117 protein-coding genes, 1 tRNA gene and 1 pseudogene (1 of these 119 cut by a window edge) are annotated in these 111,058 nt (G+C 62.2%); 51 read left to right on the top strand and 68 right to left on the bottom strand.

Annotated elements, in window-relative coordinates; genetic code table 11:
* The 5 genes from B7Y43_RS10935 to lnt all read right to left on the bottom strand — a co-directional run.
* A protein-coding gene (locus B7Y43_RS10935; RefSeq protein WP_374131684.1) for an IS6 family transposase crosses the window boundary here: on the bottom strand, positions 1 to 252 show its 5' end (the start). The gene continues 609 nt to the left of window position 1, outside the view; the window shows 252 of its 861 coding nt (coding positions 1–252); the start codon lies at positions 250 to 252; its stop codon lies beyond the left edge, outside the window.
* Complete coding sequence (gene trmB / locus B7Y43_RS10930) at positions 191 to 871, bottom strand: tRNA (guanosine(46)-N(7))-methyltransferase TrmB (RefSeq protein ID WP_374131683.1); 681 nt, start codon at positions 869 to 871, stop codon at positions 191 to 193. Before trmB ends, B7Y43_RS10935 begins: the two co-directional genes overlap by 62 nt.
* A 128-nt stretch (positions 872 to 999) precedes the next feature.
* Positions 1,000 to 2,523, bottom strand: a complete 1,524-nt coding sequence (locus B7Y43_RS10925; RefSeq protein WP_374131682.1) for a S41 family peptidase — start codon at positions 2,521 to 2,523, stop codon at positions 1,000 to 1,002.
* A gap of 139 nt (positions 2,524 to 2,662) precedes the next feature.
* A complete protein-coding gene (gene metK, locus B7Y43_RS10920; RefSeq protein ID WP_374131681.1) occupies positions 2,663 to 3,883 on the bottom strand; it encodes a methionine adenosyltransferase in 1,221 nt (406 codons plus the stop codon).
* 67 nt (positions 3,884 to 3,950) lie between these two features.
* Positions 3,951 to 5,510 carry an apolipoprotein N-acyltransferase gene (lnt, locus tag B7Y43_RS10915; RefSeq protein WP_374131821.1) on the bottom strand — a complete coding sequence of 520 codons (1,560 nt, stop codon included), beginning with the start codon at positions 5,508 to 5,510 and terminating at the stop codon, positions 3,951 to 3,953.
* 45 nt (positions 5,511 to 5,555) lie between these two features.
* On the opposite strand from lnt, the gene B7Y43_RS10910 reads away from it, so the two are divergent.
* On the top strand, positions 5,556 to 5,975 hold the full coding sequence (locus tag B7Y43_RS10910) for a VOC family protein (RefSeq protein WP_374131680.1): 420 nt from the start codon (positions 5,556 to 5,558) through the stop codon (positions 5,973 to 5,975).
* Between the two features lie 27 nt (positions 5,976 to 6,002).
* On the opposite strand, the gene B7Y43_RS10905 is transcribed toward B7Y43_RS10910, so the two are convergent.
* The 7 genes from B7Y43_RS10905 to B7Y43_RS10875 form a co-directional block, all read right to left on the bottom strand.
* Positions 6,003 to 6,434, bottom strand: coding sequence for a hypothetical protein (locus B7Y43_RS10905; protein WP_374131679.1), 432 nt, complete (start codon positions 6,432 to 6,434; stop codon positions 6,003 to 6,005).
* A gap of 212 nt (positions 6,435 to 6,646) precedes the next feature.
* Entirely contained in the window at positions 6,647 to 7,975 is a 1,329-nt protein-coding gene (locus B7Y43_RS10900) for a sorbosone dehydrogenase family protein (protein WP_374131678.1), read from the bottom strand.
* A gap of 355 nt (positions 7,976 to 8,330) precedes the next feature.
* Positions 8,331 to 9,242: a hemolysin family protein gene (locus B7Y43_RS10895; protein ID WP_374131677.1), complete on the bottom strand. Its 912-nt coding sequence runs from the start codon at positions 9,240 to 9,242 to the stop codon at positions 8,331 to 8,333.
* 9 nt (positions 9,243 to 9,251) lie between these two features.
* Entirely contained in the window at positions 9,252 to 9,770 is a 519-nt protein-coding gene (gene ybeY / locus B7Y43_RS10890; RefSeq protein WP_374131676.1) for an rRNA maturation RNAse YbeY, read from the bottom strand.
* A complete protein-coding gene (locus tag B7Y43_RS10885) occupies positions 9,770 to 10,168 on the bottom strand; it encodes a type II toxin-antitoxin system VapC family toxin (protein ID WP_374131675.1) in 399 nt (132 codons plus the stop codon). Before B7Y43_RS10885 ends, ybeY begins: the two co-directional genes overlap by 1 nt.
* On the bottom strand, positions 10,165 to 10,422 hold the full coding sequence (locus tag B7Y43_RS10880) for a type II toxin-antitoxin system VapB family antitoxin (RefSeq protein WP_374131674.1): 258 nt from the start codon (positions 10,420 to 10,422) through the stop codon (positions 10,165 to 10,167). Before B7Y43_RS10880 ends, B7Y43_RS10885 begins: the two co-directional genes overlap by 4 nt.
* Before the next feature lie 50 nt (positions 10,423 to 10,472).
* The gene (locus B7Y43_RS10875) at positions 10,473 to 11,471 is read right to left on the bottom strand and encodes a PhoH family protein (protein WP_374131673.1); all 999 of its coding nucleotides are present in this window, start codon (positions 11,469 to 11,471) and stop codon (positions 10,473 to 10,475) included.
* Between the two features lie 498 nt (positions 11,472 to 11,969).
* Here B7Y43_RS10875 and B7Y43_RS10870 point away from each other — a divergent pair, with 498 nt between their 5' ends.
* Together B7Y43_RS10870 and B7Y43_RS10865 are read left to right on the top strand one after the other, a co-directional pair.
* On the top strand, positions 11,970 to 12,251 hold the full coding sequence (locus tag B7Y43_RS10870) for a type II toxin-antitoxin system ParD family antitoxin (protein ID WP_374131672.1): 282 nt from the start codon (positions 11,970 to 11,972) through the stop codon (positions 12,249 to 12,251).
* 139 nt (positions 12,252 to 12,390) lie between these two features.
* On the top strand, positions 12,391 to 12,825 hold the full coding sequence (locus tag B7Y43_RS10865; RefSeq protein WP_374131671.1) for a hypothetical protein: 435 nt from the start codon (positions 12,391 to 12,393) through the stop codon (positions 12,823 to 12,825).
* A gap of 123 nt (positions 12,826 to 12,948) precedes the next feature.
* Here the strand turns inward: B7Y43_RS10865 and miaB are convergent, their stop codons facing one another.
* From miaB to B7Y43_RS10825, 8 genes are all read right to left on the bottom strand, one after another.
* Complete coding sequence (miaB, locus tag B7Y43_RS10860) at positions 12,949 to 14,271, bottom strand: MiaB/RimO family radical SAM methylthiotransferase (protein ID WP_374131820.1); 1,323 nt, start codon at positions 14,269 to 14,271, stop codon at positions 12,949 to 12,951.
* 814 nt (positions 14,272 to 15,085) lie between these two features.
* A complete protein-coding gene (locus B7Y43_RS10855; protein WP_374131819.1) occupies positions 15,086 to 15,889 on the bottom strand; it encodes a 1-acyl-sn-glycerol-3-phosphate acyltransferase in 804 nt (267 codons plus the stop codon).
* A gap of 113 nt (positions 15,890 to 16,002) precedes the next feature.
* The gene (locus B7Y43_RS10850) at positions 16,003 to 16,425 is read right to left on the bottom strand and encodes a Fur family transcriptional regulator (RefSeq protein WP_374131670.1); all 423 of its coding nucleotides are present in this window, start codon (positions 16,423 to 16,425) and stop codon (positions 16,003 to 16,005) included.
* 117 nt (positions 16,426 to 16,542) lie between these two features.
* Positions 16,543 to 16,890, bottom strand: coding sequence for a MucR family transcriptional regulator (locus B7Y43_RS10845; protein WP_374131669.1), 348 nt, complete (start codon positions 16,888 to 16,890; stop codon positions 16,543 to 16,545).
* A gap of 104 nt (positions 16,891 to 16,994) precedes the next feature.
* A complete protein-coding gene (locus B7Y43_RS10840; RefSeq protein ID WP_374131668.1) occupies positions 16,995 to 17,471 on the bottom strand; it encodes a GNAT family N-acetyltransferase in 477 nt (158 codons plus the stop codon).
* Positions 17,468 to 18,106, bottom strand: coding sequence for a tRNA threonylcarbamoyladenosine biosynthesis protein TsaB (tsaB, locus tag B7Y43_RS10835; RefSeq protein WP_374131667.1), 639 nt, complete (start codon positions 18,104 to 18,106; stop codon positions 17,468 to 17,470). The genes B7Y43_RS10840 and tsaB overlap by 4 nt, the downstream gene beginning before the upstream one ends.
* A 47-nt stretch (positions 18,107 to 18,153) precedes the next feature.
* Positions 18,154 to 18,747 (bottom strand): nitroreductase family protein, encoded by a 594-nt coding sequence (locus tag B7Y43_RS10830; RefSeq protein WP_374131666.1) that lies wholly within the window; start codon positions 18,745 to 18,747, stop codon positions 18,154 to 18,156.
* Between the two features lie 32 nt (positions 18,748 to 18,779).
* Complete coding sequence (locus tag B7Y43_RS10825; protein ID WP_374131665.1) at positions 18,780 to 19,352, bottom strand: NifU family protein; 573 nt, start codon at positions 19,350 to 19,352, stop codon at positions 18,780 to 18,782.
* 192 nt (positions 19,353 to 19,544) lie between these two features.
* On the opposite strand from B7Y43_RS10825, the gene B7Y43_RS10820 reads away from it, so the two are divergent.
* Positions 19,545 to 22,529, top strand: a complete 2,985-nt coding sequence (locus tag B7Y43_RS10820; RefSeq protein WP_374131664.1) for a pitrilysin family protein — start codon at positions 19,545 to 19,547, stop codon at positions 22,527 to 22,529.
* A gap of 82 nt (positions 22,530 to 22,611) precedes the next feature.
* Here the strand turns inward: B7Y43_RS10820 and B7Y43_RS10815 are convergent, their stop codons facing one another.
* The 4 genes from B7Y43_RS10815 to B7Y43_RS10800 all read right to left on the bottom strand — a co-directional run bounded on the left by B7Y43_RS10815 (position 22,612) and on the right by B7Y43_RS10800 (position 27,905).
* The gene (locus B7Y43_RS10815; protein ID WP_374131663.1) at positions 22,612 to 23,178 is read right to left on the bottom strand and encodes a peroxiredoxin family protein; all 567 of its coding nucleotides are present in this window, start codon (positions 23,176 to 23,178) and stop codon (positions 22,612 to 22,614) included.
* Positions 23,179 to 23,281: 103 nt separating this feature from the next.
* Positions 23,282 to 25,072 carry a long-chain fatty acid--CoA ligase gene (locus B7Y43_RS10810; RefSeq protein ID WP_374131662.1) on the bottom strand — a complete coding sequence of 597 codons (1,791 nt, stop codon included), beginning with the start codon at positions 25,070 to 25,072 and terminating at the stop codon, positions 23,282 to 23,284.
* A gap of 76 nt (positions 25,073 to 25,148) precedes the next feature.
* Complete coding sequence (gene ggt, locus B7Y43_RS10805; RefSeq protein ID WP_374131661.1) at positions 25,149 to 26,825, bottom strand: gamma-glutamyltransferase family protein; 1,677 nt, start codon at positions 26,823 to 26,825, stop codon at positions 25,149 to 25,151.
* A 45-nt stretch (positions 26,826 to 26,870) separates the two neighbouring features.
* A complete protein-coding gene (locus B7Y43_RS10800; RefSeq protein WP_374131660.1) occupies positions 26,871 to 27,905 on the bottom strand; it encodes a dihydroorotate dehydrogenase 2 in 1,035 nt (344 codons plus the stop codon).
* 321 nt (positions 27,906 to 28,226) lie between these two features.
* Between B7Y43_RS10800 and B7Y43_RS10795 the strand changes: the two genes are divergently transcribed.
* From B7Y43_RS10795 to B7Y43_RS10760, 8 genes are all read left to right on the top strand, one after another.
* Complete coding sequence (locus B7Y43_RS10795) at positions 28,227 to 28,655, top strand: Rrf2 family transcriptional regulator (RefSeq protein ID WP_374131659.1); 429 nt, start codon at positions 28,227 to 28,229, stop codon at positions 28,653 to 28,655.
* Positions 28,656 to 28,842: 187 nt separating this feature from the next.
* A complete protein-coding gene (gene sufB / locus B7Y43_RS10790; RefSeq protein WP_374131658.1) occupies positions 28,843 to 30,327 on the top strand; it encodes a Fe-S cluster assembly protein SufB in 1,485 nt (494 codons plus the stop codon).
* Entirely contained in the window at positions 30,327 to 30,614 is a 288-nt protein-coding gene (locus B7Y43_RS10785) for a DUF1330 domain-containing protein (RefSeq protein ID WP_374131657.1), read from the top strand. Before sufB ends, B7Y43_RS10785 begins: the two co-directional genes overlap by 1 nt.
* The gene (gene sufC / locus B7Y43_RS10780; protein ID WP_374131656.1) at positions 30,614 to 31,456 is read left to right on the top strand and encodes an ABC transporter ATP-binding protein; all 843 of its coding nucleotides are present in this window, start codon (positions 30,614 to 30,616) and stop codon (positions 31,454 to 31,456) included. The genes B7Y43_RS10785 and sufC overlap by 1 nt, the downstream gene beginning before the upstream one ends.
* A 100-nt stretch (positions 31,457 to 31,556) precedes the next feature.
* Positions 31,557 to 32,309: a SufD family Fe-S cluster assembly protein gene (locus B7Y43_RS10775; RefSeq protein WP_374131655.1), complete on the top strand. Its 753-nt coding sequence runs from the start codon at positions 31,557 to 31,559 to the stop codon at positions 32,307 to 32,309.
* An 89-nt stretch (positions 32,310 to 32,398) separates the two neighbouring features.
* Positions 32,399 to 33,637 (top strand): aminotransferase class V-fold PLP-dependent enzyme, encoded by a 1,239-nt coding sequence (locus tag B7Y43_RS10770; RefSeq protein WP_374131818.1) that lies wholly within the window; start codon positions 32,399 to 32,401, stop codon positions 33,635 to 33,637.
* A 10-nt stretch (positions 33,638 to 33,647) separates the two neighbouring features.
* On the top strand, positions 33,648 to 34,112 hold the full coding sequence (locus B7Y43_RS10765) for a DUF59 domain-containing protein (protein ID WP_374131654.1): 465 nt from the start codon (positions 33,648 to 33,650) through the stop codon (positions 34,110 to 34,112).
* A gap of 154 nt (positions 34,113 to 34,266) precedes the next feature.
* Complete coding sequence (locus B7Y43_RS10760) at positions 34,267 to 34,623, top strand: iron-sulfur cluster assembly accessory protein (protein WP_374131653.1); 357 nt, start codon at positions 34,267 to 34,269, stop codon at positions 34,621 to 34,623.
* Here B7Y43_RS10760 and B7Y43_RS10755 read toward each other — a convergent pair.
* From B7Y43_RS10755 to B7Y43_RS10725, 7 genes are all read right to left on the bottom strand, one after another.
* The gene (locus B7Y43_RS10755; protein WP_374131652.1) at positions 34,613 to 35,029 is read right to left on the bottom strand and encodes a hypothetical protein; all 417 of its coding nucleotides are present in this window, start codon (positions 35,027 to 35,029) and stop codon (positions 34,613 to 34,615) included. The genes B7Y43_RS10760 and B7Y43_RS10755 overlap by 11 nt on opposite strands.
* 63 nt (positions 35,030 to 35,092) lie before the next feature.
* Positions 35,093 to 35,545: a MaoC family dehydratase gene (locus tag B7Y43_RS10750; protein ID WP_374131651.1), complete on the bottom strand. Its 453-nt coding sequence runs from the start codon at positions 35,543 to 35,545 to the stop codon at positions 35,093 to 35,095.
* Positions 35,546 to 35,641: 96 nt separating this feature from the next.
* Positions 35,642 to 36,415, bottom strand: coding sequence for an SDR family oxidoreductase (locus tag B7Y43_RS10745; RefSeq protein WP_374131650.1), 774 nt, complete (start codon positions 36,413 to 36,415; stop codon positions 35,642 to 35,644).
* 127 nt (positions 36,416 to 36,542) lie between these two features.
* On the bottom strand, positions 36,543 to 38,468 hold the full coding sequence (locus B7Y43_RS10740) for a biotin carboxylase N-terminal domain-containing protein (RefSeq protein ID WP_374131649.1): 1,926 nt from the start codon (positions 38,466 to 38,468) through the stop codon (positions 36,543 to 36,545).
* 94 nt (positions 38,469 to 38,562) lie between these two features.
* Positions 38,563 to 39,048, bottom strand: coding sequence for a nuclear transport factor 2 family protein (locus B7Y43_RS10735; RefSeq protein WP_374131648.1), 486 nt, complete (start codon positions 39,046 to 39,048; stop codon positions 38,563 to 38,565).
* Between the two features lie 91 nt (positions 39,049 to 39,139).
* The gene (locus B7Y43_RS10730; protein WP_374131647.1) at positions 39,140 to 39,568 is read right to left on the bottom strand and encodes a DUF1772 domain-containing protein; all 429 of its coding nucleotides are present in this window, start codon (positions 39,566 to 39,568) and stop codon (positions 39,140 to 39,142) included.
* 11 nt (positions 39,569 to 39,579) lie between these two features.
* Positions 39,580 to 41,220: a carboxyl transferase domain-containing protein gene (locus B7Y43_RS10725; RefSeq protein ID WP_374131646.1), complete on the bottom strand. Its 1,641-nt coding sequence runs from the start codon at positions 41,218 to 41,220 to the stop codon at positions 39,580 to 39,582.
* A 170-nt stretch (positions 41,221 to 41,390) separates the two neighbouring features.
* Between B7Y43_RS10725 and B7Y43_RS10720 the strand changes: the two genes are divergently transcribed.
* On the top strand, positions 41,391 to 41,744 hold the full coding sequence (locus tag B7Y43_RS10720) for a hypothetical protein (protein ID WP_374131645.1): 354 nt from the start codon (positions 41,391 to 41,393) through the stop codon (positions 41,742 to 41,744).
* Here B7Y43_RS10720 and B7Y43_RS10715 read toward each other — a convergent pair.
* A complete protein-coding gene (locus B7Y43_RS10715) occupies positions 41,741 to 42,895 on the bottom strand; it encodes an isovaleryl-CoA dehydrogenase (RefSeq protein ID WP_374131644.1) in 1,155 nt (384 codons plus the stop codon). The genes B7Y43_RS10720 and B7Y43_RS10715 overlap by 4 nt on opposite strands.
* Before the next feature lie 185 nt (positions 42,896 to 43,080).
* On the opposite strand from B7Y43_RS10715, the gene B7Y43_RS10710 reads away from it, so the two are divergent.
* Together B7Y43_RS10710 and B7Y43_RS10705 are read left to right on the top strand one after the other, a co-directional pair.
* Complete coding sequence (locus B7Y43_RS10710; protein WP_374131643.1) at positions 43,081 to 44,484, top strand: amino acid permease; 1,404 nt, start codon at positions 43,081 to 43,083, stop codon at positions 44,482 to 44,484.
* 93 nt (positions 44,485 to 44,577) lie between these two features.
* Entirely contained in the window at positions 44,578 to 44,763 is a 186-nt protein-coding gene (locus tag B7Y43_RS10705) for a hypothetical protein (protein ID WP_374131642.1), read from the top strand.
* Between the two features lie 63 nt (positions 44,764 to 44,826).
* On the opposite strand, the gene B7Y43_RS10700 is transcribed toward B7Y43_RS10705, so the two are convergent.
* The 8 genes from B7Y43_RS10700 to B7Y43_RS10665 form a co-directional block, all read right to left on the bottom strand.
* Positions 44,827 to 45,096, bottom strand: coding sequence for a hypothetical protein (locus B7Y43_RS10700; RefSeq protein WP_374131641.1), 270 nt, complete (start codon positions 45,094 to 45,096; stop codon positions 44,827 to 44,829).
* The gene (locus B7Y43_RS10695; protein WP_374131640.1) at positions 45,093 to 45,344 is read right to left on the bottom strand and encodes a hypothetical protein; all 252 of its coding nucleotides are present in this window, start codon (positions 45,342 to 45,344) and stop codon (positions 45,093 to 45,095) included. Before B7Y43_RS10695 ends, B7Y43_RS10700 begins: the two co-directional genes overlap by 4 nt.
* 2 nt (positions 45,345 to 45,346) lie before the next feature.
* Positions 45,347 to 45,703, bottom strand: coding sequence for a GFA family protein (locus B7Y43_RS10690; protein ID WP_374131639.1), 357 nt, complete (start codon positions 45,701 to 45,703; stop codon positions 45,347 to 45,349).
* A 100-nt stretch (positions 45,704 to 45,803) separates the two neighbouring features.
* A complete protein-coding gene (locus B7Y43_RS10685; RefSeq protein ID WP_374131638.1) occupies positions 45,804 to 46,124 on the bottom strand; it encodes a hypothetical protein in 321 nt (106 codons plus the stop codon).
* 33 nt (positions 46,125 to 46,157) lie between these two features.
* Complete coding sequence (gene acnA / locus B7Y43_RS10680) at positions 46,158 to 48,839, bottom strand: aconitate hydratase (protein ID WP_374131637.1); 2,682 nt, start codon at positions 48,837 to 48,839, stop codon at positions 46,158 to 46,160.
* Positions 48,840 to 49,023: 184 nt separating this feature from the next.
* Positions 49,024 to 49,800 carry a sulfite exporter TauE/SafE family protein gene (locus tag B7Y43_RS10675; protein WP_374131636.1) on the bottom strand — a complete coding sequence of 259 codons (777 nt, stop codon included), beginning with the start codon at positions 49,798 to 49,800 and terminating at the stop codon, positions 49,024 to 49,026.
* 3 nt (positions 49,801 to 49,803) lie between these two features.
* Entirely contained in the window at positions 49,804 to 50,337 is a 534-nt protein-coding gene (locus B7Y43_RS10670) for a rhodanese family protein (RefSeq protein WP_374131635.1), read from the bottom strand.
* Positions 50,306 to 50,665, bottom strand: a complete 360-nt coding sequence (locus B7Y43_RS10665; RefSeq protein WP_374131634.1) for a metalloregulator ArsR/SmtB family transcription factor — start codon at positions 50,663 to 50,665, stop codon at positions 50,306 to 50,308. Before B7Y43_RS10665 ends, B7Y43_RS10670 begins: the two co-directional genes overlap by 32 nt.
* Positions 50,666 to 50,733: 68 nt before the next feature.
* Here B7Y43_RS10665 and B7Y43_RS10660 point away from each other — a divergent pair, with 68 nt between their 5' ends.
* Complete coding sequence (locus B7Y43_RS10660; RefSeq protein WP_374131633.1) at positions 50,734 to 51,594, top strand: MBL fold metallo-hydrolase; 861 nt, start codon at positions 50,734 to 50,736, stop codon at positions 51,592 to 51,594.
* A 36-nt stretch (positions 51,595 to 51,630) separates the two neighbouring features.
* On the opposite strand, the gene B7Y43_RS10655 is transcribed toward B7Y43_RS10660, so the two are convergent.
* The 6 genes from B7Y43_RS10655 to B7Y43_RS10630 all read right to left on the bottom strand — a co-directional run bounded on the left by B7Y43_RS10655 (position 51,631) and on the right by B7Y43_RS10630 (position 58,853).
* A complete protein-coding gene (locus B7Y43_RS10655; protein WP_374131632.1) occupies positions 51,631 to 53,319 on the bottom strand; it encodes a long-chain fatty acid--CoA ligase in 1,689 nt (562 codons plus the stop codon).
* 67 nt (positions 53,320 to 53,386) lie between these two features.
* Positions 53,387 to 53,584 carry a hypothetical protein gene (locus B7Y43_RS10650; protein WP_374131631.1) on the bottom strand — a complete coding sequence of 66 codons (198 nt, stop codon included), beginning with the start codon at positions 53,582 to 53,584 and terminating at the stop codon, positions 53,387 to 53,389.
* A gap of 60 nt (positions 53,585 to 53,644) precedes the next feature.
* Complete coding sequence (locus B7Y43_RS10645; RefSeq protein WP_374131630.1) at positions 53,645 to 55,288, bottom strand: diguanylate cyclase domain-containing protein; 1,644 nt, start codon at positions 55,286 to 55,288, stop codon at positions 53,645 to 53,647.
* 172 nt (positions 55,289 to 55,460) lie between these two features.
* Complete coding sequence (locus tag B7Y43_RS10640) at positions 55,461 to 55,811, bottom strand: UrcA family protein (protein ID WP_374131629.1); 351 nt, start codon at positions 55,809 to 55,811, stop codon at positions 55,461 to 55,463.
* Positions 55,812 to 56,109: 298 nt separating this feature from the next.
* Entirely contained in the window at positions 56,110 to 58,425 is a 2,316-nt protein-coding gene (gene clpA, locus B7Y43_RS10635) for an ATP-dependent Clp protease ATP-binding subunit (protein ID WP_374131628.1), read from the bottom strand.
* A 125-nt stretch (positions 58,426 to 58,550) separates the two neighbouring features.
* The gene (locus B7Y43_RS10630) at positions 58,551 to 58,853 is read right to left on the bottom strand and encodes a DUF1192 domain-containing protein (protein ID WP_374131627.1); all 303 of its coding nucleotides are present in this window, start codon (positions 58,851 to 58,853) and stop codon (positions 58,551 to 58,553) included.
* Here B7Y43_RS10630 and B7Y43_RS10625 point away from each other — a divergent pair.
* The 5 genes from B7Y43_RS10625 to B7Y43_RS10605 all read left to right on the top strand — a co-directional run bounded on the left by B7Y43_RS10625 (position 58,834) and on the right by B7Y43_RS10605 (position 63,419).
* Entirely contained in the window at positions 58,834 to 59,835 is a 1,002-nt protein-coding gene (locus B7Y43_RS10625) for an NAD(P)H-quinone oxidoreductase (protein ID WP_374131626.1), read from the top strand. The two genes, B7Y43_RS10630 and B7Y43_RS10625, sit on opposite strands and share 20 nt — an antisense overlap.
* 142 nt (positions 59,836 to 59,977) lie before the next feature.
* Entirely contained in the window at positions 59,978 to 60,277 is a 300-nt protein-coding gene (locus B7Y43_RS10620) for a GIY-YIG nuclease family protein (RefSeq protein WP_374131625.1), read from the top strand.
* Between the two features lie 198 nt (positions 60,278 to 60,475).
* Positions 60,476 to 61,099: a YqiJ family protein gene (locus tag B7Y43_RS10615; protein WP_374131624.1), complete on the top strand. Its 624-nt coding sequence runs from the start codon at positions 60,476 to 60,478 to the stop codon at positions 61,097 to 61,099.
* A 5-nt stretch (positions 61,100 to 61,104) separates the two neighbouring features.
* Positions 61,105 to 62,805, top strand: coding sequence for a flotillin family protein (locus B7Y43_RS10610; RefSeq protein WP_374131623.1), 1,701 nt, complete (start codon positions 61,105 to 61,107; stop codon positions 62,803 to 62,805).
* Positions 62,802 to 63,419, top strand: a complete 618-nt coding sequence (locus B7Y43_RS10605) for a glutathione S-transferase family protein (protein ID WP_374131622.1) — start codon at positions 62,802 to 62,804, stop codon at positions 63,417 to 63,419. Before B7Y43_RS10610 ends, B7Y43_RS10605 begins: the two co-directional genes overlap by 4 nt.
* A gap of 15 nt (positions 63,420 to 63,434) precedes the next feature.
* On the opposite strand, the gene B7Y43_RS10600 is transcribed toward B7Y43_RS10605, so the two are convergent.
* Complete coding sequence (locus B7Y43_RS10600; protein ID WP_374131621.1) at positions 63,435 to 63,890, bottom strand: MarR family winged helix-turn-helix transcriptional regulator; 456 nt, start codon at positions 63,888 to 63,890, stop codon at positions 63,435 to 63,437.
* A 114-nt stretch (positions 63,891 to 64,004) separates the two neighbouring features.
* Here B7Y43_RS10600 and B7Y43_RS10595 point away from each other — a divergent pair, with 114 nt between their 5' ends.
* The 6 genes from B7Y43_RS10595 (at position 64,005) to B7Y43_RS10570 (ending at position 69,392) form a co-directional block, all read left to right on the top strand.
* Entirely contained in the window at positions 64,005 to 64,658 is a 654-nt protein-coding gene (locus tag B7Y43_RS10595; protein WP_374131620.1) for a hypothetical protein, read from the top strand.
* Positions 64,659 to 64,893: 235 nt separating this feature from the next.
* A complete protein-coding gene (locus B7Y43_RS10590) occupies positions 64,894 to 65,766 on the top strand; it encodes a UDP-2,3-diacylglucosamine diphosphatase (protein ID WP_374131619.1) in 873 nt (290 codons plus the stop codon).
* A gap of 5 nt (positions 65,767 to 65,771) precedes the next feature.
* Entirely contained in the window at positions 65,772 to 66,803 is a 1,032-nt protein-coding gene (locus B7Y43_RS10585) for a glycosyltransferase family 1 protein (protein WP_374131817.1), read from the top strand.
* A 125-nt stretch (positions 66,804 to 66,928) separates the two neighbouring features.
* Positions 66,929 to 67,609: a DUF1013 domain-containing protein gene (locus tag B7Y43_RS10580; protein WP_374131618.1), complete on the top strand. Its 681-nt coding sequence runs from the start codon at positions 66,929 to 66,931 to the stop codon at positions 67,607 to 67,609.
* Between the two features lies 1 nt (position 67,610).
* Positions 67,611 to 68,720, top strand: coding sequence for an MBL fold metallo-hydrolase (locus tag B7Y43_RS10575; RefSeq protein WP_374131617.1), 1,110 nt, complete (start codon positions 67,611 to 67,613; stop codon positions 68,718 to 68,720).
* A 54-nt stretch (positions 68,721 to 68,774) separates the two neighbouring features.
* Positions 68,775 to 69,392, top strand: coding sequence for a glutathione S-transferase family protein (locus B7Y43_RS10570; protein ID WP_374131616.1), 618 nt, complete (start codon positions 68,775 to 68,777; stop codon positions 69,390 to 69,392).
* Between the two features lie 20 nt (positions 69,393 to 69,412).
* On the opposite strand, the gene B7Y43_RS10565 is transcribed toward B7Y43_RS10570, so the two are convergent.
* The 3 genes from B7Y43_RS10565 to B7Y43_RS10555 all read right to left on the bottom strand — a co-directional run bounded on the left by B7Y43_RS10565 (position 69,413) and on the right by B7Y43_RS10555 (position 71,653).
* Complete coding sequence (locus B7Y43_RS10565; RefSeq protein ID WP_374131615.1) at positions 69,413 to 69,616, bottom strand: DUF1289 domain-containing protein; 204 nt, start codon at positions 69,614 to 69,616, stop codon at positions 69,413 to 69,415.
* A gap of 8 nt (positions 69,617 to 69,624) precedes the next feature.
* Positions 69,625 to 71,076, bottom strand: a complete 1,452-nt coding sequence (locus tag B7Y43_RS10560; protein WP_374131614.1) for a DEAD/DEAH box helicase — start codon at positions 71,074 to 71,076, stop codon at positions 69,625 to 69,627.
* A 115-nt stretch (positions 71,077 to 71,191) separates the two neighbouring features.
* Positions 71,192 to 71,653: a hypothetical protein gene (locus B7Y43_RS10555; RefSeq protein WP_374131613.1), complete on the bottom strand. Its 462-nt coding sequence runs from the start codon at positions 71,651 to 71,653 to the stop codon at positions 71,192 to 71,194.
* A gap of 494 nt (positions 71,654 to 72,147) precedes the next feature.
* Between B7Y43_RS10555 and B7Y43_RS10550 the strand changes: the two genes are divergently transcribed.
* Together B7Y43_RS10550 and B7Y43_RS10545 are read left to right on the top strand one after the other, a co-directional pair.
* A complete protein-coding gene (locus B7Y43_RS10550) occupies positions 72,148 to 73,596 on the top strand; it encodes an FAD-binding oxidoreductase (protein ID WP_374131612.1) in 1,449 nt (482 codons plus the stop codon).
* 54 nt (positions 73,597 to 73,650) lie between these two features.
* Positions 73,651 to 74,421, top strand: a complete 771-nt coding sequence (locus B7Y43_RS10545) for a SapC family protein (RefSeq protein ID WP_374131611.1) — start codon at positions 73,651 to 73,653, stop codon at positions 74,419 to 74,421.
* Positions 74,422 to 74,623: 202 nt separating this feature from the next.
* Here B7Y43_RS10545 and B7Y43_RS10540 read toward each other — a convergent pair whose 3' ends face one another.
* Entirely contained in the window at positions 74,624 to 75,481 is an 858-nt protein-coding gene (locus B7Y43_RS10540) for an N-formylglutamate amidohydrolase (protein ID WP_374131610.1), read from the bottom strand.
* A gap of 128 nt (positions 75,482 to 75,609) precedes the next feature.
* Here B7Y43_RS10540 and cpdR point away from each other — a divergent pair, with 128 nt between their 5' ends.
* The 3 genes from cpdR (at position 75,610) to B7Y43_RS10525 (ending at position 77,751) form a co-directional block, all read left to right on the top strand.
* Positions 75,610 to 75,987, top strand: coding sequence for a cell cycle two-component system response regulator CpdR (cpdR, locus tag B7Y43_RS10535; protein ID WP_374131609.1), 378 nt, complete (start codon positions 75,610 to 75,612; stop codon positions 75,985 to 75,987).
* A gap of 58 nt (positions 75,988 to 76,045) precedes the next feature.
* Positions 76,046 to 76,120 (top strand) — tRNA-Val (locus tag B7Y43_RS10530).
* Positions 76,121 to 76,251: 131 nt separating this feature from the next.
* A complete protein-coding gene (locus tag B7Y43_RS10525; protein ID WP_374131608.1) occupies positions 76,252 to 77,751 on the top strand; it encodes a CoA-acylating methylmalonate-semialdehyde dehydrogenase in 1,500 nt (499 codons plus the stop codon).
* Positions 77,752 to 77,932: 181 nt separating this feature from the next.
* On the opposite strand, the gene B7Y43_RS10520 is transcribed toward B7Y43_RS10525, so the two are convergent.
* Positions 77,933 to 78,253 carry an XRE family transcriptional regulator gene (locus tag B7Y43_RS10520; RefSeq protein WP_374131607.1) on the bottom strand — a complete coding sequence of 107 codons (321 nt, stop codon included), beginning with the start codon at positions 78,251 to 78,253 and terminating at the stop codon, positions 77,933 to 77,935.
* On the bottom strand, positions 78,237 to 78,608 hold the full coding sequence (locus tag B7Y43_RS10515; protein ID WP_374131606.1) for a type II toxin-antitoxin system RelE/ParE family toxin: 372 nt from the start codon (positions 78,606 to 78,608) through the stop codon (positions 78,237 to 78,239). Before B7Y43_RS10515 ends, B7Y43_RS10520 begins: the two co-directional genes overlap by 17 nt.
* A gap of 230 nt (positions 78,609 to 78,838) precedes the next feature.
* On the opposite strand from B7Y43_RS10515, the gene B7Y43_RS10510 reads away from it, so the two are divergent.
* Genes B7Y43_RS10510 through B7Y43_RS10500 form a run of 3 tightly spaced genes read left to right on the top strand, consistent with a single transcriptional unit; the run spans position 78,839 to position 82,073 of the window.
* Entirely contained in the window at positions 78,839 to 80,326 is a 1,488-nt protein-coding gene (locus B7Y43_RS10510; protein WP_374131605.1) for a circularly permuted type 2 ATP-grasp protein, read from the top strand.
* Positions 80,326 to 81,264, top strand: a complete 939-nt coding sequence (locus B7Y43_RS10505; RefSeq protein ID WP_374131604.1) for an alpha-E domain-containing protein — start codon at positions 80,326 to 80,328, stop codon at positions 81,262 to 81,264. Before B7Y43_RS10510 ends, B7Y43_RS10505 begins: the two co-directional genes overlap by 1 nt.
* Positions 81,261 to 82,073 (top strand): transglutaminase family protein, encoded by an 813-nt coding sequence (locus tag B7Y43_RS10500; RefSeq protein ID WP_374131603.1) that lies wholly within the window; start codon positions 81,261 to 81,263, stop codon positions 82,071 to 82,073. The genes B7Y43_RS10505 and B7Y43_RS10500 overlap by 4 nt, the downstream gene beginning before the upstream one ends.
* Before the next feature lie 19 nt (positions 82,074 to 82,092).
* Here the strand turns inward: B7Y43_RS10500 and B7Y43_RS10495 are convergent, their stop codons facing one another.
* Entirely contained in the window at positions 82,093 to 82,875 is a 783-nt protein-coding gene (locus tag B7Y43_RS10495; protein ID WP_374131602.1) for an arginyl-transferase family protein, read from the bottom strand.
* Between the two features lie 245 nt (positions 82,876 to 83,120).
* A complete protein-coding gene (locus B7Y43_RS10490) occupies positions 83,121 to 84,362 on the bottom strand; it encodes a threonine ammonia-lyase (protein WP_374131601.1) in 1,242 nt (413 codons plus the stop codon).
* 58 nt (positions 84,363 to 84,420) lie between these two features.
* On the opposite strand from B7Y43_RS10490, the gene B7Y43_RS10485 reads away from it, so the two are divergent.
* Entirely contained in the window at positions 84,421 to 85,275 is an 855-nt protein-coding gene (locus B7Y43_RS10485) for an NAD(P)-dependent oxidoreductase (protein ID WP_374131600.1), read from the top strand.
* Between the two features lie 254 nt (positions 85,276 to 85,529).
* Here the strand turns inward: B7Y43_RS10485 and B7Y43_RS10480 are convergent, their stop codons facing one another.
* The gene (locus B7Y43_RS10480; RefSeq protein ID WP_374131599.1) at positions 85,530 to 86,504 is read right to left on the bottom strand and encodes a helix-turn-helix domain-containing GNAT family N-acetyltransferase; all 975 of its coding nucleotides are present in this window, start codon (positions 86,502 to 86,504) and stop codon (positions 85,530 to 85,532) included.
* A 146-nt stretch (positions 86,505 to 86,650) separates the two neighbouring features.
* Between B7Y43_RS10480 and B7Y43_RS10475 the strand changes: the two genes are divergently transcribed.
* A complete protein-coding gene (locus B7Y43_RS10475) occupies positions 86,651 to 86,926 on the top strand; it encodes an antibiotic biosynthesis monooxygenase (protein WP_374131598.1) in 276 nt (91 codons plus the stop codon).
* A 268-nt stretch (positions 86,927 to 87,194) separates the two neighbouring features.
* Here B7Y43_RS10475 and B7Y43_RS10470 read toward each other — a convergent pair whose 3' ends face one another.
* Positions 87,195 to 87,950 carry a DUF4163 domain-containing protein gene (locus tag B7Y43_RS10470; protein WP_374131597.1) on the bottom strand — a complete coding sequence of 252 codons (756 nt, stop codon included), beginning with the start codon at positions 87,948 to 87,950 and terminating at the stop codon, positions 87,195 to 87,197.
* A gap of 56 nt (positions 87,951 to 88,006) precedes the next feature.
* Here B7Y43_RS10470 and B7Y43_RS10465 point away from each other — a divergent pair, with 56 nt between their 5' ends.
* Positions 88,007 to 89,662 (top strand): amidohydrolase, encoded by a 1,656-nt coding sequence (locus tag B7Y43_RS10465; RefSeq protein WP_374131596.1) that lies wholly within the window; start codon positions 88,007 to 88,009, stop codon positions 89,660 to 89,662.
* A gap of 172 nt (positions 89,663 to 89,834) precedes the next feature.
* Here the strand turns inward: B7Y43_RS10465 and B7Y43_RS10460 are convergent, their stop codons facing one another.
* The 4 genes from B7Y43_RS10460 to B7Y43_RS10445 all read right to left on the bottom strand — a co-directional run bounded on the left by B7Y43_RS10460 (position 89,835) and on the right by B7Y43_RS10445 (position 93,491).
* A complete protein-coding gene (locus B7Y43_RS10460) occupies positions 89,835 to 90,155 on the bottom strand; it encodes a 2Fe-2S iron-sulfur cluster-binding protein (protein ID WP_374131595.1) in 321 nt (106 codons plus the stop codon).
* 51 nt (positions 90,156 to 90,206) lie between these two features.
* Complete coding sequence (locus B7Y43_RS10455) at positions 90,207 to 91,478, bottom strand: cytochrome P450 (protein WP_374131594.1); 1,272 nt, start codon at positions 91,476 to 91,478, stop codon at positions 90,207 to 90,209.
* 234 nt (positions 91,479 to 91,712) lie between these two features.
* On the bottom strand, positions 91,713 to 92,414 hold the full coding sequence (gene ctrA, locus B7Y43_RS10450) for a response regulator transcription factor (protein ID WP_374131593.1): 702 nt from the start codon (positions 92,412 to 92,414) through the stop codon (positions 91,713 to 91,715).
* A gap of 171 nt (positions 92,415 to 92,585) precedes the next feature.
* A complete protein-coding gene (locus B7Y43_RS10445; RefSeq protein ID WP_374131592.1) occupies positions 92,586 to 93,491 on the bottom strand; it encodes a LysR family transcriptional regulator in 906 nt (301 codons plus the stop codon).
* 109 nt (positions 93,492 to 93,600) lie between these two features.
* On the opposite strand from B7Y43_RS10445, the gene B7Y43_RS10440 reads away from it, so the two are divergent.
* A complete protein-coding gene (locus tag B7Y43_RS10440) occupies positions 93,601 to 94,314 on the top strand; it encodes a pirin family protein (protein ID WP_374131591.1) in 714 nt (237 codons plus the stop codon).
* Between the two features lie 125 nt (positions 94,315 to 94,439).
* Positions 94,440 to 95,042 (top strand): NAD(P)H:quinone oxidoreductase, encoded by a 603-nt coding sequence (gene wrbA / locus B7Y43_RS10435; RefSeq protein ID WP_374131590.1) that lies wholly within the window; start codon positions 94,440 to 94,442, stop codon positions 95,040 to 95,042.
* A 187-nt stretch (positions 95,043 to 95,229) separates the two neighbouring features.
* Here the strand turns inward: wrbA and B7Y43_RS10430 are convergent, their stop codons facing one another.
* Positions 95,230 to 96,117 carry a D-alanyl-D-alanine carboxypeptidase family protein gene (locus tag B7Y43_RS10430; RefSeq protein WP_374131589.1) on the bottom strand — a complete coding sequence of 296 codons (888 nt, stop codon included), beginning with the start codon at positions 96,115 to 96,117 and terminating at the stop codon, positions 95,230 to 95,232.
* Positions 96,118 to 96,179: 62 nt separating this feature from the next.
* On the opposite strand from B7Y43_RS10430, the gene B7Y43_RS10425 reads away from it, so the two are divergent.
* From B7Y43_RS10425 to B7Y43_RS10410, 4 genes are all read left to right on the top strand, one after another.
* Entirely contained in the window at positions 96,180 to 96,869 is a 690-nt protein-coding gene (locus B7Y43_RS10425; RefSeq protein ID WP_374131588.1) for an RluA family pseudouridine synthase, read from the top strand.
* The gene (gene arfB / locus B7Y43_RS10420; RefSeq protein WP_374131587.1) at positions 96,862 to 97,269 is read left to right on the top strand and encodes an aminoacyl-tRNA hydrolase; all 408 of its coding nucleotides are present in this window, start codon (positions 96,862 to 96,864) and stop codon (positions 97,267 to 97,269) included. The genes B7Y43_RS10425 and arfB overlap by 8 nt, the downstream gene beginning before the upstream one ends.
* A 62-nt stretch (positions 97,270 to 97,331) precedes the next feature.
* Entirely contained in the window at positions 97,332 to 97,811 is a 480-nt protein-coding gene (locus tag B7Y43_RS10415; RefSeq protein ID WP_374131586.1) for a GAF domain-containing protein, read from the top strand.
* 123 nt (positions 97,812 to 97,934) lie between these two features.
* Positions 97,935 to 98,888 carry an RcnB family protein gene (locus B7Y43_RS10410; RefSeq protein ID WP_374131585.1) on the top strand — a complete coding sequence of 318 codons (954 nt, stop codon included), beginning with the start codon at positions 97,935 to 97,937 and terminating at the stop codon, positions 98,886 to 98,888.
* A gap of 179 nt (positions 98,889 to 99,067) precedes the next feature.
* On the opposite strand, the gene B7Y43_RS10405 is transcribed toward B7Y43_RS10410, so the two are convergent.
* The 3 genes from B7Y43_RS10405 to B7Y43_RS10395 form a co-directional block, all read right to left on the bottom strand.
* Entirely contained in the window at positions 99,068 to 100,366 is a 1,299-nt protein-coding gene (locus B7Y43_RS10405; protein WP_374131584.1) for a M28 family peptidase, read from the bottom strand.
* 39 nt (positions 100,367 to 100,405) lie between these two features.
* Complete coding sequence (locus B7Y43_RS10400) at positions 100,406 to 101,098, bottom strand: hypothetical protein (RefSeq protein ID WP_374131583.1); 693 nt, start codon at positions 101,096 to 101,098, stop codon at positions 100,406 to 100,408.
* Between the two features lie 65 nt (positions 101,099 to 101,163).
* Positions 101,164 to 101,619 carry a universal stress protein gene (locus B7Y43_RS10395; RefSeq protein ID WP_374131582.1) on the bottom strand — a complete coding sequence of 152 codons (456 nt, stop codon included), beginning with the start codon at positions 101,617 to 101,619 and terminating at the stop codon, positions 101,164 to 101,166.
* Between the two features lie 145 nt (positions 101,620 to 101,764).
* On the opposite strand from B7Y43_RS10395, the gene B7Y43_RS10390 reads away from it, so the two are divergent.
* The 5 genes from B7Y43_RS10390 to lpdA are packed head-to-tail and all read left to right on the top strand — an operon-like array spanning position 101,765 to position 105,736.
* Positions 101,765 to 103,078, top strand: coding sequence for a dihydrolipoamide acetyltransferase family protein (locus tag B7Y43_RS10390; RefSeq protein ID WP_374131581.1), 1,314 nt, complete (start codon positions 101,765 to 101,767; stop codon positions 103,076 to 103,078).
* 9 nt (positions 103,079 to 103,087) lie between these two features.
* Positions 103,088 to 103,312, top strand: a complete 225-nt coding sequence (locus tag B7Y43_RS10385; RefSeq protein WP_374131580.1) for a hypothetical protein — start codon at positions 103,088 to 103,090, stop codon at positions 103,310 to 103,312.
* Positions 103,309 to 103,932 carry an NADPH-dependent F420 reductase gene (locus tag B7Y43_RS10380; protein ID WP_374131579.1) on the top strand — a complete coding sequence of 208 codons (624 nt, stop codon included), beginning with the start codon at positions 103,309 to 103,311 and terminating at the stop codon, positions 103,930 to 103,932. Before B7Y43_RS10385 ends, B7Y43_RS10380 begins: the two co-directional genes overlap by 4 nt.
* Positions 103,925 to 104,317: an acyl-CoA thioesterase gene (locus tag B7Y43_RS10375; RefSeq protein WP_374131578.1), complete on the top strand. Its 393-nt coding sequence runs from the start codon at positions 103,925 to 103,927 to the stop codon at positions 104,315 to 104,317. The genes B7Y43_RS10380 and B7Y43_RS10375 overlap by 8 nt, the downstream gene beginning before the upstream one ends.
* Positions 104,318 to 104,341: 24 nt before the next feature.
* Positions 104,342 to 105,736 (top strand): dihydrolipoyl dehydrogenase, encoded by a 1,395-nt coding sequence (lpdA, locus tag B7Y43_RS10370; protein ID WP_374131577.1) that lies wholly within the window; start codon positions 104,342 to 104,344, stop codon positions 105,734 to 105,736.
* A gap of 57 nt (positions 105,737 to 105,793) precedes the next feature.
* On the opposite strand, the gene B7Y43_RS10365 is transcribed toward lpdA, so the two are convergent.
* Positions 105,794 to 106,600, bottom strand: a complete 807-nt coding sequence (locus B7Y43_RS10365) for a lectin ESA-2 (protein WP_374131576.1) — start codon at positions 106,598 to 106,600, stop codon at positions 105,794 to 105,796.
* A gap of 389 nt (positions 106,601 to 106,989) precedes the next feature.
* Between B7Y43_RS10365 and B7Y43_RS10360 the strand changes: the two genes are divergently transcribed.
* Positions 106,990 to 108,252 (top strand): amidohydrolase family protein, encoded by a 1,263-nt coding sequence (locus tag B7Y43_RS10360; protein ID WP_374131575.1) that lies wholly within the window; start codon positions 106,990 to 106,992, stop codon positions 108,250 to 108,252.
* A gap of 571 nt (positions 108,253 to 108,823) precedes the next feature.
* On the opposite strand, the gene B7Y43_RS10355 is transcribed toward B7Y43_RS10360, so the two are convergent.
* Complete coding sequence (locus B7Y43_RS10355; RefSeq protein WP_374131574.1) at positions 108,824 to 109,225, bottom strand: polymer-forming cytoskeletal protein; 402 nt, start codon at positions 109,223 to 109,225, stop codon at positions 108,824 to 108,826.
* Positions 109,226 to 109,400: 175 nt separating this feature from the next.
* A complete protein-coding gene (locus tag B7Y43_RS10350) occupies positions 109,401 to 110,573 on the bottom strand; it encodes a hypothetical protein (protein WP_374131573.1) in 1,173 nt (390 codons plus the stop codon).
* A 290-nt stretch (positions 110,574 to 110,863) separates the two neighbouring features.
* Here B7Y43_RS10350 and rpsL point away from each other — a divergent pair.
* A pseudogene (gene rpsL / locus B7Y43_RS10345) lies at positions 110,864 to 111,058 on the top strand (30S ribosomal protein S12); the annotation flags it as partial.

The following is a 111,058-nucleotide window of genomic DNA, read 5'->3' as shown; positions in this document are numbered from 1 at the left end:
GTCCTCGACATTTCGCAGCGACAGCGAAAACCGCACATGCATCAGCACCATCAGCCGGATTACCTCAGGTGACGAGTTGAAACAGCGAAAAGGCGAGGCGGGTTTTGCTCTGGATTTGCGGCTCATGCGCGCCAGCAAGCAGCACCCGTCGCTGACTGCCACATTGGTTTGGCAGCGCCATTCTTGATAATCACACTCGGGTATATTTGAAATACCACACCTCGCGGCCTTGCCGCCGGGCTTTGCGCTCATAGCGGGTTTCGGGCCAGTCAGCCGGGCGGGTGAGGAAATCCGCCGCGCTGCCCGCCTGCCAGGCGAAATCACGGCGCGCGTTCATAATCATCATCGACCAGCGGCAATATGTGGGGTCATCGGTGCCAAGCCTGAATTCACCACCGGGCTGCAGCTTGGCGTGGATCAGGTCGAGCGGGCCGTTGTTGATCATCCGCCGCTTGGCGTGGCGCGCCTTTCGCCAGGGGTCGGGATGGAGCAGATAGACGCGTTCCAGGCTGGCATCGGGTAGCCGCTCAAGGACTGTCAGCGCATCGCCCATGTGCAGGCGGACATTGGCGAGGTTTCCGTCGCGGATATGACCGAGCGCGCCGACTACGCCGTTCAGGAACGGCTCGCAGCCGATAAAGCCAGTGTCGGGGTTGGCGCTGGCCTGACCAGCGAGATGCTCGCCCGCGCCAAAGCCAATCTCCAGCTGAAGCGGGCGCGGATCGCCGAACAGCCGCACCCCGTCGAGCGGGCCGTCTTCGGGCACCGACACGTCGGGCAGCAATTCCTCGACAAGTGCCGCCTGGCCCTGACGCAGCTTATGCCCCTGGCGACGGCCATAGAGGCGGCGGATGGTGGTGGGATCGTTCATGGTGCGCTCGGGTAGCGGAGCGGACACGAAAGTCCAGCCAAGTGCGCCCGAAGGGAGCGTTGGGTCGGCGCGCGAGGCAGTCCGCTTTAACTCCTGCCGAAAGCGCTATCCTCAATCCCCAGACAATTTCAATCGCGCTGGCGGTCGAGCCAATCGACGACGAATTTCACCGGATCCTTCTCGCTATCGGGAATACGGATGTCGGGCGCGATCCCGCCCGTATCGACCGGATCGTCAGGCAAGCGCATCGACCGCGATGTTGCCCATGCCACCTGATAGCGGCCCGACGGCAGGTTCATGCCAACCACATTGGCGAAATCGAGCACGCCCGCGGAATTACGCTGGCCGAACAACGTCACCTTATGGCTTTGCCGCGCGTCGAGCAGAAATTGTTCCCCGGTGCTGCCGGCGCCGTCGATCATGACGGCAATGCGTTTGGGAAACGGCAATACTTGATCATACTTCTGGACACTGAATGGCCTGGCGTCGGCTGAGAAATAGCCGCCGAAGTTTTTTTCCATCAGGGCGTTCTGGGCGTCGAGAGTGGCCGCCGTATCGGGCGACTGCTTGCGAATCTTGTCGGCGACTTCGCGCCGCAGCGTGAGATTGTCGGCGCTGGCCCGCATTTCGACGCCGATTGTGTAAACGGGTTTTGTGTACAGAAACGGCAGCAGCACTTCATAGACAAAATCGCTGCCGCCCCCGTTATCGCGCAGGTCGATCAGCAGGTTGGGCGCCTTTGCCAGATCGTCGCGGTGCGCCTCCAGCAGGTCCTTGAGGGGCTTATACCGTTCGTCGCTGAAATCCGGCATCCGCAGCCACAGGGTGGTCGGCGACAGGCGCTTCAGGAACATCGTGTCCGACGGAAAGGCGCGCGCGACCGCATCGGCATCGGCGACTTCGGGAATTTCGCGCGACCAGATACCCCAGCCTTCAAGCGATACGGCCGCGCCGCTGGCGACGACGCTGGCGGTGGTCTTTTCCTCGCCATGGTCGCCCCGGCGATACAGCGTGGCGAGCTTGCCGTCGGCACCATAAGCCAGTTCGGCCTTGATCTGGCCGGGTCGCCAGTCCTCCGACGTTGTTGTCAGCACGACAGCGGCAAATCGGCCGGGCGCGGTGCCATGGCGCAAGATGCCGACGCGGTAGCGATCGCCGCCGATCGACCAGATGCCTTCGACAGGGTCGCGCTTGTCGCCCAGGGCGGCGAGCCGCGCCCTGACGCTCTTTTCAGTCCAGTTCAACGCCGGATAGCGGGCCGCCGCGCCCTTCTGATTTGATGTCGCGGCTGCGCCATGCTGGGCGAGTTGGCCGAACTGAACGTGCCGATCCTTGAAGAACCCGATCCATTCTTGCGCGATAGCTGCGAATTCGTCGTCAGATGCCGTCGCGGCACGAACGCGGAGCCGGGCCGTCAGTGCATCGAGATCGGGGCGCGTGGCGGCGGTGACCTTGGTGTCCCACCCCGCATAATTGGCAGCGATCTTGGCAACCAGAAAGTCGAAGTCCCGCAGGTTCAGTGTCGCGCGATCGACTGACGCTGGAGAGGAGGGCTGCGACTGGGGTGTCGGTGCGGCCACGCTTTGCGGTGCTGCGATCAGGAGCGCCAGCATGAAGGCCGCGCTGCCCGAAAGTCGTCGGCTAGTCTTCATGGCATTCCCCCTCGCGCTGAATTTATCGCGATTTCAATGCAAGACAAGCGTATCCGACCATAGTTTGACAGCAAACCACCCCGCACATCGATGGATGTACGGGGTGGCTGTAGGTGCTAGCTGCTGATGAAACGCGGGCTTACGCTACCGCGGCCTTCAGCTTCTCGACCAGATCGGTTGCTTCCCAGGTGAAAGCATTGCCCTCTGCCTTGCGGCCGAAATGGCCATAAGCGGCGGTCTGCTGATAGATGGGCGCGTTGAGCTTCAGATGCTCGCGGATGCCGCGTGGCGTCAGGCGGACGAGCTGGGGAAGTACTTCTTCAATCTTCGCTTCGGAAACGGTACCGGTGCCGTGCAGATCGACATAGAGCGACAGCGGCTCGGCGATGCCGATCGCATAGCTGAGCTGGATCGTGCAGCGGCGCGCAAGGCCGGCCGCGACGACATTCTTCGCCAGATAGCGCGCGACATAAGCCGCTGAGCGATCGACCTTGGTGGGGTCCTTGCCGCTGAACGCGCCGCCGCCGTGTGGCGCTGCACCGCCATACGTATCGACAATGATCTTGCGACCCGTCACGCCCGCATCGCCGTCCGGCCCGCCGATTTCGAAGCGGCCGGTCGGGTTGACGTAGATTTTGGTCTCGTCAGTGATGAAGCCCGCAGGCAGCACCTTGTGGAAAACGCCGACCACATAATCGCGCAGTACGGCATATTTCTCCGGATCGCTGCCCTCGGCACCGTCGTCGCAATAGCCCGGGGCATGCTGGGTTGAAACGACCAGCGCGGTCGCGTGGACCGGCACCTCGTTTTCATAGTGCAGCGTCACCTGGCTCTTGGCGTCGGGCTCCAGGAAGGGCGCCGCGCCGGAATGACGATCGGCGGCCATGGTTTCGAGGATGCGGTGCGAATAATAAAGCGTCGCAGGCAGCAGATCGGGGGTCTCGTCGGTCGCATAGCCGAACATGATGCCCTGGTCGCCAGCGCCTTCTTCCTTGTTGCCGCTTTCATCGACGCCCTGCGCGATGTGTGCGCTCTGGCCGTGGAGATGGTTGGCGAAATCAAAGGTCTGCCAGTGGAAGCCGTCCTGCTCATAGCCGATGCGCTTCACCGTCGCGCGGACGGCAGCTTCGATTTCCTCGCGCGAGCCCGGCGTCCATTCGCCATTCTCATACACGCCCTTGCAGCGGATTTCGCCGGCCAGAACGACCCGGTTGGTGGTCGTCAGCGTTTCACAAGCGATGCGGGCATAGGGATCCTTCGACAGAAACAGATCGACGACGGCATCCGAAATCTGGTCGGCGACCTTGTCGGGATGGCCTTCGGAAACTGATTCGGAAGTGAAGAGAAACGATGCGCGCATGGAAATCCCTCTGATTAGGCCGGAAAATAGGCCGAGAACAACATATAAAGCTTTCGTTATATGCGCCCTATCGCGCTCTTTGGCGAATGGCAACTGCCAGCACGAGCAAGCCCAAGGCAACCAACGCAGCCATTAGATTGCCAAGTCGGGCAAACAGCGTGGCGGGATGCCCCGGTGGGATCGGCAGCTCAATTGCGCCATCCCGGTCGGCGGGGATCGTGCCGAGCACGCGGCCGTCGGCATCGATAATCGCCGATACGCCGGTCGGTGTGGAGCGGATGATCGGCAGCCCCTCCTCAATTGCGCGCAACCGCGCCATGGCGAGATGCTCAACCGGGCCCCAGCGGCCATACCAGCTGTCGTTGGAGGGATTGAAGATGAAGGCCGGGCGATGGGCTTGGTCCACGGTCTGCCCCGAAAAGATGATCTCGTAGCAAATCTGCAGGCCGACCGGCCCGAAACCGGGCAAGTCGATGGTCGCCGCCCCTGGTCCAGGCTGGAAATCAAAGTCACCGGGCACCAGCCGCGAAAGACCAAGGGCCGACATGATCGGACGGGCGGGCAGATATTCGCCCCAGGGGACCAGATGCGCCTTGTCGTACCGGCCAAGCACCTGAGCATTGGCACCGATCGCGAAGACTGAATTGGTGCCGCTGGCCAATTCTCCCTGTGCGTCGAATTGCAGGCTGTTGCCCCCGGTCATGACGATATCGCGCGGGCCGAGCTGGCCGGCGATTCGGGCAAGCGTGACCTCAGGCCTGCCCTTCCAATAATATTGGCTGGGGTAACCCTGCTCGACAAAGAAGCGCAACGCCGCCTCGGGCCAAACGATCAGCCGCGGGGCGGGGCCGGGTGTGCCGATATGCCGCTCGATCGCGGCGAGATTGGCTTCGGGATAATCGTCGCGCGGGCGCTCTTCCTGATCGAGATTGGGCTGAATAACCCGGATGCGGGGTGCATTTGGATCCGCCGTCAGTTGCGGGGACCGAACCAGTAGCCCGCCCACAGAAAGCAAGGCAGCCGCCGCCAATACGGGGGCAGCAAAGCGCCATTGGCGCGCCGCCAGCAGCACCAGCGCGCCAGCCACCACAATTGTTAGCCCCGATAGTGCGTAGGTGCCGACCAACGTCGCCAGCCAGGCCATACCCGGCACCGGCAGCCAGATCACGCCCAGCGGGTTCCACGGATAGCCCGTCAACATCGTGCCGCGCAGCCATTCCGTCGCGATCCAGGCCGCCCCGGCGACCAGCGCAAAGCTGCCGCCGACGGGCGTTGTCTGATCGCCGGTGGCGCGCGGGCTGGCCAGCCGCCACATCAGTCCAGCCGCCAGCATCGGATAGATCGCCAGATAGGCCGCGAGGATCGTCACGGCCGGGTAGCCGAGCCAGGCCGGCATTGCATCCTGCAGCGTGAAGGCGCGGGCGATCCAGTTGTTGCCGATCGTGAAATGGGCAATGCCAAACAGCCAGCCGCGCCACAGCGCGGTGCGCAGCGTCGGTGCATCATGCACCAGCCATAGCCAGGCGGCGAAACAGGCCAAGGTGATTGGCCAGAGCTGCAATGGGGCAAAGCCAGTCGCGGCAACGGCACCAAGCAGGAGCGACAACAGGGCGGGGCGCTGATTCACCCATTGGCTATCGCGTGGAACGCCGGGATTTGCTAGCAGGATTGCATGATCCGGCCTTTTCATCTCGCCTTTCCTGTCCATGATCTCACTGCTGCACGCGCGTTTTATGGCGATATGCTTGGGTGTCCCGAAGGGCGCTCATCGGATCAATGGATCGATTTCGATCTGTTCGGTCATCAGATCGTCGCCCATCTTGATCCGAAGGCAAAACCCGTTGCCGTGGTCAATCCCGTTGACGGCCATGCGGTGCCGGTGCCGCATTTTGGCGTGGTGCTGACGATGGACGATTGGCAGGCGTTGGCGGATCGCGTGGCAAGGGCGCAGGTGCCGTTCGGTATTGCCCCCCATATCCGCTTTGCCGGCCAACCCGGCGAGCAAGCGACGATGTTTTTTCAGGATCCAAGCGGTAATGCTTTGGAATTCAAAGCCTTTGCTGATGATTCAATGATTTTCGCGACGAGCTGAAGCTTGGTTGCACCGCGCCACGCAATATCAGTCGTCGTGAATCTCGATAACGCCAATTCGGGCGAGCTGTTCGGCAGTCTTGGTGAATTCGGCGAGCAAGGGGGCGAGCATCGGCCCGAGCCCGAGTAAGTCGATCACGCCTGCCGGTGGGGTGACGCCGCCGCGACAATCCTCGATCAGCAGCCCGCGTTCGATCATCTTTTCGACCTGCCGACGAACAGTCTCACGCGGGAGGCCAGTGGCAGACGCGATGGCGTTGCGGGAGATCGGCACCACCCATTCGCGCGGCAGAATCGACGTGGCGGTAAATTGGTCGGGAATGGTGCGCTCGCGCATCAATTTCTGCACATTGGCGACACAGACGGTCAGATAAATCAGCAATTCACTGGGGGAAATCGGCACGGTGCCCGATGTGAAAGCGCGTTCTGTTGACAGAAAGAGATTGGCAATACCGAACATGGCGACCCGCCAATTTGCCTCCATTTTTTGAGGATTTGTGGCGATCCGCACGGTCATGGTGTGGCGATGTTCCTCCCCGAAATCACCGTGCCCGGCGATCGTCAGCTGATACCCATTATGGGTCTATCGCCGTTTGATAACCCATCGAGCCGCAATCGGGCAAATGAAATGACAACGTTGCCACGCCGATACGGCAAGATTGGCAAATGGCGCTATGAACCGCTGACGCGCCAGATCACATTGCCGACATCGTCGGCGACCAGCAGGCTGCCCGTGCGATCCAGAGCCACACCCACGGGGCGGCCCTGCGCATCGCCATTTTTGTCCAGAAAGCCCGTCAGCACATCAATCGGCTTGGTTCCTTTCACGGGAAAACCATCGGGCGCAAAGGGGACATAAATGACCTTATATCCGGACACGGGCACCCGGTTCCAACTGCCATGCTGGCCGATAAAGGCACCGCTGGCAAAACGGTCGCCCAGGGTTGCGCCATTGGCAAAGCTCAGGCCGAGCGACGCCGTGTGCGGTCCCAGCGCATAATCGGGGCGCTTTGAATATTCGAGCAGATCGGGCCGTTCGGGCTGCACCCGCTTGTCGGTATACCCGCCCCAATAACTATACGGCCAGCCAAAGAAATCGCCGAGACCGACGGCTGTCAGATAATCTGGCGCAAGATCCGATCCAAGCATGTCGCGCTCATTCACGGTGGTCCAAAGTCGGCCGCTTTGCGGTTCAATGGCTAGTCCCTGCGGGTTACGCAGCCCGGCACCAAATACCCGGAATGTCTTGGTTGCCGGGTCGACTTCAAGGATGTTCGCGCGGTTCACCTCGATATCGAGGCCATTTTCGGCGATATTGCTCGATGAGCCGACAGCGACATACAGCGTCTTGCCATCTGGGCTGGCGATGACATTGCGCGCCCAGTGATTGCCGCCACCGGGGTAGCGCACCACGGTTTCAGGCTTGGCGGTGATCTTTGTCTGTCCAGTCACATAGGGCACGCGGACCAGCGCATCGGTGTTGGCGATGTATAATTGGTCCCCGACCAGGACCATGCCCAATGGTGAATTGAGCCCGCCGATCAGCACCGTGCGAACATCGGCAATGCCATCGCCGGTCATGTCGCGCAGCAGGGTGATGCGGTTGGCAGAAGGAACGCCAGCGCCCGCTTTGCCCAACAGCCATTTCATCACGAGATTGGTGATGCTGAACCCGGCTTTGCGCGGCGGCGAATTGGTTTCGGCAACCAGAATGTCGCCATTGGGCAGCTGATAGATCCAGCGCGGGTGATCCAGACCCTTGGCGAACGCCGCGACCTTCAGGCCCACCGCGGGCACCGGGGTAGCCCCATTTTGCCAGCCGACCACATCGGCGACCCTGATCGTCGGGATGGTCTGGACCCGCGGGGCGGAGATTGTCGGGCGGGGACCCTGCAAAGCGGCGATCGGCAGCTGGGCTTGATCAGGCTGCGTTGCCCAGAACCAGAATCCGCCGCCGAGCACGGCGAAAATGGCGAGAAGGATGAGGATATGTTTGCGCATGGAGCCCTAGGTAAGCGGCATCGGCAAATCGGGAAAGGGGCAAGCGAGGCAAGGACGAAATAAGTGGCCGCCGGCGAAGGGGGGGGGTGCCGACGGCCATATCAATCAGCCCGACTATGATCGGAGACGAGCGAAGGGGGGACGGCGCTTGTCTTTAGCGTGCTGATTGAAGCCTAAATATGTAATTGTCGCATTAACTATTCAGAAACAAATCATGCACTGTGCTGCATTATTCCCAATCATAGCATCTCTTTTTGATTCTGGCAAAAGGAGATTAAAACGAATTTTGTCGCCTGATCGATAATTATGCACGGCAAATGCCAAGTTTTATTTTGTTGCGCGCAACCACGCTTGCTCAATCACTGTCGATAGCGGCGTTGATCGGCGGGTGTAGTCGCAACCGCTGAATACGTTTGGTATCGGCCTCCGTCACCTCAAGTCGCCAGCCACTGGGATGGGTAATACACACTCCCGCTTCTGGTACATGTCCGATCAATACGGCGGCAAGGCCGCCAATTGTGTCGATATCGTCATCGGTTTCAGCCAGCCGTGGGTCGATTGTCTCAGCAACATCTTCCAGTTCGGCACGTCCATCGGCGTCCCAGGCACCGCCGTCGATCGGGATCAGCAATTGTTGTGGTGCTTCGTCATGCTCATCTTCGATATCGCCGACGATTTCCTCGATCAAATCTTCGATCGTCACCAGTCCTTCGGTGCCGAAATATTCGTCGAGCACGATCGCCAGATGCACGCGTTTCTGCCGCATATCAGCGAGCAGATCGAGCGTCCCGCGCGACATCGGCACAAAGAGGGGCTGACGAATTAGCCCGGCGATGGAGGCGGGGTGCGGCGCACCGGTGGCCAGAATGTTGAAGACGTCCTTGATATGGATCATCCCGATGATTGTATCGAGCTGTTCGCGATATACCGGCAGGCGGCTGTGCCCCGCTTCAGCGAACAAGGTCACCAGATCGGCAAAGCTGGTCTGTTCCTCCACCGCCAGGATGTCCGCGCGCGGGACCCCGACATCGCCCGCGTCGCGTTCGCCGAAATGGAGCAGGTTGCGCACCATCTGGCGTTCGAGCGGGGAAAGATCGCCGCGCGCATCGGGGGCAGGATCATCCTCATGCGCATCGATCGCTTCTTCAAGCTGGGCGCGGAGCGAGTCATCAGCGGGTTCACCGAAGATGAAGGTGCGGAAGGAGCGCCATAAGCTGCCTTCGGGGGAGCCGGCATTGCCGGTCTCGGTACTGGGGCCGTCGGCCATTGGGGTTGGTTAGTCCTCGCTAGCGTGATCATTCAAATAGGGATCGGCAATGCCGAGCGCGGCCAGCACATCGCGTTCGATCTGCTCCATCGCCTCGGCCTCTGCCTGCCCCTGGTGATCATATCCTAGCAGATGCAGCGTCCCGTGCACGATCAAATGCGTTGCGTGGTCTTGCAGGGTGATGCCCTCGTCCTTGGCCTCCGATTCGCAGACGCCGTAAGCGAGGACGATATCGCCGAGCAGGACCTCTCCGTCATCGGTATTGGCGACCGTGTCCAGCAGGTCTGGCGCGATCATCGGGAAGGACAGGACATTGGTTGGCTTGTCCTTGTGGCGGTAGTCGCGGTTGAGCGCTTGCACCTCGGCATTGTCGGTGAGGCGGATGGAGATTTCGACCGTCGCCGCCGCGTCGGCCAGCGTGCCATAGGTAGTCGCGTTCAGCGCGGCGGTCGTGGCGCGGGTGGCGAGCGATTCCCAGTCGGTCGCTTCGGGCCAGACGGGTTCGGTGGAGAGGGCGATCTCAAGCATCAGGCGAGATCGGTGTGCATAAAATCATTGCCCTTATAGAGCAACCGCGCATGGTTGGCCTTGGCGCAAGCGTAGGCGAAGCAATCGCCCATATTGAGTTGGGCGGGATGGCCAGTGCCCTTACCAAAGCGTGCAAAGGCGTCCAGGGCAAGATCGCTTTCGACCCGCCCGATCGAGACAAGATTTAAACGGTTTTCAGCGGCAAAATCTTGAACCATGGCGTTTGCCGCTTCCGGTGACTTTTTCAATCTGACGCGCACCCCTGCGGTGGATTCCCACTGCGAAACAGGCGACCAAAGCCGTAGATCGGCGGCGTCGAGCGTATCTGCCAATGTCTCCCAGCCAGGTTCATTCCCGACGATGGCGACGATTACCGACGCATCTACAAACGTCTTCACAAGCCGCCCGATAGATCATCGTAGAATGCCTTGTTCGGGATCGAGCCCATTTCCTGTGGCAGAGGGTGGCGTTTCCAGAAATCGGTCATGCGCTCACGCAATGGGCGATCATCGGCTCTTTCACTCGTTTCGCCGCGATCGAGTTCATGGCGGAGGGCCAGTTTAACGGCTGCCGTTTTGGTCATACCGCGTCGAGTCGCCAGTTCCTCGGCGAGCGCATTGGCTTCCTGATCCTTGATGTAGAGCGATGCCATTGTTTTTCGTCCGTTGGGATATCCTTTTATAGTTCAGGATATCCCTTTCTTCAACCATCCTTCCCCTCATACGCCTCAACGATCCGCCCGACAATCGGATGCCGCACCACATCGCCCGCGCCGAAGCGGCAGATCGACAGGCCATCGACGCCGTCGAGCCGCCCGACCGCATCGTTCAGACCGCTCGCGTTCATGCCACCGGGCAAGTCGGTCTGCTTGGGATCGCCGCAAACGACCATGCGGCTATTCTCGCCAAAGCGGGTGAGGAACATCTTCATCTGCGCGGGCGTGGTATTCTGCGCTTCGTCGAGGATGATGAACGCGTCCGCCAGCGTGCGCCCGCGCATGAAGGCGATCGGCGCGATCTCGATTTCGCCCGATGCGATGCGTCGCTCGACCTGTTCGGCGGGCAGGCAATCGTTGAGCGCGTCGTACAGCGGGCGAAGGTACGGATCGACCTTCTCCTTCATGTCGCCGGGCAGGAAGCCGAGCTTTTCGCCCGCCTCCACCGCCGGGCGCGACAGGATCAGCCGCTGGACGCTGCCGGTGATGAGCTGCGCGACGGCCTGGGCGACCGCGATATAGGTCTTGCCGGTGCCCGCTGGCCCGAGCGCGAAGATGATGTCGTTATTGAGCAATTCGCGCATATAATGCGCCTGCGCCACGGTGCGGGGCACGATGGTTTTCTTGCGCGTGCGGATCATGATCGAGGGCGGGGCAGAGGCCTCCGCGCTGATGATGCCGTGGAGCGTGGGTTCGGCGGACATCGCGATCACCGCCTCGATCAGCCCGGTATCGACAATCTCGCCGCGCACGATCCGGTTGTAGAGCCCGTTGAGCACGTCGCGGGCCGATGCCACCGCTTCTGCCGTCCCCTCAAGCCCCACCTTGTTGCCCCGCGCGGTAATGTACACGCCGAGTCGGTTTTCGAGCAGCAACAGGTTCTTGTCGAACTCGCCAAACAGCTGCGGCATCAGCTGCGGCCGGTCGAAGGTCAGCTCGGCGCGGCTGCGATCACCGGATTGCGCGGGGACAGGCTTGCGGCTCATGCGATTCCTTCGCGAGAGAGGAGGCTTAAGGTGCTGAGTGTGCGGGTAGGGTGAGATCGTTGCGGGCCGATGACGCGACCGCTGCGGCGAGAATCGCCGGGGGTCGCGTGGGAAGGGCGGGCGTGCTGCATCCGTGGGGGAGTTTGGCAGATCGGGCGCGGGGTGGACAGGGGGAAAGTGCACTATTCAAGCCCCTCCCCTTCAGGAGTGCTGGCGCAGTCTCGTCCCCCGGACGGGACCAAGAGCGCCAAAACTGGGTTGGGGTAGGGGCTTTCCCCAAGCGCTGACTCGGTGAGACTGACAGCCCCCACCCCCATCCCCTCCCCTGAAGGGGAGGGGTGAATGGGTCTTTCAGCAATCCTTGCATTTCCGGGATTCTTCGGGTCGCGACAACGGAATTGGGAGCATTGAAATGCTATCAATCTGCTATGAGCGCGCTAAATTACATCAATAGTATGATAATCGCATCTCGTTGAACCAGTTTGATGGAGGCCAACGATGGCAACCGTCCGCAAGACCATCACCGTTTCCGTCCAGCAGGACGCGTGGATCGCGGCGCAGATCGAGGCTGGCCGCTACACCAATGACAGCGAAGCAATCCGCGACCTGATCCGCCGTGAGCAGGAACGGACTTTTGAGATTGAAAGCATTAGGGAGGCGCTCGACGCATCGATTGCGCGCGGGCTCGATGATGCAGCGGTGGGGCGTACTCAACCTGCCGATGCGGTGTTCGACCGGCTTGAGGCGAAGTATCGAGGCTTGGCAGGCGCCGCTGAATGATCGTCGTCCTGACGGCGGCGGCGGCAGTTAGATAACGTGTCTCCGAAACTGGTAGATTGTTGTACTGTCTTTAATTAGATTGTATTGGACTTAAATACCTTCGAAAGATTTCGAGATGAATTTAATATCGAAATGCGTCATGTATGTTGGATTTGATGATCCCCAGTTTCACCTCCACTCAAATCGCTGCGACTATTTTTCGCTAGGTGACGAAAACGGGAGTGATGTTTGGTTAGAAGGTCAGATCGTTATTGGAGAGTCAGGGCCAGAGTTCATTTTTAATGGCAGACTCTTTTGTAAAAATGGCGGTCAAGCAACAGTAATAGATAGTTTTCCGAGAGCAGATCCGCCGACTGGTTGGACTAAGCAACCATATCTAGATGGATCTGGATACACACTTATTGACGCCAACGGAGAAATTGTCTTTGGGTTCCGCGTTGATGCTAATGTTTGCCCAGTAGAGGTCGGTTTGCACAAAGCGGATGGGTCGTTTGCTGCGGGTCCCGGGCAAGGGGGACTAGTTGTTAACATTGCTCCAGCAATGATCGGACGCGACGGTATAGTCTTCGCATGAAACAGCTCTCCGCTTTAGTAGTCGCGACGACTATGGTGATCCGCTATTCCGCCGCGAGCGTAAGGGACGGACTTTTCGTGTCGCCGTTAAGACCCTTTACAATTCCGGGGTGACAGCAGTGGTTTAGGTTAGGCTCGGAGCGTTCCGCCGCTCCCCCATCACCGAATTCGCGCCGGCCTCGACAATCCCAACCTCCACCAAGTCGCCAATCGCGGCATCCCCTAAAAGGTGCACCGATTGCAGCCACGGGCTCTTGCCGATCAGCTGGCCTTCCAGCTTGCCCTTGCGCTCCAGCAGCACCGCACACCGCCGCCCGACGCTCGCCGCGTTGAACGCGGCCTGATCGCGGTTGAGGGCGGCTTGGAGTCGTTGCAGGCGCTCGTCCATGACGTCCGGCGCAATCTGGTCGGCCATGGTGGCGGCGGGGGTGCCGGGGCGGGGGCTGTATTTGAAGCTGTACGCCTGGGCATAGCCGACCGCGTCGACCAGGCTGAGCGTCTCGGCGAAGTCCGCTTCGGTCTCGCCGGGGAAGCCGACGATGAAATCGCCCGACAGCGCGATATCGGGGCGGGCTTCGCGCACCCGGTCCAACAGTCGCAGATAGCCGTCGCGCGAGTGGCTGCGGTTCATGGCTTTCAGGATACGGTCGCTGCCCGATTGCACGGGCAGATGCAGAAACGGCATTAGCTTGCCCACGTAGCGGTGCGCGGCGATCAGGCCGTCGGCCATGTCGTTGGGGTGGCTGGTGGTGTAGCGGATGCGGGCAAGGCCGGTGATGCGGTCGAGCGCCGCGATCAGGTCGTGCAGGCCCTTTCCGTCATCGTCCCACGCGTTCACATTCTGGCCGAGCAGCGTGATTTCCTTGGCGCCCGCGTCGACCAGCGCCTTGGCCTCATCGACGATTGCCGCGAACGGGCGGCTGACTTCGGCGCCGCGCGTGTAGGGGACAACGCAATAGGTGCAGAATTTATCGCACCCTTCCTGCACCGTCAGGAACGCGCTGGGCGGCACGCGGCGGCGGGCGGGGAGGTAGCCGAACTTCATGTCGACGGGCATGTCGGTGTCAAGCGCCGCCTCGCCCCGGCTCGCGCGGGCGACCAGATCGGGCAGGTTGTGATAGGCCTGTGGGCCGACGACGACGTCGACCTTGGCGCGGCGGACGATCTCCTGCCCTTCCGCCTGCGCAACGCAGCCCGCGACCGCGATCATCGGGTTGCCGCCTAGTTTCCCGGATTCCTTCCGGATGCGGCCGATGTCCGAATAGACCTTGTCGGTGGCGCGCTCGCGGATGTGGCAGGTGTTGAGGATGACGAGATCGGCGGCGAACTGGTCGTCGGTCGCGGTCAGGCCTTGCGCGGCCATCAGCTCGCCCATCCGATCGCCATCATAGACGTTCATCTGGCAGCCAAAGGATTTGACGTGAAAGGTTTTGGGGGGCGCGTTCATCGCGGCGGCTATAGCGGGGCAGGGCGGGCGCGACAAATGTCGGTTCGGGTTTGCGGAGAGGACGCCCGTTTCCAAGATTTCTGCCCGGCCTCTGCGTGAACCCTTTTGGCGGGCGTGGAGAAGGAAGATTTGTTCGCGCGGAGGCGCAGAGACGCGGAGAAGAAGGAGGAGGGTGTTGATTGGGGTGATGGTGCCGACAGGTTCTCGACGGGTGATTTGGGGCGCTTCGCGCATTGATTGCGTTACATCTCAGCGTCTCCGCGCCTCCGCGTGAACCCTTTTGGCGGGCGTGAAGGGGGGAAGAATTTGTTCGCGCGGAGGCGCAGAGACGCGGAGAAGAAGGAGGAGGGTGTTGATTGGGGTGATGGGGCCGACAGGTTCTCGACGGGTGATTTGGGGCGCTTCGCGCATTGATTGCGTCACATCTCCGCGTCTCCGCGCCTCCGCGTGAACCTTTTTGGCGGGCGTGAAGGGGGGAAGAATTTGTTCGCGCGGAGGCGCAGAGACGCGGAGAAGAAGGAAGAGCGTGTTGATTGGGGTGATGGTGCCGACAGGTTCTTGACGGGTGATTTGGGGCGCTTCGCGCATTGATTGCGTTACATCTCAGCGTCTCCGCGTGAACCCCTTTGGCGGGCGTGGAGGCGGCAAGAATTTGTTCGCGCGGAGGCGCAGAGACGCGGAGAAGAAGGAAGAGCGTGTTGATTGGGGTGAGGGTGCCGACAGTTCTTCTGCGGGTGATTTGGGGCGCTTCGCGCAGTCGGCGCGCAACACCTCTGCGTCTCTGCGCCTCTGCGCGAACCAATCTACCTCGCGGCTATAGCGTTCCCCCGGCAGCTTTCTCACCCGCCGCTTCCTTTTCCCACCAATCATGCCCTCTGAACGGCAGCAGCGGCGCGCCGACTTGCGCGGCCAAGGCGGCTTCGATCCGGCGGCGGCTTTCGGCGGCGATGGCCTTGCGCCCAGGGTAATCGCGCGGGTGAAAGGGTTCGAGAAACTCGACCATCACCTTGAAGCTGCCCTTGCGCGACAGGACCCGAACAGCATTGTCCTTGCCGCTTTCGCTGCCCAGCCAGGCGATCTCATAGCCGGTATCGCCGCCATACCAGAGCAGCACGGGCTGGACCATTACGCCGGGCGGTGGCGGTTCGAGCACTTTCAGCATTGGCGTCTTGAAGGGCAGCAGCGACTGACCATCGGTGGTGGTGCCTTCGGGAAAGACCGTGATCGACCAATTGTCGGTCAACGCATCGCGGAGCCGGTTGATCTGGTCGGCGACCCCCAGCCGGTCTTCGCGTTCGACAAACACGGTACGATTCATCTTGGCGAGCACGCCGACCACCGGTGCTTTCGCCAGTTCCGCCTTGGCGACGAAAGCAGTGCCGCTTGCGCTGGAGATCGCCAGAATATCGACCCAGCTGACATGATTGGCGATGTAGAAAACATCGCGCTTGAGCGGCACGCCCCTGATGCCGACGCGCGCGCCGCAGATCCGGGCGGCGGTCGTCATGAACAGCCGTGGCCAGGGCGAGGACAGCCGAAGCAGCTGAAAAAGATAATGTGCCGGGATCGAGATCGCCGCGATCAGCGCCAGCCCCAAAATGCGCCAGCCAAGCCGCATCCAGCCAATGACGGGAACAGGGCTTGGGTGCCCCGCCGCCGCTGCCTCACGCGCCGGGGTGGTGCTGGTGGCCAGCATCGCCGCAGCCGGCGGGTCGCTCGCAGGGGTCAAGTCTAGACCTTGCGGTCCAGAGCGACCCCGTAAAGCTCCATGCGGTGGTCGACGAGCCTGAAGCCAAGCCGTTCGGCGATCTGCTTTTGCAATTGTTCGAGTTCGGGATCGACGAATTCGATCACCCGGCCGGTTTCGACATCGATCAGATGATCGTGATGCGATTCAGGGGCCGGTTCATAGCGGGCGCGGCCATCACCAAAGTCATGCCGATCCAGGATGCCGGCCTCTTCGAACAGGCGCACGGTGCGATAAACGGTGGCGATCGAAATGCCGGGATCGATGGCGGAGGCGCGCTCATAGACTTTTTCGACATCGGGATGGTCTTCCGCATCCGAAAGCACACGCGCGATGATGCGGCGCTGCTCGGTGATCCGCAGCCCCTTTTCGTTGCACAGCGCTTCAAGGTCGATTTTTCGCGCCATCCGCTCGTCTTTGTTTCCTGCTAGCCAATGGTCAGCGGTGTAGCGGCAATGGGCGCTGGGGGAAAGTGCCCCTCCCGCAATGGGGAGGGGCATGTCGACGCAAAGGCGATATCAGCCTTAGCGCGCGATCTTGCGACGCTTGGTACCGAGGCCAATTTTCTTGGCCAATGTGCGGCGCTGTTCAGCATAGTTGGGCGCGACCATCGGATAATCGGCCGGCAAATTCCACTTGGTCCGATATTGCTCTGGCGTCATCTGATAATGCGTCATCAGGTGGCGCTTGAGCATTTTCAACTTCTTGCCGTCTTCCAGACAGGTGATGTAATCTGGCTTGATCGACGAGCGGATAGAGACTGCTGGTACCGGCAGATCGGAAACAGCGACGCTATTATTGCTTACATGAGCGGCAACGATGTCCGCCGTGAGCGTTATCAGCGTTTCCTGAACTTCGGTGTGGGTGTCCATTATGGTCCTTTCGATACTAAGCGGAGCCATACACTGGCTTCACCCGGCTCATATCGGCTCAAATAAGTCAATGCGCAAGCAACAATTTACATGAAACAGGGTTTTTATGCTAATTGTCGTTCAAACGTCAAAGCATCATACAATTGTCCGCTAGTGCCGCGATAATAAGCAAGGCGTTCGCCTACCTTCAAAAAACCGGATGACCGATAAAGATCAAGCGCTTCGTTGCCGCGCCGTACCTCCAAATATATTTTAGTGGCGTTGCGGTCTTGCGCATCGTTTATCACCGAGCGTAACAAAGCACCTCCTACGCCTCGTCGCCGCACCTCTGGTAAACACGCCAGCAATAATAATTCGGCCTCGCCAGCGATGGCGCGCGCCAGGGCAAAGCCAGCGACGTCGCCGTTAAGCGCTGCCAATGTCAGCCAAACGCCCGGCATGGCGAGGATGCCGAGGCATTGGCCACGCGTCCATGCTTCGCCAAAACGCGGATCAAAGGCGCGCTGCATGATCCGATCGATCGTCGCAATGTCAGCGGGCATGCCGGGTCGTAAGGTGATCATGTTCAGCGTCGTGCTCATGCCGAAATCCCTGCTTTGGGCCTTGCTGGGGTCGCGTCGGGCGCGCGGCCATAGATTGGCCGGGCGGCCAGAGTCGTGAAAGCCGCGGGCAAACTGATCAGATCAGCGGCGTTGGGCAAGGCGTCGATCAAGGGCAGAGAAGGATCGATCGCTGCCAGAAAGCGCGTACCGCTGCCAATCGCCGTGCGTCCTGCCAGCAGGGCGATGGCGGCGGCGGGGGAGAGTGACTCTAGGTTGCTGGTGGGTGCGAACGGTCCGGCGGCGAAGCCCTGAACGAAGACTTCGCCATGCCCCCCTTCGAGCACGACAACGACAGGGCCATGGCCGGGATGCCCAGTGAAATGGGCAGCGGCCAATAACGGCAGCGATGAATAGCCGGACACCGGCACGCCCCAGCCGAGCCCCAGCCCGCGCGCGGCGGCTATGCCAACCCTGATGCCGGTAAAGCTGCCCGGGCCGCAATCGACCATGATGCGATCGCAGCGGCCACCCTGCGGCAAATCGCCAATCATCGGTATGAGCCGCTCGGCATGGCCGCGGTCAACGCGTTCATGATGGCCAGCGATCAGGCAGTTGCCCTCAATCAAGGCAACCGAGCAGGCCGCCGTGGCCGTATCGATAACAAGCGTGCGCATCAGCGTCGCTTAGCGGCTAGCGCGCCGATTGCAAAAGGGGCTGTGGATCAGGCGACGCTGTTGAAAGTGCCAAAATTGGGGCGGGGCAGACGATCGAAGATCGTTGCCGGATCGCCAATGCCAAGCGTTGAAATGAAGTTTGATTTGATATGCGGCGTATCGGCAAAAAACGCTTCATCAACCGCCGCATTGTTAAAGCCTGACATTGGCCCGGTATCGAAGCCCAGCGCGCGCGCAGCGATGATGAAATAGGCCCCTTGCAGCGTCCCGTTGCGCATCGCCGACAATTGGCGGAGCGGCAGATTATTGTCGAACCATGCCTTGGCATTGGTGTGCGGGAACAGTTCGGGCAGTTTTTCATGGAAATTTTCATCATGGCCGATGATCACCGTGACCGGCGCCGCCAGAATCTTGGGGCCATTGGTGCCGCTTGCGCAGGCGGCAAGCTTGGCTTTGGCGTCATCGCTGCGGCACCAGATCAGCCGGGCGGGCATCTGGTTGGCAGAGGTTGGGCCCCATTTCATCAGGTCCCAGATGGCATGGCAATCGTCTTCGCTGATGGGCTGGTTGAGATACCCATTATAGCTGCGCGCGGTCCGCAAAATGGTATCCAGCGCGGCATCAGACAATTTCTCGCCCATCACGGTTCCTGTATTGTTGATTTAATGGAAAATTAGACCGCGCGGACTTCAGTGACCTCGGGCACATAATATTTGAGCAATTGCTCGATCCCGTTCTTCAGTGTCGCGGTGGACGAGGGGCAGCCTGCACAGGCCCCCTGCATCTTCAGATAAACTTTGCCCTTGTCAAAGCCCTGATAAATGATGTCGCCGCCATCATTGGCGACCGCCGGGCGGATGCGGGTTTCGATCAGATCCTGGATCTGGACGATGATTTCGGCATCGGCCGGGTCATCGGCATGGCCGCCCTCCATCGGGACTGTAATGGCGGCGGCGCTGCCCGGATTGAACAAAGGCATGCCGCCGGCGAAATGATCAAGCAAAATGCCGAGCACATCGCTTTTCAAGGCATGCCAATAGACGCCCGGCGCGGCGGTGACGGAGATAAAATCCCGCCCGAAAAAGACGCCGGTCACATCGCCCAGTTCGAACAGAGCGGCGGCGAGGGGGGAGACTTCGGCCTCTTCCGGGCTTGCGAAATCACGCGTGCCTGCATCCATCACGATGCGGCCCGGCAGGAATTTGAGCGTCGCCGGATTCGGCGTTGTTTCGGTTTCGATCAACATGCCAACCCATGTGGGCCACCCTGATCGGTTGATCAAGACCAACCCGGCGGAAGATTTGCCGCGGCTGCTTGTCGCCCGAATTTGTCCCAGGTGTCCAGCAAATGCCGAAAGCTGACCGATCAGAGCAACTTGCCAGTGGCAGCCCGACACCGGTGGCTGGCGGAAGCGGACCAACCCCGCTAGACATTGGTGATGCTTCGTCTTGCCCGCGCGCTTCGGCGCCCCGTCGCCCTTTTTCTCCTCATTGGCCTTGTGCTGCCAGGTGGCGTGGTCCCGGCGGGGGCGCAGCGCGCCAGCAGGTCCGATCTCAACCGAGCCGAACGAGTCCGCGAAGCGCCGTCTGCGACGCCCGGCACGACCAGCGCCACCAACGCATCGCCACAATCGGCCAATGCGCATGAAATCCCCTGGCTGTTCCGCGGCAGCGATATTCCGCCCGATCGTGACTGGACCTTTGGCGAATTACCCAATGGCTTGCGTTATGCGTTGCGCCGAAATGGCGTGCCGCCCGGCCAGGTTGCAATCCGGGTGCGCGTCGATGCCGGATCGCTGATGGAAAGCGACAGCGAACGCGGCTTTGCGCATCTGATCGAGCATTTGACCTTTCGAGGTTCGGTCTATGTGCCCGATGGCGAGGCCAAGCGGATTTGGCAGCGGCTTGGCACCACTTTTGGCTCTGACACCAATGCCCAGACGACGCCAACCAGCACGACCTATAAACTCGATCTGCCCAGTGCGACGCAGGATGGGCTTGATGAAAGTCTGAAAATTCTGTCGGGCATGATCGCGCAGCCCAATCTGACAGGATCGGCACTCACCGCCGAACGCCCAGTGGTGCTCGCCGAGCAGCGCGAACAGCCGGGCGCGCAGGTGCGGTTCGGCGATACCGTGCGCCAGACCTTTTTTGCCGGCCAGCCGCTAGCGGATCGCTCGCCGATCGGCACGATCACGGCGCTGGAGGAGGCGACGGCGCAATCGGTGCAGGCGTTCCACAAACGCTGGTATCGGCCGTCGCGGGTCGTTGTGATCATTTCGGGCGATGTCGATCCGGTGATCTTCGAACAGCTGGTAACCAAATATTTCACGGCGTGGCAGGGCAATGGCCCACCCCCACCCGAGCCCGATTTTGGCAAGCCCGATCCGACCAAGCCCTTTGCCGTTTCAACGACGGAACCCTCGCTGCCGCCACTCGTCACCTGGGCGGTGCTGCGGCCCTGGGTGTATCGGGACGATACGATCATCTTCAATCAGAAGCGGATGGTCGATCAAATGGCGTTGCGGCTGATCAATCGGCGATTGGAAACGCGCGCGCGGAGCGGCGGCAGCTTCATCCAGGCCAGCGTTTCGCTCAACGATGTATCGCGATCGGCCAATGGCACTTTTGTCAGCGTGCTGCCGATCGGGGATGATTGGGAGGCCGCGCTGCGCGACGTCCGTGCGGCGATCGCCGATGCCCAGCAAACGCCGCCTGCGCAGGCAGAGATCGACCGCGAGGTCACCGAATTTGATGCAGCGATGAAGGCCCAAGTTGATACCGCGCGGGCCGAGCAGGGCGCGCAACAGGCCGATAACATGGGCGAAGCGATCGATATTCGGGAAACCATCGCCAGTGCGCAGGTATCCTACGACATCTTCCTTGGCGCGCGCACCAAAGGCTTTTTCACGCCGGAAGCCCTGCTTGAATCAACTCGCCGGGTGTTCGTAGGGGATGCAACCCATGCGGTCGTCAATAGCCGCGCCGCCGATTTGACCGCCTCGGCCCGGCTGGAAACAGCGCTGAAGGCGGATGTATCCGGATTGGCCAATGCCCGCAACGCCGTGCGCAAGATCAGTTTTGCGCAGCTGCCAAGGCTCAAGACGCCGGGCAAGATCGTCAAACGCACGCCGATTCGCGAAATCTCCGGCCCCACCGAAATCGAGCGGATCGATTTTGCGAATGGTGTGCGGCTGATGATCTATCCCAACAGCGGCGAATCCAATCGTGTCTATGTGCGTGTCCGCTTTGGTGGCGGACTCAATGCGCTGCCGACCGATCGGACCACCGCCGCCTGGGCGGCACCGCTAACCTTGATCGCCGGCGGGATCGGCAAGCTTGGCCAGGAGGAGCTCGATCAATTGACGGTCGGGCGGCGGATCGGGATGAGCTTTGACGTCGACGACGATGCCTTCGTGCTTTCTGCCGTGACGTCGCCAGAGGATATGGCCGATCAGCTTCAGCTGATTGCGGCCAAGCTCGCCTTTCCGCGCTGGGACCCGAATCCACTGGCGCGGGCAAAGGCGGTTACGCTGGCGGCCTATGACAGCAATGCCGTTTCTCCCGGCGGCATTCTGTCGCGCGATCTGGAGGGGCTGCTGCATGCTGGCGATCCGCGCTGGGCGACCGCGACGCCGGATCAGGTGCGGGCGACCACGCCAGCCAGCTTCCGGGCGCTATGGGCGCCGATCCTTGCCTCCGGTCCGGTTGAGGTCCAGGTGTTCGGCGATTTCAAGGCGGAGGATGCGGTTGCAGCGGTCGCCAAAAGCCTTGGTGCCATTGCTCCTCGGCGCGCCAGCACCCGGCCGATCCCGCCGGTTAAGTTCCCGGCCAGTACCGGCAAGCCCGTGATGCTCAGCCATGATGGCCCCGCCAACCAGGCAGTGGCGGTGGTTGCCTGGCCGACGGGTGGCGGCATTGACGGTATTTCGGATAGCCGACGGCTGGACCTGCTCGCGCAGATTTTCAGCGATCGGTTGTTTGATCGGCTGCGATCAGAGGCGGGGGCGAGCTATTCGCCAAGCGTGCAGAGCGAGTGGCCAGTTGGCCTGCCCAGCGGCGGGCGGCTGATCGCGATCGGCCAAGTGCCGCCGGACAAGGTGGACTTCTTCTTCACGCTGGCCAAGGAAATTGCCGCTGATCTCGTCGCCAAACCGATCGAGCGCGACGAGTTGAAACGCACGCTGCTGCCCTATGCGCAATATATCGCGCGCGCATCGACCGGGAATACCTTCTGGCTCACGCAGTTGGCGGGGGCGAGCTATGATCCGCGCCGGATTGCTGCGGTCAATTCGCTTGCGGTCGATATCGGCAAGGTAACGCCCGAAATCCTCCAGCAAGTGGCCCAGCGATATCTGAAGCCCGATGGGGCCTTTTTGCTGGCGGTAACGCCCAAGGCGGCGGCCACGGTGGCCGGCAAATAAGGCGCCTGCCCGGCCACGCGGCACGTCATCGCATGAAAAAAGGGTGAACCCCTCCCCCTGAACGGGGGAGGGGTAATTGGCATCAGCCCGCGTCGATGCTGGCCAGGATGGTCTCGTTGCTTGCGCGGATCTTATAGTCGGTGGTCGACAGCTTCTTCTTGATCACGCCATTCTTGCCGATGACCAGGATCGTCGCTGTTGGCACGCCATAGGCAAAATTGTCCTTCGGATAGGCCGGATCGCGCAGGCCGAACGCGTCAATCTGCTTGGAGCCGACATCCGACAGCAGCGTGTAGTTGACGGGCACCTTGGTGTTGAACTTGTTCAGCGCATCGGTTGAATCATAGCTGATTGCGGCAAGCGTATAGCCGCGCTTGGCCAGTTCAGGCGTCAGATCGCGAATTTCCTTCAGCTGCTTCTGGCAATAGGGGCACCAGGCGGCCGAGCGGAAGAACACCAGAACCACGCCCTTCTTGCCGACGATCGACGCAAAATCGCGCGGCTTGCCAGTGATGTCGAGCGCGGTGAAGCCGGCAGGGACCTTGTTACCAACGTCGACAGGCTGGGCAGCGATGGCGGCAGTGGTCGCGATGGCAGCCAGCGGGGCGGCAAGGGCAAGCGACAGGGCGAGCGAAAGGACGGGGCGCATGAAGTATGTCTCCTGGTGACGATGGTCCCCAGGGTACGCGCATAGCGCGCGAGACGTTACACCGCTGGACGAAAAGATACCCCCAAAGCCTGAAATAGCACCCCTAGGCGCGATATAGCGCGTCGAGCCGATCACCATAGACCTGCTTCAGCACATGCCGCCTGATCTTCAGCGAGGGCGTCAGCTGTTCATTTTCGATCGTGAAGGGTTCATCGGCAATGGTGAAGCGGCGGATCCGTTCGATCACCGACAGGTCCTTGTTGACGCGCTCGACCGCAGCACTCAGCGCGGCGCGATAATCGCTATTGTCGCGCAGCTTGTTGAAATCGCAATGCGTGCCCGATTTCGCGCAGAATTCCTGCGTCCATTCGGGATCGGGGACGAGCACCGCGACCATATGCGGTCGCCGGTCGCCAGCGATCATCGCTTGCAGGATTTCGGGCTGCAGGGTCAGCATCCCTTCCACCTTTTGCGGGGCGACGTTATCGCCCTTGTCGTTGATGATCAGATCCTTTTTGCGATCAGTGATCTTGATCCGGCCCTTTTTGTCGATGATGCCGATGTCGCCGGTGTGCAGCCAGCCATCCTTCAGCACCCGCGCGGTTTCCTCTGGATTGCGCCAATAGCCGTGCATCACGAGCTCGCCGCGCACCAGGATTTCACCGTCATCGGCAATCCGCACCTCGGTATTGGCGAGCGGCGGGCCGACCGTGTCCATCTTCAGCCCGACCTTGGGCCGGTTGCAGGAGATGACCGGCGCGGCCTCGGTCTGGCCATAACCTTGCAGAAAGGTCAGCCCGAGCGACTGGAAGAATACGCCGATTTCCGGGTTGAGCGGCGCACCGCCCGAGACCATTGCCTTGATCCGTCCGCCAAATTTCTTCGATACCTTGGGCCGAAGGGTCGCGCCCAGCAGCAGGTTCATCGGCCCGTCGAGCAAGCCCTTTTTGCCGACATGTTCGCGCCCGCCAATCGCCAGCGCCTGATCGAGCAGATAATTGGAGAGCTTGCCCTGCTTCTCGATCGTTTTGAGCATCCGCGCCCGCAGCACCTCAAACAGCCGCGGCACCACGACCATCAGCGTGGGGCGCGTTTCCTCGATATTGGAGGCGAGCTTGTCGAGTCCTTCGGCATAGTAAATCTGCGCGCCTAGCCCGATTGGGAAATGCTGGCCGCCGGTATGTTCATAGGCGTGGCTGAGCGGCAGGAAGGACAGGAAAACCTCTTCCTCCCAGCCGAAATCCTCTGAAATCACGGTGCAGCAGCCATTGACGTTGTGCAGGATCGCGCCGTGATGCTGCATCACCCCGCGCGGTGCGCCGCCGGTGCCGCTGGTGTAGATGATGCAGGCGGTGTCCTCGCGTGTGAAAGTCGCCTGGGCGGCACAGGCGTCGGGGCTGGTCGGGTGATCGTCGATCAGCTTTTGCCAGCTGTGAAAATCCATGTCGCCCGATTGGCCGATCCGCAGATCCTCAATCCCAATCACCATCCGCGCCTGGGTCGCGCGCACCACCGCTGGCAGCAAGGTGCGGGCAAGTTTGGCGTTCGACACGACCACCGCGCGCGCGCCCGAATTTTCGATGATGTGGGTGTGGTCGCGTTCGGTGTTGGTCACATAGGTTGGCACGGTGATCGCACCCGCTGCCATGATCGCCAGATCGCTGATGCACCATTCAGGGCGGTTTTCAGCGACCAGCATCACCCGGTCGCCCGGCTGGATGCCGATCGCTTTCAGCCCGGCGGCCAGGCTGGCGACCTGTTCTGCCGCCTCGCGCCAGCTGCGCGATACCCAGCGACCATCCTGTTTGTGCCACAGGAACGGCTTGTTGCCCTGTTCGCGGGCGCGGGTGAAGAACATGGTGACGAGATTGGGGAAATGTTCGAGCTTGCGCATCGTCTCTCCTGGAGTCGCTTCTAGGCGCAGCCGTTACGGCTTGCGCGATCTTGGTTCCATTGCCCGTTTGGGACGATTATTCGGCGAGTGCAACGCCTACGCTGCGTGGATCTGCTGCACCGACCCAGCCATTCGGGGTCAGTTCGGCCGCGTTGGCCTTCAGACCCAATTTGCTGACCGACACGACATGGCCGAGTTTTTCGAGATCGGCCTTCATTGGCGCGACGGCGGTACCCTCTTCAAGCACCAGCCCTTTTGAATTGAAGTAAACGAGGCCGAGCCCCAGCGCCTCACGTCCTGGCATCCCCCAGTCGAGATGCGCGATCAGCGCCTTGGCGACCTGCATGATGATCGTCTTGCCGCCCGCCGCGCCGACGGTGAAAATTGGCTTGCCGCTTTCTTCATAGACGATCGTCGGCGACATGGATGACAACGGTCGCTTGCCGCCCTGCACGCGGTTGGCGACGGGCGCGCCGTCCTTTTCGGGGACATAAGTGAAATCGGTCAGTTCGTTGTTGAGCACGAAGCCGCCCGAAAGGAGCTGGCTGCCGAATGGGCCTTCAACGGTGGAGGTCATTGTCGAGACATTGCCCGTGCGGTCGACCGCGACGAAATGAGTCGTACCGGGTACTTCGGCCTGCGGCGCTGCGGTGCGCGGTTTGGCACCGGGCGGGGTGCCAGCTTCGTGTGCGGGCAACGTCTTGTCGAGCGAGATCAGCTTCGACCGCGCCTTCATATACGCCGGATCGATCAACCCCGCGACCGGCACGTCAACGAAATCGCGGTCACCCAGATATTTCTCCCGGTCGGCATAGGCGAGCAGCATCGCCTCACCGATCAGGTGCCAGGAAACCGGGTTTGCCGCCCCAAGCTTCTTCATGTCGAAGCGTTCGAGCATGCCGAGAATCTGGAGCACTGTGGTCGCCCCGGATGAGGGCGGGCCCATGCCGCAGATACGGTACACGCGGTAATGACCGCACACGGCGGGGCGTTGTTTGGCTTGATAGGCGGCCAGATCGGCCAAAGTGATGTCGCTTGGGCTGCGGGTCGATCCCGTGGCGGCAGCGACAATGCCTTCGGCGATCGGGCCCTTGTAGAAGGCGTCTGCGCCGCCATCGGCAAGCTGGCGCAGGGTTTGCGCAAGCGCAGGGTTTTTGATCGTTTCGCCCACCGCATAGGGCTTCCCGTCATGCATGTACTGCGCGGCGGTGGCGGGAAAATCCTTCCACAATGTCGACACGAAACCCAGTCCATTCGCCATCGGCGGGGTGACGGTATAACCCTCCTCCGCCAGCTTGATCGCGGGGGCAAATAGCGTTTTCCATGGGAGCTTGCCCCAGCGCTGATGCACCATCGCCATCAGCCGCATATTGCCGGGGACACCGACCGATTTGCCGCCGGGGACGGCCTGCAGAAAGCCCAGCGCGGTGCCATCGGCTTTAAGGAAGCGATCCGCAGTGGCGGCAGCGGGCGCGGTTTCGCGACCGTCGATCGCGGTGAGCAGTCCGGTCACCGCGTCCTGATACAGGAAGAAACCACCCCCGCCGATGCCGCTCGATTGCGGTTCGACCACGGTCAGCGCAAGCATCATCGCCATTTGCGCATCGGCCGCGCTGCCACCGGCGCGCAGAATTTCCTGCCCGGCAGCGGCGGCGCGCGGATCGGCGGCGGATACGACGCCCGGTGTCGTCGACTGGGCCTGAACGGCGGTGGGCAGGGTGAAGGCGAAGAATGCGAGGATCAGCTTTTTCATGGGAGCAAACCTAGACCGGTTTGCCCGCAGCGCAAACATGCTTCGTCACGCCGATCCGATGGCATCAGCCAGGCTGGCGAACCCATCGCGCTTCAGCAGGGCGGTGAGCCCGGAATTGATGTGGCGGGCCAGACTTGGCCCCGCATAGACCAGCGCACTATAGAGCTGAACCAGGCTCGCCCCGGCGCGGATACGGGCATAGGCCTCTGTCGCGCTATCGATGCCGCCCACCGAAATAATCGGGAGCTGCCCGCCGGTTGCGCTGCGGACATCGGCTAGCCGGGTGCGCGCCAGAGATGCCAGCGGCGCGCCGGACAGTCCGCCCGACTCAGCGGCATGGCGCGAGCGGAGCGAGTCGGGCCTGGAAATGGTGGTGTTGCTAACGATCAGCGCATCGATCCGGTGCTCGATCGCGGCGCGGGCGATGCCGTCAATCGCTGCCGGATCGAGATCGGGCGCGATCTTCAGGAACAGCGGGATGGCCCCGCGCGCTGCGCTGCACGCCGCCAGCAATTCGGCGAGCGCGGTGCCGTGTTGCAGGTCACGCAGGCCGGGCGTGTTGGGCGAACTGATGTTGATCGTGATGTAATCGGCAATCTCGGCGGCTTTGGAAACGCCGGTGCGGTAATCGGCGATCCGGTCGGTCGTGTCCTTGTTCGCGCCGACATTGATGCCGAGCACGCCCGGACGTTTAGCAGCAGCAGCGCGCGGCCGCGCTGCGTCGATTCCGCCATTGTTAAAGCCCAATCGGTTGATCACCGCGCGATCCTCGACCAGCCGGAAGATGCGGGGCTTGGGGTTGCCGGGCTGGGGCACGGGGGTGAGCGTGCCGATTTCGACGCTGCCAAAGCCGAGCCCGAACCAGCCGTCGATCGCATCGCCATTCTTGTCGACGCCAGCGGCGAGGCCGAGCGGGGTGGCGAAGTCGACCCCCGCGACGGTGGTGCGCAGGATCGGGTCGGACGCGGGGGCGGCGAAGGGGGTGCCCAGCCTTGCCCATGCTGCCAGCGCGTCGATCGTCAGGCCGTGCGCCTGTTCGGCATCAAGCGAGAATAGGGCGGGGCGGATGAGGCTGAACATGGCGAGGCGTTTGGCAGGGGGTTGGCTGGGTGGCAACTGGGCGGTGCGTTTTGGTCGGGCGTTGATTTGGTTCGCGCGGAGGCGCGGAGACGCGGAGAGGGTGCGCGGCGTAAGGCGCGTAGCGCTTTCATCACCAGCCGCCGAAATTCGATGGCTGCGCCGCCAGATCGCCCTTCTCAATCTTCTTCTCCGCGCCTCCGCGCCTCCGCGCGAACCAAATCTTCTTCTTCAAAGCTCTCCCGGCCCGCCGCTTAACGGTTGACGCGGGCGTCCCCCGACGCCATTTACCAATCAGATCGAATCTGTCCGATTAGGAAATGCATGCGTCTTTCCAGCCTTGCCGATTACGCCGTCGTGATGATGAGCGCCTCTGCGCGGCAGTGCGGGTGCCGGGGCGGCGTGACCGGCCGGCTGAACGCGACGCTGCTGGCCGATGAGACGGGCATTCCATTGCCGACGGTGCAAAAGCTCGTCAGCCGCTTGTCCTCCGCTGGGCTGATCGAAAGCACGCGCGGCACCGGCGGCGGTTTCCGCCTCTCGCGCCCGCCCGCCAGCATTAGCTTGGCCGACATCATCGAGGCGGTCGAAGGGCCGATCGTGCTGACGTCCTGCGTCGACGAGGGTCGGCACGACTGCATCATCGAAGAAAATTGCCGCGTGAAGCCGCACTGGAACGTCGTGAATGGCGCGGTGCGCGGGGCGCTCGCCGGGGTGTCGCTTGCCAGCCTGAGCGCTGAGGTGGTGGCATGACGAAGAATTTGTTCGCGCGGAGACGCAGAGACGCGGAGAAGAAGGGGGGCAGCGTTAGCGGCGCTGCCATCTCGCTTTCACCGGCCCGCGATGAAAGCGCTTCGCGCATCGTGCTGGTACAACCCCTCCGCGTCTCCGCGTCTCCGCGCGACCTATTCAACAGCCGCCAAACGGCAGGAGCCCGATAATGGCCACCAAGAATGCCGAGGCGATTGCCGCCGCCAACAAGAAGTACGAATGGGGTTTCAGCTCGGACATCGAGCAGGAATTCGCACCCAAGGGGCTGTCCGAGGACACCGTCCGCTTCATTTCCGCCAAGAAGGGCGAGCCCGAATGGATGCTCGACTGGCGGCTGAAGGCCTATCGCCACTGGCTGACGATGGAGTCGCCGGATTGGGCCAAGCTCGATCTGACGCCGATCGATTATCAGGACGCGTACTATTACGCCGAGCCCAAGGCGAAGCCCAAGCTGGGCTCGCTCGACGAGGTCGATCCCGAAATTCTGCGCGTCTATGAAAAGCTCGGCATCCCGATCGCCGAGCAGAAACTGCTCGCGGGCGTCGAGGGCGGTGAAGAGGGCGGCCTGCCCGCGCGCCGCGTCGCGGTGGATGCGGTGTTCGACAGCGTCTCGGTCGCGACCACCTTCCGCAAGGAGCTTGAGGCGGCCGGCGTCATCTTCCGCAGCATCAGCGAGGCGATTAAGGAATATCCCGAGCTGGTGAAGAAGTGGCTGGGGAAGGTCGTGCCGATGCACGACAATTATTTCGCGGCGCTCAACTGCGCGGTCTTCAGCGACGGGACGTTTGTTTATATTCCGGAAGGCGTGCGCTGCCCGATGGAGCTGAGCACCTATTTCCGCATCAATGCCGAAAATACCGGCCAATTCGAACGCACGCTGATCGTCGCTGACAAGGGCGCGTACGTGTCCTACCTCGAAGGCTGCACTGCGCCGATGCGCGACGAGAACCAGCTGCACGCCGCGGTGGTGGAACTCGTCGCGCTCGACGATGCCGAGATCAAATATTCGACCGTGCAGAACTGGTATCCCGGCGACGAGAATGGCCTGGGCGGCATCTATAATTTCGTCACCAAGCGGGCTTTGTGCCAGGGCAAGAACTCGAAAGTCAGCTGGACCCAGGTCGAAACCGGCAGCGCGATCACCTGGAAATATCCCTCCTGCGTGCTCGCGGGCGACGGCTCGGTCGGCGAATTCTATTCGGTCGCGGTCACCAACAACCGCCAGCAGGCCGATACCGGCACCAAGATGATCCACCTTGGCAAGAATACGCGCTCGACGATCGTGTCGAAGGGGATTTCGGCGGGGCGCAGCGACAACACCTATCGCGGGCTAGTGCGCGTCTCGCCGACGGCGGAGGGCGTGCGCAACTTCACCCAGTGCGACTCACTGCTCCTCGGCGACCAGTGCGGCGCGCATACCGTGCCGTACATCGAAGTCCGCAACCCGTCGGCGCAGATCGAGCATGAGGCGACGACGTCGAAGATTTCCGACGACCAGCTGTTCTACGCGATGCAGCGCGGGCTGGACCAGGAAGCGGCGGTGGCGCTGATCGTCAATGGCTTTGCCAAGGAAGTGCTGCAGCAACTGCCGATGGAATTCGCGGTGGAAGCGCAGAAGCTGCTGGGGATTTCGCTTGAGGGGAGCGTGGGGTGATGGCTGCTGTTCTCGTCATTGCCAAGCTCACCTTCACCGATGTGGCGCGCTACCGTCAGTATCAGCAGGCGTTTCCAGCGGCCTTTGCGGGGAGCGGCGGAGAAATTCTGGCCGCCGATGAAGCACCCGAAACGCTCTCCGGCGACCACGCTGACAAGGTTGTCGTCATGCGCTTCCCTAGTGCAGCAGCAGCACACACTTTCCTCAACTCCGACGCCTATCGGCAGATCTCGATCGATCGCGATGCCGGTGCCCTAACCCATTCATGGCTGGTGAAATCTTTCTGATGCTTAGAATAACCAACCTTCACGCCGAAATCGACGGCAAGGAAATCCTCAAGGGCCTCTCGCTCAGCGTCAATGCGGGCGAGGTGCATGCGATCATGGGGCCGAATGGCGCGGGCAAGTCGACGCTGGGCTATGTGCTCGGCGGGCGGCCGGGGTATGAGGTGACGGCGGGGTCGGTCGAGTTTCGCGCTCCCACCCTGTGCTCCGGCGAAGGCCGGAGCGATGGCGACGGTGAGGTGGATGATGGCCAGGGCTCCGGCCTTCGCCGGAGCACGGAAGATGGCGAATGGGTCGACCTGCTGTCCCTCGCCCCGCACGAGCGCGCCGCTGCGGGCCTGTTCCTCGGCTTCCAATATCCGGTCGAAATCCCCGGCGTGTCCAACGTCCAGTTCCTGCGCGAGGCGCTCAATGCGCAGCGCAAGGGCCGCGATGAGGCACCGCTTTCGGGCGGTGACTTCCTGAAGCTGGCCAAGGCGCAGGCCGCCGGGCTCGGCATGGATTATGAGATGCTCAAGCGGCCGGTGAATGTCGGCTTTTCGGGCGGCGAAAAGAAGCGCAACGAGATGGTGCAGATGGGCATCATCGCGCCCCGCCTCGCGATCCTCGACGAGACCGATAGCGGGCTCGATATCGATGCACTCCGCGCGGTGGGTGACGGCATCAACCGGATCATGCGCGCGCCCGACAAGGCCGTGATCCTGATCACGCATTACCAGCGGCTGCTCGATTATGTCGCGCCCGATTTCGTGCACATCCTGAGCGGCGGGCGGATCGTGAAGACCGGCGGGCCGGAACTCGCGCTTGAGTTGGAAGCGGAAGGCTATGCCGGGGTGACCGCGTGAGCGCCGCAGGCATTCCTCTTTTCCTCCGTGTCTCCGCGCCTCCGCGTGAGTCAGATTTGTTCACGCGGAGGCGCGGAGACGCGGAGAAGGGGCGCGTGCTGTGACGGTTGCGCTTCTCCCTACGCGCCGCGATGAATCGTGGCGGTATAGCGATCTTGAGGCTGTCGCCTCGGTGTGGCCCGTACCTGCGCCCGAACGGATCGAGGTTGCAGCGGGCGAGGAGATTGCGCGGGTGATCGTGCAGGATGCTGCGCCTGATATGGTCGCGATCCATGATTATGCGGTGGTGCTTGGTGCGGGCGCCCGCGCGACGTTTCATGTGCTCAACACCGGCGGCAAGCTGGGGCGGGTGACGATTGACGTTACGTTGCATGAGGGCGCGCATTTTGAGCTTGGCGCGGCGATGCTCGGCGGCGGCGATCAGACGCTCGAGATCGTCACGACGATGCGTCACATCGAGCCCAATGCGACCAGCAATCAGGTCGTGCGCTCGGTGCTCGGCGGCAGGGCGACGGGGTCGTATCTCGGCAAGGTTGCGGTCGCGCGGCATGCGCAGAAAACCGATGCCTCGCAGTCGGTAAAGGCGATGCTGCTCGCGCGGACGGCGACGGCCAATGCCAAGCCCGAGCTGGAAATCTATGCTGATGACGTGAAGTGCGCGCACGGCGCCACGGTCGGCGAGTTGGATGCGAACGCGCTGTTCTACCTGATGAGCCGGGGCATTGCGCCGGCGGAGGCGAAGGCGCTGCTGCTGCGCGGGTTCATTTCGGGTGTGTTCGATGATGTCGCGGATGACGCCGCGCGGGAACAGCTGGACGCGGCGGCGAGCGTGGCGCTGGAGCGGATGTTGTGAGTATGGACGACCAGATCCTCCCCGGCACGGGGAGGGGGACCGCGACGCAAAGCGGCGTGGTGGAGGGGGCCCTCCACGAGCGCGACGCAATGGGCCCCCCCCCCTCCACCAGCTTCGCTGGTCCCCCTCCCCGTGCCGGGGAGGATTTCAGGTCCGACTTCCCCGGTATCGGGGAGGTCTGGCACTATCTGGACACCGCCGCGACCGCCCAGAAGCCGCAGCGCGTCATCGACGCGATCGCGCGCGGCTATGGCCCCGATTACGCCACCGTCCACCGCGGCGTTTACAAGCGATCGGCCGACATGACGCTGGCCTATGAAGCGGCGCGTCGCCGCGTCGCCGGGTTCATCGGCGCGGGGTCCGAAAACGAGATCGTCTTTGTGCGCGGCGCGACCGAGGGGATTAATCTGGTCGCGACGTGCTGGGCGGGGGAACAGCTGAAGGCGGGTGACCGCATCCTGCTGAGCCAGCTTGAGCACCACAGCAATATCGTGCCGTGGCAGATGGTCGCCGAGAAAGTGGGCGCACATATCGATGTGATCCCGCTGACCGAAGACCACTGCATCGACCTCGACGCGATGGCCGCGATGATCACGCCTGCGCACAAATTGGTTTCGCTGGCGCATGTATCGAATGTGCTCGGCTCGGTGCTCAATTGTCGTCGTGCGGCGGATATTGCGCGCGCGGTCGGCGCGAAGATCCTGCTCGACGGCTGCCAGGCGGTGCCGCGTATGCGCGTCGATGTGCAGGCGCTCAACTGCGATTTCTACGTGTTCTCCGCGCACAAGCTTTACGGCCCGACCGGCTTCGGCGTGCTGTGGGCGCGGCCTGAATTGCTCGAGGCGATGCCGCCCTATCAGGGTGGTGGCGCAATGATTGACCGGGTGTCGTTCGAAAAAACGACCTATGCGCCGCCGCCGGGCCGGTTCGAGGCGGGGACGCCGCATATCGTTGGCGCGCTCGGGCTGCATGCCGCGATCGATTATGTCGAAAGCATTGGGCTGGAGCGCATCCACGCGATCGAAACCGATCTTGTCGCGCAGACCAGGGCCGCGCTGTCGCAGATTAATTCAGTGCGGCTGTTCGGCCCTGAGGAGTCGGCCGGGATCGTCAGCTTTGTGATTGAGGGCGTCCATCCCCACGACATCGGCACCATTTTGGACGAGGAAGGCGTGGCGATCCGCGCGGGGCATCACTGCGCGCAGCCGCTGATGGCGTCGCTCGGTGTCGACGCGACCGCGCGCGCCAGCTTTGGGGTGTATAGCGATGCCAGCGATGTCGACGCGTTGATCAGGGGCATTGAGCGAGTGACGCGGATTTTTGGGTAGGGATTTTCGGATGAACGAAGAACGCAAAATCGAGATCGAGGAAGTCAGCGCAGTCGAAGCGCCGCTGCGGGCGCGCGTGGAAGACGCCAGCGCCGACGGAGAGCGCCAGCGCGACTATCTCGAAGGCTTTCTGGCGCAAAAGCCCGCAGGCGTGTCGCACGCCGCGCCGGGGGGCGAGACCTATGAAGCGGTGATTGCCGCGCTGAAAGATATTTATGATCCCGAAATCCCGGTGAACATCTATGATCTGGGGCTGATTTACGGCGTCGATGTCACCGAAGATGGCCATGCCGTCGTCACGATGACGCTGACGACGCCGCATTGCCCGGTCGCCGAAACGATGCCGGCCGAGGTCGAGATTCGCGTCGGCGCGGTGCCGGGGGTTGGCTCGGCCGAGGTCAATCTGGTGTGGGAGCCCGCCTGGGACCCGGCGAAGATGAGCGACGAGGCCCGGCTTGAGATGGGCATGCTGTAGTTTCTAAGCCCCTCCCGCTTGCAGGGGGGGCACCAACTTCTCCCCTCCCGCTTGCGGGAGGGGTCGGGGGTGGGCCTGACCGGGCCGACCTGCCCCCGCCATTAAGGGCCCACCCCCAACCCCTCCCGCAAGCGGGAGGGGGGAGAATGAAGCAATGACCGATGTGAAAACCCGAGCACGCCCCGCCGCGCTTAACCTGACCGCCGCCGCCGAAGCGCGGATCGCGGACCTGATGGCGCGCGCGCCCGAAGGATCAGTGGGCGTCAAGCTGTCGACCCCGCGGCGCGGCTGTTCCGGGCTCGCTTATTCGGTCGATTATGTCAGCGAGGCCAAGGCCTTTGACGAGCGCATCGACACGCCCGGCGGCACGCTCTTCGTTGATGGCGGGTCGATCCTCTATCTGGTCGGCAGCAAGATGGACTGGGTGGAGGATGATTTCGCCGCCGGCTTCACCTTCGAAAACCCCAATGCCAAGGGCGCGTGCGGGTGCGGCGAAAGCTTTACCGTCTGAGGACGCCGCTCGCCGTAATCGGAAGCACATAGCCCATAAGAAAAGCGACATTCATCAGCGCATTGAGCGCAAAGCCGGTCGCGATCGATAACGACGAATCGACGATAAACCAGAACAAGATGCTGGCCAGGATCAGCCGCCAAATCCGACCAGCCGGGTTGCCCAACATCTGCGCTGCCTGAATCGCGGCATAAAGCGTGACGCCCCAGCCGCACATCACGCCGCCCAACACCCCAAGCGTTACCCGCGCCGCCTGATCGATCGCCAGCGGTCCTTGATGTTGCCACTCGAACAGCAGCCGCGCGGGGAGCTCAGTTTGGGGCAGGGCACCCCCCGCCATAATCAGCCCGAACAGCACGACAATCCCGCACATTGCGTTTAGCCAAACCCGCCAAATGCCGCTCATGGGGGTGTGCTCCCTGTTGACCGGGAGCGTTCAACCATAGAAATGTAGCGAACGCTACATAAATCAGGCAGGCCGCTTCTTCAGCAACGCCGTGCGCAGGCATTCGCAGACAATTTCCCCGCGCTGGTTGATCATGCGGTGCTTCCACGTCACCAGCCCGGCATCGGGGCGCGACTTGCTCTCGCGCAGGTCGGTGACTTCGCTGGTCGCGTGGAGCGTGTCGCCGATGAACACGGGTTTCGGCATGACGAGCTTGTCATAGCCAAGGTTGGCGACGAGCGTCCCCATCGTCGTTTCCGCGACCGTGATGCCGACCATCAAGCTGAAGGTGAAGGTGCCATTGACGAGGATCTGCCCGAATTCGCTCGCGCGCGCCGCCTCTGCATCGAGGTGGAGCGGCTGCGGGTTGTGGGTCATCGTGGAGAACAACAGATTGTCGGTCTCGGTCACCGTGCGGCGCAGCGGGTGTTCGATGGTCTCGCCGATTTGCCATTCGTCGTAAAATTTGCCGGGCATTTCGTCTCTTTCCTTTGTTCTCCGGCGCAGGCCGGAGCGCTGGCTTGTTGGCGGTACGCCGATGGCCAAGGCTCCTGCCTGCGCAGGAGCACCAGCTTATCCGAGGCCGCCAAAGCCGCGCCCCGCCGTCCAGCCGCCATCGGCGGGCAGCACGACGCCCGACACATAGCGCGCATAATCGCTGGCAAGGAACAGGCACACGTCCGCCACATCGTCCACGGTGCCGAGCCGCCCGAGCGGCACCGCGCGGGCAGACGCCGCCTTGGCCTCGGGGGTGGGGGCGAGGCGGTCCATCCCTTCGGTGCCGTCGATCGGGCCGGGTGAGACCGAGTTCACGCGCACCCCCTCGCGCCCCCATTCGATCGCGAGCGTCTTGGTGATCATGTCGACTCCCGCCTTGGCGGCGCAGACATGGACCTGGAACGCCATCGGGATCCAGGCCTGTGGGGCGGAGATGTTGATGATGCTCGCGCCGGGCTTGGTGAGGTGTTCGTAGGCCGCGCGCATGACGTGGAAGGTGCCGAGCGTGTCGATCTCCAGCACCGATTTGAAGCCATTGGGCGAGAGCCCGGCAGCGGGGACGGGGAAATTGCCCGCCGCGCCTGAGATCAGCACGTCGATGGTGCCGCGTTCGGCGCGGAAATGCTCGATCGCGGCTTTGACGGCATCGAAATCGCGCACGTCGAGGCTGTAGCCGAGTGCCTGCTTCTCCCCGTGCAGCGCAGCGACCGCAGCATCGACCTTGTCCTGCTTGCGGCTCGCGACCGCGAGGTTGGCCCCGGCGCGCGCGAAGGACTTGGCGATGCCGAGGTTGATGCCAGAGGTGCCGCCAAAGACGATGACGTTCTTGCCCGTGAAATCGAAGGACATTTGGCTCTCTCCTGTTCGGCTCGTTTTTTAACCGTCATCCCCGCGAATGCGGGGATCCAGCTTCTTCTTTCGTTGCCACCGTCGAAAAGGCAGCTGGACCCCCGCCTGCGCGGGGGTGACGGCGTGGTTATGGGGCTGTTTCCCCCCGCACCACCTTCACCAACACCGTCCCCTCGCTCACCTGCGCGCCGGCGGTGGCGTTCAATTCCTCGACCGTCCCGTCGAAGGGCGCGGTCAGGCTATGCTCCATCTTCATCGCCTCAAGCGTGACGAGCCGCTGGCCCTTCGTGACGCGCTCGCCTGCCGCGACATCCACCGCGGTGACCCGGCCCGGCATGGGGGAAAGGATCGCGCCGTCGGCAGTGGGGGTGGTGGCGACAAGAGAGAAGCGCGTGGGAACAAAAAGCCGTGTATCTCCGTCGAGACGTGCCAAGGTTCCTTGCGCCACATCTTCAATCCACGTGCGGTTTGATTCAGGTATCGCTTCGTAGTCTCGGATTCCGTCGGATAAGCGCACTGCGAGTAGCCGCGGGTTCGCATTGAGGCGGAACCCGTTAGGAGTTTCCCAAGGCGGCAATCGACCAAGCGCATCTTCATCAAAAAGGTCAGGATTTGTTCGGCCACGCATGAGTTCCGCATGTGCTGCGCCTGCAACAAGTTCGCCGGCCGCATCGATCGAAGGAATAAGTGTTTCAGCTTGAGCCTGGATCAGCCCGGTGTCTAGCTTCCCAAGGCCGACATCCGCGTTGCGCAGCAATTTGACCAAAAAGCTGGCATTGGTCCGCACTGGCCAACACGTGACCCAGCTACATTCGCTGGCCAATGCATCCAGCGCATCCTCGCGCGTCTGCCGGTGAACGATCAGCTTGGCGATCATCGGATCATAGTTCGGCGTTATACAATCGCCTTTTCCCACGCCGGTCTCGACGCGAACAGGTCGGCGCGTCGTAGAAGTTGGAAGATAGAAATAGGTCAGCTCGCCAATCGAAGGCAAGAACCCCTTCGCCGGGTCTTCCGCATACAACCTTGCCTCAATCGCCCAGCCATTGATGCTCAGCTCGTCCTGCCGCTTGGGCAACGGCTCCCCGCTCGCCACCCTTAGCTGCCACTCCACCAGATCGACGCCGGTGATTTCCTCGGTCACCGGGTGTTCGACCTGGAGCCGGGTGTTCATTTCCATGAACCAGATGCGGTCGGCGCGCAGACCCTCGCTCGCGTCGGCGATGAACTCGATCGTGCCTGCGCCGACATAATCGACTGCCTTCGCTGCACGCACCGCTGCCGCGCAGATTGCCTCGCGGGTTTCCTCGGACATGCCGGGCGCGGGCGCTTCCTCGATCACCTTTTGGTGGCGGCGCTGGAGCGAGCAGTCGCGTTCGAACAGGTGGACGACATTGCCATGCGTGTCGCCGAACACCTGCACTTCGATGTGGCGCGGCGAGAGGATGTATTTCTCGATCAGCACCCGGTCATCGCCGAAACTCGACGCGGCCTCGCGCTTGCAGCTGGCCAGCGCGTCGGCGAAATCGGCGGGGGCCTCGACGCGGCGCATCCCCTTGCCGCCGCCGCCCGCGACCGCCTTGATCAGCACGGGATAGCCGACCTTGCCCGCTTCCGCCGCGAGTACGTCGGGCGATTGATCCGCGCCGAGATAGCCCGGCGTGACCGGCACGCCTGCCGCGATCATGCGTTCCTTGGCGGCGTCCTTCAGCCCCATCGCGCGGATGCTGGCGGGACGGGGGCCAACCCAGATCAGCCCAGCGTCGATCACGCTCTGCGCGAAGTCGGCGTTCTCGCTCAGGAAGCCATAGCCGGGGTGGATCGCCTCGGCGCTGGTGGCCTTGGCCGCAGCGATGATCTTCTCCCCCACCAGATAGGATTCGCGTGCCGGGCTTGGCCCGATATGCACCGCCTCATCGGCCTGGCGGACATGCAGCGCCTTGGCATCGGCATCCGAATAGACGGCAACGGTGCGCACGCCACAAGCCCGCGCAGTGCGGATGATGCGGCAAGCGATTTCGCCGCGATTGGCGATGAGGAGCGATTTGATCATGCTTCTGCTCTGCGTCTCCGCGTCTCCGCGTGAACAAGAAAATGGGTTCGCGCGGAGGCGCGGAGACGCAGAGAGGGTAGGCCCGCCGGCACCATCATTGCGCCTCGCAACCCGTCATGCGGCTTGAATAGGTGATGTTGGCGATCTTCCAGTTGCCGCCCTCGCGCACCAGATCGAAATGATCATAGCCGCAATGGTGCAGCTTGCCGTCGATGTAGAAATTGAACCGCCCCCAGACGAGCGCGATGTCGCCGTCGATCTCGATCGCGGGATCATAGAGCCGCTCTTCGAGTTTCGGCCCGCCGGGTTTCAGCCGGGCCATGAAATCGGCCATGGTGAGGTGGGTGATCTTGCGGCTGCCATCTTCACCCTCGCTTGCCACGAACAGATTGCCGTCCGCGCGCAACATGGGGCGCAGCATCTCGCCATCGCCGGCGGCAATCGCGGCGAACACGGCGTTGACGGGGGCCATCACCCCAGAGAATTCGCTGACGGCTGTCGGCGGGGGGGATGGATTGCCCTTGGGCAGCGGCGGCGTGGGCGTGACTTGGAGGAGGAGGGGAAGAAGAGTCAGGGGCATAATCATTGCCTTTCAAATCCTCCCCGAGCTTGTCTCGGGGAGGCGGTAACACGGGGCGGGGACGGAATAGCGTTGGACCATCGATCCCGGCTCACTGCAACGCGATGAGAATGCAGAGGCAGCCCAGGATCGATAAGATTGTCCGCACTCCGTGCAGTATGTTCCATTTGCCGAGCAACGGGCGGATGCGCGCATCGCCTGATGACGGTTCGATTCCCATCAACAGATGATTGGTTGGCATAATCACCATCAAGGTAAACGGCCAATTTGCGATCAACAGCAGTGCGCCGTACAAGAAAAAGAGCTCGCCGGACTGCCACCATGCCGCACTCCCAAACAAAAAGGCGATGATGGCCAGCGTCGACTGCATTGCAAAGCCGCGTTTGTATGAGGGTTTCCATTGCTGCAGCAACGCAGCGTCGTCCAGCATCATGCGGGCGGGCTGTTCGGCGACATTGATGTACGAAGCCGCTCCTGCAAACAGCGCGGCTGATAAAAGCGCCAATTCTCCTAAAAGCATCTCATCCCCCCTCACATCCGGAACACCCCAAACCGGGGCCGCTCCTCGACGGGCGCGTTCAGACACGCCGCCAGGCTCAACCCCAGCACATCCCGCGTCTGCGCCGGATCAATAATCCCGTCGTCCCATAGCCGTGCCGTCGCGTGCCAGGGGTTGCCTTCATCCTCGTACTTCGCACGGATCGGCGCCTTGAACGCCTCCGCTTCCGCCTCGGTCCAGCTTTCCGCATCGCGGTGCACGGTCGCCAGCACGCTCGCCGCCTGCTCGCCGCCCATCACCGAAATCCGCGCATTGGGCCAAGTGAACAGGAAGCGCGGTCCGTATGCCCGCCCGCACATGCCGTAGTTCCCCGCCCCGAAGCTGCCGCCGATCAGTATGGTAATCTTGGGCACGTTTGCGGTCGCGACGGCCGTCACCAGCTTGGCGCCGTGCTTGGCGATTCCTTCGGCCTCATATTTCCCGCCGACCATGAAGCCTGAAATATTCTGGAGGAACAGCAACGGCACGCGGCGCTGGCAGGCGAGTTCGATGAAATGCGCGCCCTTTTGCGCGCTCTCGCTGAATAGCACGCCATTATTAGCGAGGATCGCGACCGGCATGCCCCAGATATGCGCAAAGCCGCAGACTAGGCTGGTGCCGTAGAGCGATTTGAACTCGTGAAACTCGGAGCCATCGACCAGCCGCGCGATCACTTCATGCACGTCATAGGGCGCGCGGACGTCGCTTGGCACGATGCCGTAGAGTTCCTCGGGGTCGAATTTGGGTGGCCTCGGCTCGCGGAGTGCTCCGGCGGAGGCCGGAGCGTTGGCGAGCAGGGCTCCGGCCTGCGCCGGAGCACAGGGGAAGCCCAGGTGGCTGACGATGTCGCGCACGATCGTCAGCGCATGGTCGTCATTTTCCGCGACATGATCGACGACGCCTGATTTGCGGCCATGCGTGTCCGCGCCGCCCAGTTCCTCGGCAGAGATTACTTCGCCCGTCGCGGCCTTCACCAGCGGCGGCCCGGCGAGGAAGATCGTGCCCTGGCCCCGGACGATGATCGTCTCGTCGCTCATCGCCGGGACATAGGCGCCGCCTGCGGTGCAGCTGCCCATCACACAGGCGATTTGGGGGATGCCGAGCGCCGACATATTGGCCTGGTTGAAAAAGATTCGGCCGAAATGGTCGCGGTCGGGGAAGACCTCGGCCTGATGCGGCAAGTTCGCGCCGCCCGAATCGACCAGGTAAATGCAGGGCAGGCGGTTTTCCTGCGCAATCTCCTGCGCGCGCAAATGCTTCTTCACCGTCAGCGGGTAGTAAGTGCCGCCCTTCACCGTCGCATCATTGCAGATGATCATGCACTGTCGGCCCGACACGCGGCCAATCCCCGCGATCATCCCCGCGCCGGGAATTTCCTCGCCATACACCTCGTAAGCAGCGAGCTGGCCGATCTCCAGAAACGGACTGCCGGGGTCGAGCAACCGCTCGACTCGGTCGCGGGGGAGCAATTTGCCGCGCGCGGTGTGGCGTTCGCGCGACTTTTCATTGCCGCCGAGCGCGGCGGTCGCGACATCGGCGCGCAGCCGATCAACGAGCGCGCGATTATGCGCGGCATTGGTGCGGTATGACTCACTGTCGAGCGTGATTTTGGTGTCGAGCACCGGGGCGCTCATGCGGGGCATCCTTTATCTTTTGCCGACCTGACTAACCGGGTCAGACGCCGTTGGAAAGCCGTCGGGGTAGCAAGCCGATCGACGGATCGAGCGCCAACGCTTTGGGCTTGCTCCGCGCCCACCGACCGGCTAGTGAAAATGTAGCAAATGCTACATAACGGGGACTGACGATGACCGCCTTTCGCCTCTTTCTGGCCGCCCTTGGCCTCACCATCCTGCTGTACACCCTGCCAGTCATCGCCAATCACGGGATGGATTTGTTGCCCGTATTTTTCGGTGACATCGCCAAGATGGACTGGCCGGGCCAGTTCAACGTCGATTTCTCGACCTTCTTGCTGATGACGATGCTGTGGGTGGCGTGGCGGAATGGTTTTTCGGTGCCGGGCCTGCTGCTTGCCTGCCTGGTGCCGGTGGGCGGGGGGATGTTCACCAGCGGCTATGTGCTGTTCCTGACCTTCAGCTTGAAGGGCGACATGGCGGCGGTCCTGCTGGGCAGCAAGCGCGCCACCGCGCTGCGGGGTTAGCCCGCGCCGATCAGCTCGCGCCCGATCAGGAAGCGCCTGATTTCGTTGGTTCCTGCGCCGATGTCATAGAGTTTGGCATCGCGCAGGAAGCGTTCGACCGGCCATTCCCGGGTATAGCCCGCCCCGCCCAGCGCCTGGATTGCCTCCAGCGACACCTTCACCGCATTTTCGCTCGCCAGCAGGATCGCGCCCGCCGCATCGAAGCGCGTGGTCTTGCCCGCGTCGCAGGCGCGCGCGACCGCATAGACATAGGCGCGCGCGCTGTTGAGCGCGACATACATGTCGGCGATCTTGGCCTGCATCAGCTGGAACGAGCCGATCGGTTTGCCGAACTGTTTGCGGTCGCGGACATAGGGCAGGACCACGTCGAGACAGGCCTGCATGATGCCAAGCGGGCCTGCGGCGAGCACCGCGCGCTCATAATCAAGCCCTGACATCAGCACGCCGACCCCGCCGTTGAGCGGGCCCATGATGTTTTCGGCCGGGACTTCGCAATCCTCGAAGACCAGCTCGGCGGTGTCCGACCCACGCATCCCCATTTTGTCGAGCTTTTTGGAGACGCTGAACCCGGCCATGCCGCGTTCGATCAGAAAGGCAGTGATCCCGCCCGATCCTTCCCCGGTCTTGGCGTAAACGACCAGCGTGTCGGCCTCAGTCGAATTGGTGATCCAGAATTTGGTGCCGTTCAGCACATAACGGTCATTGCCCTTGAGTTCGGCCTTCAGCTTCATCGACACGACGTCGGAGCCCGCGCCCGCTTCTGACATCGCCAGCGACCCGACATGCTCGCCCGAAATCAGCTTGGGGAGATATTTGGCCTTTTGCTCAGGGTTCGCCCAGCGACGGATCTGGTTGACGCACAGGTTCGAGTGCGCACCATAGCTGAGCCCGATTGAGGCGGAGGCGCGGCTGACCTCCTCCATCGCGATGCAATGTTCAAGATAGCCAAGGCCCAGCCCGCCCCATTCCTCCTCAACGGTAATGCCGTGCAGCCCGAGCGCGCCCATTTCAGGCCAGAGCGATCGATCGAATGTGTTGGTTTCGTCGATTCCGGCGGCTCTGGGCGCGATCCGGTCGCTGGCGAAGCGGTGGGTTGTCTCGCGGATCATGTCGGCTGTTTCGCCGAGCGCGAAATCAAGGGCGGTATCCATTGGGTCTCTCCAACCGGGCGTTTCAATTGCTACTAGTATCCTCCGTTAGTCCTGAGTAGCCATTGAGCGAAGTCGAAATGGCATATCGAAGAACGGTATTTGGGGCAGGTGCTTCGATACGGCGCTTCGACAGGCTCAGCACCTACTCAGCACGAACGGTTGAGTGGGGAGAAAATGGGGAATTCATGAGTCTTTTTCGTACCAAGACGATCCTGCACGGCGATGATCGCCCGGTCGAACACCGGATGGCGCGCACGCTTGGCTGGCCAAGCCTGGTGGCGATGGGGGTGGGGGCGATTGTCGGCACCGGGATCCTCACGCTGATCGGCGTTGGCGCGGACCGGGCTGGGCCAGCGGTGTTGCTGAGCTTTGTGGTGGCGGGCGCGATCTGTGCGTGCGCGGCGCTGTGCTATGCCGAAATGGCAACGATGATCCCGGCCTCAGGCAGCGCTTATACCTATAGCTATGCCGTGTTGGGTGAGGTGTTCGCCTGGGTGGTCGGGTGGAGCCTGATCCTCGAATATTCGCTTGTCGTCTCCACCGTCGCGGTTGGTTGGTCGGGTTATGCGGTCGGGTTTCTGAAAGGGCTTGGCATCATTGTGCCCGCCGCGCTCGCCAATGGCCCGGCGCTGGGCGGGGTGATTAATTTACCCGCGATTCTGATCATCGCGGTGGTGGCCGGGTTGTTGATGCTGGGCACGCGGGAAAGTGCACGCGTCAACAGCGCGCTGGTCGTGCTGAAGATCGTTACCTTGGCCCTGTTCGTGTTCGTCGCGCTGCCGCATTTCGATCCGGCCAATCTCCAGCCATTCGCGCCATTTGGCTATGGCAGCACGGTCGGCGAGGGCGGTGCCAAATATGGCGTGATGGGCGCCGCCGCGATCATCTTCTTCGCCTTTTACGGCTTTGATGCGATCTCGACTGCGGCCGAAGAGGCAAAGAACCCCGAACGTGATCTGGCGATCGGCATTGTCGGATCGATGATCGCGTGCACGGTGATCTATCTGGTGGTTGCTGCCGCTGCGGTCGGTGCCATTGGCTTTGCGCGCTTTGCTGACAGCCCTGAGCCGCTGGCCCTGATCCTGCGTGAATTGGGGCAGGGGCAGATCGCGACAATAGTGGCCGCCGCCGCGGCCATTGCCTTGCCGACCGTGCTGCTCGCCTTTCTTTATGGCCAGAGCAGGATCTTCCTGGTGATGGCACGCGATGGCTTCCTGCCGCGCGCGCTCGCCAAGGTTGATAGTCGCGGCACACCCGTCCGGATTACAGCGGTTACGGCGATCTTTGTCGCGATCATTGCTGGACTGGTGCCGCTCGATGTTATCGCCAGCCTCGCCAATGCGGGTACGCTGTGCGCCTTTGTTGCGGTGGCAGCGTGTGTATTGGTAATGCGACGACGCGCCCCCGATGCTCGACGGCCCTTTAGAACACCGATAGCCTGGATCGTTGCCCCCATCGCAATACTGGGGTGCATTTACTTGTTTACCAGCCTGCAAGAACTCACTCAATACTCGTTTCTGATCTGGAACGGCATTGGACTTTTGATCTATTTCGGCTTTGCGCGTACGCGAACGAGCAAGATTGCGTGAATCATGATGAACTAGGAATAGTTATTCACCAAAGGGGGCACGGCAAAATCGTCGCGGTTCGTCGCCTGGAAGCCAAGGGCGCGCGCGCCGCCCATGTCCGGCGCGATTCCTTTGCGCTCCAGCTTGTCCTTTGCGCTCCAGCTTGAGCTTGATCACGGTGCCGATCTGGCGGGCGACCAGCTCTATGCTGTCGCGCGCGCCGGGAGTGTCGGCACCGCGATGTTCCTGCAACGCGGTGGCAGTGCCAGCCCGGTCAGGCTCTCGACGATCTTCAACTGATCGCGCGTTTCACCTGATATTGGGCGGCGCAGCGCAGGATCGAGGGGCGACGTCGCTTCGGGATCAGCGCGACGGCGCTGCAATCCGCGCGCGGACGATGCCAATCAGGGCGACCAGCCCGATCAGCGCCCAGCCAATCTCCAGCAAGGCCGCCGGGTAAGCGCCGTGCCAGATGACGTTGATCGCCAGCGTCGCACCGCCCAGAAAATTCATGGCCTGATAGAGTGCCGACTTGCCTGACAACCTGCCCATTGACGTGAGCAGATAGGCGGCAAGGCACAGCGCCGATCCGGTCCAGCCAATGATCTCGATCAGCAGCGATGATTCGCTCACGCCGCCTGGCCGCCGTGCCGCAACCGCAGCAACGTGAAAATCCCGATCCCCGCCCAGGCGACATTAAGCACCGCCGATGGCAACGCCCCATGCCAGCCGCTATTCAGGATAAACCCCGCCGCGCCAATCACATTCATCCACTGGAACGTCACCGACGTCCCTGACAGCCGCCCAGTCGATACCAGCAGATAGGAAGCAAGGATGAGCAGGGCGGCGGCCCAGCCGATGATTTCGATTAAGGTGGTCACGATCAGCCTTCCCAGCTTCGTCCATCGATGGGACGGATTTCAACGCGCGCATAGGCTGCAGGATCGAACAGGCGCATATTGACGCCCATGCGATCATAAGCCGGATCGAGCGCCGTCCAGTGCGTGGTTGACCCGCAATGCGCGCACCAGTGGGTGCTTAGGGCCGCCTGCTTTAGGTCAGCGCGGATATAGCCGTGCGTCTCGCCGCTGATCGTCACATCGGCGGGCGAGAAATAGCCCCATAGCCCGCCGCGCGTGACGCATAGTGAACAATTGCAGTCGTTGAGATAGTCAGGCGCGGCGGGGATGGTGATCCCCACCGCGCCACAATGACAGGTCGCGGAAAGCGCGCTGTTCACACCGCTGCCAAATTCGTGATGGTGACCTGCAGGACGCAGCGATTGAGAGGATTGTCCAGCTCGCTAATTGTGTCGATGCTGGTCCGCGTTGCAGTCATGGTCAGCGTACCCAGCCGCGCCCGTCAGGGTGACGCACTTCGACACAGGCCATTTCTTCAGGCTCAAATAATCTCGTGTTGATGCATGCCCAGTCGGTTGCATCGTCAATTGCGACGCAGTGCGTCGTGCAGCCACAAACCGAGCAGAAATGCAGGCGAACAAATGGCTCCGCCATGCCCGGGTGGACATAGCTGCCAATCTGATCACCGGCGACGCTAACTTCAGTGCGCTTGAAATATCCCCAGCTCGCGCCGTGCTTCATGCACAGCGAGCAGTTGCATTCGTTGATATAGTCTGGCGCGGCGGGGATCGTGACCCGCACCGCGCCGCAATGACAACTGCCCGTCACCAGCGCTCAGGCGGCCAGATTGCGCAGCACATACTGCAAAATCCCGCCGTTCAGGAAATATTCCAGCTCGTTGATCGTATCGATCCGGCAAAGCGTCTGGAAGGTCGAGCTGGTCCCATCGGCGCGGGTCAGGGTGACATCGACCATCTGGCGTGGCTTCAGGTCGGCAACGCCGGTGATCGTGAAAGTCTCGCTGCCGTCTAGGCCGAGCGTCTTGCGATCGGTTCCTTCGGCGAACTGCAGCGGCAGCACACCCATGCCGACCAGGTTCGAACGGTGGATGCGCTCGAAGCTTTCGGTGATGACCGCGCGCACGCCGAGCAAATTTGTGCCCTTCGCCGCCCAGTCGCGCGACGATCCGGTGCCATATTCCTTGCCCGCGACCACAACGAGCGGCGTCCCGTCCATCTTGTAGCGCATCGCAGCGTCATAGATCGGCATCACCTCGCCGGTCGGCACGTACTTGGTTACGCCGCCTTCGATCCCCGGCGTCATCTCGTTCTTGATGCGGATATTGGCGAAGGTGCCGCGCATCATCACGTCATGGTTGCCGCGCCGCGCGCCATAAGAGTTGAAATCGGCCTTGGAGACCTGATGCTCCTGCAGGAACTTGCCTGCCGGGCTGTCCGCCTTGATCGAGCCGGCTGGCGAGATGTGATCGGTCGTGATCGAATCGGCGAACAGGGCGAGTGGCCGTGCCTCGATAATGTCGGTGACTGGCGCCGGGGTCATCGTCATTCCGTCGAAATAGGGCGGATTGGCAACATAGGTGGAGCCCGCGCGCCAGACATAGGTGTCTGACCCCGTCACGTCGATTGCCTGCCACTTGGCGTCGCCCGCGAAGACATGCGCATAACGCGCCTGGAACATGCCGCGATCGATATTGGCGTCCATCACGCTGCGGACTTCGGCATTGGTCGGCCAGATGTCCTTCAGGAAAACGTCGCTGCCGTCGGTCGCCTGGCCGATGGGGGTGGTGACGAAATCAGTCGTGACGCTGCCCTTCAGCGCATAAGCGACGACCAGCGGCGGGCTGGCGAGGAAGTTCGCGCGAACGTCCGGCGAAACGCGGCCTTCGAAATTGCGGTTGCCCGAGAGCACCGAGGCGGCGACGATGTCATTCTCGTTGATCGCCGCCGAGATGGCGGGCGCGAGCGGGCCGGAATTGCCGATACAGGTGGTGCAGCCATAGCCGACCAGGTTGAAGCCGACCGCGTTGAGATCAGCCGTCAGCCCGGCCTTGTCGAGATAATCGGTCACCACCTGGCTACCGGGGGCGAGCGAGGTCTTCACCCAGGGCTTGGGCTTCAGGCCCAGCGCATTGGCCTTGCGTGCGACGAGCCCGGCAGCGACCAGCACCGACGGATTTGACGTGTTGGTGCAGCTGGTGATCGCGGCGATGACGACGTCGCCATCGCCAATGTCATGGTCACGGCCGGCAACAGCGACGCGCTTTTCGGTGGCGTGCTTGTAGACCTTGGACAGGTCTTCGTTGAACACATCGTCAACCTGGGTCAGGATCACCTTGTCCTGCGGGCGCTTCGGCCCGGCAAGCGATGGCACCACGGTCGACATATCGAGGCCGAGCGTGTCGGTGAACACGGGATCGGGCGCATCGGCGAGCCGCCACATGCCCTGCGCCTTGGCATAAGCCTCGACCAGCGCGATCTGCTCCTCGGTCCGGCCGGTCAGGCGCAGATAGGTGAGCGTCGCGTCGTCAATCGGGAAGAAGCCGCAGGTCGCGCCATATTCCGGCGCCATATTGGCGATCGTCGCGCGGTCAGCGAGCGACAGCGCATCAAGGCCGGGGCCGTAAAACTCCACGAAGCGCCCGACCACGCCCTTGGCGCGCAGCATTTGCGTGACGGTCAGCACCAGATCGGTCGCGGTGATGCCCTCAGCGAGCGTGCCGGTCAGCTTGAAGCCGACGACTTCGGGGATCAGCATCGAGACGGGCTGGCCGAGCATCGCTGCCTCTGCCTCAATCCCGCCCACGCCCCAGCCGAGCACACCCAAGCCATTGACCATCGTCGTGTGGCTGTCGGTGCCGACGCAGGTGTCGGGATAGGCGATCATGCTGCCATCGGGCGCCTTGGACGACCATACAGCCTGCGCGATATTTTCCAGATTGACCTGGTGGCAGATGCCGGTGCCGGGGGGGACGACCTTGAAATTATCGAGCGCCTTCGATCCCCATTTCAGGAATTCATAGCGCTCGTTGTTGCGCTGATATTCCAGCTCGACATTGTCTTCGAATGCCTGGGGCGTGCCGAATTCATCGACCATCACCGAGTGATCGATGACGAGATGGACGGGGACCAGCGGATTGATCTTTTGCGCATCGCCGCCCAGCTTGGTGATGGCATCGCGCATCGCCGCGAGATCGACCACGCAAGGAACGCCGGTGAAATCCTGCATCAGCACGCGCGCGGGGCGATACTGGATTTCGCGGTCGGGCGCGTGAGGGTTCTGCTGCCAGTCGACCAGCGCCTGAATATCCTCGGGCGTCACAGTCTTGCCGTCTTCGAAGCGGAGCAGGTTTTCCAGCAGCACCTTCATCGAGAAGGGCAAACGGCTGATATCGCCCAGCTTCGCTGCGGCCTTGGCCAGGCTGTAATAGCTATAGGTCGCCCCGCCAGCGCTCAGCGTATCACGAGTGCCGAGCGTGTCTTGTCCAATGGCGGTCATAAGCGGTCCTTCCTTGATGGCCCGGGGTCGACACGGCGGCGGTTGGGGAAACCGCGCGCACGCGGCACGGCCGATGCGTTGCAATGAGCGCGGCCTTAGCAAGCAGGCGCGCAAGGGGGAAGGGGGCAGGGCAATGGCAGACGTGGATGGGTTTTTGAGGTGCAATGGAACAGCGGGAACCGGGCTAAGAAACAGCGCGCCAGGCGACATAGGCGGCGGTCGCCAATACCATTAGGGCAAATGTGGTGCGGGCCGTTGCCGCGCGTTCTGCCAACATGCGTCCGACCGGAATGGCGATCATCGATCCCCCTGCGCCGCCAATGATTAGCGCCACGAAAACCGGCCAGTTGACCTGGCCAGATGCCGCATAGCTGGCACTTGTCGCCGCACCAAAGACGACCACCGAGACGAGCGACGATGCCGCAGCGTTGGCAAGCGTCATCCCCGTCGCCGCCATCAAGCCGGGAACGATCAGGAAACCACCCCCAATCCCGAAAAAGCCCGCCGCCAACCCTGTCACCGCCCCAATCGGTGCCAGCTTTAGCGTCAGCGCCGTCGTCAGCCGCACTTTGGCATCGCCATCGGCCTTGCGCGGCATCAGCATCGATCCGCCGACCAGCGCCATTGCCAGCGCGAACCAGACCAACAGCTGGCTGCCGTCAATCTGCTTGGCGATATTGGCCCCGGCCAGCGACCCGGCCAGCCCGGCACCGCCAAAAACCAGCGCGCAGGGCCATTTCACGCGACCCGCGCGCGCCTGCACCAACAGACCGACAGCGGCATTGATCGCGACCGCAGCCGCAGAGGTGCCGATCGCGACGTGCGGATCGCGCACGCCGACGATGTAGAGCAACAAGGGAGTCGCTAGCACTGACCCACCGCCGCCGAAGACCGACAGCAACAGGCCGATCACTGCGCCACCGATAATCGCCGCTGGGTATGAAATGCCACCGATGTCCATCGGCTAAATCGCGACCGGCCGATTCCACGGCGCTAGGCCGAGCAATCTGGCCATGCCGCAAAAGCCGCTAATCCCGGCAAAGGTCAGACCGGCCCCGACAAAGGCGGCAAGCGCGAAGAAGATGGGCGACATCAGCCAGCCCAGTACAACCCCAAGCAAGACCAGCGATCCGGCAACGATCTGCACCTGGCGCATCATCTCAAGCGGCGCCCTGTGATTAGCCTCGATCAGCAGGCCCGCACGCGACCAGCCATCCAGCCCGCCCTCAAGCACATAGGCGTTGCCGCCGACCGGGTTTGCCAGCCGATCGGCATTGGCAGCGGTGCGCATCCCCGATCGGCAGGTGAAGATAATTTCAGTCCCCGCCATTTCAGGTAACGCCACGGCTTCGAACCGCGACAGCGGGCGTGACAATGCGCCGGGAATATGGCGGCGGGCAAATTCATCATCCTCGCGGATATCGATCAACAAGGCATGGCCCTGGCGAACGCGTTCCTCGACGGCGTCAGGCGTCAGGGCGATCAAGGTCTTGGACATCGGGTTTTTCCACGTCATTGGAACAGAAAATCGCAGCAAGTGTCACAATCACCTGCGCTGCCGCAGGGTCGGCAATCCGATAATGAATCGACAGTCCATCGCGTCTGGTGGCGACAAGGCCATCGCTTCGCAGCACGGCCAGATGCTGTGACAGGGCCGATTGCGATAGGCCGATCAGCGGCTGCAATTCCCCCACAGATCGTTCGCCGCTCGATAGCTGGCACAGGATCATCAGCCGCCGTTCATTGGCGAGCGCCCGGAGCAGCCGCGCGGCCGCTGCGGCACTTTCTTGAAATCGGGTGATGTCAAAGGTCGCTGGATCAATCATGTCACCAATATATTCATTGATTCTAATTTAGCAAGTTCTTATGTATGGAGTCAGAGGAGATTTCCGCCATGAACCCGGTCGTCCAGACATTTTTTGATCCCGCCACTTTCACGGCAACCCATCTTGTCGTCGATGCGACCAGCAAGGTGGCCGCGATCATCGATCCCGTGCTCGATTTCGAACCAAAAGGGGCCAGGCTATCGACGCGGTCTGCCGATGCTGTGCTGCAAGCGGTTGCCGATCAGGGGCTGACACTGGCCTATGTGCTCGAAACTCATGCCCATGCCGATCATCTGTCGGCGGGCGACCATATCCGCCGGTTGACGGGTGCCCGGCTGGTGATCGGTGCTGACATCACCAAGGTTCTCACCGTATTCGCACCGATGTTCGACGCTGGTGACGTGCCGATCGACGGCAGCCAGTTCGATATTCTACTGCGTGAAGGCGACACGCTGCCATTTGGCACGCTGACGATCGGGATTCTTCATACACCCGGCCATACGCCGGCCTGCATCACCTATTTGATCGGCGATGCGGCGTTTGTTGGCGATACCATGTTCATGCCCGATTATGGCACCGCGCGCACTGATTTCCCCGGTGGGGATGCACGCACGCTATATCGATCGATCGAACGCATCCTGGCGCTCCCTGCCGATACGCGGGTCTTTGTCGGTCATGATTATTTGCCTGCCGGTCGCAGTGATTACCGGTGGGAAACGAGCGTGGGCGATGAAGCCGCGAACAATATCCACCTGCGCAATCACGTGACAGAAGGGGCTTTCGTTGCAATGCGCGACGCGCGCGATGCAACCCTCGCGCCGCCGACGCTGATTCTACCGGCATTACAGGTCAATATTCGGGCCGGGGCACTGCCGCCGCCATCGCCGTCCGGGAAGACGTTCCTGCAGCTACCGGTAACCTTTGCGTGATCTAAAAAGCAGATCCAAAGGGGACGGAGGAACGCTCTACCCCAACACCTCGGCCACCAGATCCTTGCGGCTCAGCTTGCCGATCATCGTCTTGGGCATTGTATCGCGCACCACGACGGCATCGACTTGCTCTACCTTGCCGATCTGCGGGTTCAGCCAGGCTGTCAGCGCTTCGCCGGTCGTATCGGCACCCTCATTCAACGTGACATAGGCGCGCGGATGTTCGCCGCGATAGCTGTCGGGGATGCCGATCACTAAGGCCTCCTTCACGGCCGGGTGTTGGTACAGCACCGCTTCGATCTGGCTGGGGAAGACCTTGAAACCGCCAACCGCGATCATGTCCTTCAGCCGGTCGACGATCTTGACGAAGCCGTCATCGTCGATCTGGCCGACATCGCCGGTGCGCAGCCATTTGGTGCCATCGGTGTCGAACACAAACACATCGGCGTCCGCGTCGGGGCGGTTCCAATAGCCTTTCATGATCTGCGGCCCGGCGACCAGGATTTCGCCGGGTTCGCCCGCCTGGACGGGAAGCGAGGGGTTTTCCTTGTCGACCAGGCGGATCCGCGTGGCGGGCAGCGGCTGGCCGATCGTCCCGGTCTTGCCCTCCCCCAGATAGGGATTGGCCGACACGACCCCGGACGATTCCGACAGGCCATAGCCTTCAACCAACCGGGCCTTGGTCACCTGTTCGAACTTGGTGCGCAGCTCGCCCGGTAGCGGCGCGCCGCCCGAAATGCAGACGCGCAGGCACGAAAAATCGGTCTTGCCGATCTTCGGATGATCGAGCAGCGCCTGGTACATGGTCGGCACGCCAGGCAGCGATGTTGCCCGCGTTCGCCCGATCGCCGCCAGCGCTTGTGCGGCATTGAAGCGCGGCAGCATCACAATGCACCCGCCCGACACCACCGTGCGGTTGAGCACACAGGTATTGGCAAAGACATGGAACAGCGGCAGCACGCCCAGGATGCGGTCCTCCATGCCGGGTTCGGGGTCGATCGCGTTGACCTGGCGCGCATTGGCGGTGAGGTTCTGGTGAGTCAGCATCGCCCCCTTGGGGCTGCCCGTGGTGCCACCGGTATATTGGATCAGCGCAACATCGCTTTCCGGATCGATCGGCACGGGGGGCAACTTGCCGTCATTATCGATCAGTTTCGAGAACGCAGTGATGCGCGAATCGACGGGCTTTTTGGCGACATCCTTTTGGCTGAACAACCGATAGAGGATCGATTTGCCTGGCGGCAGCGCGCCCGCTACCGACCCGACGATCAGTCGTTCCAGCGCGCTTTCCTCTAATACTTTCAAAGCAGTAGGGAGTAGTGCGGATGCCGAGATGGTGAACAGCGCCCGGGTGCCCGAATCCGCTACCTGATGCGCAAGCTCGGCCGGGGAGTAGAGCGGCGAGAAATTCACCACCGTCGCGCCGAGTTTCAAAATCCCGTAATAAGCGGCGAGATAATGCGGCACATTGGGCAGGAACAGGCCGATCCGGTCGCCCGGCCCATAGCCGAGCGCCTTCAGCCCCTTGGCCACACGGTTGGCCCCGTCGAGCGTCTCGGCAAAACTATACTGCCGACCGAGAAAATCGATCAGCGGGGCCTTGCCGCCCTTGGCGGCCGCCGAATCGAACATCGCGACCATCGACAGGGGGGCAAAGGCCTGATCCCAGGCTCCGGGGTGACGATAGGCGTGGCGCCACGCATTTTCTGGTTCGCAATCGATCATTTACATGGGTGTAAGCACCGTCACGTAACGGTGCAAGCCAGCCTGAATGTCATCAATGATGATTGCTTCAGATGAAGCGCTTGGCGGTCCAGGTGACGAGCAGCGACACGGCCATGACACCAATGTCGACCGCCGCACTCACTTGCTGCGGGGCCCGGTCACCGGCTTCATGCGTCATGATCCGGATATCAGCGGATGGGTGCCGCAGCGATACAATCGCCAGCAGCGCAACAAACCCAGCCAGTGCAATACGACGATTACGCATGGCGCATCGACCTCCTGGCGCAATATTTACCGTAATCGTGCCGCGGGCACAAGATGATGCTTAAGCGGCAAGCGCCATATTGTGGCGCGCGCAATCGCGCCCTTCGGTTTTGGCGGCAAACAGCGCGCGATCAGCGCGTCGATAGAGCTTTTTCCAGTCGATCTCGCTGGTCAGCGGCCCGGCGGCAGTGCCGATGCTGGCGGTAACGGTCAGATCGAACGGCATGCGTTCTGCGCGCAACCGATCGAGAATCGCATTGGCGTCGATCGGCTCCCCGGCGGGTAGAACGATGGCAAATTCCTCGCCGCCGATCCGCGCCACCAGCGCTTCTGCTGGCAATGACGCCCGTAGCGATCGGGCGAAGACGCGCAGCACCTCGTCACCGCCATCATGGCCGATCGTCTCGTTGACCGTTTTGAAATGATCGAGATCGGCAATCATCAGCACATGATCGCCCTGGCGTCCGATCGCCCGATCCAGAAAGGATCGGCGATTGAGCAGGCCGGTCAGCGGGTCGGTATCGGCCAGCGCCCGGGCGGCAAGTTCCTGAACGCGGGCATCGTCGCGTTCGCGGCTCAGCATGCGGATGCGATAGGATATCGCCAAGGATGACAACAGCGCCTCGCTGGTCATCGCCAGAATTGTCGAGTTATCGACCCAGAAGCTCCAGTTCAGGAGATTGAGGCTGTTGGCCACGCGTAGCCCGGCAAAGATGATCGGCGCGGCCCAGGTAATGGCGAAGACCCGAAGATAGCTGCTCTTTGTCCGCCACGCCCGCCACAGCACGGCGGGGATCAGCGCGACCATCGCCAGAAACGAGAAGGCGAAGAATTTGTGGAGGGCAAGCGCTTGCCAGGGGACCAGCAGGGCGAAGCTCAGGCCGCTGGTCATCAGCATAACCGTCACCAGTCGCACCGCTACGCCGATCCAGCCGGCAAAGACGCGGGGTTCGAAATAGCTGCGTGCAAAGAGCAGCGCCAAGCTCGCCGACGAAGACAGCATCAGATAATTGATCCGGATGCGGTCCATATCCGGCATGGACGGCCACAGCCATGCGAGAGCGCCCGATGATGACAGGGTGTAGATCATCAAGGTGACGACCATCAGGCAGTAGATGATCTGGAAATCATGCTTCATTGCCCGCCACATCGCCAGGTTATGCACCAGCAAAGCGACGCATAACCCGCCAAAAGCAGCGTAGAGCGCCGCCATGAACAGGTTGTTCAGCGCGCTTTCCTCGCGCGTCGCGGTCTGCGCCCCGACCACGATCCCGCGCAGATTGGATGCACCTTCGATTTTCCAGAGCAGCTGGACCAGCGGGGCAGGGTGGGCAGGAATCGCCTGTTCGACAATGGCGCCAAGCTGAAGGTGGCGCGAAACATCACCGCGACCCAGCGGTAGCGCCACGATCGCGCCATCGGCAAAGCGGCCGTAGAGCGTCGAATGGCGTTGCCAGATGGCGGCGGTCCGCACGCTTAGCGGTGTGGCTGCGCGGGTGCTGATCGGCAAATGCGAGGCGAGTACCCAGAAATCGCCGCGTCCAAATTGCGTCTGTGGGGTGCTGCAATCAAACGCAGCAGGCGATCGGAAAAGCCGGGCCGGCGCGTCGCCCGAAGCGACTGGCTTGATACATAGTTTCAGCGGGGTGCTGCCCAGGCCGATTTGCGCTGCCGCCGGGTTCGCCAAGCCGACGATACCCACCATTAATATCAACAAGTAAAGGGGGGACAAAAATCGATAGGCTGAGCGGAAGATCATCCAGCAGATATACATTGGCTATGGCAAAGATTGGGTAAAGATTGGCAACAATCGGGTTGGGGCGCCGCCATGGCCCCGACGCTGCGCGGCAGCATCGGGGCCGGTATGGCAATGCCGCTCAATGCGAGCCGGACTGGCCCTCAACCGCTGCGACCTCTACGCGCCCCTGCGCTGCGCCCACGCGTTGGGCGAGCTGACGGCGGGCATCGTTGAGCGCCGCGTCGCGGCAAGCGCGATCAATCCGGCCAACGGCGATGCTGGGACGGTCATCCGGCGTGCAAACCCGATCAGCGGCGCGGGCAAGCCGTGCTTCTATACGCAGGCGACCGGATTTGGTCATCAAATCGGCCGGGTCGAATGCGATGATCAGGCGTTGCCGATCCTCGCCTGTAGTTTGGCCAAAAGCGGGGGCGATAAGGGCAGCTGCGAGCAGGGCAGCAACCGACAGCCGATGAGTCATGATCGACATGGTGATCTCCTGGGAAGGGGGGATTGTCCGCAGTATTTGCTGCGTGACGCGCCTCCTCTAGCCGCGGCGAGAGGCTTCCTGATGACCCGGTCGTGACGAAGAGGCGAATAAATTGAGACAGTTATGCTGCCGCGTCGGCGCTGAGATCAGTCTGGTCGATTTCTGCGCGGTACAATCTGGTGCGCCATTGCCCGCAACGTTCCGGGCCGGTGCGGCGATCACTTTGCCGCAACAGATGCGACCATAGGATAGTGCTTATCGGCGCGAGGGGAACCCCGTCCCCCTCGCGCCGAGCCTTTCACTTCGCCTTGACGGGCTCTGCCTTGCCCTTTTTCTTCGGCTTTTTGGGTGCTGCTGGCGTAATCTCAAACGCCAACGCATTGTCCTTCATCTTCACCGTCACCTCACCGCCATGGACGAGCTTGCCGAACAGCAGCTCCTCGGCCAGCGGCTGCTTGATCTTTTCCTGGATCAAGCGGCCCATCGGGCGGGCACCGTAGAGCTTGTCATAGCCCTTGGTGGTGAGCCACGCCTTGGATTCATCGTCCAGATTGATGTGCACCTGCCGGTCCGCCAGCTGCAATTCGAGCTGCAGAATGAACTTATCGACCACGCGGGCAACAACCTCGGGTGGCAAATAGCCGAACGGGACGATCGCATCGAGCCGGTTGCGGAATTCGGGGGTGAACATCTTCTTCACCGCCTCCTCATCCTCACCTTCGCGCGTCATTGCGCCAAAGCCGACCGCCTCGCGCGCCATATCGCTGGCGCCCGCATTGGTGGTCATGATCAGGATAGTGTTGCGGAAATCGACGGTCTTGCCGTGGTGATCGGTGAGCTTGCCGTTGTCCATTACCTGCAACAGGATGTTGAACAGGTCCGGATGCGCCTTTTCGATTTCGTCAAGCAACAGCACCGAATGCGGCTGTTGATCGACCGCATCGGTGAGCAGGCCGCCCTGATCATAGCCAACATAGCCCGGAGGCGCGCCAATCAGCCGACTGACTGAGTGGCGTTCCATATATTCGCTCATGTCGAAACGCTGGAGCGGGATGCCCATGATCGAGGCGAGCTGGCGCGCGACCTCGGTCTTGCCCACACCCGTCGGGCCGGTGAATAGATAATTGCCGATCGGCTTGTCGGGATCGCGCAGGCCAGCGCGGCTGAGCTTGATCGCAGAAGCGAGCTTCTCGATCGCGGCATTCTGGCCGAATACAACGCGCTTCAGATCGGTCTCGAGCGAGGCGAGCGCGGCGGTATCGTCCTTTGACACCGATTTCGGTGGGATGCGCGCCATCGTCGCGATCACCTGTTCGATCTCCTTGGCGGTGATCGTCCGCTTGCGGCGGCTCGGCGGCACCAGCATCTGCATCGCGCCGACCTCATCGATCACATCGATTGCCTTGTCGGGCAATTTCCGATCGTTGATGTAGCGCGCCGACAGCTCAACCGCGGTCTTAATCGCATCGGGCGTGTATTTCACGTTGTGATGGTCTTCAAACGCGGTGCGCAGGCCGGTCAGGATCTTGATCGTGTCCTCGATTGTCGGCTCATTGACGTCGATCTTCTGGAAGCGCCGCAGCAGCGCGCGGTCCTTTTCGAAGTGGTTGCGGAATTCCTTGTAGGTCGTTGAACCAATGCAGCGGATCGTGCCGCCCGACAGCGCGGGTTTCAGCAGGTTGGAGGCGTCCATCGCCCCGCCCGAGGTGGCGCCTGCACCGATGACTGTGTGGATCTCGTCGATGAAGAGGATCGCATCGGGCAGCTTTTCGAGTTCGTTGACGACTGCCTTCAGCCGCTCTTCGAAATCGCCGCGATAGCGTGTCCCCGCGAGCAGCGCGCCCATGTCGAGCGAATAGATGACGGCGGGCTTCAGCACCTCGGGCACATCGCCTTCGATGATTTTGCGCGCGAGGCCCTCGGCGATCGCGGTCTTGCCCACGCCGGGATCACCGACATAAAGCGGATTGTTCTTCGACCGGCGGCAGAGAATCTGCACCGTCCGATCGACTTCAGCATGACGGCCAATCAGTGGATCGACCTTGCCGTTCTTCGCCTTCTCATTGAGATCGACGCAGAACTGCTTGAGCGCGCTTTCGTTTTTGCCCTTGCTGTCCTGCTTGGCGGGCTTTTCCTCTCCCGCACCCTTTGGCGTGGAAGCTTCGGTCGGCGTGCTGCCCTTGCCAACGCCGTGGCTGATGAAGCTGACGGCATCGAGCCGGCTCATATCCTGCTGCTGCAGGAAATAGACGGCATAGCTTTCGCGCTCGCTGAACAGCGCGACCAGCACATTGGCACCCGTGACTTCGTCGCGGCCGGATGACTGGACGTGAAGAATGGCGCGCTGCACGACCCGCTGGAAACCGCTGGTGGGCGAGGGATCAGTCGCCTGTTCGACCTTCAGCGCTTCAAGCTCGGTGTCGAGATAATGCGCGACGGTGGTTTTCAGCTCGCCCAAATCGACGCCGCAAGAGATCATCACCTTGCTGGCATGCTCGTCATCGACCAGCGCCAGCAAAAGATGTTCGAGCGTCGCATATTCGTGGCGGCGCGATGTCGCCGCTTCAAGGGCCTTGTGGAGCGTCGTCTCAAGGGCAGATGCGAAGGAAGGCATTATCGTCTACTCCAAACGGGCCGCCAGCAATGTGCGGCCCTTTCCAGCTATGTCGGAAGGCAGCGCTCCCGCATCAAGCACTTGACAAATTATCGCCTCAGCCGGGCCCCGAGGCGATTGTGTCGTCACCGCTTGAATAACGCGTCAGCGCTTGCGCGATGGTTAACGGCGCGGTGCAAATGTCGCTGGGTGCGTTCGATTTCTGCCGTCAGCGCACCAATGCGCGCTTCTAGCTCCTCGACCGAGAAGGGATCGAGATCATGCCGGGCAAGCGCATCCAGAGGATCGCCCGCCCGACGCGCGAGAGGCTCGTCGGGCTCCATCGTCACAACGTTGACCCGCGCGGCGGTCGTGTCAATAAGGGCTTCGGGGCTTTTTCCTGCAGAACCAAAAAGGGCGACGGACTCGATGACCGCGATTCCCGACACGATGACTGCAATCGATCCGGTGACGCCGGGCGGGCCGGAGGTACTTCTCCCGGTATCGCGGCCCGTGCCGCAACCTGCGGCCGGGGAGGTGCTCGTCAAGGTGGCGGCTGCCGGGGTGAACCGGCCCGATGTGCTCCAGCGCAAGGGTATGTACCCGATGCCGCCCGGCGCTCCGTCGATCCTGGGGCTGGAGTTGGCGGGCGAGGTGGTCGCGATTGGCGACGGTGTGGAGCGTGAAATGCTCGGCCAGTCGGTCTGCGCTTTGGTCGGCGGCGGGGCCTATGCCGAATATGCCGTCGCGCCTGTCGGCACATGCCTGACCGTGCCGCCAGCACTGTCGATGGTCGAGGCGGCGGCAATCCCCGAAACGCTGTTTACCGTATGGACCAATGTCTTTGAGCGCGGATACGCCACTGAAGGCGACACGGTCCTGGTGCATGGCGGGACCAGCGGGATCGGCACGATGGCGATTGCGCTAGGCGCTGTGTTTGGGCTGACCGTGATCGTCACCGTGGGATCGGACGACAAATGCGCAGCGGCCCTGGCGCTGGGCGCAGCGCACGCGATCAATTACAAAACCGAGGATTTTGTCGATCGGGTGAAGGCAATCACGGCGGGCAAGGGTTGCGCCGTCGTGCTCGACATGGTCGGCGGCGATTACGTGCCCCGCAACCTGCAATGCCTGGCCGATGACGGACGGCATGTGTCGATCGCGGTGCAGGGCGGGCTGATGGCGACCATCCCGATCTTTGAGGTGATGCGGCGACGGTTGACATTAACCGGCTCAACGCTGCGCTCGCGCGACCTGAGCTTCAAGTCAATGGTCGCGGACGAACTGGCGCGCGTTGTCTGGCCGCATGTCGAAGCGGGCAAGCTGAAACCGGTTATCGACAAGACCTATTCGCTGGCCGAAGCTGGCGCTGCCCACGCCCGGATGGAAGAGGGCGACCATGTCGGCAAGATTGTGCTGACCATGGGGTGAGGGCTGAAGAGGGCAGCTGGACCCCCGCCTTCGCAGGGGCGACGGGGAGGGAGCAGTGATCGACAAGACCACTCATATTTTTTTCGTCTCCCCCGCGACGGCGGGGGTCCAGCTACCTTTCTCCGCAGCCCGGTGAGTGCCAATGGGCGGCTGGGTCTACATCATGGCCAACCGCTATCGCGGCACCATCTATATCGGCGTCACCGCCGACATCTCGCGCCGCGCCTTCCAACATGCGACTGGGGAGGGCGCAGACTTCTGCAAGAAATACGACCTGACCCAACTTGTCTACGCCGAATATACCGAGCGGATCGAGGATGCGATTGCGCGCGAAAAGGCGATGAAGAAATGGCGGCGCGATTGGAAGGTTGCGCTCATCGAGCGGGCGAATCCGGATTGGCTGGACCTGTTCGATACATTGAACGGCGCGCCGGAAGATTAGCTGGACCCCCGCCTTCGCGGGGGCGACGGCCGCCATGCAGCGTTACTCTCCCCCCGTCTCCCCCGCGAAGGCGGGGGTCCAGCTGCCTTTTCTCCGTCACCGCAAACACCGCCCCGTAAAATCGGTACGCCCCCCATCCGATTCCGCTATCCCGCCACCCCAAGTCCTTCTAATATCGACCGCAACAGGAGAATGTTCGTGTTTGCGGTTCTGGGTGCGTCGGAGAGCGTCGTTTTTGTGTCGGCGCTGATTTTGATGCTGTTGATCGGCGCGGTTCAACTGGTTGGTCTGGGCGGGCACTTCGGAATCGACGCGCACGTTGATGCCGATGTCGACGCGGAGATCGACTTGCTCGGCTGGCTTGGTGTCGGCACCTTGCCGCTGATGATCCTGATCGTCGTTTTTCTGGCGCTGTTCGGGACGACGGGGCTGATCATCGAACAGGCGAGCCATGACTGGCTTGGGACGTTTCTGCCGCCGTTGATTGCCGGACCGGCGGCGCTGGTTGCCGCACTGCCGCTGACAGGGTTCAGCGCACGCGGGCTCGCGCGCATTTTGCCGCGCGATTTCACCACCGCCGTTTCGCTCGACACATTAGTTGGCGAAACAGGCAAGATCGTCACCGGTCGCGCGTCGCATGGGTCGCCCGCCCGGGCACGGGTGGAGGATCTCCACGGTCAGGCCCATTTCGTGATGGTCGAGCCCAATGCGTCCGACCAAATCTTGGAGGAGGGCGAAGCGATCCTCCTCGTGCGGCGCGAGAACGACCTGTTCCGCGCCATTTCCCGCGGCGATCATCGCTTGCCGCAACTCGGAGTGTAATCAACATGAACGACCTGGTGACTCAGGGCGGCTCAGTGCTGCCTTATGTCGTCTATCCTGGCGTGGGCCTCATCGTCCTGCTGGTCATCGGCCTGATGCTCGCGCGGCTCTACAAACGTGCGTCGAAAGAGGTTGGCTTCGTTCGAACCGGGTTCGGCGGGGAAAAGGTGGTGATCAACGGCGGCGCGCTGGTGCTGCCGGTGTTTCACGAAACGATGCCCGTCAATCTCAACACCGTGCGGCTGGCGGTCGAGCGCAAGAACACCGATGCGCTGATCACCTTCGACCGGCTTCGGATCGACGTGAAGGCGGAATTCTATGTCCGGGTGAAGCCCGATGCGCAGTCGATCGCGACTGCGGCGCAGACGCTCGGCATGCGGACGATGCACCCCGATGCGCTGAAGGAGCTGGTCGAAGGCAAGTTCGTCGATGCGCTGCGTTCGGTCGCCGCCGGCATGACGATGGCGCAACTGCATGAGCAACGCAGTGAATTCGTGCAGAAAGTGCAGCAGGCCTCGTCGGTCGATCTCGCAATGAACGGGCTTGAGCTGGAGAGCGTGTCGCTGACCGGGCTCGACCAGACCTCGATCGAGCATTTCAACGCCAATAATGCCTTTGACGCCGAGGGCCTCACCAAGCTGACCGAGCAGATCGAGCTGCGCAAAAAGGCGCGCAACGACATTGAGCAGGACACCCGCGTCCAGATAGAGACCAAGAATCTGGAAGCGTCGCGCCAGAGCTTCCTGATTGGGCGCGACACTGAATTTGCGCGGCTGGAGCAGGAGCGCGAGATCGAGATGAAGCGCGCGGCGCAAGCCTCCGAAGTCGCGCGCGAACAGTCGCTGCGCCAGCAGGAGTCGGAGCAAGCCCGGATCGAGGCCAAGAAGCAAATCGACAGCCAGCAGATCGAGGCTGACCGCGCCGTCAAGGAAGCGCAGATTGCGCAGACCCAGGCGCTCGAACTCGCCCGACAGGAGCAGCAGATCGCGGTCCAGAACAAGAGCCGTGAAGAAAGCCAGGCGCGCGCCGAGGCCGATGGCGCCCGCGCCAAGGCGGTCGCCGCCGAGGAACAGGTCGGCACCGCGCGGGAAACCGAGATTGCCGAGCGCCAAAAACGCATCGAACTGATCGATGCGGCGCGAGAGGCGGAACGCGCCGCGATCGGCGTCAAGGTGCAGGCCGAGGCTGAGAAACAGGCTGCGGCTGATCGTGCTGAGGCGCAGCGTCTGACGGCGGAAGGCGATGCCGAAGCGGTAAAGCTGAAGGCCGAGGCAGACAGAATCCGGTTCGAGGTCGAGGCGGCCGGGCAACGCGCCGTCAACGAGGCCGCCAATATCCTGTCGTCCGACACCATGTCGTTGCAGAGCAAGCTTGCGCTGCTGAAGGTATTGCCCGAAATCATCCGCGAGGCAGCCAAGCCGATCGAAGCGATCGACAGCATCAAGATCGTCCAGGTCGAAGGGCTGAACGGACAGGGCGGCAATGGCGGCGGCCATGATGGCGGCGACCAGAATCTTGCCAATTCGGCGGTATCGGCGGCGCTCCGCTACCGCGCGCAGGCTCCCTTGATCGACGGACTGATGAAGGAGCTGGGGCTGGACGGATCGTCGCTCGACGCGCTGACCAATATCGTCGCACCGCCCGCAATTGCGGGTCCAGCAACGACCGCGTCCGCCGCCACGCTTGAAGGGGGGGTGGGGCAATGACCGACACGCTGATCCTGCACGAATATCCCCCGTCGGGGAATTGCTACAAGATTCGGCTTACGGCCGCGCTGCTCGGCATCGCGCTGGAGCGGCGGGGGTATGACATTCTCGCGGGCGAAACGCGGACGCCTGCCTTCTTGCGCGACATCAACGCCAATGGCCGTATTCCGGTCCTGCAGATCGGCGACAAATTCCTGCCCGAAAGCAATGCCGCCTGCGTCTATCTGGCGCACGGATCGGCGCTGATTCCGGCTGATCGCTTCGACCATGCCGACATGCTGCGCTGGATGTTCTGGGAGCAGTATAACCACGAACCCAACATCGCGACCTTGCGTTTCTGGCTGGCGTTCGTCGGCGCCGAGAACCTGTCCGATGCGCAAAAGGGTCAGCTAATGGCCAAGCAAGTCGCGGGGATGGCGGCGCTCGCGCTGATGGACGCGCAACTGGCGAAGACGCCCTTTCTTGTCGGCGACACGCTGACGCTCGCCGACATTGTGCTCTACGCCTACACCCATGTTGCCGAGGAAGGCGGCGCCTTCTCTCTCGCGCCCTATGTCAACGTCGTGGCGTGGCTGGCACGCGTGGCGGCGCTGCCGGGGCATGTCGCGATCTAGCGAGACTCGGCGCCGCTATTCGGCGGCATCGGCCACCATGACACCCGCCAGCCTGATCAGCGTCGCGCGATCATCGGCTGGTAGGGCCGCAAGCATCGCGCGGCAATTATCGCGCTGAATCTGTAACAGCCGGTCTGCCAGCACTTCGCCCTCGGCACTCAACGATACCAGCACGCTGCGCCGGTCGGTCTCGCTCGGGACGCGGCGAATCAGCCCGCGCCGCGCAAGCCGGTCCAGCGCGGAGGAGATGGTGGAATCGGGCGCCCCAAACTCGCTCGCAAGCACCCGAACGGGCCGCCCATCGCCCGGCTGGAGATGGGTGAGCAGGCCAATGTCATTGTGGTGAAGGTCGGCATAGACGCTGTCCGCCAGCAAGCCGGGTTCGAGCTTGAACCGCCGCAACAGCCCGATCACGCCGGCAAGCAAGGCGTCGACTTGTGCTTCTTCGACGAGGGACTGGGCTGCGGCCATGGCACCGCCTAACCCGTGGCGCCGCGATCCTGCAAGTGGGGGATTGACATTTGCAACGACCATCGGATAATCCGAAGATCGTAATATCCGATTGTCGGCGATTAGGAGCGCGCGATGAGAGCGAGATTGATGACGTGGCTGGCAATGCTCGGTGTGTCGGGTCCAGCGGTGGCGGCACCATGTGTACCGCCCGTTGGCTATTCGAAGGCGCCGCCGCCTGCGCCGCTGCCGGTGGAACGGCTGGTATCGCGCGTGGAGACCATTCGGATAAAGGCCCCGCTGCCCGTCGTCCTCGCGTCGATTGCCGAAACCAAGCTCGAAGACGCCATTCCGCCGCAAAAGAACTTGCCTTCGGTGACGGGTACCAGGCTGCTGACGCCCGGCGCGTTCGACTTTCCCGGCGCGCGCCGCATCGTATGCTTGTCGGATGGCTCGACATTGATGGAGCAATTGCTCGAAAATCGGGCCAGCGCGACCGAGGCGCGTTTCCGCTACATTGTGTGGAACTATACCTCGGCAACTGCGCGCCCGATTAGCTATGCCGTCGGTGATTTTGTCCGCACCCAGCTGCTAACGGGCGAGACGCACGTCCGCTGGACCTATGCGTTCAAGATGAACCGAACGCGGTTGCCCGGGGTGCTGGGCTTTGTCGGCGATCAGCTTTTCCGTTGGTGGTTTCTCGACGGTGACTACGCACAGATGATGCGCGCAACGCTCGCCGCCGACAAACAGCGCGCCGAAAAGCGGGCATCGAAAGGCCGGCCGTAGCAAGCGCCCCGCAGGTGCGACCGACCGGCCATGCGTGCGCATCGGCCCCGCGCAACTGCGCCAACTTGGCATGGCGCGTGCCCGTGCCGAGGGTGCCGGGCTATATTGGGATTCTCGATCAAACATGGGGCGAAAAAACCGCCGAAACTGATGAATCGCGGGCCCCCAACGATTCAAAATGTAACATAAACGGGGCATAGCCGACCAACCAAGGGATGGTTGCGGGGTTACGCGCATGAATATTGCCCAGCTTTCGATCGATAGCGGGTTGGCCGATTTCGCCGATTTCGTGCATTCAGAACCGGCCATCCCAGAACGGACATTTGGTGGGCGGCAGCAGTATCGCACCATCTGGATATCAGACATCCATTTAGGCACACGTGGCTGTAATGCTGAGATGCTGATCGATTTTCTCGATCACGTGGATAGTGAGACGCTGTATCTGGTTGGCGATATCATTGACGGGTGGCGGCTGAAGAAGAAATTCTACTGGCCGGCTGCGCATAATGACATCGTCTGGCGGCTGCTAAAGCGCGCCAAGCGCGGCACCAAGGTAATCTATATTCCGGGCAATCATGACGAGGTTTTTCGTCAGTTTTCCGGGCTGGATTTCGGCGGCATCGCGATCCGGCGCAAGGCAATCCACCAGACCGCCGACGGGCGGCGATTGCTGGTGCTGCACGGCGATGAATTCGATGCGATCACGCTGGCGCATAAGTGGCTCGCGCATGCGGGCGATCTCGCCTATAACGCGCTGATGGCGCTGAACCGGCTGGTCAACGCGTTTCGTCGACGCTTTAACCTGCCCTATTGGTCGCTATCGAAGCACGCGAAGGCGAAGGTGAAAAACGCAGTCGAGTTTATCTCGAATTATGAAGAGATTGTCGCACATGCAGCCGGCGCGCGCGGCGTAGATGGAGTGGTTTGCGGCCATATTCACACCGCAGAGCACCGCATGATTCAAGGTGTGGAGTATTGGAATGACGGAGATTGGGTAGAAGGTTGTACCGCATTGGTCGAGCATTTCGACGGTCGGATGGAAGTGCTCCATTGGGCGGACGAAATCGCAGTGCGGGAACTCGCCACAATGCCGGCCATGGCGGCCTGACGCCGGTGCGGATCGCAATCGCCACCGACGCGTGGAGCCCCCAGGTCAACGGGGTGGTCCGCACGCTGCAATCCGTGCGTGCCGAACTGGAGCGCCAGGGCCATCAGGTGCTGGTGATCAGCCCTGAACATTTTTATTCGATGCCGTGCCCGACCTATCCTGAAATCAGGCTAGCCTTTGCGCGGACGTCATCGGTTGGGAAGATGCTCGCCGATTTTAACCCGCATGCGATCCATCTGGCGACGGAAGGGCCGATCTGCCTGGCAGCAAGGCGCTGGTGCCTGTCGCGCGATTTCCCTTTCACCACTGCCTATCACACGCAATTTCCGGATTATGTCTCGGCGCGAACGGGCATCGATCCGGGCTGGATCTGGCGGTACATCACCTGGTTCCATTGGCCGGCGCAGGCCGTGCTTGCTTCGACTGCCTCAATCGCGCGCACGCTGCGCACGCATGGCCTGAACAAGATCAGGCATTGGGGGCGCGGGGTGGATTTGTCTATTTTTGGCCCTCACATCACCCCCGATCCGGCGATCCGCGCGCTGGGTGGACCGATCCAGCTTTATGTCGGCCGGGTGGCGATTGAAAAGAATATCGAGGCCTTTCTCGAGGCGACCGTGCCCGGCGTCAAAGTGATTGTCGGCGACGGCCCCGCGCGCGCAACGCTTGAAGCGAAATATCCCGAAGCGCATTTTCTGGGCCCGAAATTCGGCGCTGATCTGGCGGCTGCCTATGCCGCCGCTGATGTGTTCGTGTTCCCCAGCAAGACGGACACTTTTGGCCTGGTGATGATTGAGGCGCTGGCGTCTGGCGTGCCAGTCGCCGCTTTCCCCGTGACCGGGCCGATCGATGTCGTGAAGGCGGATATCGGCGCGATGGACGATGATCTCAATGTCGCGATCGCCGCCGCGCTGACGCGTGATCGCGCGGCCTGTGCGGCTTACGGCCGAACCTTCACCTGGGAAGCAAGCGCCCGCCAGTTTCTGGAGGCACTGGCCCCGATCCAGCTGGATGATGATGAAGCCATGGCCGCCTGATGGCGGGTTGGCAAAATCGTCGTGTCCGTTAAGCGCCTTGCCCCGGCAGGCGATCCGCATTAAGTCATCAGCATTACAGGCCGCTCCTTAACGGGGCGGCCCTTTCTGTTTTTAAGGAGTTTCCCGTGGCCCAGCCGCTCATGCCGCATGCAACCGCCTCTTGGCTCGTTGACAATACTGCGCTCAGCTTTGAGCAGATTGCTGAATTTTGTGGCCTGCATATCCTCGAAATTCAGGCGATTGCCGACGATACTGCCGCCACCAAGTTAACGGGTCGCGATCCTTTGCGCGCGCATGAGCTGACGCAGGACGAAATCGACAAGGGCCAGGCTGATCCCAATTATCGGCTGAAGATTCTGAAGGGGCCAGAGCAGATCCGCCGGACCAAGGGGCCGCGCTACACGCCGGTTTCCAAGCGTCAGGACAAGCCCGATGGCATTGCCTGGATCATCCGCAACCACCCCGAAATTTCGGACGGCGCGATCGGTAACCTGATCGGGACCACCCGGACGACAATCGCCGCGATCCGCGACCGTAGCCATTGGAACATCGCCAATATCACGCCGAAGGACCCGGTTACGCTCGGCCTGTGTTCGCAGCGCGAACTTGATGCCATCGTCGCCAAGGCAGCCAAGGCAGCCGGCATCGAAGCCCCGGTTGACAACCGCCTTGAAGGCGACCGCGCCGCGTTGATCACCGAATTGCGCGCACAGCGCGAACAGGCCGTCCGTGACGCGGAAAATGCCGGCATGGAAGAGACTGAACTGGAAGCGCGCGGCTTCGAGGACCCCTTCAAGCGCCGCTGACGTGACGCGCATCTCCCCCGATGCCGCGCTGGTCGCTGATGAAAGCTTTGTGGCGACTAGTCATAAAGGGCTGACCTATCCGTTCGGGCATGTCGGCCCTGAACCTGATCAGGTGATGACGGTGGCCGATGGGCTGCGCTGGGTGCGGCTGACCGTGCCGGGCCCGTTGAAGCACATTAATTGCTGGCTGATCGACGATCATGATGATCGCGGGCCGGGCGTGGCGCTGGTCGATACCGGCATGAACCTGCCAGAGGCGCGGGCGGCGTGGAAGGCGATCAGCAAGGGGCCATTGGCGGGCGTGCGCATCACCAAGGTGATCGGCACGCATTTCCACCCCGATCATATCGGCCTGGCGGGCTGGATGTGCGATCATCACGATGCGCCACTGATCATGACGCGGGGTGAATGGCTGACCGCGCGGATGCTTGCGGCCGATGCACGCGATGCCGTGCCGGCGGAAATGATCGCGATGTGGCGCGCGGCTGGCTGGGGTGAGGAGCCAATGGCGCGCGGCATGTCACGCGGGTGGAGCGGGTTTCGCCGGATCATCACACCGCTGCCGCTTGGCTTTAGGCGGATTGTCGATGGCCAATCGCTGATGATCGGCGGGCGGCCCTGGCGGATCGTCACCGGATCAGGCCATTCGCCTGAACATGCCTGCTTGTTCGATGAAGCGCGCGGCCTGTTCATTTCGGGCGACCAGGTGTTGCCGCGGATCAGCTCCAACGTCTCGCTGGGCGTGACTGAGCCCGAAGCCGATCCCTTGGGCGAGTGGCTCGATTCAATCGCCAAGCTGAAGAAGCTGCCGCATGATCTGATCGTGCTGCCAGGGCATGGCGACGTGTTTTCGGGGCTGCATGTCCGGCTCGACGCGCTCGACCGGGAGCATCGCGATCGGCTCGATGAACTTGCTGTGTTCATCGCCGAAGCGCCGCGACGGGCGGTCGATTGTTTCGGGCGGCTGTTCCGCCGCGCGATCGGCCCTGAGGTCTACGGCATGGCGACTGGCGAGGCGCTGGCGCATCTCCGCAGGCTCGAGGTCGAAGGGCGCGCCGTCAAGGATGTGATCGACGGCGTCTGGTGGTATCGCGCGCCGCACAAGGCTTGACGCCAGCGCGCCGATCTGTTCTTTTTCTGTTCTGAAAAAGGGAGGGGAGTCGCCATGGCTGGTATTTTGACCTTCTACACCAATCCAATGTCGCGCGGGCAGATTGCGCGCTGGGCTATTGAAGAGAGCGGGGCGTCTTATGAAACTGTCCTGCTCGATTACGCAACGACGATGAAGCAGGAGCCATTTCTGTCGATCAATCCCATGGGGAAGGTGCCGGCGATCGTGCACAACGGACAGGTCGTTACCGAATGCGCGGCGATTTGCGCCTATCTTGCCGAAGCTTTCCCCGATGCCGGGCTTGCCCCTACGCCAGCCGAGCGCGCTGACTATTATCGCTGGCTGTTTTTTGGCGCGGGGCCGCTGGAACAAGCGATTACTAACCGCGCAATGGGTTTTGCACCGACCGATGATCAAGGGCGAATGGCCGGTTACGGCAATTACGATCTCGCGGTTGATGTGCTCGAAAAGGCGGTAGCGGCATCGCCCTATATCGCGGGTGACCGGTTTACCGCCGCCGATGTCTATGTCGGATCGCAGGTCATTTGGGGCGTGCAGTTCGGTACTCTACCCAAGCGTGCGGCGTTCGAAGCCTATATCGCTCGACTGGTCTCGCGCGATGCCTATGTCCGCGCCAAGGGAATTGATTTGGCGCTGATTGCTGAGGCGTAAGCCACGGCCTGACGGGGCTGTTAGCCCATCATCGCCTGTCGCCGCGCTGGCAGCGCAGCCATCACCTTGGCGCGCCATTCAGCGCTGCCGCTCGTCCAGCCAGCGATTTCGTGCAGCGACCGCGCGCAGCCGGTGCAGAGCTGGGATGCCGGATCAATGGCGCAGATATTGATGCAAGGGCTGTCGATCGTCTGAATCGGCACGCGTTCGACAATGCCCGACATAGCGTGCGTCAGCTGATCTTGGCGCGCAGGAAATCCGGCAACGGGCCGTTCCAGCCGCCATCATCGTCGCCGTCATCAATCGCCGTCGTTCGGGCCGGCGCTGGTTTGGCCTTTGGCGGCATTGGCTTGGCCGTTGCCGTTGGGGCCGAATTCGGCGCAGCGCGCGCTGGCCGTGCGGCAGGCTGCGCGCGTTCGGCATGGGCATCGATCAGACGATCATCATCGAATGTTGGCGCGGCTGCGGGCGCCGCACGTTCGGCCTTGCCGACGGCCTTGGCGGCGGGCTTACGCCGGGACTTGCGTGGTGCCCGCTCATCCTCGTCGGCAGGGCTGTCGACAGGTCCGCTTTCGCTGGCGAAACGGTCGATTTTCTGCCCCGTCAGCTTTTCGATATTGGCGATATTCTCAGCATCGTCGGGCGTGACGAAAGTGAAGGCAACACCCGTCGCCCCTGCGCGGCCAGTGCGGCCTATGCGGTGGACATAATCGTCCGGGTGCCAAGGCGCATCATAATTGAAGACGTGGCTCACGCCCTTGATATCCAGCCCGCGCGCGGCGACGTCAGACGCGACCAGGATGTTGACATCGCCTGCCTTGAACCGGTCAAGCTCGGCGATACGTTGCGATTGTTCCATGTCGCCATGGATTTCGCTGGAGCGATAGCGGTCGCGCTGCAGCGATTTGTTGAGCTCCCGCACCGTCGTCTTGCGGTTGCAGAAGATGATGGCGGTCTTGACATCCTCGGCGCCAAGCAGCTCGCGCAGCCGGTCCTTTTTCTTCGATGCCGAGACCGAAACCACCCATTGCTTGATGTTGACATTGGCGGTGGCCGGCCGAGCGACTTCGACCATTTTCGGGTTTTCAAGAAATTTGTCCGCCAGCCGCTTGATCGGGGCAGGCATGGTCGCGGAAAACAGCAGGGTCTGGCGCTGCTTGGGCAGCTTGGTGCAGATTTCCTCGATATCGGGGATGAAGCCCATGTCGAGCATCCGGTCCGCTTCGTCGATCACCAGAAGCGAGCAGCCATTGAGCATGATCTTGCCGCGACCAAAAAGATCCATCAGGCGGCCGGGGGTCGCAATCAGCACGTCAACGCCCTTTTCAAGCGCCGCAAGCTGGTCGGTCATCGAGACGCCGCCGATCAGTAGCGCCATCGAAAGCTTGTGATATTTGCCGTATTTCTCGAAATTTTCGGCGACCTGCGCGGCAAGTTCGCGCGTTGGCTCGAGGATCAGTGAGCGCGGCATGCGTGCACGACTGCGGCCCTGGGCCAGAATATCGATCATCGGCAGCACGAAGGACGCGGTCTTGCCTGTGCCTGTCTGCGCAACGCCGATCATATCGCGCATCATCAGGATCGAGGGGATTGCGCTCGCCTGGATGGGGGTGGGCACAGTATAGCCCGAATCCTCGATTGCGCGAAGAAGTTCGTCAGATAGGCCGAGATCGGCAAAGGTCATGCTGTGTCCGGAAAAAGGGTCCGCTGGCAGCGGGCCTGAAAGCAATAGTGGCGGTTGCGGATTCCGCCCCAAATGTCAAGATTTGCCTTGGGGCAGGCCGAAAGCCCGATCGGTTTCAGCGCTTGCGGCGCAATTCCCTAAACGCCTCGATCCTGCAGGAGTCGCCCGATCGTGATCGGATGGCATCGCGCTTGGCGCAAATCATGCCATCAAGGGTGCGACGGATATACAGGCCGGCATAGAAATCGATCGCTGGACAATCATCGTCGAATTTGGCGCACAGCCTGCGGCCCTCGATGGTGAGGAAATCCACACTTTCGGTCCGGCTGACGGCAACACCCGTTATCGATGTGATCGCGAGGCATTTATCGGCCTTCACTTCTTTCCATCGGATCGGCGACGCCGCGATTTGTTGAGGCACGCGCGGTGAATCGGGCAGCTTGGGCACGCGAATCACAATGCGTTGGCGATAGGTCATAATGCCATATTGAACCGTCTGCCTCGCCTGCCCGTTTTTGTCGGGCATCGGTGCAGCAAACAGCAGCATGAGTGCGGGGGAGAGCAGGACAGTCATCATGAGAAGCAACGCTGTTAACCCAGATGGTTGAACAGCGGATGAATTGGCGGCGATTTTTTCGACATGGCTGGCCGCCCGTTAGCTCTTCGCCGGAGCGCCAACTTGCCCGCAGCTCAGTCTGGCCTGCGCCCCGGCGACGGGGCGGGAGCACCGACATTGCCGTTGGCGGGTGGCGATGCAATCGCGCCACCCTCATTATCCCATCGCGATAGTGCACGCTTGCGAAGCGCCGATGCTTTTTTGGAAGGGTCAGCATCTGTCATTCGGTTGTCCAATACGTTGCAAAATTTAAAATGGCCGGAGAATTATGGCGTATTGATAACGTCTAGGCTTTGTTTTTGGTCCTGAATCGATTTCAGCGGATAGATCATCTGCCCAAAAGCAGTTTCTTGGCCAGCGAACCCTGCCGTGCGTCGCTTCGGCAGAAAGTCCGGTCGTGATTCCACGCGCTGCGCGATGGACGGCGGCGGGCATCATGCTAATACCCTCGCGAAATGACCGCTGCGCAAACTTCCCTGATCGAAACCCTGAAGGATCGCCTTGGCAGCAAGGCAGTGATCACCGACGGTAATGATATTGCGCCCTGGCTGGTGGATTGGCGCGGCCGATATCATGGCGCGGCCGCAGCGATTCTGGCCCCAGCGACGACGGCCGACGTCGCCATGATCGTGGCTGCTGCGGCTGAAGCCGGGGTGCCGCTGGTGCCGCAGGGTGGGAATACATCGATGGTCGGGGGCGCGACCCCGCCTAGCGATGGATCGGCGCTGATCCTGTCGCTGCGGCGAATGAACCGCATTCGTCACATTGATGCCGGGGCTAATCTCGCGGTGGCGGAAGCGGGGGTTATCCTTGCCGATCTGCATGATGCCGTCCACGAACAGCACCGGCGTTTCCCGTTGACGCTTGGCGCGCGTGGCAGCGCGACGATTGGGGGGCTTGCGTCCACCAATGCCGGTGGCACCCAGGTCTTGCGCTTTGGCACGATGCGCGCGCTGGTCGCTGGCGTTGAGGCAGTATTGCCCGATGGATCGGTGCATGACGGGCTAACCGCGCTGAAAAAGGACAATCGCGGCTATGATTTGAATCAGTTGCTGGTCGGCGCAGAGGGAACGCTGGGCGTCATCACGGCGGTAACGCTGCGGCTGGTGGCCGATGTCAGCGCGCGCGCGGTGGCTTGGGTGGGCGTGGCCAGTCCGGCTGATGCGCTGGCGCTGCTGCGGCGGATGGAAGCCGCCACCGATTGCATCGAAAGCTTTGAAATCGTCCCCGATCACTCGCTGCAGCTCGTCATCGACCATTTGCCCGGCGCGCGCGCGCCGTTGGCTGGCCCGCATCCCTGGCATGTCCTTGTCGAAGCTGTGGCGACTACTGCTGATGCCGAATCGCCGGCCGCCATCGTGGAGCGGCTCCTGACTGGCGCGATCGGTGATGGTCTGGTCGCTGATGCAGTGATTGCCGCCAGCGAGGCCCAGGCCGACGCATTTTGGCGGCTGCGCGATTCGATCTCGGCGGCGGAACGCGCCAGTGGTCCGGCCGTGCAGCATGATATCTCGGTGCCCGTGGCAGGGATGCCCGGTTTCATGATCGCCGCCGCGCGTGCAGTCGAAGCGCGTTTCCCCGGTACCAGCGCCGGTGCTTTTGGCCATTTGGGGGATGGCAATGTGCATTTTCACGTGCGTGCGCCTAAAGATGTCGATGCCGAAACATGGTATGCTGAACAGGCCCTGCTGATTACGCCCTACGTCAATGATCTTGTCGTCGCGGCAGGCGGGTCTATTTCGGCTGAACATGGGATCGGCCAGATGAAGCTGCACGAGTTGGAACGGCTGTCCTCGCCCGCCCGGCTGGGGATGCTCCGCGCGATCAAGCTGGCGCTCGATCCGGGACAGATCATGAATCCCGGCAAGCTCGTAGCGCTTGCGCCAGCGCGCCGGGCACCATAGAGGCGGCGCCAACTCGCCATTCGGCTTGTATCTATTTTTTTGACGGAGATGATGATGGCCAGCGCCCCGCAGGGACTCCCGCTTTTTTACAATTCGCTCGAACCGCTTTCGAGCCAGGCGCATGCCGATTATCGCATTCGTCCAGCGATGACGGCACCCTTTTTGATTGGCCAGCATGCCATCCCCGTGACCGTTGACGAATTCGCGCTGGTTCAGCGTTTCATGCCGATCGTCTTTTCGACGGGCCCCGATGCCATTCCGCTGGCGCTGATGGGCCTGAACGAGGGCGTTAACGTGTTTGTCGACGCAGAGGGCAAGATCAACCTGCCGAATTTCTACGTGCCGGCCTATATCCGCCGTTACCCCTATATGCTCGCCAAGCTGACCCCGAATGCCGAGGAACTGTCCTTGTGCTTCGACCCAACCTCCGACACGATCGGCAAGTTTGATGAAGGCGAGGCGTTGTTCGCTGATGGCCAGCCGACCGAGACGACCAAGAATATCCTGTCGTTCAACGAGATGTTTGAACAGGCCGGTGCCCGGACAGCAGCATTTATGCGCGATCTGACCGAGTCCGAATTGCTGATGGACGGTGAAGTCAGCATCCAGGCTGATGGTGTTGCGCAGCCCTATGTCTATCGCGGCTTCCAGATGGTGAATGAAGAAAAGCTGATGGACCTGCGCGGCGATCAGCTCCGCAAGATGGCCAAATCGGGCATGCTGCCCTTGCTCTATGCGCACCTTTTCTCGCTGTCGCAGATGCGGGAGATTTTCCAGATGCAGGCGGAGCAGGGCAAGACCCCGCCGCCGGTATTGGCTGCCTAAGTCGTTCATTATAAGGGGGTTCGTTAAAACCCAATTTGGTGCTTGTAGCACCGCGAACCCAAACCTATATTGGTGAGGCGCGGCCCCGTGTTCCCCCCCTTTCACCGGGTTGCGCCACCCATCTTTCAGATGGGTACTCCCTGAACCTTGGCCACCTCGCGCATCCGTTGCGCGGGGTGGTTTTTTATTGGGCTGTAGGCACTTATTCGGCGGCCAGGGCGCTGGTGCTGGCGATTGCCTCGTCGGTGACGGCGGCGATCATCTGGCGAAGCAAGGCCGCCGTGGCGGCAAAGCCAGGCCCCGGCGATTCGAGCACAGAGTCGAGATAAAGGCTACGGTCAAATTCGATCTGCACGGCATGGATACCGCCCGCTGGCCGGGCATGGCGATCTAGGATATGCCCGCCCGAATAAGGGGAGTTGAGTGCATGGGCGATGCCCGCAGCCTCCGCCTCTGCCTCCAGCCTTGCGACAAAGCGCGGCCTTGCCGATTTGCCGAAACGATCGCCAAAAACGATCTGCGCGGCTTCTCCCGGCGGACCGATTGGTGGCATCGAATGAATATCGAGCAAGACCGCTACGCCGAATCGAGCGTGCGCCGCTGCCAGCAGATCGGCGAGGGCACCATGATAGGGCCGGTGATCGGCAACGATCCGGGCGGTCACGTCGGCATCGCTCAGCCTTTTGCCCCAAATCTCCCCGACATTAGCCAGCCGACGCGGGATCAGGCCCAGGCCGCTGCGCAATTTTGCCGACATGGCCGGCTGCCTGGCCAGATCAGCGCCGTCATCCAGCTTGGGATCCCTTTCATGTTCGGCGCGATTGAGATCAATCCAGGCGCGGGCGGGGCGCTGGATCAGCGCGGTTTCCGCGCCGCGCGCCGCCAGCGCGAGCAGGTCGGCATGGCGATCCTCCAGGGCCAACAGCGCGGTAACGGGTACCCTGATCGCCGCCAGCAACGCTGCGGGATAGTCACGTCCGGCATGGGGCACCGACAGGATCACCGGGCTTTGCGGCGGTACCGGACCGTGACAATTGGCTGAAAGGGCGCTGCGCGACATGAGGTGAGAGCCTAGGCCGACCGATTGGCGGCTGCAATCAACCCGATACGAACTATCTCGGCTTGGCTGGAAAATATTAAGGGCTTGGCGCATAAGGTGGGCGCAACAGGGACAATGGAAAGCCGGTCATGATCAGGATTTTGCTGGCCGAGGATGATCGCGTGATGCGCGAATATCTGACGCGTGCGCTCGAACGATCGGGCTATGCGGTTACGGCGGTTGATCGCGGCACTGCCGCTATTCCCTTGCTGGAGACCGAGCCATTCGATCTTCTGCTTACCGATATTGTCATGCCCGAGATGGACGGCATTGAACTCGCGCAAAAGGCGAGCGAGATGTGTCCAGAGCTGCGGGTGATGTTCATCACGGGCTTTGCCGCTGTCACGCTGCGCGCAGGCAAATCAATGCCGCAGGCACGCGTCCTTTCGAAACCATTTCATCTGCGCGACCTAGTGCTGGAGGTCGATCGGATGTTTGAAATGGATAAAGCGACGCGCGGACAGTGAGCCAGGGCGAAACGGCGCTTGCGCCCGACCGCCACCCCCGCTAAGGACGCGCTTCCGTGGGCGTGTAGCTCAGTGGTAGAGCACTGTGTTGACATCGCAGGGGTCGCAAGTTCAATCCTTGCCACGCCCACCATTAAAAGCCCGCTTGGTCTGCACTGACCCGGCGAGCTTTTTTGTTTTGCTGGCCGGCCGGCCACTGCGCGGGCGCTGACAGCGACGCTTGGCTATGCCAAAGGGACGAAAAGCTTCCCCAGGAGAGTCTCTATGCGCATCATCGATCATCACATTGCTGGCCCTGCCGGTGCAGCCGCCACCCGGTTCGGCGATGTGTTCGATCCCAATAGCGGCGCGGTGCAGGCGCAAGTGCCGCTGGGGGGGCAGGCCGAGCTTGATCGCGCGGTGGCCGCAGCGCAGGCGGCGCAGCCGGGCTGGGCCGCGACCAATCCGCAACGTCGCGCGCGCGTGATGTTCGAATTCAAGCGGCTGGTAGAGGCGCATATCGACGAACTGGCGCATTTGCTGTCGGCCGAACATGGCAAGGTCGTCGCCGACGCGCGCGGTGATGTGCAGCGTGGGCTCGACGTCATCGAATTCGCGTGCGGCGTGCCGCATCTGTTGAAGGGCGAATATACCCAAGGCGCCGGGCCGGGCATCGATGTCTATTCGATGCGGCTGCCGCTAGGGATTGGGGCGGGGATTACGCCGTTCAATTTCCCGGCGATGATCCCGATGTGGATGTTCGGCGTCGCAATTGCGTGCGGCAATGCCTTCATCCTGAAGCCGTCGGAGCGCGATCCATCGGTGCCGGTGCGGCTTGCTGAGCTGATGCTTGAAGCGGGCGCGCCAGCCGGGATCTTGCAGGTGGTGCACGGTGACAAGGAAATGGTCGACGCCATTCTTGATCATCCGGCGATCAGCGCGGTCAGCTTTGTCGGCTCGTCAGATATCGCGCACCATGTCTATCGGCGCGGCGTTGCAGCGGGCAAGCGCGTCCAGGCGATGGGCGGGGCAAAGAACCATGGCGTGATCATGCCCGATGCCGATCTTGACCAGGTCGTCGCCGAGCTGTCGGGTGCGGCGTTTGGATCAGCGGGCGAACGCTGCATGGCGCTGCCGGTCGTGGTGCCGGTCGGCGAGAAGACGGCGCTGGCCTTGCGCGAAAAGCTGCTCCCCGCCATCGCCAAGCTGCGCATCGGCGTGTCGACCGATAAGGATGCCGATTACGGTCCGGTCGTGAATGCAGCGCATCGCACCCGCGTGGAAAACTGGATCCAGACCGGGGTGGACGAAGGCGCCGAACTGGTCGTCGATGGGCGCGGTTTCAGCTTGCAGGGGCATGAAAAGGGCTTTTTCATTGGCCCAAGCCTGTTTGATCACGTCAAGCCCAGCATGGAAAGCTACAAGGAAGAAATCTTCGGCCCCGTGCTCCAGGTCGTCCGCGCGGCCGATTTTGAAGAAGCACTCGCGCTCCCCTCACAGCACCAATATGGCAATGGCGTCGCGCTCTTCACCCGCAACGGCCATGCTGCGCGCGAATTCGCCGCACGCGTGAATGTCGGGATGGTCGGCATCAACGTGCCGATCCCGGTGCCGGTCGCCTACCACACCTTTGGCGGCTGGAAGCGCTCAGCGTTCGGCGATACCAACCAGCACGGCCCTGAAGGCATCAAGTTCTGGACCAAGATCAAAACGATCACCCAGCGCTGGCCCGATGGCGGCGTGGGCGAAGCGGCGAATGCGTTTGTTATCCCGACGATGGGGTGAGCGATGAGGTTACTTTGGGTATTTGGTGAACTGTCACCCGAACTCCGTCACCGTATTTCCCGTATGAACTTCGAGTGTCACGCAGCTTTAGCGTGATGGAGGTTCCGATAGCGACACCGCAACCTTCCGCATCCTGGGCTGCGCATCTCCTGACGCCAGTTTCGGGGTGGTACGGGAGCGATCAAGGGGTGATCTCTCCCACCCCGGTCAGGTGCATCACCCCCTTGCCGGGCAGCTCGACCCGCAGTTCGAGGGTGCCGCCCGCCGCCTCGACGAAGCGCCGTAGCGTGGAGAGGTAAAGGTCGGTCTGGCGTTCGATCTTGAGCACCGACGGCTGCTTGACGCCAAGCGCCTGGGCGATCTGTTCCTGGCTGCGATCGGCGAGCAGGCGAAGCGCCTTCAGCCCTTCGACCTCGCGGTGCAGTGCCTCCGATCGCGCTTCGATCCGGGCGCGCCTGGCCTTGGGGAGCTTCGCCATCATCTCTTCATGGGTCGGGGGCATTTGTCTTCTCCACTATATTCAGGTGTTCGGCGTACCGCTTGTCTGCCTTGGCGATCAGCGCCTTGTAGAAACGTTTCTGCGCCACCCCGCTCTTGTCGCCAGCGACGAGCAGGATCGCCTGTCGCTTGGGATCGAACGCGAACGCAACGCGCCACACGCCATCATCGGCCCTGAACCGCAATTCCTTCATATTGGCATGGCGCGACCCGCTAAGCGTGTCCGCATGCGGACGGCCCAACGCAGGCCCGTAGGTCACGAGCAATGACGCCATGGCGAGCAGTTCGTCTTGCACCGCCTCAGGCAGGGCCTCCAGCTCCGGCAAAAATGCATCATGGTAGAGCAGTGTCCAAGCCATGATAAAATATAGCTCCTAAGCTATTATCTGTCCATAGGCTGCAAGCTATAATTGCTCTGCGCTGGTTGGCCCCGTTCGACCTTATTCCAGACGCCTCTTGTGGGACGATCGAGGAGAACCAACGGCAACCGAAAGTCGGCATCTTTGCGATGACAGCCCGCCCCCCTTGTGCATCGCAACAAAGCGTTGCAGCATAGCCGTGACGAAGAGCTGGGAATTGAGCGGACTTAATGGGGCTAAAGCGCGCGTTTGACGAGATTTGGGGGGACGGCACCGGGCAGGTGGCGCGCGCCGAACTTGCCGCGCTTGGCGATTGGCTGGCAGCGACGCCGCCCGCCGATCTCAGCCGTCGCCAGCAAGCCGCCGAAGCGACGTTCCGCCAGCTGGGCATCACCTTTGCGGTTTATGGTGATAGCGACGCGGCCGAACGGATCATCCCGTTCGACATCGTGCCCCGCGTTTTCCTGGCCGATGAATGGGCGCGGCTGTCGGAAGGGCTGGTTCAGCGGGTTGAGGCGATCAACGCGTTCCTTGATGATATCTATGGCGAGCGGCGGATCATGGCCGAAGGCGTGCTGCCGCCTGATCTGATCTTCGGCAATGCGCAGTTCCGCCCCGAAATTGCGGGCATGCGGCCGCCGCACGGGGTGTGGGCGCATATTTGCGGGATCGATCTGGTGCGCACGGGGCCCAATGATTTCTTCGTGCTGGAGGATAATGCGCGGACCCCGTCGGGCGTGTCGTACATGCTCGAAAATCGCGAGGCGATGCTGCGGCTCTGCCCCGAGCTGTTCCGCGCGCTCCGCGTGGCCGCGGTCGATAGCTATCCCGATAAATTGCTCGAAACGATGCGATCAGTGACGCCGCTGAGCGCTGGCAACAATCCGGTTTGTGTCGTGCTGACCCCGGGCCATTTCAATTCGGCCTATTATGAACACAGCTTTCTGGCGGATTCGATGGGGGTCGAGCTGGTCGAAGCGGCGGACTTGGTGGTCGATGACGATATCGTCTGGATGCGGACGATTTCAGGGCGGGTGCGCGTCGATGTCATCTATCGCCGGATCGATGATGATTATCTTGATCCGCTCGTCTTCCGGCCCGATTCCATGCTTGGTGTGCCGGGGCTGATCGCGGCCTATGCCGCCGGCAATGTCGCGATCATCAACGCGCCGGGTAACGGCATTGCCGATGACAAGGCGATTTACAGCTATATGCCCGATATCGTCCGCTTCTATTCGGGCGGCGAGGCGAAATTGCCCAATGTCGAGACGTACCGCTGCCGCGAACCGCAGGCGCTGAAATATGTCCTCGATAACTTGGCGGACCTGGTGGTGAAGCTGGTTGATGGGTCGGGCGGCTATGGCATGCTGGTCGGGCCGACGGCGAGCAAGGCCGAAATCGAAGACTTCCGCGCCGCGCTGATCGCCGCGCCGCATCGTTACATCGCGCAGCCGACGTTGTCGCTCTCGACCGTGCCGACGCTCGCCGATGATGGGCTGTCGCCGCGCCATGTTGATTTCCGTCCCTTCGTGCTCACCGGCGCAAAAGGCGTGCAGGTCGTGCCCGGCGGGCTGACGCGAGTGGCGTTGAAACAGGGATCGCTGGTGGTCAATTCCAGCCAGGGCGGGGGCACCAAGGATTCGATGGTGTTGCTCGACAATGGCGCACCGCGCGCCGCGCCCGCGACGGGATTGTCCCAGTCGCAGAGCCAAGGCTGATGCTGTCGCGCACCGCCTCGTCGCTTTATTGGCTCGGTCGCTATGTCGAGCGCGCCGATTTTACCGCGCGGCTGGTCGAGGCGACGGTGCGGCTCGATGCGCTCTCAGCGCGGCCAGCGGGGGAGGCAGCATGGCAAAGCGCGCTGGCGGTTTCCGAGACCGATGAGGCCTTTGCGGCGACCGGGCAGAGCGTGACCCAGGCGCATGTTGCGCGCTTCCTGACGCTCGACACCAGCCACCCGGGATCGATCATGCGTTGCCTGGATATGGCCCGGATGAACGCCAAGGCGGTGCGCACTGCGCTGACGCGTGACGCCTGGACATCGATCAACCGCGCCTGGCTGTTGTTCAGCACCCGTTCCAGCCCCGGCGGGACGGCGGCAACGATTGGGCTGGTCGAAGCGGTCAAGGTGGAAACCTTGGGGTTTGAAGGCGCGATGAACCGGATGCTGCGCAACCAGGCCAATGGCTTTATCCGGTTGGGCCAGGCGATTGAGCGCGCCGACAACACGGCGCGGCTGCTCGATGTCAAATATCATCTGCTGCTGCCCGAAGGCGAGCGGATCGGCGGCGTGATTGATCGCGACCAATGGACGACGATCCTGCAGACGGTCTCTGCCGTCACTGCCTATCGCTGGCTGTATAATGAAGGGCTGACCCCGGCCAATGTCATCGATTTATTGCTGTGTCGCCATGAGTTGCCGCGCTCGCTGGCCGGTTGCGTTGAGGAAGTGGTTGAGATTTTGAGCCTGCTTGCCAAGCGGACCGGCCTGCAGGGCGAAGCGGATCGTATGGCGCGGATGCGCTATGCCCGGATGCAGAAAACCAACTCGCGCCAGGTGATCGCCAGCGGGCTTCACCAATATTTGCAGGCGTTCAATAGTGAAAATGCGCTGATCAGCGCGGCAATCGCGCGCCAGTTTCGGTTCGTCGGATGAGGCTGTCGATCGATCACCGGACGCTTTATCGCTTCTCCGCGCCGCAGGCGCGGCTGGTGCAGATGCTGCGGATGACGCCTGGCGATACGCATGATCAGACCATTGCGACCTGGCGAATCGATGTCGATTGCGATGCCCGGTTGAAGGCAGCCGTGGATGGGTTCGGCAACTCGGTGACGATGCTCTATGCAGCCGGGCCGATCGACGCGATTGAGATTTGCGTTAGTGGCGAGGTGCTGACGAACGCCAATGCTGGCGTATTGCGGGGCGCAAGCGAGCGTTTCCCACCCGAATTATTTCTGCGCAGCACCGCGTTGACCGACGCTGATGACGCGCTGACCGATTTTGCCCGCGAGGCGGCGGTCGGAACAACGGCGCTTGATCGGTTGCACGCCCTGAACCGTGCCATCCATGGGCGCTTTACCTTTTGCCTGCAACGACCGGTGCAGGGGCGATCAGCGGCGCATGCCTTTGCCGAACCGCGCGCACCAGGGCGTGATCTGGCGCATATCTTCATCGCAGCGGCGCGCGCGATCGGCGCGCCAGCGCGCTATGTTTCGGGCTATGGCAAGCTTGACGTGCTCGGGACGAGCCAGCCAAGCCCGCATGGTTGGGCAGAAGCGCATATCGAGGGGCTGGGCTGGGTAGCGTTTGACCCCAGCATCGGGCTTTGTGCGGGCGAAGACCATGTCCGCGTCAGCATTGGCCTCGATTCAGATGGCGCGGCCCCGGTCGCCGGGTCGCGACTGGGGGAGGGGGACGAGCAACTCGCTGTCGATGTCCATGTGGCCGAGCTAGACGACCAGTAACGGCGCGATCGCGCGTTTTTCAGGCCAGTTCGTCGGCCAGGGCGGGCAGGCGGGACGGGGTGAGGTCGTCATCGCTCATCACCGTCCAGCCGCTGGGACCGAGCACCTCGATCGGGCGATAGCGGGTCTTGTAGGCCATCCGGTCTGACCCTTTTACCCAATAGCCGAGATAGACATAGGGCAGGCCAAGTGCGCGGGCGCGGCGGATGTGATCGATAATGATGAGATTGCCGAGCCCAGGCCGATCTTCATGCGCGGCATCGAAGAAACTATAGATCATCGACAGGCCATCGGCTTGCTGATCGGTGAGGCACGCGCCGACCAGGCGACCGCGGCGGCCATCGACCGAGGGTTCGCGATATTCGACGACAAAGCTGTTGACCGGGCTTTGTTCGATCATGTCGGCATAATCGCCTTCATCCATGCCGGCCATGCCGCCGCCGGGGTGGCGGCTGGCGAGATAGCGGCGGAGCAGATCAAATTGCTCATCGGTCGCCCACGCCTTGCAGGCGCTGATATCAAGGTCGCTATGGCGGCGGATCAGCTTGCGCTGGGTGGCATTGGCGCGAAAATCATCAGCAACGACCCGCACCGAGACGCAGGCCGAACAGCCCGCGCAGCTGGGGCGATAAGCCACCGATTGGCTTCGGCGAAAGCCAATGCGGCCAAGCGCATCGTTCAGTTCGCTGGCGTGCGGGCCGTTGAGTTCGGTGAACACTTTGCGTTCGAGCCGACCGGGCAAATAGGGGCAGGGCGAGGGGCTGGTGACGAAGAATCGCGGGAAGCGAAAAGGTGCTGACACTGCCGCGGATCCTCCCAGTTGTGCCGACATTCGGCGGCCCCGATTGACCTCTTATGAATCACCGCCATCGTGATGAAAAGCGGCTTTACCATGATTGAAGGTTAACGCGGGCGCGCGCAGAGTCAAAATCGGGCGAAAGCCGTTAAAATGCCAGCGGCAGTGCCACTATAGGCCAGCCCAGCCGATGTTAAAGCGTCGCGCGACTCGCTTTGCCGCGCGCGCGAATCCCTCCAGCGTGGTTTTGTTCAGGCGAGTTCGACCAGGCTCACTTCATAGCCCGCCTGGCGGATCGCTGCGATCAGCCGGTCGAGATGCGCCCGGTCGCGGGTTTCGCATTCGATATCGGTGATCAGCCCCTTGGCGGGCAGCGTGGTGAAGACGCGCTGGTGATAAACTTCGATGATGTTGACGCGTTCGGCATCGAAAACGCGGACGAGATTGAACAGCGCGCCCGGTTGATCCTGCAACCGCACCCGCAGCCGCGCCAACCGACCCGATCGCGCAAGATCGCGCAGCAGGACATTGGCGAGGAGCCGCGTATCGATATTGCCGCCGCACAAAGTGATGCCCACGGTCTTGCCCTTGAATCGCTCCGGGTGCTGGAGCAACGCGGCGAGGCCGGCCGCGCCGGCGCCCTCGACCACGGTCTTTTCGATCTGAAGCAGCAGGCTGACGGCCTTTTCCAGATTGCGTTCGCTCACCAGCAAAATGTCGTCGACCAGTGCTTCGACCATCGTCGCGGTGATCGCGCCGGGTTCCTTCACGGCAATGCCCTCGGCCAGCGTATCGCCCGCGCAGGGCATGTCGGTGCCGTTGATGCGGTTATACATTGACGGAAACAGCTCCGCCTCGACGCCGATGACTTCGATGTCGCGGCCGCTGGCGCGCGCAACGGTGGCCATGCCCGAAATCAGCCCGCCGCCACCGATGGGCGTGACGATCGTGTCGATTGCCGGCACGTCCTCCAGCATCTCGATGGCGACGGTGCCTTGGCCCGCGATGATGCGCGCATCGTCGAAAGGGTGGACGAAGGTGAAGCCGCGTGCCGCCTCGAGTTCGCGGGCATGGGCATAGGCGGCGTCGAAGGTTTCGCCGAACAGGATGACGGTGGCGCCGTGTCCTTCGGTCTGGGTGACCTTTACCGTTGGCGTGGTGGTCGGCATCACGATGGTGGCGGGAATGCCGAGCCGATTGGCGTGATAAGCAAGCCCTTGTGCATGATTGCCGGCCGACGCGGCGATCACGCCGATTGTCTGAGGCCCCAATTGCATCAGCGTGTTGAGCGCGCCGCGTTCCTTATAGGCCGCGGTGAATTGGAGATTCTCGAACTTCAGATACACCGTCGCCCCGGTCATTTCCGACAGCGTCTTGCTGATCAGCGTGGGGGTGCGGACGATGGAGGGCGCGATGCGGGCATGCGCGGCGCGGACGTCGTCGATGGAAACAGGTAAAGCTGCCACGGCGGCGGGGGCGGGATCAGTAGCCATAGCCTTGGCCCCTAGACCATCTGGCGCAGCGACGGAACACGCCTTATGCGGCTAGCCCATGGCACATATCGCATTCATCGGCACCGGCATCATGGGCGGCCCCATGGCGCGTCATCTGGCAGCGGCGGGGCACAGCCTGACCGTCTATAACCGTACCCGCGCCAAGGCAGAGGCCTGGGTCGCCGCGCATGGCGGCACAGTGGCAGAGAGCCCGGCGGCGGCAGCGGTGGGCAAGGACGCGGTGATCGCGTGCGTCGGCAATGACGATGATCTGGCGCAGGTGACGCTGGGCACCGACGGCGCGTTCGCAGCAATGCGCAACGATGCGGTGTTCATCGATCACACCACCGTCTCCGCCGATATCGCGCGGCGGCTGGCCGCGGCGCGCGCGCTGGTGGTCGATGCGCCGGTATCGGGCGGGCAGGCGGGGGCCGAAAATGGCAAGCTGTCGATCATGTGCGGTGGCTCTGCGGCAGCGATGGCGGCGGCCGAACCGCTGATGCAAGCCTATGCGCTGCGCATCGTCCATGTCGGTGGGCCGGGCGCGGGGCAGCAGACCAAGATGGTCAACCAGATCGCGATTGCCGGGGTATTGCAGGGCCTGAGCGAAGCGCTGCGTTTTGCCCAGGCGAGCGAGCTTGATCTGGCGCGCGTGTTCGACGCGATTTCGGGCGGGGCTGCGCAAAGCTGGCAAATGGTCAATCGCTGGCAGACCATGGCCGACGAGCAGTTCGATTTCGGCTTCGCGGTCGATTGGATGCGCAAGGATCTGGGCCTGGCGATCGACGAAGCCAAGAAGAACGGCGCGAGCCTGCCGGTGGCGGCGATGGTCGATCAATTCTACGCCGATGTGCAAAAAATGGGCGGCGCCCGGCAGGACACGAGTTCGCTGGTGCGGCGACTGCCGAGGTAGGGGGGGTGGGGTTGGTTTCAGGACCTCGGCTTGACGAAGCTCCCGGTCGGATATCGCTCCAGTTTCGGACGTTGACATTGTGCTCCCGCGAAGGCGGGAGCCCAGACTGGGTCCCCGCCTTCGCGGGGACACAACCGAAGTTGAAGTGACCGCTAACGCCCCAATGCCGGTCATTGAGTCGCGATTTCTGGACGCCTGGAAGCGGAAGTTCGCCGCGCAACGCTAGCGACAGCAACGCGCCCAAAATGTGCCGCTCAGCTCTTTGTTGGCTGATCCCGAAAGCGGACGTTCGTTTGGCAGCTGAGATCCAACGACCAAGTTTGCCCTAAAAGCTCTTGCCCGAAGGAGTGATGCGGCTCCTCGTTGACGAGTGAGAAGCCGGCTCGCTCATATATACTTCTAGCCGCGATCAGGACACTGTTGGTCCACAAGTCGAGGCGCTTATAGCCGAGGGCGCGCGCACTTGAGATGCAAGCGTCGACTAGCATTTTGCCAATGCCCGCACCGCGCGCGTCAGGCTCGACATACAGAAGCCGCAGCTTGCCCACTTCCGGATGATCCTCACGGGCGCCGACGAGAAAGATCGATCCTACCATCTCGCCGTCCATCTCGGCGATCCACGCTGCGTCGCGTGAGGGATCAAAGGACTGTCGAAAGTCGGCGAGGATGCGGGCGACGAGCGCTTCATAATCGGCATTCCACCCATATTCTTCGCAATAGAGGATCGCCTGACGTGCCGTGACCAGCCCCAGATCCCCCGGTTTGAGCCCCCGAAGTGTCGGCTGAGGAGGCGTGTCGGCCCCGACAATACGGATGATCATTTCCGCTGCCGAAAGAAGATACTGGCGGCGAGGATTCGGCAGCCCTTCAAGAAATTCACCGACCGCGACCCGCGTGGATTTATCCAGCGCCTCAAATGCAGCTCGTCCGGTGGCCGTCAGCGATAGCAACTGGTGTCGCCCATGCGATGGATCGTCGCGTGTTTCAACCAATCCGCGATCACTGAACCGCTTCAGAGTTCGACTGATCTGCGCGCGGTCAAGGTGCAGAGCGCGGGCGATCTCCGCCCCCGTTGGATCAGTACGATTGGCAATCTCGTAGAGGATGCGTGCTTCGCTTAGCGTGAACGGACTCCCGTCCAGATGGGTATCGAGAAGACCGAGACGGCTCGTGTAAACTCGGTTGAAGGTGCGTAGGGTCGTCACCTCCCGATCGTGTTGGGTGTACACGCTGACCTACTCCTATGTTGATTAAGTTCATATGTTGATTAAATCAACATCATGTCTTAGTGACTGAGTCAACACTTGTTAGACGAGGTTGTTCGAGCATGGTTGTGAGAGAGTGGCAGGGGCGAGCTGAATACGATCGTCGGGCCGTGTATCCTGCTCATTTCCACGAGCGCGTTTTGCCCGAGCTTCGGGGCACGCCAGGATTCCTCGGCGCAGAGCTCTTGATTGCCGATCACGGTGGCGAGATCGAGTTCAAGGTGATGACGAGATGGGAGTCGATGGACGCCATCAGGTCCTTTGCCGGAGATAATCTGACCAAGGCTGTGGTCGAGCCAGGGGCGATCGCGGCCCTGATCGACTTCGACGACCAAGTCACCCATTACACTCTTTTGGAGTCTTTTTGGACCATGGCCTGCAACTGAACTTCATCAGCGTAAATTTTCTAGCGCAGCGGCCTAGCTTCATCTCCCATCCAGCAGTACCCAGAGGCCGATTGGTGTTCTGATGCAAAGCTACTCCAGCGTCGGCTTTCTAACGATTATTTCCGTAAGCCGACGGTCCGCAGTCGGCCCAATCATTGCCAGCAAGGCGATGTCCGTTTCTGCCGATCGCGGCCCAATTGCAGACAGTCCGCTTTCCACCCAATTGCGGACGTCTCAGAACGTAACCGAGAGATACCAACCCACCCCATCAACGCTTAACAGCAAACGCAGCACGATACCCCGGCTTCACCGCCGCGATCACCGCTGGCGTTACCGGCAGCGTGATCTCATACGGCCCCTCGGCATAGGGGCCGGCGACATATTGATCGGCGATCAGGCCGATGCGGTTGATGGCCTGGCGGTTGCTTGAGCCGAGCAGCAGCGTCAGATCCTTGAGCGGCGGGCAGGTATCGAACGGGTCGCTGGATTTGCCGACGGTCTCGCCCCGGCGCTTGGCGCGTTCGGCGTCGAGCGCCTGGCAATAGGGCTGCTTGATCGCGGCCCATAAGGCGTCGGGCGAGCTGAACAGCGCGACGGGCTTCAGCCGTTCGCGGCGCTGCTTGTCCCAGACCAGCGAATCGCTGCCGATATTGCCATGCGCGCCGCCGCTGAAGCCATAAAATGAACCGGAGAGGCTCAGCAGGCGCGGCGTTTGCGTGACCACGTCCCAGACGATCGCGGTTTCATAGGGGTTGAAGCTATAGCCGTCTTGCTTGGCCTCGCGCCGCGCGTCGGCGGCATCCTTGATCAGGCTCGCGCGGATGCGGGCGCGGTCGGCCTCGAAATAGGCGGCGAGCGCGGGGATCGCGGCGGCCTGGACGGGATAGCTATAGCTGAACTCATAATCGGCGGTCTTCACCTCGACCTTGGGCTGGAGGCGCTGGGCCGATTGCTGGGCCGATGGCTGGGCCAAGAGCGGGATCGCCGGCGTGGCGCCTGCCAGCAACATGGCCGTAGCGATCATCGATCCGCGCATCATCTTCCCTCGCAAATTTCGCTGACAGTCAATATCACGGCGGCATGACCCGCCAAAACTCAATCGCCCGCCTGATCGCCATTGCCTGCCTGGGCACCGCGATCCCTGCCCATGCCGATGCGCTAATCGACAATGTTGACGGCATTACGCTCGATGCCGAAGGCAAGGTGGTGCGCTTTACGGGCTTGGTGATGACGCCCGATGGCCATGTCGCGCGGTTGCTGAAGCAGGGGGAGAAGCGCCCCGACAAGCTCGATTGGCGCGCGGACATGAAGGGCAAGGTGCTGCTGCCCGGCTTTGTCGATGCGCACGGCCATGTCACTGAACTGGGCTTTCGTGCGCTGGAGCTCGATCTGTCGGACACGAGCTCGCTTGACGAGGCCAAGGCGAAGATCGCCGCTTATGTTGCGGCTAATCCGGACAAGAAATGGATTTTGGGCGGGGGCTGGAACCAGGAGAAATGGGGGCTGGGCCGCTTCCCGACGGCGGCTGATCTCGATGGCGTGGTCGGCGATCGGCCGGTGTGGCTGTCGCGGGCGGACGGCCATGCGAGTTGGGCGAATAGTGCGGCGATGAAGGCGGCGGGGGTTTCGGCCAAGAGTGCCGCCCCGGTCGGCGGGCGGATTGAAAAGACCGGTGCCGAGCCGAACGGCGTGTTCGTCGATTCGGCGCAGGAACTGGTCGCGCGGGTTGTGCCGCAGCCCTTGCCCAAGGAACGCGGCACCGCGATCCTGAAGGCGCAGGCGATCCTGCTCAGCTATGGCATCACCGCGACGGCGGATATGGGCACCTCGCTCGATGACTGGATGAGCTATCGTCGGCTCGGCGATGCCGGGTCGCTGCGCGTTCGTTTCATCAGCTATGGCGCGGGGATTGAGGAAACGATCCGTATCGGTGGCGTGGGGCCGACGCCGTGGTTGTATAATGGTCGGCTGAAGCTGGCTGGCGTCAAGCTCTATACCGATGGCGCGCTGGGGTCGCGCGGGGCGTGGCTAAAGGCGCCCTATGCCGATGCGCCGACGCAGAGTGGTGCCGGGTTTCTGAACGATGACGTGCTGCGCAATTACATGAGCCGGGCGGCGATGGATGGCTATCAGGTCGCGGTGCATGCGATTGGCGACAAGGCCAATGCGCAGGTGCTGGCGGCGATCAGCGATTTGTCCGAGACTTATAAGGGCGATCGCCGCTGGCGGATCGAACATGCGCAAATCGTCGATCCCGCCGATCTCGCCAAGTTCGGGGAGCATGGCACGATCGCCTCGATGCAGCCGGTCCACCAGACGGGCGATCGGACGATGGCCGAAGCGCGGTTGGGGCTGGATCGGCTAGGCGGGGCCTATGCCTGGGCGACGATGCTGAAAAATGGCGCGGTGCTGGCCTTTGGTACCGATTATCCGGTCGAAAGCCCCGATCCCTTTGCTGGCTGGGCGGCCGGCTTCACCCGCGCGGATGCCGATGGCAAGCCCTATGGCGGCTGGCAGCCGCAGGAGCGGGTCAGCCGCGAACAGGCGTGGCGCGCTTACACGATGGACGCGGCCTATGCGGGTTTTGCCGAAAAGGATTTCGGGCGGCTGGGTGCTGGGCAATGGGCCGATTTCATCATCGTTGACCGTGACCCGCTGCTCGCCAGCCCCAGCGATTTGCGCGCCACCAAGGTGGAGGAAACCTGGATTGGCGGGGTGAAGGCCTGGGGGCGCTAGAGCCTGATGACGTTAGGTCGCTTCAAAATTATACCCGTTCGGGCTGAGCGAAGTCGAAGCCCACGCGCTACACATGCCCTTCGACTTCGCTCAGGGCGAACGGGGTTTGTGTTGGACCAATCCAAAGTCATCAGACTCTAAGGCAGCCGCAAAGCGACTGATCGGGCCGCGATCAGTGTTGTGAATCCGGGACATGGACGATCAAGCCGTCCAGTGCATCGGACATTTCGATCTGGCAGCACAACCGGCTATCCTCGCGCACGCCTTCTGCGAATTCGAGCATGTCATGCTCCATCTCGCTCTGCACGCCCGTCCGTTCGCGCCATTCGGCGGCGACATAGACATGGCAGGTGCCGCACGCGCAATTGCCGCCGCAATCGCCATCAATCCCGCGAATATTGTTATTGAGCGCGCCCTCCATGACCGAATAGCCGGTGGGGACATCGACGTGATGTTCGGTACCATTGGATTCAACAAAAGTGACGCGCGGCATGAAACCCCCTGGATGTTCAGTGATGTGGCAGATCGGCGATAGGCGCGCGGATCAGCCCGGAATGCGCACCATCATGCGCTCATAGCCCTTCACAAAGGCCGATGGCACCCGGACGGGCGGCTCAACCACCTCGATCAACGGCCAGCGCTTCATGATTTCTTCCCAGACGATCTTGAGCTGCATTTCCGCCAGGCGATTGCCGACGCAGCGATGGATGCCGAAGCCGAACGACAGATGCTGGCGCGGGCGCGCGCGATCGATGATGAAGGCATCGGGATTGTCGATCTCGGTCTCGTCGCGATTGCCCGAGACATACCACATCACGACGCGGTCGCCCTTTTTGATGTGCTGCCCGCCCAGGATCGTGTCCTGCAGCGCGGTGCGGCGCATATGCGCAAGCGGCGTCTGATAGCGGACGATTTCCGGCACCATTGATTCGATCAGCGCCGGGTTGTCGCGGAGCTTTTGATATTCGCCCGGATTTTCGTTGAGGAACAACAGCCCGCCGGTGATCGAGTTGCGCGTGGTGTCATTGCCGCCGACGATCAGCAGCAACAGATTGCCGAGATATTCCATCGGCTGCATGTCGCGCATCGATGGGTTATGCGCCATCATCGAGATCAGATCGCCCGCTGGCGGGGCATTGACGCGCGCATTCCACAGGCCAGTGAAATAGGTGAGGCATTCGATCAGGATCGCGCGCTGTTCGTCGCGGGTCATTATGGCACCGGGCGCGGTGGTGTCGGTGGTGGTGACATCGGACCAATATGTCAGCTTGCGGCGCTCCTCCCAGGGGAAGTCGAATAACGTGGCGAGCATTTGTGTCGTCAGTTCAATCGATACGCGGTCGACCCAGTCGAACGGTTCGTTGATCGGCAGGTTATCGAAAATCTTCTGCGCACGCTCGCGGATCAGCACTTCCAGCACCGCCAAATTGGCGGGCGCGACGATCGGTGACACCGCCTTGCGCTGCACATCATGCTTGGGCTGATCCATCGCGATGAACATCGGCAGGATGAAATCACTCTCCTGATCCTTCGCCGTAATCCCGCCGAGATGCGCTTCTGAGGAGAAGACGGCGTGGTTGGTATCGACCGCCATGATGTCCTTGTAGCGCGTCACCGACCAGAAGGGCCCGAACCGGCCCTTAGCGCAATAATGCACCGGCGCTTCCTTGCGGAGCCGTTCGAAGAACGCCCAGTGCGTATTATCAACGAAGCGCGAGGAGTCGGTCATGTCGATGTCTTCGATCGGCATCGAATAAGCGATCGATCGGGCGGCTTCGATGGCCTCATCCTCGATCTGCTTGAAGGCGGTCGCCATGATCAGTCTCTCCCTCGCTGGATCCCGGTCAACGTCGGGCCATATCATCCGCTCAAACTGCCCTGCTTGTTGAGCGATGGCAATGTTTAAGGGGTGGGTAAGGGGTGAGTTGTCGATTCGACGCCACCCATTTTGGGCGAGACATTTGCCGATAAATCGTTGGCGCAGCGCACAAAAAAGCCCGCAGCGCCCTTATCGGGAACCGCGGGCTTTTTCCCCCGTCTTTAGCTCGTTTTACGCGACGGCAGCTTCCTGCACATCGTCCGGTTCGCGCAGCACATAGCCGCGGCCCCAGACGGTCTCGATATAATTGTCGCCCTCGCATGCCATGCTGAGCTTCTTGCGCAGCTTGCAGATGAAGACGTCGATGATCTTGAGTTCGGGTTCGTCCATGCCGCCATAAAGGTGGTTCAGGAACATTTCCTTGGTGAGCGTGGTGCCCTTGCGCAGGCTGAGCAGCTCAAGCATCGCATATTCTTTGCCGGTCAGGTGGACGCGGGCGCCATCGACTTCGACGGTCTTGGCATCCAGGTTGACGGCGAGCTTGCCGGTGCGGATGACCGACTGCGAATGGCCCTTTGAGCGGCGGACGACCGCATGGATGCGGGCGGTGAGTTCTTCGCGGTGGAACGGCTTGGTGACATAATCGTCAGCGCCGAAGCCGAACGAGCGGACCTTGCTGTCCATTTCGTTGATGCCCGACAGGATTAGCACCGGCGTCTGCACCCGGGCGACGCGCAGCTTTTTCAGCACGTCATAGCCATGCATGTCTGGCAGGTTCAAATCGAGCAGGATGATATCATAATCATAGAGCTTACCGAGATCGAGGCCCTCTTCGCCAAGATCGGTGGTGTAGACGTTAAAGCCTTCCGCCGAGAGCATCAGCTCGATGGCCTTGGCCGTGGTGGGCTCGTCTTCGATCAGCAGCACGCGCATCTGGCTATTCCCCTGTTGCTCGCAGCCCCGAACGTCCCCAGTCGCTCGGCACCGTCACACATATTCCATTAACCTCATCAGTGATGAAGGTAAAAGGTTAATTTGTGATTAAGCGGCCTCAATCCACGAGTCGCGTACAATTCCTGAGTCAGAAGAATCACTTGGCCGCCGTTAAATTTTGGTCTGGCAGACCCCGGTTAACGTTGCGGTGAGGTGATTGACGAGCATTTCCACGCGGCGGGGTCGCAAGGGGCTGGGCGGGGTCATCAAATGCAGCGCAATCGGTGGCCCGCGCCAGTCGGTCAGGACCGCTTCCAACCGTCCGGCGGCAAGATCGGCGCCGACAAAAAAGTCCGGCAGCGTAGCGATGCCCAGACCGGCGCGAAGCGCAGGCAGCATCGCATCGCCGCTGTTCGACCGGAACGACCCCGCCGGGCGCACCGCGACCTCCTCGCCCCTGGGGCCAGTAAAGCGCCAAGGGCCGCTGGCATTAGTATAGGCAAAACAAACATGCTCGCCGAGTTGGGCAGGGTGCGTCGGCCGACCATGGCGGGCAAGATAGGCGGGCGCAGCGACAATATGGGTCGGAATTGGCCCCAGCCGGCGCGCGCGAAGGCTGCTGTCGGGCAGGTCGCCGATGCGCAGCGCAATGTCGATGCCCTCCGCGACGATATCAATCAGCGCGTCGGAGAGGTGCAGGTCGATCTCAAGCGCCGGATGGGCGGCGATAAAATCGGCAATAACCGGCGCAACATGCAGCAAGCCAAAACTCATCGGTGCACTCACCCGAACCAGCCCGGCCAGGGCCGATGTCGAATCATGCGCGGCTTCTTCGGCAGCACGTGCCTCACCCAGGATGCGATGCGCATGTTCGGCCAGTGCCTTGCCGGTCGTCGTCAGCGACAGGCGGCGCGATGTCCGGTTGAACAGGCTGGTGCCGATATGCGCCTCCAGCCGAGTGATTGCCTTTGAAACGGTCGCCTTGGACAAGCCAATCGCTTCAGCGGCGCCGCTGAACGATCGGTGCTCGACGACGCTGGCGAAGATCGCCCAGCCCTCCAGATCGGGTAGCCGCATCGCGATTTTCTCCGGTATTAGTGAATATTCGGAAACGATAGGTTTCCATCGTTTCCATTTACGCCGCGTTTGCAACCTCTATCTTGGCGGCAACACAAAGGAGGTTCCAATGCTTACCAAAAACCGCATCGACCGCCGGACATTCGACAGCCTTGGTCATGCCGATCATGGCTGGCTTAACGCCCGTCATCACTTCTCCTTCGCCAGCTATTACGACCCTGACCGGATGGGCTGGGGCAGCATCCGGGTGTGGAACGACGACGAAATCGCTGCCAATTCGGGCTTTCCGCCGCATCCGCACCGCGACATGGAGATCATCACCTATGTCCGCACCGGGGCAATCACCCATCAGGATTCGCTGGGGAATACCGGCCGGACGGTGGCGGGTGACGTGCAGGTGATGAGCGCGGGAACGGGCGTTCGCCATTCGGAATATAATCTCGAATCCGAAACGACGACCTTGTTCCAGATCTGGATCGAACCGAAGCGGCTGGGCGGCAGCCCGAGCTGGGGCGCCAAGCCATTCCCCAAGGATGATCGCTCGGGCAAGTTCGTGACGCTCGCCAGCGGGTTTGCCGAGGATGAAGGCGCCCTGCCGATCCGCGCTGATGCCCGGCTGCTCGCCGCCACTGTCAAAGCGGGTGAAACCACCAGCTACGAACTTGGCGGTGGCCGCCACGGCTATCTCGTGCCAGCCACTGGCGTGATTGAGATTGACGGCGCCCGGATCAACGCCCGCGACGGTGTCGCGCTGCTGGGCGGGCAGACGATCACCATCACCGCAATTGAGGATGCCGAGATCGTTTTGGTCGATTCTGAATAGGCCAGCGTTCGTTGCAATGCCGTTTCCGGGTCCGTTCGCGGACGCGGACGGGGCGGGTGCGGCTTTTCCCCAAGCAGACCCAACGTGCCCGCCCCGAAAAGTCCCACCAATAAGGAAGCATCGTCATGTCAAAAGTACTTGTTCTCTATTATTCCTCTTATGGTCATATCGAGCAGATGGCCGAAGCCGTTGCCGAAGGTGCCCGTGCCGCTGGGGCGATCGCCGATGTTCGCCGCGTACCGGAAACCGCGCCGCAAGCGGTGGTTGCGGCGGCGCATTTCAAGACCGACAGCGCCCATCCGGTGATTGGTTCTGTCGAAGAACTGGCCAGCTATGACGCGATCGTGATCGGCGCGCCAACACGCTTCGGGCGGATGCCCAGCCAGATGACGGCGTTTCTCGATCAGGCCGGCGGGTTGTGGATGCGCGGCGCGCTCAACGGCAAGGTCGGCGGGGCGTTCACCTCAAGCGCGACCCAGCATGGCGGCCAGGAAGTCACGCTGTTTTCGATCATCACCAATTTGCTGCATTTCGGGATGACGATCGTCGGGCTGGATTATGGCTATCAGGCGCAAATGGGCGTTGATGAAGTGAAGGGCGGATCGCCCTATGGCGCGACGACGATCGCCGATGGCAATGGCAGCCGTCAGCCGAGCGCGGTTGAGCTTGATGGCGCCCGCTATCAGGGACGGCGCATTGCTGAAGTGGCGATCAAGCAGGCTGCCTGATCGTATCCCGCTAGAGCACCGTACTTGAAGTTTGAATCACCCCCCCGTTCGTCCTGAGTTGGGGCTGAGCTTGTCGAAGACCCGTATCGAAGGACGTGCCCCAAGCGCCGTCCTTCGATACGCCATTTCGACAAGCTCAATGGCTACTCAGGACAAACGGATCATATTTTCAGCACGATGCTCTAGGTTACCGCAGCGGCGGCGTCTCGATCCGGGGCGTCGCCGTTGGTGCGGCTGCAGGCGCCTGAGTGCCGGGCGCCGCAATCAGCGGCGACATCGGAGCGACCGATGGCATTTGCCGGGCGCTGGACGAAACGGCATTCCCCCCCGGTCTGCCCGGTGCCGCGATCAAGGGCGGGACGGCCAGTACCGGCGTTCCTTCCGGAATCATCGGCAGTGCTGCAAAATCGCGGCGGGCGCGGGCAAAGATCGCGCGGGCCGGGCCGGCGCCGGCGGCGCTTGCCGATGTGCCGACCCAGCGCCAATGCCAGGGTTCCCAGGTCACCCCTTGCGCATTGCCCGCCGGGAAGGAGAGTTCGAACCCGAAATCAGGCGCATGAGCGATTAGCCATTTTCCGGCCGGCGTCCAGGCGAAGCAGGCATCGACATCGCGGCACCCTGGTGAGGGGCGGGTACCGAAATCGATCGCATAGCCCGTCGCGTGTTCGCTATAACCCGGTGGCCCCACGGCGCGGGCACGTTCGGCTGCGTTGCGACAGCGCTTGTTCGGCCCGATCTGGCTGCAGAATACCGCGCGCTGGCGTTCAATCGTACGATAGCAGGATACTGCCCGGATCCGCCCGGCCATGCCTGGCGTCAGCGCAGCGGCAGCCAGCATGCGTCCCAGATCCGCCGCCGCTTCGGGACGCAAGAGACAGGGCAGCCCGAGCGCAAAGGCCGCCGGGGCGGGGACCAGTTCCGATACCGTCGCCTGGCCATAGGGCAAATGGCCAAGCAGCCTTCCGTCAGCGCCAACCGCGACGTTCTCACTTGGGCATAGATGCTGGGTAGTTGCTTGCGCAGTGATCGGCGCCAGGGCGATAACCGCCAGCGCCAGAGCGAATTGGTTCTTCATGGGGTCCTCGGGCCGATGCGCTTTTTCTGGCACGCGGGCGCGGCGAGTGGCAAGGGCGTGTGATGATTACAGACCATGTTCTTTTTATCGACGGTGAAGCAATCGTCATCGACAAGCCTGCGGGCCTGCCGGTCGATCCGCCGCGTGACGGCGCGCTCAGCCTGGAAAACCATCTGCAAAGCCTGACCTTCGGCTTTCAGCGCTGGCCGCAGGCGGTGCATCGGTTGGATCGTGACACCAGCGGTTGCCTGCTGCTGTCGCGCAATCCCAAGGCGCATAAGCGCTTCCAACGGGTGTTTGAGGCTGGGCTGGTCACCAAACGCTATCTCGCGGTGCTGGATGGCATCCCTGACGGGGAAAGCGGGTTGATCGATCTCGCACTCGACAAGATCAGCAGCGAAGCAGAGGGCTGGCGGATGATTGGCAGCCCCAAGGGCAAGCCATCGCGCACCCATTGGCGGCTGGTGCGCGTGATCGGTGCGCAATCGCTGGTCGAGTTTTCGCCTGAAACCGGGCGCACCCACCAGATCCGCGTGCACGCCGCAGAGGCGTTGGGCGCGCCGGTCGCGGGTGATCCGGTCTATGGGCGCAAGGGCCCGCACGGGATGCTGCTGCACGCGGCGGCACTGACCGTCCCGCGCGAGGGCAAGCCCGATGTGACTGCCGAAGCGCCGCTGCCTGAACGGTTCGTGGCGGCCGGCTTTGGCCCAGCGCCGACCGCTGAGCCCGCGCCTGAGACCAGCGATGGCTGAGTATGTCCTCCCCGAAAGCGCGATCGAGGAGGAGCGTTTCCTGGCCGCATCGGGACCGGGCGGGCAGAATGTCAACAAGGTGGCGACCGCGGTGCAATTGCGCGTCGATGTGTTCAAGCTGGGGCTCGCGCCCGATGTTTATCAGCGGCTGAAGACGCTTGCTGGCACCAAGATGACGACAGCGGGTGAGATCGTGATTACCGCGCGCAAATTCCGCACCCAGAATGCCAATCGCGTCGATGCCCGAGCGCGGCTGTCCGAGCTGATCGGCAAGGCGCATGATCGCCCGGTCCGCCGCGTCAAGACCAAGCCGAGCAAAGCCGCCAAGGCGCGCCGCGTCGACGCGAAAAAGGGGCGGAGCGAAGTGAAGGCGGGACGCGGTCGGGTGTCGGTGGATTGAGTGCTGCCCCTTGCCAAGCGGAGGGGCCGACGCCACCTGCGGGGCCAATGCAGGAGCTAGCGATGTACGCCTTTACCGTTGATACCAGTGCCAAGGCTGAATTGTACCGCGATTTGCGATCGGCGCTCGATGCGCTCACCGCTGACGAGCCCGATGCGGTGGCGAATATGGCCAATGCAGCCGCGCTGATCTGGCAATATCTGCCCGATCTCAACTGGGCGGGCTTTTATCGGCTGGTTGGCAGTGAACTGGTGCTCGGGCCGTTCCAGGGCAAACCGGCGTGCATACGCATCGCGATGGGCAGCGGCGTGTGCGGGACGGTTGCGGCGACGCTGGCGACGCAGCTGGTAGACGATGTTCATGCCTTTCCCGGGCACATCGCCTGCGATGCCGATAGCCGATCCGAACTGGTCGTGCCGGTTGTGCGCGACGGCATGCTGATCGGTGTGCTCGACCTCGACAGCCCGATCGCGGCGCGCTTCGATGCTGCGGACGCCGCCGGGGTGGAAGCACTCGCCGCGTTGCTCGCCGGGCGTATCTGACCCGAACTGGGACAGTGCTTAAGGTGGCGAAAAACCGCCAAAATTGGTAACGATGCCGTTAAGAAATTACGGTTTGTTCGGCCCGGATCATCGTCCGGCGGACGACCGGGCGGAGAGTTAACCATGCAAACCCCCAAGATCGTGTCGCTTGCGCTGGCAGCGATCGTGCTGGCCGGCCCCGCCGACGCACAGCGACTCGGGCGCGGGCAGATGATCGCCCCGCAGATCAACGTTCCGGTCAGCGGGCCGCAGGGTGGGCCGGCACCGATGCTGGCACCGTCGGGTGGCGGCCGCACTGGCGCGCCGCCGATGATGATGTCGCGGCCAGCCAATCCACCAGCCAATCCAAACGTTAATCCGCCCCTGAACCGGATGCCGCGGCTGCAGGGCCAACGCTGGGGCGGCCAGGTCGGTGGTCGCTGGATCGGCGGTGTGCAGGCCCCTGGCGGCTGGAATGGCTATCGCCGCCCATGGCGCGGCTTTGCGCTGCCCAGCTACTGGATCGCACCGAGTTTTTTCATCGGCAATTTTGCCAGCTATGGCCTGGCCCCGCCGCCATACGGCTATCGCTGGTCGCGCTATTATGACGATGCGGTGCTGATCGACGATCGCGGCCGGGTGCATGACAGCGTCAGCGGGATTGGCTGGGATGGCCGTGATGATCAGGACAGCGACTATGCCGGGGATCAGCCAGGCTATGGCGCCCCCTATCCAGCGCCCGGCATTGGCTATGAGGGCAGCTATCAGGGCAGTTATGAAGTGAATGGCCAACGGGGCTATCAGCAGGGCCGGCAAAGCGGCCGATATGGGCCGAAGCCGCAGGTGCAGGCCGGCGCGGTGGTCCAGCCGCTCTATCCGCATGGCTATACCCAGACCTGGTCGGCGGGCAGCGGCTATTATTATCCCGGTGGTGTCACGACGACGATTACGGTGCAGCAGGCCCCGGTCGTCACCACGACCGTCACTGAATATATCGAGGAAACAGTGTACCGCACCCCCGTTCGCCGCAGCTATCGCAAGCCCGTGCGCCACGGGCGCGCAAAGCCAAAGTGCAGCTGCGCCTGCGCTTGCCGATAGGCGATTTTTCGGGCGCGTTGCGCTAGAATTGTTCGTGACACCCCAATTCACCCCTCCCCTTCAGGGGAGGGGACGGGGGTGGGGCGTGTCCACAAGCGCTGCGCCGGCGGAGAGCCCCCACCCCAACCCCTCCCCTGAAGAGGAGGGGCTTTAGTGACTCCACGCGATCGCAAACAGAGCTAAGGGCGGGGCGCCGGTCCCGCCAACACCGGCAGGCTTTCCGCGCCATTTGCTGCCAGCGCGGCCACGGCGAAGAGGTGATCGTCGATCGAGGTGTTGACCAGCGTCACGCCCGGCTCGGTCACATCCTTATGGCCTGTCCAACGATCAGTATCGGTGCGCCGCCAATAAACGCGGTAGCCGGCCGCCCCCTTTACCGGCGCCCATTTCACCGCCGTGTCAAAGGACAGTGCGCCGTTGATCGTCACTTGCTTGGGCGCAGCAGGCGCGCTGGCGAAGCGGCGGATCGCAGCGACGTTGATCGCGGTGACCTTGGCGAGATAGGGGAAATCCATCTTGTCCACGGTGTCGCCATAATCAATGCCGCCCTCGCTCCGGATGTCCTGGTGCTGCTGCGTCCAGTTTTCCGCGCCGACGGAAAAGCGCACCGCCGGATAGCCGAGCTTTAGAAACGGCTCATGATCGCCGCCGCGCCCGAAACGATCGGGCCGCCGGTCCATAAACACGTCGAGCCCACCGGGGATATCCCCGGCAATCGCGTCGATCGTCTTGGCCAGCGCGCGGGAGGGGCCGTCATCCTCGCCGCCATTGCCGCGCCGGGCGAGCTGCTCAGCGATTGTTTCCGACGCGCGAATGCCTTCGGAAAACACCCGAACCCGGCCTGCCACCCGAATGCCATTCTGCCCCATCGTATTGCCGACGATATCGTTGTTGAGCATCGCTGAGACCTCCCAGCCGCGATCCCTGGCGGTTTCGGCGAGCAATTGCCCGCCCCACAACCCCTGTTCCTCGCCCGAGAAGACCGCATAGACGATCGTCGCCTCGAACTTCTCGGGCGACAGCAGCCGCGCTGCCTCCATGACCAGCGCCACGCCCGATGCATTGTCATTGGCGCCCGGCGCGTCCTTGGTCACGTCAAGCGTATCGGTGCCGCGGCTGTCGATATGCGCGCCGACGATGACGACGCGATTGGGATCGCGCCCCCATTGGACGCCCAGCACGTCGATCACCTCAACCCCGTTGGGTGCGCGCGGGCCTGTAAAGGTCCGACCGATGCGCTGAACCTGCATGCAACCGCACGCCTCGCCCAATTTGTCGAGCTCGTCTGCCGCCCAGGCCCGCGCCGCGCCGATACCGCGCACCGGATCAGTGGGGGACGAAAGCGTATTGCGGGTGCCGAACGAAACGAGCCTTTCAACCGTCGCCTTCAGGCGAATCGGGTCGGGCTTGTCCTTGGCATTGGCCAAAGCGGGAAGGCAGAGGGCGAGGGCGGCGGTGGCCAGCAGTGGAATGCGCATGGCGGCATGGTGGCGGCTACAGCACCCATCGGCAAGGGGCTAAGATGCAGCCGCGACCGTGCGGACATAATCCGGTTCGACCTCGGGCGCAGCGCATCCGTCCGTTGGGTAATAGGCCCCGTTGCCAAGTCGGGTGAGCAGACGGCGCGCATCGACAGCGGCGGCCGTCAGCTTCCCGTGGCCCGGCCCGGCGGCGATCCGGCGAAGCAGGGCGATCGTTCGCGCGCCGCAGCCATCGGCTGACAGCAAGCCCGCAAGCTGCGCGGTGGCCTCACGCTCTTCGCCCGGATCAATCGGCGCATTGTCGGCGGCCGAGGGCGGATAATAAAAGGGTTGCTGGTAATAATTGCGCAAATCGACATTGGCGGCGATCGTGGCGGAGGTGATATTGGCGAGCACCGCCGCAGCGCCGCCCAGTTTGAACGGCTTGCGCGGCGTGAAACGCACGATTTTGAGTTTCACGAGCACATCAAGATCGCGGACCGACCGGGTTTGCCGTACCGCGTCAATCGGCAGGCCCGACGCAAAGCCGAACAAGCCGATCCCGGCATCATCGACCACAGGCAACCGCGGCTGCTCGTCGTCGGGGAGGGCAAACTTCACCCGTTCTGCAACGATTCGGTCGATGGGCTGCATGCCGTCGGCAGCCGGCGTTGATGCGAGGCCAGCGCTCGCCAGCAGGAGAAGCGGCAGGGAAGCAAGGCGCGGAGCTAGAGAATGGCGGCGGCGCATGGACGTTCTCCCAAGAGGTCAAGGGCGATAGAGCAATGATCTAAGGCAGAATTTTGACCACCCTGCTAGCTCAGCCGATCGATTGCAGCGGCGCTTAGCCCGCCGGGCACGATCATCAGCGGGATTGGCAGGGCGCCGGCATCCGATCCGGCGAAATGGCTGATCAGCGGGCCGGGCGCGCCATGCGGGGCGGCGGCAAGCACCAGCGCGGCGATTTCCGAATTGCCGGCGATGACGTCGCGAATCACCTTGCTGGCGTCGCCCTGGCGCACGGTGATGATAGGCTTCAGCCCCGATTCCTCGATCAGTGTGCCTGCTGCGGCCGCGACCAAGGCTTCGGCATGCTGGCGCGCCTCTTCCTCGATGGTGGCCTGCACACCGCCCCAGGGCACGAACTCGGCAGCGGGCACCAGCGCCAGGATTTCGACGCCACCGCCCGTCTTCACGGCGCGGCGTGCGGCAAAGCGCAGCGCGGTTTCGGCCTCGGGCGTCTCGTCGATCACCACCAGATAGATGCGCATGGCCGTTTTTCCCCGCCAATTTCGGATCGATTTTGTCACTAAGGTGGGCCGGGACGGGTCGCTGTGCAAGCCTTGGCCTTGACCCGGCGCGCCGGATGGCGAAGGAAACGCCCACCCCCAGGACTCGCGCAAGGATTCCTCTTTCATGCCGATCGAGATCAAGATGCCCGCTCTTTCCCCAACGATGGAGGAAGGCACCCTCGCCAAATGGCTGGTCAAGGAAGGCGACAGCGTCTCTTCGGGTGATTTGATGGCCGAAATCGAAACTGACAAGGCGACGATGGAGTTCGAAGCCGTCGATGAAGGCGTGATCAGCCAGATATTGGTGGCCGAGGGGACCGACAATGTGAAAGTCGGCACAGTGATTGCGCTGCTGACGCAAGAAGGGGAGGCGGCATCGCCGCCCGCATCGCAACCGGCGTCACCTGCTAAATCGGCACCGGCTGTGCCTGATGCGGCTCCACCGGCCAGCGCGCCCGTCGCCGTGGCGCCCGCGCCGGTCGCGCCGCCGCCTGCGCCCGTTGCAAGCGGGGACCGGATCAAGGCCAGTCCCTTGGCGCGTCGATTGGCGGCCGAGAAAAGCATCGACCTTGCGACAGTGGCCGGGACTGGCCCGAATGGCCGGATCATCAAGGCCGATATCGATAGCGCGAACCCTGGTGCTGCGCCGATGGCAACGCCCGTCGCCGTGGCGCCTGCCGTCGCTGCACCCGCGCCTGCGCCAGCCGACCCTGTCCGCCCTGCCGCGCCCGTCGCGTGGGACGATACGATCCCGCACGCAATTGAGAAGCTCTCGAACATGCGCAAAACCATTGCGCGGCGGCTGACCGAGGCAAAATCGACGATTCCGCATATTTATCTGACGGTCGATGTGCGGCTTGATGCGCTGCTCAAACTGCGCGGCGAGCTCAACAAGGCGCTGGAGCCGCGCGGGGTGAAGCTGTCGGTCAATGATCTGTTGATCAAGGCGTTGGGGGTGGCGCTGATTCAGGTGCCGAAGTGCAATGTCACCTTCCTGGGCGACCAGCTCGTTTCCTATACCCGTGCCGATATCGCGGTCGCGGTATCGATCCCCGGCGGGCTGATCACCCCGATCATCAAGGACGCAGCGGGCAAGAGTGTTTCCACGATCGCCACCGAAATGAAGGACCTTGCCCAGCGGGCCAAGGACGGCAAGCTGCAGCCAGCCGAATATCAGGGGGGGACGGCGTCTATTTCCAATATGGGCATGTTCGGAATCAAGGCATTTGATGCGGTGATCAACCCGCCACAGGGGATGATCCTGGCCGTTGGCGCGGGCGAGCAGCGGCCGTATGTGATCGATGGCGCGCTCGGCATCGCCACGGTGATGTCGGTGACCGGCAGTTTCGATCACCGCGCGATCGACGGCGCGGACGGCGCGCAGCTGATGCAGGCGATCAAGGCGCTCGTCGAAAACCCGCTTGGCTTGCTGGCCTGAGGCACGATCATGCGATTTGCGATTGAACTCATGCATATTGCGCTTGGTATCGCCACCGCGATTGTGATGGCGTCGATGGCGGCCTGGGCCGTGCCGCTGGCGCGCGCGGACATCTGGAATACTGACTATGTCGTGATCGCGTTCGTCATCGGCATGGGGTATTTGCCGCTGCGTCAGGCCTGGGCCGCAGACCGCGCCGCCGAAGCTGCCGAAGCACGGGGACGAGAGGCATGAAGATTGCGGTTATCGGCACGGGTCGGGTGGGCAGCGCCATTGCCCCGAACATCGCCGCCGCCGGGCATGACGTGGTCTATGGCGTGCGCGACCCCGCCGATCCAAAGCATGCCGGTGGGGATGGGATCGCGCGGCGCTCGACGGCGGACGCGGCGGCCTGGGCCGACATTATCGTGCTGGCGATCGGCTGGGATGCGGTGGATGGCGCGCTGGCGACGATGGGGCCGATCACTGGCAAGATCCTGATTGATCCGATCAACCCCTATGATTTCCGAAACAACCTCGCCCCGCTGATCGCGCCCGATCAGTCCGCTGCAGTGTTGTTGCAGGCAAAGACCGATGCGGTGGTGGTCAAGGCGCTCAATCAGGTTGGCTCTGGCGTGATGGCCGATGCACCAGTGCGGCGGATCAAGCCGCTGCAGTTCGTTGCCGCCGATGACGCCACCGCCAAGGCGGCAGTGATGCAGTTGCTCACGGATATCGGCTTTGATGTCCGGGATGCCGGGGGCCTGGATTATGCGCGCGAGCTCGAAGGGATGGCGCGACTGTGGATCGCACAGGCCTTTGGCCTCGGTCTTGCCCCCACTATGGGCTGGGCGCTGACCGGCCCCGATGCCTGATCCGATCCCCCCTGAAAACCAGCTGGCGATCCGCGTTACGGCGATGCCGGCCGATGCCAACGCCTATGGCGACATTTTTGGCGGCTGGCTGATGAGCCTGATGGACTCCGCAGCCGGCCTGGTCGCCGCCCGTTATGCCAAAGGCCGCGCGGTAACGATCGCGGTCGAGGCGATGAAGTTCCATGCGCCCGTGTTCGTTGGCGATGAGGTCTCGGTCTATGCCGATCTGGCGCGGGTTGGGCGCACATCGATGACGATCGAAGTGCAGAGCTGGCGACGCGACCGCCATGCCGAACAATCCTGCCTTGTCACGCAAGCACGCTTCACTTTCGTCGCGATCGATGAACGGCGGATGCCGCGCGTGATTGGCGAAGAATTTGTATGATCCTCCCTCCCCAGGAGTCTGACTGTGGCTGATACTTATGATCTCATCGTGCTTGGCTCGGGCCCCGGCGGCTATGTCGCCGCGATTCGGGCGAGCCAGCTTGGCCTGAACGTAGCGATCGTCGAACGCGAGTTGCTCGGCGGCATCTGCCTCAACTGGGGCTGTATCCCGACCAAGGCGCTGCTGCGCTCCGCCGAGATTTATCATTATATGCAGCATGCCAAGGATTACGGCCTGGTCGCCGAGAAGATCAGCGCGGATATCGATGCGGTGGTGAAGCGCTCGCGCGGGGTGGCCAAGCAGCTCAACCAAGGCGTCACCCACCTGATGAAGAAGAACAAGATCGCCGTGCATATGGGCGAGGGCACGCTGACCGCCGCTAACAAAGTTGCGGTGACCAAGGACGGCAAGACCGAGGAAATCAGCGCCAAGAACATCATCCTGGCGACAGGCGCGCGGGCGCGCGACCTGCCCTTTGCCAAGGCGGACGGGAAGCGCATCTGGACCTATCGCCACGCGATGGTGCCCCCCGAAATGCCGACCAAGCTGCTCGTCATCGGTTCGGGCGCGATCGGGATCGAGTTTGCCAGCTTCTACAATGACATGGGTGCCGAAGTGACTGTGGTCGAAATGCTCGACCGGATCGTGCCGGTCGAGGATGCCGAGATTTCCGCCTTCCTGGAGAAGTCTCTGAAGAAGCAGGGCATGACGATCATGACCGGCGCTGGTGTCGAGAAGATCGATGTTGGCGCGAACGGCGTGACCGCGAGCATCAAGGCGAAGGACGGCAAGGTTGCCACCAGCGAGTTCAGCCATGTCATTGTCGCGGTCGGCATCGTGCCCAATACCGAGAATATCGGGCTTGAGGCGCTGGGCGTCGCGATGGATCGCGGCTTCCTGAAGACTGATCCGATGTGCCGCACCAATGTCGCCGGGCTCTGGGCGATCGGCGATATCACCGCGCCGCCCTGGCTCGCGCACAAGGCCAGCCATGAAGGCGTCATCGCCGCTGAGGCGATCGCCGGCGGCCATCCGCATGCGATGGACCCCAAGAACATCCCCGGCTGCACCTATTGCCACCCGCAAATCGCCAGCGTTGGCTTGACCGAGGCCAAGGCGAAGGAAGCCGGATACGATGTGAAGGTCGGCAACTTCCCCTTCATCGGCAATGGCAAGGCGATTGCGCTCGGCGAGGCGGAGGGTTTCATCAAGACGGTGTTCGACGCCAAGACCGGCGAACTGCTCGGCGCGCACATGATCGGCGCGGAAGTGACCGAGCTGATCCAGGGCTATACCATCGGCAAGACGCTGGAGACGACCGAGCAGGAATTGATGGAAACCGTCTTCCCGCATCCGACGCTCAGCGAAATGATGCATGAAAGCGTGCTCAGCGCCTATGGCCGCGCGCTGCATTTCTGAGACGCACAAGCGAGCGGACCGGGCGGCGCAGCAGCCACCCGGTCCGCCGTTTGTTGGTTAGGAAGCGCTGGTGGTGAGTGCGAGACCGATTGGGCCTTCACCAGCATAGGTCATCTGCCCGGTCAGCTTGCCATCGGCAGCCGCTTGCACGCTGACGGCAACGACACCCTGGGTACCTCGGCAGCCGATCACCCAGGTGCCGCCGGGATGCCAGGGCGCCTGATCGCCGCCCCATTGATTGGCGACGCTGTAGGTGTTGGCCATTGTCCGGGTGCCCTGGAAGCCGATCGGGCCTTCCCCGGCATAGGTCATCGTCCCGCGCAGCGTCTGGCCATTGTCGTTGCTGGAGACGTCGATGGCGACCACCGCCTGATTGTCACGGCAGCCGATCACCCATTGGCCACCCCGGTGCCATGGCGCACTGTTGCCGCCCCATTGGTTGACGGCGTTATAGGCGGTTCCTGCCGATATCGCGCCCTTCACGCCGATCGGGCCTTCGCCCGCATAGGTCATCGTCCCGGTAATGGTCTGGCCATCGTCGCTTGAGCTCAGGTTGAACGCGACCGCATTCTGCCCGTTGCGTGCGCCCAGCAGGAACAGGCCGGCATCGTGCCAGGGGGCCGAATCGCCGCCCCATTGATTTTCAACCTGATAGCAATTTTCGGTGACGAGCGTGCCGCGAAAGCCGATCGGGCCTTCGCCAGTATAGGTCATCGTGCCGGTAAAGCTGCGGCCCCCGTCGCCTGAACTGATGTTGAGGGCGATCGGCAGCTGCGCGCCACGGTTGCCGATGTTCAACACGCCGCCATCATGCCAAGGGGCGAAGTCTCCACCCCATTGGTTCTGGATCGTATAAACGGTCATTTCCTGCTCCTTTTTTGGATTTTCATGAAAATCGGCCAAGGGAATCCGACCCGCTCGATACTGATCTATCGACAGGAGGATTGGTTCGGCCGCATGTGAAGGTTAAGCAATTACTGGGCGATCTTACTGATCTGCCACAGATATTTTGATTGATGATATTGTGTCGGTCAATTCGAACTAGGTCTATTGTCGATCCAATATCTGGTCAAAGTGGTTCATTCTATTGTTGCACAATTGAATGTTGCTGATCTTACCTATTGGCCTGCCAGCCCCTGAAGCTGAGGACAAGGCGCTAACCGGGAACGCGCGCCGGGGCCGATGGCGATTCCCAGCGCGTCTTTTTAGCGATAGGGTCATCATACGAAGATTTGATGGCGTGGAGTTGGCCAATGTCGAAACGAATGATTGCCGGACTGCTGCTTGCAGTATCTGCGCCCGCCCAGGCCGAGACCGTCGTCGTCACGGCCGATCACATGGTCGATGTCGTCGCCGGCAAGACGGTGGATTATCCGGCGGTGTTCATCACCGATGGCCGCATCATCAGCGTGGCCGATGCTCGCACAGTGAAATGGGGCAGCGACGTCAAGCATATCAACCTGTCGGGGCAGACGATCCTGCCGGGGCTGATCGACATGCATGTCCATTTGACCTCGCTCGCTGAGATTGGCGGCTATCGCGGGCTGCAATATACCGACAGCTTTTGGCAGGCGGTGGGCGTCGCCAATGCCAAGAAGACGCTCGATGCCGGGTTCACCTCGGTCCGCAATGTCGGGTCGTCGGGCTTTGACGATGTCGGCTTGCGCGAGGCGATCGATGGCGGCTGGATCCCCGGGCCGCGCGTCACCACGGCCACCTATGCGATTGGCGCGACCGGCGGACATTGCGACGACAACAGCCTGCCGCCCTCATTCGACAAGCAGCAGCCCTCGGTGATCAACTCACCCGAGGAAGCGCGCGCCAAGGTGCGCTGGCTGCACAAATATGGCGCGCAGGTGATCAAGATCTGCGCAACCGGCGGCGTATTTTCGCTCGGAGACAGCGTCGGCGGGCAGCAGTTGACGCTCGAGGAGATGAAGGCAATCGCTGATGAAGCGCATATGCTCCACATCCGGGTGGCGGCGCATGCGCATGGCGACGAGGGCATCCGCACCGCGATTCTGGCGGGGATCGATACGATCGAACATGCCAGCCTTGCCTCTGATGAAACGATCAAGCTGGCGGCGGCGCGCCGCACCTGGTTCGACATGGATATCTATAATGACGATTATATCCTGGCGACCGGCACCGCCAATGGCACCGAGCAGGAGAGCCTGGACAAGGAAAAGGAGATCGGCCTGAAACAGCGCCAGACCTTCCAGCGCGCGGTCAGGGCAGGGGTGCCGATGCTGTACGGCAGCGACGCGGGCGTCTATCCGCACGGCGACAATGGCAAGCAATTCGCCAAGATGGTGCAATGGGGCATGACCCCGCTCCAGGCGATCCGAGCGGCGACCAGCAGCGCGGCGGAAGCGCTGGACAAGACCGCTGATGTCGGCGCGATTGCGGTCGGGCGCTATGGCGATATCGTCGCTGTAGCGGGCGATCCGCTAGGCGATGTGACGCTGCTCGAACATGTCAGCGCGGTCATCAAGGGCGGGGTGCGGGTTAAGTAAACCGCCGTTGGTGGGCGATTGGGCTAAAGCCGAACCATGTTGTTGTGGCTGTTGTCGCCCCACTAGCGGATATGCAGGTTTCCGTGTTACTCGCAGCGATATGAGATGGTTGCTCGTCATGGGGCTTGCATTACTTGCGACATCGTCCTCGAACGGAGGTGCCGAGCAAGCTGCCTCCATGGACCTTATCGAGCGTACTGTTGTGATGCCCGCCGGATCGGCACCGATTGCTCGATACGCTCGCTTCTACACTCGCGCACCTACCGGAGCTGTGGTCGGACTGTTTGTGATCGGTCCGCATGGCGGGCTGGACTCTGGCAAAAGGCGCTGGGTCTCTACGCTCGACGACATGCCATGGATCGCAGACGGGGGCTGTGCGGCGGTAAACGTCACACTGGAGGCAGGCTCCACCGAGGCCGATACTGCCTCCTGCAACGGTGGCGGTTGACGTCCGCTTCCCACCCAGAATCCGACTTTTGTTGGAGAGATTTGTGAACTCGGTCACCGCGGTAAGAAAAAAGGGCGCGATACCCCCGGTGTCGCGCCCTTTTTTGTATTCAGGCGTCGCCGATCAGGCGGCGGCTTCGTTCGGGCTGACCAGATGGACTGATTCCGTCGGGCGGCCCGATGTGGAGGTGCTGCTGCCGGTGAACGTCCTGCCCGAATCGGGCGAGATATGTTTCAGGCGGCCATCGATGCTGGCGCCATTTTCGATCGCGATATTTTCATATTCAACATCGCCCGTGATGCGGGCGGCGCGCTCTACGGTGAGCTGGCGGACGGACACCGTGCCCTCAATCGCGCCAGCCAGTCGCGCGGTTTCGGCGCGGACATTGCCCGCAATCCTGCTTTCGGTGCCTTGCACCAGCGATCCGCAATTCACATCGCCATCGACCCGGCCATCAATATGCAAATCCGCGGTCGCCATGATGTTGCCGGTGACAATCACATCCGAACCGAGCACGGAAAACATGCCACGCTTTCCAGCGGGCTGGCTCGGGGGCTGCGGCAAGCTGCTCGTGCCCGAATCGCGCGTTGGACGGCTATTATTGTTAAACATGCTCATAATTACCCCGCAGAAATATCTGAGTCGATGAATTGAACGCCAAAGCTACCACAGAAGCGCGGCTTTTTGCAGGTAGCTTTGCTTAAATGGTGCGTGCCAGAAGGGGATTATCGTTCGCGGCGGGTTGGAGCAATGGCGCGGCGGTCAGCCAGGTCGCCAGGAGCATCGGGATGGCCCCCACACCGGCCATCCACGGCCAGCCGACACAATAAGCGAACAGGCCCAGAATCGAGCCAAGCTGCACATAAGCCGCGATACGCCAGTCGCTCCGGTTCGGGCTGATGATCGCCAATACGAGCGCCAGCACATCCGCCAGCAGGAAATAGCGTTCGTGCATGCGCGGCAGCAATCCTGCCGTGATCAACGGGGCGAGCAGCGCGAGCCGAACCAGCATGACGGGCGTGAAATGGCGCGCGGTTGCGATAAAGCGTGCCAGATAGGCAGCGACCGCGCCGACCGCGGCGACCATCGCCAGCCCGGTAATGTCGTAGGATTGTGCGCCGAGCAGCATGGCGACCATCCAGATATTGGGCGCGTTAAGCGCGATGTCGTGAAATGTATCGGCCTGCCCCGCATAGATTGTCAGCAAATCATAGACGGGCCATCCGGCCAGCCAGGCCGGGACCAGCGTCAACGCATAGATGGCCGGCGTCCATAGCCAGTGGTGCAGCGGGACCCGGCGCGCGATCAGCAGCACCAGAATGAATGGCCCGATCAACACCGCCTGCAGCTTGATGCCGATCGCCAGCCCGCACCAGCCGAGCATCGCCGGGTGCTTGCGATCAATGGCGGCGGCCATCGCCATCAGCAGCGGCGCGGCATACATCGCATCGCTTTGCCCAAGCAGGGCAGCATTCAGGATCAGCGTGGGCAAGGCGAGCAGGCAGATGGCGAGGCGCTTGGCGTCATCGACCTTTAGACGGACGAGCAAATGCCACATTGCCGCTGCCGCCGCGACATTACCAAGTACGCCAACGACCTTGATGATAAAGCCGTCGGCGATCACCCCCTTTAGCGGCGTCGCCAGCGCGAGCAGATAGAGATAGGGTGGGTTATAGGCACCAAATGGGTGCGCGAAGGCGGCAATCGGCCCGGTATCGACGATATGATTGAACCACGGAATGTAATCGTTGATGACGTCGGTGGTGAAGATCGGCAGCAACATGGCATGCCACCAGACCGCAATGATCATGATGCCAGCGAAGATCGCTGCGCGAAGGCGGGCTTGGGGCGGGCGGATATCGCTTTGGAACATGGGGTTCGTCTACCCGAACAGGGTTAGCGCGCGGTAAAGAGCGCAGGATCCGCAATCCGCCAGACTCAATGTTGACCTCCCCCGGTGTGCCGCGTATAGGCGCGCCTGCTTCGCGGGACTCAAAGTCGCGTCGAGGCTGCTTGAACATTGCTGGATACCGTCCAGGACCGCGGAGCTCAAAAGGCTTCCATGAGGTCCTTTTTGTCATTTCCGACCCTGGGCAGGTTTGCCGTTGGGGATCCAGCAAAGTAACCGCCAGCCCCGTCTGGTAACATAAGGTGAAGGGCTTCATGCCGACGATTAACCAGCTGGTCCGCAAGGGCCGCGACCCGCAGAAGGCCAAATCCAAGGTCCCTGCGATGGACCAGAACCCGCAGAAGCGCGGTGTCTGCACGCGCGTTTATACGACGACTCCGAAAAAGCCGAACTCGGCATTGCGCAAGGTGGCCAAGGTTCGCCTGACCAACCAGCGCGAAGTCATCAGC

Source organism: Sphingomonas sp. 28-62-20 (assembly GCF_002281505.1).
This window is presented reverse-complemented; position numbering and strand designations above follow the sequence as displayed.

Bases quoted from the DNA above. Each gene is read 5' to 3' on its own strand.
- B7Y43_RS10460 (WP_374131595.1), bottom strand. From the start codon at position 90,155: ATGCCGCGCGTCACTTTTGTTGAATCCAATGGTACCGAACATCACGTC.
- sufC (WP_374131656.1), top strand. From the start codon at position 30,614: ATGCTTAGAATAACCAACCTTCACGCCGAAATCGACGGCAAGGAAATC.
- B7Y43_RS10445 (WP_374131592.1), bottom strand. From the start codon at position 93,491: ATGCGGCTACCCGATCTGGAGGGCTGGGCGATCTTCGCCAGCGTCGTC.
- B7Y43_RS10425 (WP_374131588.1), top strand. From the start codon at position 96,180: ATGATTACAGACCATGTTCTTTTTATCGACGGTGAAGCAATCGTCATC.
- B7Y43_RS10640 (WP_374131629.1), bottom strand. From the start codon at position 55,811: ATGTCGATCATGACTCATCGGCTGTCGGTTGCTGCCCTGCTCGCAGCT.
- B7Y43_RS10785 (WP_374131657.1), top strand. From the start codon at position 30,327: ATGGCTGCTGTTCTCGTCATTGCCAAGCTCACCTTCACCGATGTGGCG.
- B7Y43_RS10705 (WP_374131642.1), top strand. From the start codon at position 44,578: ATGTCCGGCGCGATTCCTTTGCGCTCCAGCTTGTCCTTTGCGCTCCAG.
- B7Y43_RS10850 (WP_374131670.1), bottom strand. From the start codon at position 16,425: ATGGCGCGAAAAATCGACCTTGAAGCGCTGTGCAACGAAAAGGGGCTG.
- B7Y43_RS10730 (WP_374131647.1), bottom strand. From the start codon at position 39,568: ATGCTTTTAGGAGAATTGGCGCTTTTATCAGCCGCGCTGTTTGCAGGA.
- B7Y43_RS10505 (WP_374131604.1), top strand. From the start codon at position 80,326: ATGCTGTCGCGCACCGCCTCGTCGCTTTATTGGCTCGGTCGCTATGTC.
- B7Y43_RS10760 (WP_374131653.1), top strand. From the start codon at position 34,267: ATGACCGATGTGAAAACCCGAGCACGCCCCGCCGCGCTTAACCTGACC.
- B7Y43_RS10405 (WP_374131584.1), bottom strand. From the start codon at position 100,366: ATGCGCATTCCACTGCTGGCCACCGCCGCCCTCGCCCTCTGCCTTCCC.
- B7Y43_RS10720 (WP_374131645.1), top strand. From the start codon at position 41,391: ATGACCGCCTTTCGCCTCTTTCTGGCCGCCCTTGGCCTCACCATCCTG.
- B7Y43_RS10400 (WP_374131583.1), bottom strand. From the start codon at position 101,098: ATGCGCCGCCGCCATTCTCTAGCTCCGCGCCTTGCTTCCCTGCCGCTT.
- B7Y43_RS10605 (WP_374131622.1), top strand. From the start codon at position 62,802: ATGACCGACACGCTGATCCTGCACGAATATCCCCCGTCGGGGAATTGC.
- B7Y43_RS10795 (WP_374131659.1), top strand. From the start codon at position 28,227: ATGCGTCTTTCCAGCCTTGCCGATTACGCCGTCGTGATGATGAGCGCC.
- B7Y43_RS10820 (WP_374131664.1), top strand. From the start codon at position 19,545: ATGCTTCGTCTTGCCCGCGCGCTTCGGCGCCCCGTCGCCCTTTTTCTC.
- B7Y43_RS10875 (WP_374131673.1), bottom strand. From the start codon at position 11,471: ATGAGCCGCAAGCCTGTCCCCGCGCAATCCGGTGATCGCAGCCGCGCC.
- B7Y43_RS10510 (WP_374131605.1), top strand. From the start codon at position 78,839: ATGGGGCTAAAGCGCGCGTTTGACGAGATTTGGGGGGACGGCACCGGG.
- metK (WP_374131681.1), bottom strand. From the start codon at position 3,883: ATGCGCGCATCGTTTCTCTTCACTTCCGAATCAGTTTCCGAAGGCCAT.
- B7Y43_RS10350 (WP_374131573.1), bottom strand. From the start codon at position 110,573: ATGTTCCAAAGCGATATCCGCCCGCCCCAAGCCCGCCTTCGCGCAGCG.
- B7Y43_RS10515 (WP_374131606.1), bottom strand. From the start codon at position 78,608: ATGGCTTGGACACTGCTCTACCATGATGCATTTTTGCCGGAGCTGGAG.
- B7Y43_RS10430 (WP_374131589.1), bottom strand. From the start codon at position 96,117: ATGAAGAACCAATTCGCTCTGGCGCTGGCGGTTATCGCCCTGGCGCCG.
- B7Y43_RS10710 (WP_374131643.1), top strand. From the start codon at position 43,081: ATGAGTCTTTTTCGTACCAAGACGATCCTGCACGGCGATGATCGCCCG.
- B7Y43_RS10380 (WP_374131579.1), top strand. From the start codon at position 103,309: ATGAAGATTGCGGTTATCGGCACGGGTCGGGTGGGCAGCGCCATTGCC.
- B7Y43_RS10455 (WP_374131594.1), bottom strand. From the start codon at position 91,478: ATGGCGACCGCCTTCAAGCAGATCGAGGATGAGGCCATCGAAGCCGCC.
- B7Y43_RS10600 (WP_374131621.1), bottom strand. From the start codon at position 63,890: ATGGCCGCAGCCCAGTCCCTCGTCGAAGAAGCACAAGTCGACGCCTTG.
- B7Y43_RS10415 (WP_374131586.1), top strand. From the start codon at position 97,332: ATGTACGCCTTTACCGTTGATACCAGTGCCAAGGCTGAATTGTACCGC.
- sufB (WP_374131658.1), top strand. From the start codon at position 28,843: ATGGCCACCAAGAATGCCGAGGCGATTGCCGCCGCCAACAAGAAGTAC.
- B7Y43_RS10670 (WP_374131635.1), bottom strand. From the start codon at position 50,337: ATGTCCAAGACCTTGATCGCCCTGACGCCTGACGCCGTCGAGGAACGC.
- B7Y43_RS10895 (WP_374131677.1), bottom strand. From the start codon at position 9,242: ATGGCCGACGGCCCCAGTACCGAGACCGGCAATGCCGGCTCCCCCGAA.
- B7Y43_RS10390 (WP_374131581.1), top strand. From the start codon at position 101,765: ATGCCGATCGAGATCAAGATGCCCGCTCTTTCCCCAACGATGGAGGAA.
- B7Y43_RS10360 (WP_374131575.1), top strand. From the start codon at position 106,990: ATGTCGAAACGAATGATTGCCGGACTGCTGCTTGCAGTATCTGCGCCC.
- B7Y43_RS10490 (WP_374131601.1), bottom strand. From the start codon at position 84,362: ATGGCTACTGATCCCGCCCCCGCCGCCGTGGCAGCTTTACCTGTTTCC.
- B7Y43_RS10770 (WP_374131818.1), top strand. From the start codon at position 32,399: ATGGGCCCCCCCCCCTCCACCAGCTTCGCTGGTCCCCCTCCCCGTGCC.
- B7Y43_RS10925 (WP_374131682.1), bottom strand. From the start codon at position 2,523: ATGAAGACTAGCCGACGACTTTCGGGCAGCGCGGCCTTCATGCTGGCG.
- B7Y43_RS10365 (WP_374131576.1), bottom strand. From the start codon at position 106,600: ATGACCGTTTATACGATCCAGAACCAATGGGGTGGAGACTTCGCCCCT.
- B7Y43_RS10870 (WP_374131672.1), top strand. From the start codon at position 11,970: ATGGCAACCGTCCGCAAGACCATCACCGTTTCCGTCCAGCAGGACGCG.
- B7Y43_RS10740 (WP_374131649.1), bottom strand. From the start codon at position 38,468: ATGATCAAATCGCTCCTCATCGCCAATCGCGGCGAAATCGCTTGCCGC.
- B7Y43_RS10800 (WP_374131660.1), bottom strand. From the start codon at position 27,905: ATGTTCAGCCTCATCCGCCCCGCCCTATTCTCGCTTGATGCCGAACAG.
- B7Y43_RS10550 (WP_374131612.1), top strand. From the start codon at position 72,148: ATGACCGCTGCGCAAACTTCCCTGATCGAAACCCTGAAGGATCGCCTT.
- miaB (WP_374131820.1), bottom strand. From the start codon at position 14,271: ATGAACGCGCCCCCCAAAACCTTTCACGTCAAATCCTTTGGCTGCCAG.
- B7Y43_RS10570 (WP_374131616.1), top strand. From the start codon at position 68,775: ATGGCTGGTATTTTGACCTTCTACACCAATCCAATGTCGCGCGGGCAG.
- B7Y43_RS10625 (WP_374131626.1), top strand. From the start codon at position 58,834: ATGACCGCGATTCCCGACACGATGACTGCAATCGATCCGGTGACGCCG.
- B7Y43_RS10735 (WP_374131648.1), bottom strand. From the start codon at position 39,048: ATGCCCCTGACTCTTCTTCCCCTCCTCCTCCAAGTCACGCCCACGCCG.
- B7Y43_RS10500 (WP_374131603.1), top strand. From the start codon at position 81,261: ATGAGGCTGTCGATCGATCACCGGACGCTTTATCGCTTCTCCGCGCCG.
- B7Y43_RS10810 (WP_374131662.1), bottom strand. From the start codon at position 25,072: ATGCGCAAGCTCGAACATTTCCCCAATCTCGTCACCATGTTCTTCACC.
- B7Y43_RS10555 (WP_374131613.1), bottom strand. From the start codon at position 71,653: ATGATGACTGTCCTGCTCTCCCCCGCACTCATGCTGCTGTTTGCTGCA.
- B7Y43_RS10845 (WP_374131669.1), bottom strand. From the start codon at position 16,890: ATGGACACCCACACCGAAGTTCAGGAAACGCTGATAACGCTCACGGCG.
- B7Y43_RS10540 (WP_374131610.1), bottom strand. From the start codon at position 75,481: ATGTCGCGCAGCGCCCTTTCAGCCAATTGTCACGGTCCGGTACCGCCG.
- B7Y43_RS10830 (WP_374131666.1), bottom strand. From the start codon at position 18,747: ATGGGCGAGAAATTGTCTGATGCCGCGCTGGATACCATTTTGCGGACC.
- B7Y43_RS10560 (WP_374131614.1), bottom strand. From the start codon at position 71,076: ATGACCTTTGCCGATCTCGGCCTATCTGACGAACTTCTTCGCGCAATC.
- B7Y43_RS10880 (WP_374131674.1), bottom strand. From the start codon at position 10,422: ATGGCATCGCTCTACATCAAGGATCAGGAAGCCAATGCGCTCGCCGAG.
- B7Y43_RS10660 (WP_374131633.1), top strand. From the start codon at position 50,734: ATGAACCCGGTCGTCCAGACATTTTTTGATCCCGCCACTTTCACGGCA.
- B7Y43_RS10645 (WP_374131630.1), bottom strand. From the start codon at position 55,288: ATGGTGGGTATCGTCGGCTTGGCGAACCCGGCGGCAGCGCAAATCGGC.
- B7Y43_RS10385 (WP_374131580.1), top strand. From the start codon at position 103,088: ATGCGATTTGCGATTGAACTCATGCATATTGCGCTTGGTATCGCCACC.
- acnA (WP_374131637.1), bottom strand. From the start codon at position 48,839: ATGACCGCCATTGGACAAGACACGCTCGGCACTCGTGATACGCTGAGC.
- B7Y43_RS10905 (WP_374131679.1), bottom strand. From the start codon at position 6,434: ATGTTCGGTATTGCCAATCTCTTTCTGTCAACAGAACGCGCTTTCACA.
- B7Y43_RS10465 (WP_374131596.1), top strand. From the start codon at position 88,007: ATGACCCGCCAAAACTCAATCGCCCGCCTGATCGCCATTGCCTGCCTG.
- cpdR (WP_374131609.1), top strand. From the start codon at position 75,610: ATGATCAGGATTTTGCTGGCCGAGGATGATCGCGTGATGCGCGAATAT.
- tsaB (WP_374131667.1), bottom strand. From the start codon at position 18,106: ATGCGCACGCTTGTTATCGATACGGCCACGGCGGCCTGCTCGGTTGCC.
- B7Y43_RS10470 (WP_374131597.1), bottom strand. From the start codon at position 87,950: ATGATCGCTACGGCCATGTTGCTGGCAGGCGCCACGCCGGCGATCCCG.
- B7Y43_RS10865 (WP_374131671.1), top strand. From the start codon at position 12,391: ATGTATGTTGGATTTGATGATCCCCAGTTTCACCTCCACTCAAATCGC.
- B7Y43_RS10355 (WP_374131574.1), bottom strand. From the start codon at position 109,225: ATGTTTTCCGTGCTCGGTTCGGATGTGATTGTCACCGGCAACATCATG.
- B7Y43_RS10545 (WP_374131611.1), top strand. From the start codon at position 73,651: ATGGCCAGCGCCCCGCAGGGACTCCCGCTTTTTTACAATTCGCTCGAA.
- B7Y43_RS10715 (WP_374131644.1), bottom strand. From the start codon at position 42,895: ATGGATACCGCCCTTGATTTCGCGCTCGGCGAAACAGCCGACATGATC.
- B7Y43_RS10815 (WP_374131663.1), bottom strand. From the start codon at position 23,178: ATGCGCCCCGTCCTTTCGCTCGCCCTGTCGCTTGCCCTTGCCGCCCCG.
- B7Y43_RS10755 (WP_374131652.1), bottom strand. From the start codon at position 35,029: ATGAGCGGCATTTGGCGGGTTTGGCTAAACGCAATGTGCGGGATTGTC.
- B7Y43_RS10855 (WP_374131819.1), bottom strand. From the start codon at position 15,889: ATGCGGCTTGGCTGGCGCATTTTGGGGCTGGCGCTGATCGCGGCGATC.
- ctrA (WP_374131593.1), bottom strand. From the start codon at position 92,414: ATGCGCGTGCTGCTGATCGAAGACGAGCCCACCACGGCCAAGGCCATC.
- clpA (WP_374131628.1), bottom strand. From the start codon at position 58,425: ATGCCTTCCTTCGCATCTGCCCTTGAGACGACGCTCCACAAGGCCCTT.
- B7Y43_RS10375 (WP_374131578.1), top strand. From the start codon at position 103,925: ATGCCTGATCCGATCCCCCCTGAAAACCAGCTGGCGATCCGCGTTACG.
- B7Y43_RS10410 (WP_374131585.1), top strand. From the start codon at position 97,935: ATGCAAACCCCCAAGATCGTGTCGCTTGCGCTGGCAGCGATCGTGCTG.
- B7Y43_RS10485 (WP_374131600.1), top strand. From the start codon at position 84,421: ATGGCACATATCGCATTCATCGGCACCGGCATCATGGGCGGCCCCATG.
- B7Y43_RS10395 (WP_374131582.1), bottom strand. From the start codon at position 101,619: ATGCGCATCTATCTGGTGGTGATCGACGAGACGCCCGAGGCCGAAACC.
- B7Y43_RS10440 (WP_374131591.1), top strand. From the start codon at position 93,601: ATGCTTACCAAAAACCGCATCGACCGCCGGACATTCGACAGCCTTGGT.
- B7Y43_RS10525 (WP_374131608.1), top strand. From the start codon at position 76,252: ATGCGCATCATCGATCATCACATTGCTGGCCCTGCCGGTGCAGCCGCC.
- B7Y43_RS10565 (WP_374131615.1), bottom strand. From the start codon at position 69,616: ATGTCGGGCATTGTCGAACGCGTGCCGATTCAGACGATCGACAGCCCT.
- B7Y43_RS10745 (WP_374131650.1), bottom strand. From the start codon at position 36,415: ATGTCCTTCGATTTCACGGGCAAGAACGTCATCGTCTTTGGCGGCACC.
- arfB (WP_374131587.1), top strand. From the start codon at position 96,862: ATGGCTGAGTATGTCCTCCCCGAAAGCGCGATCGAGGAGGAGCGTTTC.
- B7Y43_RS10665 (WP_374131634.1), bottom strand. From the start codon at position 50,665: ATGATTGATCCAGCGACCTTTGACATCACCCGATTTCAAGAAAGTGCC.
- wrbA (WP_374131590.1), top strand. From the start codon at position 94,440: ATGTCAAAAGTACTTGTTCTCTATTATTCCTCTTATGGTCATATCGAG.
- B7Y43_RS10520 (WP_374131607.1), bottom strand. From the start codon at position 78,253: ATGCCCCCGACCCATGAAGAGATGATGGCGAAGCTCCCCAAGGCCAGG.
- B7Y43_RS10765 (WP_374131654.1), top strand. From the start codon at position 33,648: ATGAACGAAGAACGCAAAATCGAGATCGAGGAAGTCAGCGCAGTCGAA.
- B7Y43_RS10825 (WP_374131665.1), bottom strand. From the start codon at position 19,352: ATGTTGATCGAAACCGAAACAACGCCGAATCCGGCGACGCTCAAATTC.
- ybeY (WP_374131676.1), bottom strand. From the start codon at position 9,770: ATGCTTGAGATCGCCCTCTCCACCGAACCCGTCTGGCCCGAAGCGACC.
- B7Y43_RS10590 (WP_374131619.1), top strand. From the start codon at position 64,894: ATGAATATTGCCCAGCTTTCGATCGATAGCGGGTTGGCCGATTTCGCC.
- B7Y43_RS10650 (WP_374131631.1), bottom strand. From the start codon at position 53,584: ATGCGTAATCGTCGTATTGCACTGGCTGGGTTTGTTGCGCTGCTGGCG.
- trmB (WP_374131683.1), bottom strand. From the start codon at position 871: ATGAACGATCCCACCACCATCCGCCGCCTCTATGGCCGTCGCCAGGGG.
- B7Y43_RS10610 (WP_374131623.1), top strand. From the start codon at position 61,105: ATGAACGACCTGGTGACTCAGGGCGGCTCAGTGCTGCCTTATGTCGTC.
- B7Y43_RS10725 (WP_374131646.1), bottom strand. From the start codon at position 41,220: ATGAGCGCCCCGGTGCTCGACACCAAAATCACGCTCGACAGTGAGTCA.
- B7Y43_RS10655 (WP_374131632.1), bottom strand. From the start codon at position 53,319: ATGATCGATTGCGAACCAGAAAATGCGTGGCGCCACGCCTATCGTCAC.
- B7Y43_RS10840 (WP_374131668.1), bottom strand. From the start codon at position 17,471: ATGAGCACGACGCTGAACATGATCACCTTACGACCCGGCATGCCCGCT.
- B7Y43_RS10910 (WP_374131680.1), top strand. From the start codon at position 5,556: ATGATCCGGCCTTTTCATCTCGCCTTTCCTGTCCATGATCTCACTGCT.
- B7Y43_RS10595 (WP_374131620.1), top strand. From the start codon at position 64,005: ATGAGAGCGAGATTGATGACGTGGCTGGCAATGCTCGGTGTGTCGGGT.
- B7Y43_RS10675 (WP_374131636.1), bottom strand. From the start codon at position 49,800: ATGGACATCGGTGGCATTTCATACCCAGCGGCGATTATCGGTGGCGCA.
- ggt (WP_374131661.1), bottom strand. From the start codon at position 26,825: ATGAAAAAGCTGATCCTCGCATTCTTCGCCTTCACCCTGCCCACCGCC.
- B7Y43_RS10750 (WP_374131651.1), bottom strand. From the start codon at position 35,545: ATGCCCGGCAAATTTTACGACGAATGGCAAATCGGCGAGACCATCGAA.
- B7Y43_RS10900 (WP_374131678.1), bottom strand. From the start codon at position 7,975: ATGCGCAAACATATCCTCATCCTTCTCGCCATTTTCGCCGTGCTCGGC.
- B7Y43_RS10620 (WP_374131625.1), top strand. From the start codon at position 59,978: ATGGGCGGCTGGGTCTACATCATGGCCAACCGCTATCGCGGCACCATC.